The organism is Microbulbifer sp. NBRC 101763 (genome assembly GCF_040371615.1).
In the GTDB taxonomy this organism is placed as follows: Bacteria; Pseudomonadota; Gammaproteobacteria; order Pseudomonadales; family Cellvibrionaceae; genus Microbulbifer; species Microbulbifer variabilis.
In genome coordinates this window covers 173,015-288,357 of the sequence record NZ_BAABQV010000004.1, presented here as the reverse complement: position 1 = coordinate 288,357, position 115,343 = coordinate 173,015, and the positions used below count along the sequence as shown (strand labels likewise).

Annotated in this window: 100 protein-coding genes and 3 tRNA genes (1 of these 103 cut by a window edge); 50 read left to right on the top strand and 53 right to left on the bottom strand. The window is 51.3% G+C overall.

Annotation, left to right across the window (positions count from 1 at the left end; translation table 11 throughout):
- On the top strand, nt 1-284 hold the 3' end of the coding sequence (locus tag ABWV76_RS11860) for a LemA family protein (RefSeq protein ID WP_353376029.1). It extends 313 nt beyond the left edge of the window; 284 of the gene's 597 nt are visible here — the last part of the coding sequence; its start codon lies beyond the left edge, outside the window; it ends in the stop codon at nt 282-284.
- Nucleotides 285-287: 3 nt separating this feature from the next.
- Entirely contained in the window at nt 288-2,186 is a 1,899-nt protein-coding gene (locus tag ABWV76_RS11855; protein ID WP_353376028.1) for a M48 family metallopeptidase, read from the top strand.
- Nucleotides 2,187-2,239: 53 nt separating this feature from the next.
- On the opposite strand, the gene ABWV76_RS11850 is transcribed toward ABWV76_RS11855, so the two are convergent.
- The 9 genes from ABWV76_RS11850 to zapE all read right to left on the bottom strand — a co-directional run bounded on the left by ABWV76_RS11850 (nt 2,240) and on the right by zapE (nt 10,635).
- On the bottom strand, nt 2,240-2,860 hold the full coding sequence (locus tag ABWV76_RS11850) for a Yip1 family protein (protein ID WP_020412607.1): 621 nt from the start codon (nt 2,858-2,860) through the stop codon (nt 2,240-2,242).
- A gap of 106 nt (nt 2,861-2,966) precedes the next feature.
- Nucleotides 2,967-4,151, bottom strand: coding sequence for a GGDEF domain-containing protein (locus tag ABWV76_RS11845; RefSeq protein WP_353376027.1), 1,185 nt, complete (start codon nt 4,149-4,151; stop codon nt 2,967-2,969).
- A 151-nt stretch (nt 4,152-4,302) separates the two neighbouring features.
- Nucleotides 4,303-4,698, bottom strand: a complete 396-nt coding sequence (locus ABWV76_RS11840) for a ClpXP protease specificity-enhancing factor (RefSeq protein ID WP_020412605.1) — start codon at nt 4,696-4,698, stop codon at nt 4,303-4,305.
- Between the two features lie 25 nt (nt 4,699-4,723).
- Nucleotides 4,724-5,350: a glutathione S-transferase N-terminal domain-containing protein gene (locus tag ABWV76_RS11835; RefSeq protein WP_020412604.1), complete on the bottom strand. Its 627-nt coding sequence runs from the start codon at nt 5,348-5,350 to the stop codon at nt 4,724-4,726.
- Between the two features lie 106 nt (nt 5,351-5,456).
- A complete protein-coding gene (locus tag ABWV76_RS11830) occupies nt 5,457-7,658 on the bottom strand; it encodes a ubiquinol-cytochrome c reductase (protein WP_020412603.1) in 2,202 nt (733 codons plus the stop codon).
- Nucleotides 7,655-8,254 carry a ubiquinol-cytochrome c reductase iron-sulfur subunit gene (gene petA / locus ABWV76_RS11825; protein ID WP_020412602.1) on the bottom strand — a complete coding sequence of 200 codons (600 nt, stop codon included), beginning with the start codon at nt 8,252-8,254 and terminating at the stop codon, nt 7,655-7,657. Before petA ends, ABWV76_RS11830 begins: the two co-directional genes overlap by 4 nt.
- A 302-nt stretch (nt 8,255-8,556) precedes the next feature.
- Nucleotides 8,557-8,949 carry a 30S ribosomal protein S9 gene (gene rpsI / locus ABWV76_RS11820; protein WP_020412600.1) on the bottom strand — a complete coding sequence of 131 codons (393 nt, stop codon included), beginning with the start codon at nt 8,947-8,949 and terminating at the stop codon, nt 8,557-8,559.
- Nucleotides 8,950-8,964: 15 nt separating this feature from the next.
- Entirely contained in the window at nt 8,965-9,393 is a 429-nt protein-coding gene (gene rplM / locus ABWV76_RS11815) for a 50S ribosomal protein L13 (RefSeq protein WP_020412599.1), read from the bottom strand.
- Nucleotides 9,394-9,510: 117 nt separating this feature from the next.
- Nucleotides 9,511-10,635 carry a cell division protein ZapE gene (gene zapE, locus ABWV76_RS11810; RefSeq protein WP_026305001.1) on the bottom strand — a complete coding sequence of 375 codons (1,125 nt, stop codon included), beginning with the start codon at nt 10,633-10,635 and terminating at the stop codon, nt 9,511-9,513.
- A gap of 344 nt (nt 10,636-10,979) precedes the next feature.
- Here zapE and ABWV76_RS11805 point away from each other — a divergent pair, with 344 nt between their 5' ends.
- Complete coding sequence (locus ABWV76_RS11805; protein WP_026305000.1) at nt 10,980-11,420, top strand: Z-ring associated ZapG family protein; 441 nt, start codon at nt 10,980-10,982, stop codon at nt 11,418-11,420.
- Between the two features lie 88 nt (nt 11,421-11,508).
- On the opposite strand, the gene sat is transcribed toward ABWV76_RS11805, so the two are convergent.
- Complete coding sequence (gene sat, locus ABWV76_RS11800) at nt 11,509-12,699, bottom strand: sulfate adenylyltransferase (protein ID WP_353376026.1); 1,191 nt, start codon at nt 12,697-12,699, stop codon at nt 11,509-11,511.
- A 791-nt stretch (nt 12,700-13,490) separates the two neighbouring features.
- Here sat and ABWV76_RS11795 point away from each other — a divergent pair.
- Both ABWV76_RS11795 and ABWV76_RS11790 read left to right on the top strand, forming a co-directional pair.
- Nucleotides 13,491-14,633 carry a S1C family serine protease gene (locus ABWV76_RS11795; RefSeq protein WP_020412595.1) on the top strand — a complete coding sequence of 381 codons (1,143 nt, stop codon included), beginning with the start codon at nt 13,491-13,493 and terminating at the stop codon, nt 14,631-14,633.
- 18 nt (nt 14,634-14,651) lie between these two features.
- On the top strand, nt 14,652-15,080 hold the full coding sequence (locus ABWV76_RS11790) for a nuclear transport factor 2 family protein (protein ID WP_282952645.1): 429 nt from the start codon (nt 14,652-14,654) through the stop codon (nt 15,078-15,080).
- 47 nt (nt 15,081-15,127) lie between these two features.
- Here the strand turns inward: ABWV76_RS11790 and ABWV76_RS11785 are convergent, their stop codons facing one another.
- From ABWV76_RS11785 to ABWV76_RS11760, 6 genes are all read right to left on the bottom strand, one after another.
- On the bottom strand, nt 15,128-16,291 hold the full coding sequence (locus ABWV76_RS11785; RefSeq protein WP_020412593.1) for a hypothetical protein: 1,164 nt from the start codon (nt 16,289-16,291) through the stop codon (nt 15,128-15,130).
- A 47-nt stretch (nt 16,292-16,338) separates the two neighbouring features.
- Entirely contained in the window at nt 16,339-17,646 is a 1,308-nt protein-coding gene (gene hisD, locus ABWV76_RS11780) for a histidinol dehydrogenase (protein WP_020412592.1), read from the bottom strand.
- A gap of 21 nt (nt 17,647-17,667) precedes the next feature.
- Nucleotides 17,668-18,297 (bottom strand): ATP phosphoribosyltransferase, encoded by a 630-nt coding sequence (hisG, locus tag ABWV76_RS11775; RefSeq protein WP_353376025.1) that lies wholly within the window; start codon nt 18,295-18,297, stop codon nt 17,668-17,670.
- Between the two features lie 58 nt (nt 18,298-18,355).
- Complete coding sequence (murA, locus tag ABWV76_RS11770; protein WP_020412590.1) at nt 18,356-19,618, bottom strand: UDP-N-acetylglucosamine 1-carboxyvinyltransferase; 1,263 nt, start codon at nt 19,616-19,618, stop codon at nt 18,356-18,358.
- A gap of 42 nt (nt 19,619-19,660) precedes the next feature.
- Complete coding sequence (locus ABWV76_RS11765) at nt 19,661-19,894, bottom strand: BolA family protein (protein WP_020412589.1); 234 nt, start codon at nt 19,892-19,894, stop codon at nt 19,661-19,663.
- A gap of 87 nt (nt 19,895-19,981) precedes the next feature.
- On the bottom strand, nt 19,982-20,635 hold the full coding sequence (locus ABWV76_RS11760; protein ID WP_353376024.1) for an MlaC/ttg2D family ABC transporter substrate-binding protein: 654 nt from the start codon (nt 20,633-20,635) through the stop codon (nt 19,982-19,984).
- A 390-nt stretch (nt 20,636-21,025) separates the two neighbouring features.
- Between ABWV76_RS11760 and ABWV76_RS11755 the strand changes: the two genes are divergently transcribed.
- The 12 genes from ABWV76_RS11755 (at nt 21,026) to yjgA (ending at nt 30,467) form a co-directional block, all read left to right on the top strand.
- A complete protein-coding gene (locus ABWV76_RS11755) occupies nt 21,026-21,997 on the top strand; it encodes a KpsF/GutQ family sugar-phosphate isomerase (RefSeq protein ID WP_020412587.1) in 972 nt (323 codons plus the stop codon).
- A gap of 60 nt (nt 21,998-22,057) precedes the next feature.
- Nucleotides 22,058-22,597 (top strand): KdsC family phosphatase, encoded by a 540-nt coding sequence (locus ABWV76_RS11750; protein ID WP_020412586.1) that lies wholly within the window; start codon nt 22,058-22,060, stop codon nt 22,595-22,597.
- On the top strand, nt 22,597-23,163 hold the full coding sequence (gene lptC, locus ABWV76_RS11745; protein ID WP_020412585.1) for an LPS export ABC transporter periplasmic protein LptC: 567 nt from the start codon (nt 22,597-22,599) through the stop codon (nt 23,161-23,163). Before ABWV76_RS11750 ends, lptC begins: the two co-directional genes overlap by 1 nt.
- 58 nt (nt 23,164-23,221) lie before the next feature.
- Complete coding sequence (gene lptA / locus ABWV76_RS11740; protein ID WP_245556673.1) at nt 23,222-23,698, top strand: lipopolysaccharide transport periplasmic protein LptA; 477 nt, start codon at nt 23,222-23,224, stop codon at nt 23,696-23,698.
- Nucleotides 23,699-23,797: 99 nt separating this feature from the next.
- Nucleotides 23,798-24,523, top strand: coding sequence for an LPS export ABC transporter ATP-binding protein (gene lptB / locus ABWV76_RS11735; RefSeq protein WP_026304998.1), 726 nt, complete (start codon nt 23,798-23,800; stop codon nt 24,521-24,523).
- A 191-nt stretch (nt 24,524-24,714) separates the two neighbouring features.
- Nucleotides 24,715-26,172, top strand: a complete 1,458-nt coding sequence (locus ABWV76_RS11730) for an RNA polymerase factor sigma-54 (RefSeq protein WP_353376023.1) — start codon at nt 24,715-24,717, stop codon at nt 26,170-26,172.
- A 187-nt stretch (nt 26,173-26,359) separates the two neighbouring features.
- On the top strand, nt 26,360-26,650 hold the full coding sequence (gene hpf / locus ABWV76_RS11725) for a ribosome hibernation-promoting factor, HPF/YfiA family (RefSeq protein WP_020412581.1): 291 nt from the start codon (nt 26,360-26,362) through the stop codon (nt 26,648-26,650).
- A 3-nt stretch (nt 26,651-26,653) separates the two neighbouring features.
- Nucleotides 26,654-27,115: a PTS IIA-like nitrogen regulatory protein PtsN gene (gene ptsN / locus ABWV76_RS11720; protein WP_020412580.1), complete on the top strand. Its 462-nt coding sequence runs from the start codon at nt 26,654-26,656 to the stop codon at nt 27,113-27,115.
- Between the two features lie 133 nt (nt 27,116-27,248).
- A complete protein-coding gene (gene rapZ / locus ABWV76_RS11715; protein ID WP_020412579.1) occupies nt 27,249-28,106 on the top strand; it encodes an RNase adapter RapZ in 858 nt (285 codons plus the stop codon).
- Between the two features lie 24 nt (nt 28,107-28,130).
- Nucleotides 28,131-28,400 (top strand): HPr family phosphocarrier protein, encoded by a 270-nt coding sequence (locus tag ABWV76_RS11710; protein WP_020412578.1) that lies wholly within the window; start codon nt 28,131-28,133, stop codon nt 28,398-28,400.
- A 107-nt stretch (nt 28,401-28,507) separates the two neighbouring features.
- On the top strand, nt 28,508-29,875 hold the full coding sequence (mgtE, locus tag ABWV76_RS11705; RefSeq protein ID WP_020412577.1) for a magnesium transporter: 1,368 nt from the start codon (nt 28,508-28,510) through the stop codon (nt 29,873-29,875).
- A 79-nt stretch (nt 29,876-29,954) separates the two neighbouring features.
- Complete coding sequence (gene yjgA, locus ABWV76_RS11700; RefSeq protein WP_020412576.1) at nt 29,955-30,467, top strand: ribosome biogenesis factor YjgA; 513 nt, start codon at nt 29,955-29,957, stop codon at nt 30,465-30,467.
- Nucleotides 30,468-30,567: 100 nt separating this feature from the next.
- Here the strand turns inward: yjgA and msrB are convergent, their stop codons facing one another.
- The 7 genes from msrB to ABWV76_RS11665 form a co-directional block, all read right to left on the bottom strand.
- On the bottom strand, nt 30,568-31,101 hold the full coding sequence (msrB, locus tag ABWV76_RS11695) for a peptide-methionine (R)-S-oxide reductase MsrB (RefSeq protein WP_020412575.1): 534 nt from the start codon (nt 31,099-31,101) through the stop codon (nt 30,568-30,570).
- Nucleotides 31,102-31,187: 86 nt separating this feature from the next.
- Complete coding sequence (locus ABWV76_RS11690) at nt 31,188-35,420, bottom strand: YhdP family protein (protein ID WP_353376022.1); 4,233 nt, start codon at nt 35,418-35,420, stop codon at nt 31,188-31,190.
- A gap of 81 nt (nt 35,421-35,501) precedes the next feature.
- Nucleotides 35,502-36,989 carry a ribonuclease G gene (gene rng / locus ABWV76_RS11685; RefSeq protein ID WP_020412573.1) on the bottom strand — a complete coding sequence of 496 codons (1,488 nt, stop codon included), beginning with the start codon at nt 36,987-36,989 and terminating at the stop codon, nt 35,502-35,504.
- On the bottom strand, nt 36,986-37,588 hold the full coding sequence (locus ABWV76_RS11680; RefSeq protein ID WP_020412572.1) for a Maf family protein: 603 nt from the start codon (nt 37,586-37,588) through the stop codon (nt 36,986-36,988). Before ABWV76_RS11680 ends, rng begins: the two co-directional genes overlap by 4 nt.
- A 96-nt stretch (nt 37,589-37,684) precedes the next feature.
- Nucleotides 37,685-38,164, bottom strand: a complete 480-nt coding sequence (gene mreD, locus ABWV76_RS11675; protein ID WP_020412571.1) for a rod shape-determining protein MreD — start codon at nt 38,162-38,164, stop codon at nt 37,685-37,687.
- Nucleotides 38,151-38,993 carry a rod shape-determining protein MreC gene (mreC, locus tag ABWV76_RS11670; RefSeq protein WP_020412570.1) on the bottom strand — a complete coding sequence of 281 codons (843 nt, stop codon included), beginning with the start codon at nt 38,991-38,993 and terminating at the stop codon, nt 38,151-38,153. Before mreC ends, mreD begins: the two co-directional genes overlap by 14 nt.
- Nucleotides 38,994-39,123: 130 nt before the next feature.
- Entirely contained in the window at nt 39,124-40,158 is a 1,035-nt protein-coding gene (locus tag ABWV76_RS11665; RefSeq protein ID WP_020412569.1) for a rod shape-determining protein, read from the bottom strand.
- A 355-nt stretch (nt 40,159-40,513) separates the two neighbouring features.
- On the opposite strand from ABWV76_RS11665, the gene gatC reads away from it, so the two are divergent.
- The 5 genes from gatC to cysZ all read left to right on the top strand — a co-directional run bounded on the left by gatC (nt 40,514) and on the right by cysZ (nt 45,045).
- Complete coding sequence (gatC, locus tag ABWV76_RS11660) at nt 40,514-40,801, top strand: Asp-tRNA(Asn)/Glu-tRNA(Gln) amidotransferase subunit GatC (protein ID WP_020412568.1); 288 nt, start codon at nt 40,514-40,516, stop codon at nt 40,799-40,801.
- 72 nt (nt 40,802-40,873) lie between these two features.
- Nucleotides 40,874-42,319: an Asp-tRNA(Asn)/Glu-tRNA(Gln) amidotransferase subunit GatA gene (gene gatA / locus ABWV76_RS11655; RefSeq protein WP_020412567.1), complete on the top strand. Its 1,446-nt coding sequence runs from the start codon at nt 40,874-40,876 to the stop codon at nt 42,317-42,319.
- 11 nt (nt 42,320-42,330) lie between these two features.
- A complete protein-coding gene (gene gatB, locus ABWV76_RS11650) occupies nt 42,331-43,782 on the top strand; it encodes an Asp-tRNA(Asn)/Glu-tRNA(Gln) amidotransferase subunit GatB (RefSeq protein ID WP_020412566.1) in 1,452 nt (483 codons plus the stop codon).
- A gap of 67 nt (nt 43,783-43,849) precedes the next feature.
- Nucleotides 43,850-44,149: a PA4642 family protein gene (locus ABWV76_RS11645; protein ID WP_353376021.1), complete on the top strand. Its 300-nt coding sequence runs from the start codon at nt 43,850-43,852 to the stop codon at nt 44,147-44,149.
- Nucleotides 44,150-44,181: 32 nt separating this feature from the next.
- Complete coding sequence (gene cysZ / locus ABWV76_RS11640) at nt 44,182-45,045, top strand: sulfate transporter CysZ (RefSeq protein WP_353376020.1); 864 nt, start codon at nt 44,182-44,184, stop codon at nt 45,043-45,045.
- 860 nt (nt 45,046-45,905) lie between these two features.
- Here the strand turns inward: cysZ and ABWV76_RS11635 are convergent.
- From ABWV76_RS11635 to ABWV76_RS11625, 3 genes are read right to left on the bottom strand one after another with little or no spacing between them, the layout of a single operon-like run.
- Nucleotides 45,906-47,906: an acyltransferase family protein gene (locus ABWV76_RS11635; RefSeq protein ID WP_353376019.1), complete on the bottom strand. Its 2,001-nt coding sequence runs from the start codon at nt 47,904-47,906 to the stop codon at nt 45,906-45,908.
- 60 nt (nt 47,907-47,966) lie between these two features.
- On the bottom strand, nt 47,967-49,484 hold the full coding sequence (gene rhlB / locus ABWV76_RS11630) for an ATP-dependent RNA helicase RhlB (protein ID WP_157533416.1): 1,518 nt from the start codon (nt 49,482-49,484) through the stop codon (nt 47,967-47,969).
- Nucleotides 49,485-49,533: 49 nt separating this feature from the next.
- Nucleotides 49,534-50,163: an HvfX family Cu-binding RiPP maturation protein gene (locus ABWV76_RS11625; protein ID WP_020412561.1), complete on the bottom strand. Its 630-nt coding sequence runs from the start codon at nt 50,161-50,163 to the stop codon at nt 49,534-49,536.
- Nucleotides 50,164-50,285: 122 nt separating this feature from the next.
- On the opposite strand from ABWV76_RS11625, the gene ABWV76_RS11620 reads away from it, so the two are divergent.
- The 3 genes from ABWV76_RS11620 (at nt 50,286) to ABWV76_RS11610 (ending at nt 54,198) form a co-directional block, all read left to right on the top strand.
- Nucleotides 50,286-50,999, top strand: coding sequence for an alpha/beta fold hydrolase (locus ABWV76_RS11620; RefSeq protein WP_026304995.1), 714 nt, complete (start codon nt 50,286-50,288; stop codon nt 50,997-50,999).
- 218 nt (nt 51,000-51,217) lie between these two features.
- Nucleotides 51,218-52,573, top strand: a complete 1,356-nt coding sequence (locus ABWV76_RS11615) for an MATE family efflux transporter (RefSeq protein WP_353376018.1) — start codon at nt 51,218-51,220, stop codon at nt 52,571-52,573.
- 131 nt (nt 52,574-52,704) lie between these two features.
- Nucleotides 52,705-54,198 (top strand): succinylglutamate desuccinylase/aspartoacylase family protein, encoded by a 1,494-nt coding sequence (locus ABWV76_RS11610; protein WP_353376017.1) that lies wholly within the window; start codon nt 52,705-52,707, stop codon nt 54,196-54,198.
- Here ABWV76_RS11610 and ABWV76_RS11605 read toward each other — a convergent pair.
- The 4 genes from ABWV76_RS11605 to hemA are packed head-to-tail and all read right to left on the bottom strand — an operon-like array spanning nt 54,195 to nt 58,371.
- Entirely contained in the window at nt 54,195-55,097 is a 903-nt protein-coding gene (locus ABWV76_RS11605; RefSeq protein WP_020412557.1) for a cation diffusion facilitator family transporter, read from the bottom strand. The two genes, ABWV76_RS11610 and ABWV76_RS11605, sit on opposite strands and share 4 nt — an antisense overlap.
- Nucleotides 55,098-55,148: 51 nt before the next feature.
- Complete coding sequence (gene prmC, locus ABWV76_RS11600) at nt 55,149-55,976, bottom strand: peptide chain release factor N(5)-glutamine methyltransferase (protein WP_353376016.1); 828 nt, start codon at nt 55,974-55,976, stop codon at nt 55,149-55,151.
- A gap of 38 nt (nt 55,977-56,014) precedes the next feature.
- Complete coding sequence (gene prfA / locus ABWV76_RS11595; protein ID WP_020412555.1) at nt 56,015-57,097, bottom strand: peptide chain release factor 1; 1,083 nt, start codon at nt 57,095-57,097, stop codon at nt 56,015-56,017.
- A complete protein-coding gene (hemA, locus tag ABWV76_RS11590; RefSeq protein WP_020412554.1) occupies nt 57,094-58,371 on the bottom strand; it encodes a glutamyl-tRNA reductase in 1,278 nt (425 codons plus the stop codon). The genes prfA and hemA overlap by 4 nt, the downstream gene beginning before the upstream one ends.
- Nucleotides 58,372-58,607: 236 nt before the next feature.
- Here hemA and ABWV76_RS11585 point away from each other — a divergent pair, with 236 nt between their 5' ends.
- The 11 genes from ABWV76_RS11585 (at nt 58,608) to ABWV76_RS11535 (ending at nt 67,398) form a co-directional block, all read left to right on the top strand.
- Complete coding sequence (locus ABWV76_RS11585; RefSeq protein WP_353376015.1) at nt 58,608-60,404, top strand: tetratricopeptide repeat protein; 1,797 nt, start codon at nt 58,608-58,610, stop codon at nt 60,402-60,404.
- Complete coding sequence (gene lolB, locus ABWV76_RS11580; protein ID WP_282952621.1) at nt 60,388-61,029, top strand: lipoprotein insertase outer membrane protein LolB; 642 nt, start codon at nt 60,388-60,390, stop codon at nt 61,027-61,029. The genes ABWV76_RS11585 and lolB overlap by 17 nt, the downstream gene beginning before the upstream one ends.
- 64 nt (nt 61,030-61,093) lie before the next feature.
- Nucleotides 61,094-61,996 carry a 4-(cytidine 5'-diphospho)-2-C-methyl-D-erythritol kinase gene (gene ispE / locus ABWV76_RS11575; RefSeq protein WP_353376014.1) on the top strand — a complete coding sequence of 301 codons (903 nt, stop codon included), beginning with the start codon at nt 61,094-61,096 and terminating at the stop codon, nt 61,994-61,996.
- Between the two features lie 10 nt (nt 61,997-62,006).
- Nucleotides 62,007-62,081 (top strand) — tRNA-Gln (locus ABWV76_RS11570).
- Nucleotides 62,082-62,444: 363 nt separating this feature from the next.
- Nucleotides 62,445-63,374, top strand: a complete 930-nt coding sequence (locus ABWV76_RS11565; protein WP_040628500.1) for a ribose-phosphate pyrophosphokinase — start codon at nt 62,445-62,447, stop codon at nt 63,372-63,374.
- Between the two features lie 201 nt (nt 63,375-63,575).
- Nucleotides 63,576-64,202, top strand: a complete 627-nt coding sequence (locus tag ABWV76_RS11560) for a 50S ribosomal protein L25/general stress protein Ctc (RefSeq protein WP_353376013.1) — start codon at nt 63,576-63,578, stop codon at nt 64,200-64,202.
- 5 nt (nt 64,203-64,207) lie between these two features.
- On the top strand, nt 64,208-64,804 hold the full coding sequence (gene pth / locus ABWV76_RS11555) for an aminoacyl-tRNA hydrolase (RefSeq protein WP_282952619.1): 597 nt from the start codon (nt 64,208-64,210) through the stop codon (nt 64,802-64,804).
- A 205-nt stretch (nt 64,805-65,009) separates the two neighbouring features.
- Nucleotides 65,010-66,101, top strand: a complete 1,092-nt coding sequence (ychF, locus tag ABWV76_RS11550; protein WP_020412547.1) for a redox-regulated ATPase YchF — start codon at nt 65,010-65,012, stop codon at nt 66,099-66,101.
- A gap of 60 nt (nt 66,102-66,161) precedes the next feature.
- Nucleotides 66,162-67,115, top strand: a complete 954-nt coding sequence (locus ABWV76_RS11545) for a DMT family transporter (RefSeq protein WP_020412546.1) — start codon at nt 66,162-66,164, stop codon at nt 67,113-67,115.
- 92 nt (nt 67,116-67,207) lie between these two features.
- Nucleotides 67,208-67,284, top strand: a tRNA-Met gene (locus tag ABWV76_RS11540).
- 39 nt (nt 67,285-67,323) lie between these two features.
- Nucleotides 67,324-67,398, top strand: a tRNA-Gln gene (locus tag ABWV76_RS11535).
- 106 nt (nt 67,399-67,504) lie between these two features.
- On the opposite strand, the gene ABWV76_RS11530 is transcribed toward ABWV76_RS11535, so the two are convergent.
- The 5 genes from ABWV76_RS11530 to ABWV76_RS11510 form a co-directional block, all read right to left on the bottom strand.
- Nucleotides 67,505-68,578, bottom strand: coding sequence for a sulfite exporter TauE/SafE family protein (locus ABWV76_RS11530; protein ID WP_353376012.1), 1,074 nt, complete (start codon nt 68,576-68,578; stop codon nt 67,505-67,507).
- Nucleotides 68,579-68,730: 152 nt separating this feature from the next.
- A complete protein-coding gene (locus ABWV76_RS11525) occupies nt 68,731-69,438 on the bottom strand; it encodes a SapC family protein (RefSeq protein ID WP_020412544.1) in 708 nt (235 codons plus the stop codon).
- A gap of 418 nt (nt 69,439-69,856) precedes the next feature.
- On the bottom strand, nt 69,857-71,233 hold the full coding sequence (locus ABWV76_RS11520; RefSeq protein ID WP_353376011.1) for a S41 family peptidase: 1,377 nt from the start codon (nt 71,231-71,233) through the stop codon (nt 69,857-69,859).
- Nucleotides 71,234-71,374: 141 nt separating this feature from the next.
- Nucleotides 71,375-72,181, bottom strand: a complete 807-nt coding sequence (locus ABWV76_RS11515; RefSeq protein WP_353376010.1) for an alpha/beta fold hydrolase — start codon at nt 72,179-72,181, stop codon at nt 71,375-71,377.
- 50 nt (nt 72,182-72,231) lie between these two features.
- Nucleotides 72,232-73,413: an MFS transporter gene (locus ABWV76_RS11510; protein ID WP_020412541.1), complete on the bottom strand. Its 1,182-nt coding sequence runs from the start codon at nt 73,411-73,413 to the stop codon at nt 72,232-72,234.
- Nucleotides 73,414-73,817: 404 nt separating this feature from the next.
- Here ABWV76_RS11510 and ABWV76_RS11505 point away from each other — a divergent pair, with 404 nt between their 5' ends.
- Nucleotides 73,818-74,837, top strand: coding sequence for a Vgb family protein (locus tag ABWV76_RS11505; RefSeq protein WP_353376009.1), 1,020 nt, complete (start codon nt 73,818-73,820; stop codon nt 74,835-74,837).
- 153 nt (nt 74,838-74,990) lie between these two features.
- Nucleotides 74,991-75,470, top strand: coding sequence for a hypothetical protein (locus ABWV76_RS11500; protein ID WP_353376008.1), 480 nt, complete (start codon nt 74,991-74,993; stop codon nt 75,468-75,470).
- Between the two features lie 218 nt (nt 75,471-75,688).
- Here the strand turns inward: ABWV76_RS11500 and ABWV76_RS11495 are convergent, their stop codons facing one another.
- Together ABWV76_RS11495 and ABWV76_RS11490 are read right to left on the bottom strand one after the other, a co-directional pair.
- The gene (locus ABWV76_RS11495) at nt 75,689-76,087 is read right to left on the bottom strand and encodes a hypothetical protein (protein WP_020412538.1); all 399 of its coding nucleotides are present in this window, start codon (nt 76,085-76,087) and stop codon (nt 75,689-75,691) included.
- A 42-nt stretch (nt 76,088-76,129) separates the two neighbouring features.
- Nucleotides 76,130-76,879, bottom strand: a complete 750-nt coding sequence (locus ABWV76_RS11490) for a zinc metalloprotease (protein ID WP_282952610.1) — start codon at nt 76,877-76,879, stop codon at nt 76,130-76,132.
- A 28-nt stretch (nt 76,880-76,907) separates the two neighbouring features.
- Here ABWV76_RS11490 and ABWV76_RS11485 point away from each other — a divergent pair, with 28 nt between their 5' ends.
- Together ABWV76_RS11485 and csrA are read left to right on the top strand one after the other, a co-directional pair.
- Nucleotides 76,908-77,132 carry a hypothetical protein gene (locus tag ABWV76_RS11485; RefSeq protein WP_211214911.1) on the top strand — a complete coding sequence of 75 codons (225 nt, stop codon included), beginning with the start codon at nt 76,908-76,910 and terminating at the stop codon, nt 77,130-77,132.
- Nucleotides 77,133-78,632: 1,500 nt separating this feature from the next.
- Nucleotides 78,633-78,797 carry a carbon storage regulator CsrA gene (gene csrA / locus ABWV76_RS11480; RefSeq protein ID WP_020412536.1) on the top strand — a complete coding sequence of 55 codons (165 nt, stop codon included), beginning with the start codon at nt 78,633-78,635 and terminating at the stop codon, nt 78,795-78,797.
- A 1,371-nt stretch (nt 78,798-80,168) separates the two neighbouring features.
- On the opposite strand, the gene ABWV76_RS11475 is transcribed toward csrA, so the two are convergent.
- The 8 genes from ABWV76_RS11475 to edd form a co-directional block, all read right to left on the bottom strand.
- On the bottom strand, nt 80,169-80,564 hold the full coding sequence (locus tag ABWV76_RS11475) for an SMI1/KNR4 family protein (RefSeq protein WP_020412535.1): 396 nt from the start codon (nt 80,562-80,564) through the stop codon (nt 80,169-80,171).
- Nucleotides 80,561-85,480 (bottom strand): RHS repeat-associated core domain-containing protein, encoded by a 4,920-nt coding sequence (locus ABWV76_RS11470; RefSeq protein WP_353376007.1) that lies wholly within the window; start codon nt 85,478-85,480, stop codon nt 80,561-80,563. The genes ABWV76_RS11475 and ABWV76_RS11470 overlap by 4 nt, the downstream gene beginning before the upstream one ends.
- 847 nt (nt 85,481-86,327) lie before the next feature.
- Nucleotides 86,328-87,764: a pyruvate kinase gene (pyk, locus tag ABWV76_RS11465; RefSeq protein WP_020412533.1), complete on the bottom strand. Its 1,437-nt coding sequence runs from the start codon at nt 87,762-87,764 to the stop codon at nt 86,328-86,330.
- 153 nt (nt 87,765-87,917) lie between these two features.
- Complete coding sequence (gap, locus tag ABWV76_RS11460) at nt 87,918-88,952, bottom strand: type I glyceraldehyde-3-phosphate dehydrogenase (RefSeq protein ID WP_020412532.1); 1,035 nt, start codon at nt 88,950-88,952, stop codon at nt 87,918-87,920.
- A gap of 187 nt (nt 88,953-89,139) precedes the next feature.
- Complete coding sequence (locus ABWV76_RS11455) at nt 89,140-89,769, bottom strand: bifunctional 4-hydroxy-2-oxoglutarate aldolase/2-dehydro-3-deoxy-phosphogluconate aldolase (protein WP_353376006.1); 630 nt, start codon at nt 89,767-89,769, stop codon at nt 89,140-89,142.
- Between the two features lie 20 nt (nt 89,770-89,789).
- Entirely contained in the window at nt 89,790-90,500 is a 711-nt protein-coding gene (pgl, locus tag ABWV76_RS11450; protein ID WP_020412530.1) for a 6-phosphogluconolactonase, read from the bottom strand.
- A 60-nt stretch (nt 90,501-90,560) separates the two neighbouring features.
- Nucleotides 90,561-92,021 carry a glucose-6-phosphate dehydrogenase gene (gene zwf / locus ABWV76_RS11445; protein ID WP_353376005.1) on the bottom strand — a complete coding sequence of 487 codons (1,461 nt, stop codon included), beginning with the start codon at nt 92,019-92,021 and terminating at the stop codon, nt 90,561-90,563.
- Between the two features lie 51 nt (nt 92,022-92,072).
- Nucleotides 92,073-93,890: a phosphogluconate dehydratase gene (gene edd / locus ABWV76_RS11440; protein ID WP_020412528.1), complete on the bottom strand. Its 1,818-nt coding sequence runs from the start codon at nt 93,888-93,890 to the stop codon at nt 92,073-92,075.
- Between the two features lie 819 nt (nt 93,891-94,709).
- Between edd and ABWV76_RS11435 the strand changes: the two genes are divergently transcribed.
- Nucleotides 94,710-95,795: a LacI family DNA-binding transcriptional regulator gene (locus ABWV76_RS11435; protein WP_353376004.1), complete on the top strand. Its 1,086-nt coding sequence runs from the start codon at nt 94,710-94,712 to the stop codon at nt 95,793-95,795.
- Between the two features lie 27 nt (nt 95,796-95,822).
- On the opposite strand, the gene nagA is transcribed toward ABWV76_RS11435, so the two are convergent.
- Together nagA and nagB-II are read right to left on the bottom strand one after the other, a co-directional pair.
- A complete protein-coding gene (gene nagA, locus ABWV76_RS11430; RefSeq protein ID WP_353376003.1) occupies nt 95,823-96,950 on the bottom strand; it encodes an N-acetylglucosamine-6-phosphate deacetylase in 1,128 nt (375 codons plus the stop codon).
- A gap of 48 nt (nt 96,951-96,998) precedes the next feature.
- Entirely contained in the window at nt 96,999-97,997 is a 999-nt protein-coding gene (nagB-II, locus tag ABWV76_RS11425) for a glucosamine-6-phosphate deaminase NagB-II (protein ID WP_020412525.1), read from the bottom strand.
- Nucleotides 97,998-98,271: 274 nt separating this feature from the next.
- Between nagB-II and ABWV76_RS11420 the strand changes: the two genes are divergently transcribed.
- Both ABWV76_RS11420 and ABWV76_RS11415 read left to right on the top strand, forming a co-directional pair.
- A complete protein-coding gene (locus ABWV76_RS11420) occupies nt 98,272-99,138 on the top strand; it encodes a DUF6279 family lipoprotein (RefSeq protein ID WP_020412524.1) in 867 nt (288 codons plus the stop codon).
- Between the two features lie 143 nt (nt 99,139-99,281).
- Nucleotides 99,282-100,559 (top strand): aspartate aminotransferase type Ic, encoded by a 1,278-nt coding sequence (locus ABWV76_RS11415; protein WP_353376002.1) that lies wholly within the window; start codon nt 99,282-99,284, stop codon nt 100,557-100,559.
- Between the two features lie 75 nt (nt 100,560-100,634).
- Here ABWV76_RS11415 and olsF read toward each other — a convergent pair whose 3' ends face one another.
- From olsF to ABWV76_RS11400, 3 genes are all read right to left on the bottom strand, one after another.
- Nucleotides 100,635-102,308, bottom strand: a complete 1,674-nt coding sequence (gene olsF, locus ABWV76_RS11410; protein WP_353376001.1) for a bifunctional ornithine lipid synthase OlsF — start codon at nt 102,306-102,308, stop codon at nt 100,635-100,637.
- Nucleotides 102,305-103,096 carry a UDP-2,3-diacylglucosamine diphosphatase gene (locus ABWV76_RS11405; protein WP_353376000.1) on the bottom strand — a complete coding sequence of 264 codons (792 nt, stop codon included), beginning with the start codon at nt 103,094-103,096 and terminating at the stop codon, nt 102,305-102,307. The genes olsF and ABWV76_RS11405 overlap by 4 nt, the downstream gene beginning before the upstream one ends.
- Nucleotides 103,097-103,397: 301 nt before the next feature.
- Nucleotides 103,398-103,730, bottom strand: coding sequence for a DUF1820 family protein (locus ABWV76_RS11400; RefSeq protein ID WP_211214910.1), 333 nt, complete (start codon nt 103,728-103,730; stop codon nt 103,398-103,400).
- 181 nt (nt 103,731-103,911) lie between these two features.
- Here ABWV76_RS11400 and miaB point away from each other — a divergent pair, with 181 nt between their 5' ends.
- The 6 genes from miaB (at nt 103,912) to ABWV76_RS11370 (ending at nt 110,717) form a co-directional block, all read left to right on the top strand.
- Entirely contained in the window at nt 103,912-105,279 is a 1,368-nt protein-coding gene (gene miaB / locus ABWV76_RS11395) for a tRNA (N6-isopentenyl adenosine(37)-C2)-methylthiotransferase MiaB (RefSeq protein WP_020412518.1), read from the top strand.
- A 208-nt stretch (nt 105,280-105,487) separates the two neighbouring features.
- Entirely contained in the window at nt 105,488-106,516 is a 1,029-nt protein-coding gene (locus ABWV76_RS11390; RefSeq protein WP_026304992.1) for a PhoH family protein, read from the top strand.
- A 17-nt stretch (nt 106,517-106,533) separates the two neighbouring features.
- Nucleotides 106,534-107,004, top strand: coding sequence for an rRNA maturation RNase YbeY (ybeY, locus tag ABWV76_RS11385; RefSeq protein WP_020412516.1), 471 nt, complete (start codon nt 106,534-106,536; stop codon nt 107,002-107,004).
- 69 nt (nt 107,005-107,073) lie between these two features.
- On the top strand, nt 107,074-107,967 hold the full coding sequence (locus tag ABWV76_RS11380; protein WP_020412515.1) for a CorC family transporter: 894 nt from the start codon (nt 107,074-107,076) through the stop codon (nt 107,965-107,967).
- Between the two features lie 125 nt (nt 107,968-108,092).
- The gene (gene lnt, locus ABWV76_RS11375; protein WP_353375999.1) at nt 108,093-109,661 is read left to right on the top strand and encodes an apolipoprotein N-acyltransferase; all 1,569 of its coding nucleotides are present in this window, start codon (nt 108,093-108,095) and stop codon (nt 109,659-109,661) included.
- A gap of 138 nt (nt 109,662-109,799) precedes the next feature.
- Nucleotides 109,800-110,717, top strand: a complete 918-nt coding sequence (locus ABWV76_RS11370; protein ID WP_020412513.1) for a TIGR01777 family oxidoreductase — start codon at nt 109,800-109,802, stop codon at nt 110,715-110,717.
- 9 nt (nt 110,718-110,726) lie between these two features.
- Here ABWV76_RS11370 and ABWV76_RS11365 read toward each other — a convergent pair whose 3' ends face one another.
- The 3 genes from ABWV76_RS11365 to ABWV76_RS11355 form a co-directional block, all read right to left on the bottom strand.
- Nucleotides 110,727-111,149: a hypothetical protein gene (locus ABWV76_RS11365; protein ID WP_425411205.1), complete on the bottom strand. Its 423-nt coding sequence runs from the start codon at nt 111,147-111,149 to the stop codon at nt 110,727-110,729.
- 149 nt (nt 111,150-111,298) lie between these two features.
- A complete protein-coding gene (locus ABWV76_RS11360; protein WP_245556671.1) occupies nt 111,299-112,081 on the bottom strand; it encodes a YdcF family protein in 783 nt (260 codons plus the stop codon).
- Complete coding sequence (locus tag ABWV76_RS11355) at nt 112,078-112,527, bottom strand: zinc ribbon-containing protein (RefSeq protein WP_020412510.1); 450 nt, start codon at nt 112,525-112,527, stop codon at nt 112,078-112,080. The genes ABWV76_RS11360 and ABWV76_RS11355 overlap by 4 nt, the downstream gene beginning before the upstream one ends.
- Before the next feature lie 163 nt (nt 112,528-112,690).
- Between ABWV76_RS11355 and leuS the strand changes: the two genes are divergently transcribed.
- Nucleotides 112,691-115,288 (top strand): leucine--tRNA ligase, encoded by a 2,598-nt coding sequence (leuS, locus tag ABWV76_RS11350; RefSeq protein WP_353375998.1) that lies wholly within the window; start codon nt 112,691-112,693, stop codon nt 115,286-115,288.
- Nucleotides 115,289-115,343 lie beyond the last annotated feature (55 nt).

Here is a 115,343-nt window from a genome sequence, read left to right as displayed (position 1 = left end):
CCCTGAATGGAGCCCTGGGACGCTTTACTGCAGTAATGGAGGCATACCCGGACCTGAAAGCCAACCAGAACATGATGCAACTCAACGAGGAGCTGAGCAGTACTGAGAATAAAGTTGCCTTTGCACGGCAGGCATTTAACGACTCGGTCACAAATTACAACATATACAAACAAAGCTTTCCGCCAGTATTGCTGGCTGGTTTTTTCGGGCATCGCGCCAATGCCCAACTGCTGGAATTTGCCGACTCAGATGCCGCTCAGGTAGCACCTCGTATCGAGTTTTAAGCGATGAATTTTTTTGAGTACCAGGATCGCGCCAGACGAAACAGCCTCCTGCTTGTAGGGCTTTTCGCTCTAGCCGTAGTTTTGCTGATCTCCCTGACCACTTTAGTCGCTGCCGCAGCGATAGCGCTCTCTCGCGGCCAGCCTTTTTCATTCAGTACTATCGAGCAATTACTGGGCTGGCAAACTGTGATATCCATCGCCCTGACGATTGCTGCCATTGTCGCCCTCGGCAGCCTATATAAACTGCACCAACTCAACGCCGGCGGCAGCGCAGTGGCCGAATCCCTCGGCGGACGCAAGCTCAATATTGCTCCACAGAATTCCAACGAACAACGCGCACTGAATGTTGTAGAGGAAATGGCAATCGCCTCAGGTACCCCTGTGCCGGATGTCTACCTGATTGAGGATGATGCGATCAATGCATTCGCCGCGGGCTCCAAACCCACCGATGCAGTGATCGGCCTCACTCGAGGCTGCGTTGAAAACCTTAATCGAGAGGAACTGCAAGGTGTAGTGGCACATGAGTTCAGCCATATCTTAAATGGCGATATGCGTTTGAATATCCGTATCGTAGGAATGCTGAACGGTATCCTGATTATTGGCCTGCTCGGCCATTGGCTGGTTCGCGGAATTTACCCTGGCAATCGAGAAAACCGAGGGCGTGCGGCTCTGTTTGGGCTCGGCGCAGCATTAATGGTTGTGGGCTATACAGGAACCTTCTTCGGCAACCTGATTAAGTCTGCAGTTAGTCGCCAACGGGAGTTCCTTGCAGATGCCTCTGCAGTACAATTTACCCGGAACAATACAGGTATCGCTAGCGCACTAAAAAAGATTGGCAGTTACGGCTCAAAATCGACTCTGACCAGCGGCAGGGCAGCGGAATACAGCCATATGTTTTTTGCCAATAGCATGAAGCGTTCGCTATTTAACCTCTTCGCCACACATCCGCCTCTGTCAGATCGTATCACCCGACTCGACCCCAGCTGGAATGGCCTTTACCCCGACAATACTAATAACGCCTCACAATCACAGCCCCCTGCATTTGTTGAGTCCGCGCAAGTATCCACTTTCGCAAAATCCGCACCCTTCCAGGCAGCGCTGGATGCTGTAGATAACAGCATTGCCAACCCGAGCGAACAACAGGTGCAATACGGACGCCAGCTGCTTCAATCTATTCCCTCTGGACTTCAGCAGGCAGCTCATGACCCCTTCGCCGCACGCGCGCTGATTTATCACCTGCTGTTACACAAGGACGGGGCAGAGCGGCAAGTACAACGCGAACTACTCAATAAAATTGCCCATCCAGCAGTGGTGCGGGAAATGCGACAACTGGAGACACAGCTGGAAAGCCTGCCCAATAGTGCACGCTTGGCCCTGTTGGATCTTTGTGTTCCCGCACTGAGAGCACTGGTCCCTCAGCAGTATCAAGTATTCAAGAGAAACCTGATCAAACTGCTGCACAGCGATGGGAAAATTGAGATTTGGGAGTGGGCCCTATATCGGGTACTGATGCACGCACTGGAGGGCTCTCCTGACCGACAGCGGCTTTCCAATAAAAAGGGAGCCAGCAAAGATGCCAACTGTTTCCTTCTCGCCGCTATCGCCCATTCGGGCAATAGTGAGTATCTACCTGCCAAAAGGGCTTATGAGCAAGGCCTCAAGGCTTTGGGTATAGAGGTCACACCACTGCCAAGTCACAAGGATATAAATTTACCGCGGCTCGACAAGGCCATCGCCATTGCAGGACAGATGAAAGCTCTGGATAAACCGGCATTGTTAAAGGCAATGGTACTAACCCTAAGCCATAACGGGGTGATCAAGGCAGAGGAAATCGAATTGCTCCGGGCCGTAGCAGATAGCTTGGACTGCCCAATGCCACCTCTGCTACCAGCGCAGCCATAAATCGGGTCGACTAACCAACAGGCCGGCATTGCCGGCTTGTTTCCACTTATTTATTAAACGTGATGCTGATAGACAGGGCCTATTCCTACGCTCCACAAAATTACCGAAGTAATTAAGACAGTAACCATCATGACAAGCGCCACAGTGAGCACCGCACAGGCATAAAGAAATGCCCGCTCTTTGTTCATCTTCATCAAAATTGGGATACCGGCAAATACCAGATAGATTGAGTACATCCCCGCAATGCCCACGGCGGCCATAGTAAGCCAAGGGTGGGGGAAAAGAACCACAATACTAGCGAGGAAAATTGGCGTAGTGATAAAGACCGCAAGCGCGGTGCCTTCATAATGGCGTGTAGGTTCATCACCCTCGACACCATAGGACCTCGCCATCCAGTTAATAAATTCCCCAAGGCAATAGACTCCGACCAGTAACGCAAAGTAGGTCACTATAGACAAAACTGCTGCACTCTCCGGAGTCAACTTGGCCAGATGCCCCCCTACCTCAAATCCCACCCGTGTGACACCAAAGTAGCCGGCAACTGTAGGGATCAGAGCCAGAAATGGAACATGGGTCACGAAAACCTGGAAAAAAGAATGTCTATCCGCTCGGATGGCTTTCCACTCTTTTTCAGGATTAGTAAGAATGCCGATTGTGTGACTGAGTAATCGCACGCTGAAACTCCCTTCAATACCCTGCATTGCAGTATCGGGGGACGGCGCGGAATTAACCAATGCGAATAAGAAATTAGGCGCCACTTTTAAATCAGGTTGATTTATATCAAGCGCGAACAGAGACGCGATTCCGGCCGCCCCGCTTTGCCTTGTAAAGGGCCTGGTCAGCGGCCTTAAGGACAGTATCAGGCCCTCTGAACTCCTTACCCCTCTGAGCGAGGCCAATACTAACGGTTACCTTAATCTGTTGATCTGAACGGCGTTCAGAACGCCACAATTTAGGACCGGAAATACGTCCTCCAGAGCGCAAGCGCATGGGATAGGCCGCTATTTTCTCCCGAATAAGCTCCAGCTGTCTTTCTGCGGCTGAAAGGTCACGACCAGAAATAATTAGCACAAACTCCTCCCCCCCATAGCGAAATAATTCCCCTGACGTATTTCGAGCAATCTGGGTAGCAACCATTCGCAGTACCTGATCACCGACCTGATGACCAAAGCGATCATTCAATTTCTTAAAGTAATCGATATCAATCATGGCAATAGAATAATGCCGGCCGGGAGTGAGCATCCGATACCTGAAAGCCCTCCGAGACCGGACTCCGGTCAACTCATCGCGGAAAGCCAGCTCATAGCTGCTACCCAGCAGCGAAAAGATAAGTAGGAAACCAGCTACTGACATTAAAGGAACCAGAGGCATCCCACTCCAGACTCCATACAACGTAAGCAAGATGCAGCTGAATAACCCCACAGCCGTGGGCCCGGGGTAAAGAGCCAGCAGTGCCAATGCGCCAAGTGAGGCCGCCATACAGGCCAAGAGTGGTAAAGGTGGGGAAAACCGGTCAAGAGCCAATAGCCAAGCAGGCAGATGCTGCAAAGAAAACATCTGAGCTAACGGCCCATAATATTTCTGCAACCAGAATAGGGCTATCCCCTGTGCACCCAGGATCAACAGCCAAGCGACCCCAAAATTACTCCATATGCTACGGTCGCGGCTGCAGCTAAATAACATCAAGTTGAGGGCGATCAACCCCAGATAGAGGGAAAAATCCTGCTTCAACAGTATTTCGAGACTGATCGTCCCATAGAAAAACATTAATAGTAATGCGGCCAGACCAACTCGGCTTGAGCGATAAAATAAACTGAGCAGCAGCGCTGTTACCAATAACAGAAAAGGCAGCTGGACATTGTTCAGGGACGCCAGATCGAGCCAGGGTAAATGTTGGGCAAGTGGCAAAATCAGGAGCAGTCCGGGCAACCAGCTAAAACGCAGCCACTGCAAATACGACGGCATGGTAAATTGGGAGCAAGAAATAACAGAGAATTATACGCACCTGATAACAGTAATTTCTTAGACTAGGCGCACAAAAGAGAAGACCGACGAAAACAAAAAGAAAAAATAAAAAAGGGGCAAAACTGCCCCTAGAAATTTTTTAAAGCCGAGCTTATTTCACAACGCGCAATGCGGGCTTCTTCACCGACTTTTTGCCCAAGCTGGTGGGCGGGGTAGGTTCGGGCGGTTCTGGGGTTTCTTCTGCCTCAAACACCATACCCTGGCCATTCTCACGAGCATAAATTCCAACTACCGCGCCAACCGGAACCTGGATATCAGTGGGAACCCCACCAAAACGCGCATTAAACCTGATCGCATAGTTATCCATGGTCAGCCTCGCAACAGCACTTTCAGAGATGTTTAGCACTATCTGCCCATCATCATTAACATGCTGTTGTGGCACCAGCACCCCGGAAAGGTGCGTATCGACAAGAATATAGGGAGTGCACCGGTTATCGGTAATCCACTCGTAAAATGCCCGCAAAATATATGGGCGATTGGAGGTCATGACCGGCTTACTCACCTAACTACCCTCAACGCATTTCCCGTTCGTACTCGGTAAGGCTCTGCTGGAACGCTTCACGGGCAAACAGGCGATCCATATAATCCAGCAGCGGCTTCACTTGCTTAGTCTTGGGCAAGCTGATTTCGAACTGCTCGAGACGCCAGAGCAGTGGAGCCATACAGCAATCCACCAGGGAAAATTCTTCATTGAAGAAGTACGGCAGCTCAGTAAACATCGGCGCAATGCCAACCAAGCTATCACGCAGCTCCTTACGGGCGGATGCAGCATCTTTGCCTCCTGCCAGAATTTTATCCACCAGCGGACACCAGTCGCGCTCAATACGATGCATAATCTGGCGACTTTGAGCGCGCGCAACCGGGTAAACGGGCAGCAGCGGCGGGTGTGGGAAACGCTCGTCAAGATACTCCATCATAACCTTGGTTTCGAAGAGCACCAGATCGCGATCAACCAGAGTCGGCAGCGAATTGTAGGGGTTGAGGTCAGCGAGCTCGGCGGGCTTATCATCCGAGTCCACATCTATGATTTCTACGGACACCCCTTTCTCTGCCAGTACGATACGCACCCGATGGCTATAGTGACTGCGACCATCAGAGAAGAAGGTCATAGAGGAGCGCTTGTTGGTAGGCACACCCATGTTCAAACTACCTCAAACTTGTTGGCCGACAAACACCGGCCTTTATTCAAAATATAAAAGGGCGGCAGAGTATCTCCACCACCCATCAAAAAGAAACCTGCGAATCTTAGTGGTGTATGTCTTTCCAGTACTCGCGGTTCAGCAGCCAGGCAAAGATAAAGAATATAAAAATAAACGCCAGCACATAGAAACCAATGCGCTTGCGATCTTCTGCCATTGGCTCTGCAATGTACTCCATAAAGTTGACCAGGTCATACATAGCCTGATCAAACTCTTCCGGATTCATGGAACCCTTCACACTACCAACCTTGAGGCTGCCACAATCGGCGTCCATGATCGGGTTACCCAGCTCATCGCGCACGATCTTACCATGGTCGCGCTTAGGACCAGGGGCACATTCCGGCAAGCCCTGCAGCTCCATCAATACATGCGGCATGGCGACACTGGGGAATACCAGATTATTCACACCGGTAGCACGACTGTCATCCTTGTAGAAACTGCGGAGATAAGTGTAGAGCCATTCCGGTGAGCGGGAGCGGGCAACCAGCGTCAGGTCCGGCGGCGTGGCGCCGAACCATACTTTGGAGTCATCCGGGCGCATGGAGATCTGCATCAGGTTACCGATCTTGTCGTTACCCAGGATCAGGTTCTCCATCATCAGCTCTTTGGGGATATCCAGATCTGTAGCAACACGCTCCCAGCGGGAATAGTTGGCACTGTGACACCCCATGCAATAGTTGACGAAGTACTTGGCTCCACGCTGCAAAGACGGCTTGTCCTGAAGGTCGATACTAATAGGGTCCAGCTCAACACTGGACTCAGCGCCTACCGCTTTGATTGGGATAAAGGTCAGCAGGCCAACAACCACAATACCGATAAACAGAATACCGAATGTTTTTGCTCCAGATGGGCTGGTTACACGCTCAGGCTCTGGGTATACCTCATCGCGGCTAGTAATCCAGGGCAGCAAGGCGAAGAAAGCTGCCAACAAAACAGTCACTACTCCCATAAAGGTATTTACCGAGAAGTTAGCCACTGCCATCCACAGGAACAGTACACCGAAGCCGATGCTTACAACCCAGGAACCCACTCCCTTGCGCTCCTTTGGATTCGTCCAGACCGGCATGGTCAGGAAGAACGCAAAATAGAACAGGGTCGCCACCTGAGACAGGAAGTTACGCTCTGGGGTCGGAGATTTAACCCCCAGGTAACCCAGGATAATAAATACCGCTGCGAACAAAAGGAGCAAACCTTTTGGCAGCCAACCTTTGTAACGGATGGAACGTACGGGGCTCTTATCGAGCCAAGGCAGTACAAACAGCACCGCAATGGCCGCACCCATAGCCACCAAACCAAGGAACTTGGCTGTAAGAGGACCAATATCCATAGTTACCGCACGCAAGATCGCGTAGAACGGCGTGAAGTACCAAACAGGTGCAATATGGGGAGGGGTCTTCAGTGGATTTGCTTCCTCGAAATTAGCGTACTCCAGGAAGAAACCGCCCATCTCAGGGAAGAAAAACACAACAGTGGCGAAGATAAACAGGAATACCGCAATACCCACCAGGTCATGTACAGAATAGTAAGGGTGGAAAGGTACGCCGTCTTTGGGGATACCGTTCTCGTCCTTATTTTTCTTAATCTCGATACCATCAGGGTTGTTAGAACCCACTTCATGCAACGCCAGGATATGCAGGACTACCAGCAACACAAGAACCAACGGCAGTGCAATAACATGCAGGGAAAAGAAGCGAGTCAGCGTAATACCTGAAATCAGATAATCACCGCGAATCCACTCAACCAGGCTATCGCCAATACCGGGTATTGCACCGAACAGGGATACAATTACCTGGGCACCCCAGTAAGACATCTGACCCCAGGGCAATACATAGCCCATAAAGGCCTCAGCCATCAGCACCAGGTAGATACACATACCAAAGATCCACACCAGCTCGCGGGGCGGCTTATAAGAGCCATACATCAATCCGCGGAACATATGCAGATACACAACCACAAAGAAAGCAGATGCACCCGTCGAATGAAGGTATCGAATCAGCCAGCCCCATTCCACATCGCGCATGATGTATTCAACAGAGGCGAAGGCACCTTCAGCCGAAGGATTAAAACTCATCACCAACCATATACCGGTCAGAAGCTGGTTAACCAGTACGAGCAGTGAGAATACGCCGAAGAAGTACCAAAGATTAAAGTTTTTGGGCGCATAGTACTTGCCCATATGCTTATCCCAGGCCTGGTAGATCGGCAGACGCTGATCTACCCAGTCACCGAAATCTGCTAGCCATTTCATGCAGTGCCCTCCTGGTCTACACCAATCACGATTACCTCATCGCTCTCATAGGAATAAGGCGGAACTTCCAGGTTGGTAGGTGCAGGAACACCGCTGTAAACACGGCCGGCCATATCGTATTTGGAACCATGGCAGGGGCAGAAAAAGCCACCCATCCACTCATCACCACCCAAATCGGCGGCGCCCACTTCCGGGCGGTACATAGGTGCACAACCCAAATGTGTACACAGGCCAACCAGAACCAACAACTTTGGTTTGATAGAACGATTTTCCGGATTTACATAATCTGGCTGGATAGATTCCTCAGAGTTGGGATCGCGCAACTGCGGCTCCACTTTCTCTAGATTTTGCAACACTTCATCGGTGCGGCGTACTACGTAGACCGGCTTGCCGCGCCACTCAACAGTAACCATCTGGCCCGGTTCAAGTTTGCTAATGTTGTATTTAACCGGAGCACCAGCAGCTTTTGCCTTGGCACTCGGATTCCAGGAAGCGACGAAGGGAACGGCAACCCCAACCGCTCCCGCACCACCAACAACTGAGGTGGCAGCGGTTAAGAAACGGCGCCGTCCTACATTTACACCGTCATCACTCATGACGTAGTTCTCCCATCACAGCGATCCCGGATACACCGGAGATGCGCTGGCCCAAACCCAAAAAGTCTTGAAAGAAGTCCCGCTCCGGCAGATTGCCCGCGCGAATAAACCCCACAAATCAAGCGGATACAAATCCGCGCAATGTTAAAGAAAATGCCATTTTGATACAAGGCAAAGACATAGGAACGTCGGGAATTACGCAGCGAAACAGCGAGAAATCGAGCAAAGCATCACAAGCACTGCTCAACACACCAAATGCCGGAGATAAAAAAGCCCGGCAGATGCCGGGCCCAAAAGAAAGCTTAACGCTTGGAGAATTGCGGCTTCTTACGCGCTTTGCGCAGACCGACTTTCTTACGCTCAACCTCACGAGCGTCGCGGGTAACATAACCTGCGGCGCGCAGCGGTTGACGCAGCGCTTCATCGTACTGCATCAGGGCGCGAGTCAGGCCGTGACGGATAGCACCCGCCTGACCAAAAGAACCGCCACCTTTTACAGTTACAGTAACATCGAATTTTTCAACCATATCGGCTCTTTCCAGCGGCTGACGCACGATCATGCGAGCCACCTGACGACCGAAGTATTCGTCCAGGGTACGACCGTTTACAGTGATCTTGCCCTCACCAGGCACGATAAATACACGAGCAGTAGAGGTCTTGCGGCGGCCGGTACCGTAGTATTGAGTAGTTGCCATCAGATTTATTCCCGTTTAGATCGCCAGTTCAGTCGGCTGTTGAGCCGTGTGAGGATGTTCACTACCGCTGTATACTTTCAGCTTCTTGAACATGGCGCGACCCAGAGGACCCTTCGGCAGCATGCCTTTTACGGCGCTCTGAATGGTGCGCTCGGGCGCTTTCTCGATCAGCTTCTCAAAACTGATGGACTTGAGACCACCGGGGTAGCCAGAGTGGCTGTGGTAGATCTTGTCTTTGGCCTTATTGCCGGTCACGCGAACCTTTTCTGCATTAATTACGATAATGTAATCGCCAGTGTCCACGTGGGGCGTATATTCAGGCTTGTGCTTGCCGCGCAGGCGGTGGGCGATCTCGGCAGAAATACGGCCGAGGGTCTTGTCCGCAGCGTCAACAATGTACCAGTCGCGTTTTACCGCTTCTGGCTTGGCACTGTATGTCTTCATGTTATAAACACCTGTAATATGACCCCCTGAATTAGGGGCCGTCCCACAAAAGAGCGCGGATAGTACAAAAGGAGTGCTCGCTTTTCAAGCGATATTTCGACGTGTCACGAGGCGTCATTAGTCGGGGCGATGCGCCCGCTCCAGGTACTCGCGGGACTGCATTTCCAGTAGGCGACTAACAGTGCGCTCAAACTCAAATCGCAGTTGTCGCCCACCATAAAGTTGATCGGCCGACACCTCCGCCGAGATCACCAATTTGACGCAACGGTCATAGAATTCATCAACCAGATTGATGAAACGTCGCGCCTGGGCATCCATCCTTTCATCAAATCTGGGCACCGCAGCGAGCAGCACAGTCTGAAACTCCCGCGCCAGTTCGATGTAGTCATTTTGCGAACGAGGCCCATCACAGAGGTCAGCAAAATCAAACCAGGCCACATCATCAGCTACTTTAAGTGCACGAATAGGCCTCCCCTCCACCTGTAAATCCACATCGCTTCGAACCTCACAGCCATCCACGCTCAACTGTGTAAAGCTGTGCGATAGATTTGCGATCGCAGCGTCATCCAAAGGTGCATGATAAAGCTCCAGTAATTCAAGGGTACGCAAGCGATAGTCGGTACCTCCATCAACATTAACCACTTTGGTATGACGCTGAAGGAGCGCAATCGCCGGCAAAAAGCGCGCCCTTTGCAAACCATCTTTATAGAGCCCCTCTGGCTCGATATTAGAGGTAGCCACAAGGGCCACCCCGCGACGAAATAAGGCCTCCAATAAACCTGCAAGGATCATGGCATCGGCAATATCGGACACAAAAAACTCATCAAAACACAGGACCTGGGCCCGGTTCGCGATCTTATCGGCCACCTTCTCCAGTGGGTTTTTCTCCCCAGCATACTGCTTTAAGCCCCCATGTACTTGGCGCATAAAACGGTGGAAGTGAGTCCGCTGCTTCCTGGGGAAAGGCAAGGACTCATAAAATGCATCCATCAAATAGGTCTTACCGCGTCCCACCCCACCCCAAAAGTAAAGCCCTCGCTCCGGACCGACATCCGCCCTGCGAAGGCGGGCAAACAGATTCCCAATAATGCCCCGCTCAGCCCTCTCGACCAGACGCCGATGCAAATCCTGCAACTCCTGCACCGCCGCTCGCTGCGAGGGGTCCTCAATAAAATCCGGGCGCTGCAGATCATTCTCATAACGCGCTATCGGGGAACAAAATGACGGGTTGGCAGGAGGCATAAAGGAAGATTCTTCAACAACTGTATTACTGGCGCGCACTCTATCAAATTCACTATAGCGCCGCCTAGATAGCAGAGAAGCCGCCATCAGCCCTAGGCCCACCTACTCAACCCAGTGCAATTCGCCAGGAGCCAGCGGCAATTCGGAACTGCAGGCTAACCTGCGTGTCGCAATTTACCAACAGTATTAATTGTCGGGTTAATAATCGCGTATACTGGGTCCGCTAACATGGGGTTGATAGTCACTTGAGGGGGACTACCCGAGGCGTGGGGCGGTGCCACTACCGCGCCGGCATCCATCACGGATCGCCAATGCCATATAACAGCAAGTTGAGGAGGTAGTAAGTGCACTCTACATCGGTATTAATTCTAGTCGGCGTCCTGGGCATGACCTTGGGCGCCCTGCTGGCATTCCTCGCAGTCCGCGGACGCAGCAGCGTCGACCGCACTCAGGAACTCGAGCTACGCCTGCGGGAAGCCAATAATAAAATGGAGGACTTCCAGCTCCAGGTAAACGAGCACTTTGACCAGACATCCCAGCTCGTTCACAACTTAACCGAAAGCTACAAGGAAATTCACGAGTATTTATCCAACAGCGCTCTGCGCCTTTCCAGCCAGGATATCGGTCGACAAATGCTCGAAGCCGGGAGCGGCAAGCTGAAGGAGGATGACAAACAACTTCAGGATATGGAGCCCCCTAGAGACTGGGCTCCCAAGGAGCCTGGAGCCAAAGGTACCCTTGCGGAGGATTACGGCCTGGAAAAAGAGGCACACGCAGGAAGTTAGACTTAGCCATCAACTGTTACTTCGGCAGAGCTTTCAGTTGATAACCCAATTAAAAAGGCGGGATAACCCGCCTTTTTAATTGGAAACTTTACAAACTCTGATAGTAATCCATGAGAATTTGCGCCACCTCTGGGCGAGAGAACTCTGGGGGCGGAGCGATACCATTACCCAACATCTCACGCACCTTGGTACCAGATAATAGAATGAAGTCCTCTTTAGAGTGATCCGGCACATCACGCATCATCACGACCTTATTCAGCTTTTTTGAATAGGCGGTATGGTCAGCACGAAAGATTTCAATCTCCAATGCACCCTCGGGTACCCTTCCATCAAAAATAGTCTGGGCATCAAAAGCACCATAGTAGTCACCGACACCCGCGTGGTCGCGCCCAACGATCAAGTGGCTGCAGCCACAGTTTTGGCGGAAAACGGCATGCAGTACAGCTTCGCGAGGGCCCGCATACAACATATCGAAGCCATAGCCTGTAACCATTACAGTATTTGCCGGGAAGTAAACTTCCACCATCTTACGAATTGATGCATCCCGGACCGGCGCTGGAATGTCCCCTGGCTTTAGCTGGCCCAGCAACATATGAATCAGCACACCATCGGCTTCCACAGCCTCCAGCGCCATTTTGCATAATTCTTCATGGGCTCGGTGCATCGGGTTGCGTGTTTGAAAGGCAACCACCTTATTCCAGCCCCGCTCGGTAAATTCATTGCGAATTTCCACAGCCGTGCGGAAAGTATCCGGGAAATCATTCTGGAAATAGCTGAAATTGAGCACTTCGATTGGGCCGGAAATTAACTTCCTCCCAGCTGACTTAAAGGTCGCAACGCCAGGATGTTTTTCATCGAGCGTGCCAAATACCTGCTCAGCCATGCTATTCATTTGTTCATCAGTAATGGTCTCAATGGCTTCTACATCCATTACCGCCAGCACTGGGTTGCCCTCAACATTGGGGTCACGTAATGCAATCCGGGAAGCACCTTCTATAGCATCGCAGTCCTCTACCACATTCAAGACAGGAACCGGCCAAAAGAGACCATCAACAGTGCGCAAGGTCTCAGCCACACTCAGCGCATCGGCCAGATTCATATAGCCGTGCAGCGGATTAAAGTAACCAGCCCCCAACATCACTGCATTGGCCGCCGCGGCAGAGCTGACCACAATCGAGGGCAGCGACTCCGCTTCATGCATCAGTTGGTGATGCCTTTCACTGTCGTACACAAAGCGCGGCTGCAGCTCAATACTGCCATGGGGGCGAACTAGGGACATGCTGGTCTCCAAATACAAATATTGCCGGTTAGTCTTAAATTTTCGACGGGCCATTATACGCACTTGCAGGATGCGACCAATGCCAGCCCATCACAGGAGACGGGATTATAGACCCTGCCAGTCCACTCTAATAATTACCCTCCAAAATCTGGTTAACCTCCCCCATGGGAAGGCGCAAGGAGAAAGTGCTATCCAAAAGCGACAAACATCAAAATTGAACAGTGATGGCAAAGGACTTAAAGGAGCATTTAGGAGGGGGGCTTCCATTCACAAAGCCAACTTAACTTGTAGTTTCCTATCAAGGAGGCACCACGTGAGTTGGATCAACAAAATATAGCAGCGGCCTTTTAGGCTGCTTCTAGATACACGAGAGCACGATCTGAAAGTAGCCTTAAGAAGCTCTGTATACGGCAATTAACTGGGCATAAAGCCTTTGCTTTGAAAGCAAAATTTTACATTACAAATTTGATTTTTGAGATAGGCACGGAAACATATAATAACCCACGAACAGATTGGGCCATAAACGATAGAACAGCAGATAAACCTACAGATAAGAGGCAACAGCCAATAAAAGAGCTGTTTCCTTAGGCCAGCTATGTATGGACCTTATATTGCCATCTCCACCCCAACACTTCGCATATCAACCTTAAAACCATGAGTAAAGGCCCATATCTACTAACATAAACAATCATAAATCTCCTTTGTCTCTCCTCGGCCAAAGACAGCAAAATGCCCCTCCCGGCGATTCCATTCCAAGACGTGTGTATAATCAGCGCAAAGAGGAGTCGAGAGTGTCCCAAAATCGCTTTTTACAAGACTGGGCTTTACCCATTCTGGTAGGCCTGGCCATGGCGGCCTTGCTGTTAGTTATATTCCCGCAATTGCGTGGCACTGCTCCAACCCCCAAAGGCGGAGATTGGCAGGGCCCCGTATCCTATGCCCATGCAGTCAATGTTGCAGGACCTGCTGTGGTTAACATTTACACCCGTATGGCCCTGCCCCAGCGACAGCACCCACTATTTAATGACCCCCTTTTTCGCCGTTTGTTCGACAATATGAACGTTCCCCAACGGGAAAGGATGCAATCAAACTTAGGATCAGGAGTTATCGTTAGCGACAACGGTTACATCCTTACCAATCACCACGTAGTGGATCAGGCAGACGCCATAGTCATTTTATTAGCCGACGGCCGCGAAGCCCAGGCCCGCATGGTCGGTAGCGATGCTGACTTTGACCTAGCAGTTTTGAAAATTGAACTCGACGGACTCACTTCTATCTCTGTTGGTGAGCCAGAGTCAGCCCAAGTGGGCGATGTCGTTCTGGCCATAGGCAACCCTTTCGGGGTCGGGCAGACGGTCACCCAGGGGATTATTAGTGCCAAAGGGCGTCACTTGGAGAACTCAGGAACCGGCAGCCATCTGCAAAACTTCCTGCAGACGGATGCCGCTGTCAATCCCGGCAACTCCGGTGGAGCACTGGTAGACTCCCGCGGTCGCCTGCTCGGGATTAACACCTCTATCCTCAATCAGTCCGGCTACTCCGGTGGCATTAGCTTTGCAATTCCCGCTAATATCGCCTTCAAAGTTATGCAGGATATTATCGCTTATGGTCGTGTGGTGCCGGGGTGGCTCGGTATCGAAGCCAGTGCCATCAGCCCACAGATGGCTCGCGAGTTCAAACTCTCTTCCTCAGGCGGAGTCATGATCACCGCAATTTACAACGAGAGCCCGGCTCATAGTGCAGGCCTCAAGCCAGGGGATGTGATTACCCATATTGATGGCCTGCCAATTGGCGATGGTAAGCAAGGTGAGGCAACTATGGCTACACTCCGCCCCGGAGATACCATCTCGATCACTTTTACCCGCGAAGGTGCCTCCCACACAGTGGAAGCAACAGTTTCTGTGAAACCAGAAACCACTACGACAACTGAGTAACCATTGGAAGGTGCAAATATGCGTGCAGCCATTCTGTTTATTTTTCTAGCCCTAGTTGCTGGGCAGACTCAGGCCGATGACCGCAAAGATTTACAGAAACTCCTAGACAACTTTATTGCTGGTGCCGCTAATAGTACAGAAGTCCATAAACGTTTTTGGGCCGAGGACCTGATCTACACAAGCTCATCGGGCAAACGCTTTGGTAAGAGCCAAATAATACAGGGGATGGAAAGCAGCTCAACTGAACCTGTAACAACAAGCTACGCTGCAGAGGATGTAGATATCCGCTTACTGGGTGACACTGCCGTCATTGCTTTTAAGCTGGTGGCCAATGATACCTCTAGCAAGGAAACCAGCCACTTCTTCAACACAGGCACTTTTGTGAAACGAAATGGCGAGTGGCAAGTGATCGCCTGGCAAGCCACTAAGATCCCGACTGAGAGCTAAATGCCATATGAGGCGGTCAAAAAGAAAACCGCCTCTTTCAATTCAGGTTAATTAACCACTTGCTTATCACGCCAATTCGCACGAACTTTTGCCATAAACTTGGATTCACTAGGAACACCTGCATTCGCAATTAACCCACGAGCAAATGCCTCCACCTCCGCCCTATTCCTCCCCACTCCGGCAAAAGAAGCACGAACCTTGATAAATTTATCCTTGCGCACAAACAGGTAAGTGTGTGTGTCAAAACGCTCCCCATCTGCTGCAAGGAAATGACCGGAAAGACGTGTTACCGGAGTCGCCTCTCCATGAACACTCCAGATCTCAGAAACCTCTTCACCGAGATCCAGGGATTGCCAACGCGCCTCCCTTTCAACTAGAGCCAATTCCCGCCGAATCCTTTCGACCTCTCGAATTTGCGCTGACTTTGGGTCTTCCCAATTCCAGTTAGGTATTGGATAAACGAAAACATCCACAGAGTCAAAGTGAAACTGACGGTGCACATAACGAGTTTGCGCACCATAAAGGGGATGATTAGCCAGAACTAAAGGATTGCTTACATACTCTCCTACTGACTCCGGTAAATTGAGAGTTTGGTGATAGTCACTGGCCTCTATCGTTTGGAAAAGTAACTCTGGGGCCATGACCTGATCTTGCTGCAAGCGAGATATCAACTCTGATGCAACTGCCTTTGCAAGATCCCGATCGGCCTTTCCGGCTGGGGTGAGTAGACTTATTCTTGATGTAAATGGAATTTCAAACTGATAGCGCCTTAATGGCAGGCCGTGCCAGGTGAGTGTTGCATCAATATGTATATCACGGCTCGTACTCAAGGGAGCCAGCATCATCGTTGCACCTGCGATTACGGCCCCACCGATATCCTCTGCTCCCTCCTCCAAATATCCAGCTGAAGTAATGAGCAGTTGGTACGGAACTTCATCTTCACCCAGCAGGACCAAATCAAAAATGCCCGAACTCTCGAGCTCCCTGTGCAACTCCTGATAATCAATCACATCGAACTGGCAGTGCTTAAGAAGAGATCCATTGGCAAACTCATCACAACGCCGCTCAAAGTCTGGCTCTGGTATTTTGGCAAACAAAGTGACAGGCGGCAGACTCTGTGGGTCCTGCATATAATCGGCAACTACGAAGTCATTGGTTGTCGCACAGGCGACAACCAGTAATGCGACAAAGCACAGAAGTGTTTTTTTCATCTTATGCCTTCCGACAAACTATTTGCACAAGAGGGCAAGCTGGCAACTTAACGCTTTACCCGATAGATGGCCGAGCGCGCATGGGCCTCAAGGCCTTCCCCACGAGCAAGAGTAGCGGCAACACGGCCGAGTTTATCGGCGCCCTCAGGAGAGCAATAAATAACAGAGCTGCGCTTTTGGAAATCATACACACCCAGTGGCGACGAAAAACGTGCAGTTCCACTGGTTGGCAGCACATGATTAGGACCCGCACAATAATCTCCCAAAGCTTCAGCAGTATAGCGCCCCAGGAAAATTGCACCGGCATTGCGAATTTGTGGGAGAAGGGACTCTGGATCTGCTACAGAAACCTCAAGATGTTCAGGAGCTATGCGATTGGAAATTTCCAATGCTTGCTTCACAGAGTCAACCAGTATCAAAGCCCCACGATCAGCGAGGGACTTAGCCGCAATTTCTGCTCTTGGCAGGTCGGTTAACTGGCGCTGCAGGGAGGCCTCCACTGCGTCCAGGAATGCCACATTCGGGCACAACAAAATCGACTGGGCCTGCTCATCATGCTCAGCCTGAGATAGAAGGTCCATAGCGATCCAATCGGGATCGGTAGCACCATCACAAATCACCAATATCTCCGAAGGGCCCGCAATCATATCAATGGCTACATGACCAAACACCGCGCGTTTAGCAGCGGCAACGAAAACATTGCCGGGACCCACTATCTTATCCACAGCAGGAATTGTCTCAGTGCCATAAGCAAGAGCAGCTACAGCCTGAGCCCCACCAATGGTATACACCCTGTCAACACCTGCGATTGCCGCAGCTGCCAGAACCAGATCGTTAAGTACCCCCTCAGGAGCGGGCACTACCATGATGACGGAATCGACGCCCGCAACCTTCGCCGGAATCGCATTCATTAATACGGACGACGGATAGCTGGCCTTACCACCGGGTACGTAGATACCAACCCTCTCCATCGGCATAATTTGTTGGCCAAGTACAGTCCCATCAGCCTCGGTATAACGCCAGGATTCCTGCCGCTGATGCTTGTGATATTCACGCACTCGCTGTGCGGCAGTCTCCAGAGCTTCACGCTCATCAGCACCAATACGCTCAAGTGCTGCAAATAAATCGGATGAGTCAAGTGCAAACTCTTCCGCCAAGGTTAACTCGCGACTGTCAAAACGATTGGTATATTCGATGACGGCAGCATCACCACAATTGCGTACTTGCTGGAGTATCTCCGCAACAGTCGCCTCAACGCTCTGACTAGCCACCGTCTCCCAGGACAGAAGCTGCTTCAACTCTGTATCAAAATTATCAGCGGTGGCATTCAGCCGGCGAATACTCTTTTTAGTCATGATTTCCTAGACTTTTTCACTTTATGCAACTGCCGCTGCCAGCTTCTCAATCAAGTCGCTGATAGGCTTGTACTTCATCTTCATGGCTGCCTTATTGACAATCAGACGGCTACTAATATGCGCAATAGTCTCACGAGCCTCCAGGCCATTGGCTTTCAAGGTATTTCCGCTATCGACAATATCTACAATCTCATCAGCCAGGTCCATTAGTGGAGCCAGCTCCATTGCACCATATAATTTGATGATATCTGCCTGACGCCCCTTGGCAGCGTAATGGCGCTTGGCGCTCTCCACAAACTTAGTTGCCACTTTAATCCGACCGCTAGGCAAAGTTGCACCCTTCACACCAGCAGCCATGAGGCGACAACGAGCAATTCCCAAATCCAGAGGCTCATAGATGCCATCTGAGTGATGCTCGAGCAGGGTATCCTTACCAGCTACTCCCATATCCGCAGCGCCATGCTGCACATAGGTAGGCACATCAACACCTCGAAGAAGTAACAGGCGAATACCGTCACAGTTGGTTGGGAAAATCAATTTACGACTCTTGCCAGGGTCCTCCAGTGGTTCCAGCCCTGCAGCAGCGAGCAATGGTAGGGTTTCTTGCAAGATTCGCCCCTTGGTCAGAGCGATAGTGATTTGCATAGTCATGATAAGGCCGGATTATTTTCTGGCAGCCGCCTCAAGAAAAGAGGCGGCGAGTTTCCCTTTAACCGGGTACGCGGCGAATATTCGCCCCCAGCTGCTGTAATTTTTCCTCAATACATTCATAGCCACGGTCAATATGGTAGATACGATCCACAGTAGTAGTACCCTCAGCCACCATACCCGCAATTACCAGGCTGGCCGAGGCACGCAAATCAGAGGCCATTACAGGAGCCCCTTTAAGCTTCTCCACACCAGTAACAAAAGCAGTATTACCTTCCAGGGTAATATTGGCTCCCATGCGGTTTAACTCATGCACCTGGATCAAGCGATTCTCAAAAATGGTCTCAACCACTGCTCCTTTACCTTCAGCCACAGCATTCATCGCAGTAAACTGAGATTGCATATCTGTGGGAAATGCCGGATAAGGTGCCGTGCGAAAGCTAACAGCCTTGGGGCGATTCCCCTTCATATCCAGCTCAATCCAGTCATCCCCACAACTCAAGTGCGCACCAGCTTCCTCAAATTTAAGCAATACGGCATCAAGAATATCAGCACGAGTGTGCAATAAACGTACTTTACCCCGTGCAGCTGCAGCAGCCGCCAGAAAGGTGCCTGTCTCAATGCGATCGGGCATAACAGTAAATGTACAGGGAGCTAACTTTGGAACTCCGTGAATACGTAAAGTATCAGTGCCTACACCCTCAATTTGCGCGCCCATGGCGATCAGGAATTCTGCCAAATCGACAATCTCGGGTTCCCTCGCCGCATTGTGCAGAACGGTTGTACCTTCCGCCAACACCGCGGCCATTAGCAAGTTCTCAGTGCCGCCCACAGTCACTTTTTCCATGACGATATTGGCACCTTTGAGGCGGCCGTTGGAACGCGCACGGATAAAACCACCGTCAATTGCGATTTCGGCGCCCATAGCCTCCAGCCCCTTGAGATGGATATCTACGGGACGGCTACCGATAGCGCATCCCCCGGGAAAAGACACGTTTGCCACCCCGTGGCGAGCTAATAATGGCCCCAACACGAGTATTGATGCCCGCATGGTTTTTACCAGTTCGTAGGGTGCTGTCAGGTCATTGACTGAACGGGGATCTATCTCTACACCTAGCTTTTCGTCAATTGTGACATCACAACCCATGCAGCGCAGTAGGGTGATCATAGTGGTGATGTCATTAAGGTGCGGCAGGTTGTGAATATGTACCGGGCCATCTGCCAACAGGGCAGCAGCCAAAATAGGCAGCGCAGAATTCTTCGCGCCGGAAATTCGCAGTGTACCGGATACAGGGCTGCCGCCCTCTATTATTAACTTATCCATTCGGTCTCATATTTCGGGAGTCGCTGTTTTCACAGTGACAGGTTAACGACTGGCTTCTTCTGGAGTAAGTGTCTGCATCTGTACTGCATGAAGAGTACCATCGGCAATTTTTTCATTGAGCGCTGCATAAACAAGTTGCTGCTTTTTTAGGCGACTCAAACCTTCAAAGGCACTACTGACCACAGTTACCAGCAGGTGACTGCCTTCAAAAGTGACATCGACATTACTCTCGGGAATATGACCCTCAATCAGGGCTTTGATTTCATCTGGTTGCATAGGCGGGATTTGCGTTGAGTTAGAAAACAGCACGCAAGTGTACTTGAATCGGGGAAAGCGCGCAGCTGCGCGCCCCAAGTTCGCTAACTAGCTCACCTTATCGACAACATCTTCACCAGCAGACCAGTTGGATATGACCTTGTCGATATCACCGTAGGTCTGCATGGACTGGGCAAACTGGCTGCGAAAAGTTTTGCCCAGATTGACGCCATTCAGAATGACATTAATCAACTTCCACTGTCCCGCACGATTACGTACCAGGGTATAGGATACTTTGGTGATGCCTTCTTCACTGCGCACTTCCTGTAAAACATTAACCCGATTTCCAGAGGGAAGGGTTCCAGGATTGACAACTTTCACGTCCAAATTACCAAAATTTGCCACACCACGTGCGAAGGTTGCCACCAGGTCACGACGGAATGTACTGGTGAAGCGGGAGCGTTGCGTCGCCGTGGCCTGCTTGGCATAACGCCCCATAACACCACGCGCAATAAAATCAAAATCCACCACTGGGTCCAGAACGCCCTCAACCGCACTGTAGTATCTCTGGGGGTCAGAATTAGCGTACTGAGAATTTGTCTTAATTACACCCAGCAACTTTTGGGAAACCCCCTCGATCATGTTATAGGGGTTTTGGTTGGCGTGTGCCACAGGAGCCGCGACAGAAACCACTAACGCGAAGAGTAAAAAACTAAGCCACCGGGAGAAATCGTACCGACCAGCCCAAAATGATGTATTCACAAATAATCTCCAATTAGCAAATCATTCCTTGGACGCACATGGCTTTAATAAGTGCCATGACGATGCCACTGCCCTTAAGTCCCATAGGAACCCCTGAGGCCTTGTCGATCGTCCTTTGAGTGACAGAGCTGACAGCGGCGGCGGCAGACTATACCATGGCCGCGCCCGGAGTTGTGGCGGTGTGCGAGCGTGTCATTTAATGCCCTGAGCCAATTTCTGGACTCTTACAGAGCCAGCTACCCGCTAATAATATAGATTAGCACGACAACAGCCGTGACCTGGTCAAAGCCACCGGCGCCAGAGCCTGGCAAGTGAATTTAGGCGCCATAGGCGAAGAACTACTTTGACCAATATCCCCGACAAACAAAAGTGCTTAACCAGAGGTACTCAATGACCCAAGATTTAGTGTTACAAGCAGGACGGCGTACCGTTCGCATGGAGGTGGAAGCCGTTGCTGAACTGGAAAAAAGAATCAACGGTGAGTTTCAACGCGCCTGTGAAATGATTTTACAATGCCGTGGACGCGCTATTGTTACCGGCATGGGGAAATCCGGGCATATCGGCCGTAAAATGGCGGCCACACTGGCCAGCACAGGCACCCCTAGCTTTTTCGTTCACCCAGGCGAGGCCAGCCATGGGGACCTGGGAATGATAACCCGCGACGATCTGGTAATTGCCATCTCCAATTCAGGCTCATCCGCAGAGGTGCTGACTCTGCTTCCATTGCTGAAGCGACTCAGTATTCCAATGATCAGTATGACGGGTAAAAGAGACTCCCCCCTTGCCCAAGCGGCCGACGTCAACCTGGACATTGCTGTACAAACTGAAGCCTGCCCCCTGAATCTAGCCCCCACCTCCTCAACGACTGTCACATTGGTGATGGGCGATGCCTTGGCTGTAGCCTTATTAGAAGCCAGAGGCTTTACTGCAGAAGACTTTGCGTTCTCCCACCCAGGCGGTGCCCTGGGAAGACGCCTGCTATTAAAAGTAGAAGATGTAATGCATGCAGGTGATGAGTTGCCCCAGGTACATACTGATACTTTGTTATCCCAGGCCCTATTAGAGATGACCAGTAAAGGCTTCGGAATGACAACTATTGTCGACCCCAAAGGAGAACTTCTCGGAGTTTTCACTGATGGTGATCTACGCCGTGTTATTGACCAAAAAATAGAGTTGGACATAGCCACTATGGAACAGGTGATGAGCCGCCGACCTAAAACAGTCTCAGCTGATACCCTGGCTGCTGAAGCTTTGAGGATCATGGAAGACTACAAAATCACTGCACTGGTCGTAGAAGACGAAGCACACTTCCCAATCGGCGTATTACATATGCACGATATTCTCCGCGCCGGAGTAATCTGAGATAATCAAAAGTTACTGAGCGAAAAAATATCGCCCATCACAGCATGTAAGGAATACCCGGTGATTTCTGAAAAAGAATTGAATTCTGCACTTAAAAAGGTGCGCTGGTTGGTCTTGGATGTGGACGGAGTCCTAACCGATGGCAAACTATATTTTGACAATAGCGGTAATGAGCTCAAGACATTCAATACGCTGGATGGACATGGAATTAAAATGCTGCAGAACTCTGGAGTGAGAGTAGCCATCATCACAGGCAGGCGCAGCAGCGTAGTCGAACGCCGCGCTCATGACCTAGGTATTAAAAAGCTGATCCAAGGCCGGGAAGACAAATTTGCAGCACTAAAAGAGCTACTCGCTGATGAGCCCTGTCGCCTTGAAGATATTGCGTATATCGGCGATGACTACCCGGACCTGCTGGTGATGACGCATATTGGTTGCCCTATCGCACCCCCCAATGCTGCTCCTCCTGTGAAAGACCGCGCCTTGTGGATAACCAGTTCCCGAGGTGGCGAGGGCGCTGTCCGTGAAGTCTGTGATCGCATCATGCTGTCCCAGGGTACTTTTGACGCAGCCTTAGCACCTTATATCGGAGAGCAGTGATGCGCACCTGGTTGCCACTTTTATTTGTGGTAGCGCTCATCAGCGCAGGACTCTGGTTTTCCGAAAGCCCTCCGGAGCAGTTGCTGGGAATCCGTCCAACGCCTCAACAACAGGGCCGTGCTGCCGATTTGATAATCCGCGATGCCAAAACTCGTCATTTTAATGAGGAAGGAAATCTAGCCTACCGAGTTGATGCAGAACAAATTACCTATTACCAGTTCAAGCGCCGAGACAGGGCCGAACTCACCGAGCCTCGAATGCTTTTCTTCCAGGAAGACCAGCCGAAGTGGCGCACTGAGTCCAGGCAGGGAGCAGCATACAACCGTGGTGAGCGTGTTGTTTTAAGTGGTGATGTAGAAATTGATGAACTCCCTTCTCCTGGTGGTATCAAACTGGAGACATCAAGCATCACTATTTTGCCGGATAAGGAATTCGCCGAAACAGACAAAATTGTTACTATTAGCTCGGGTCCTAACCAGACTAAAGGAAAGGGAATGCGCGCATACCTGAATGAAGACCGGGTGGAAATCCTATCCGATGTAAAGAGTAACTATGATCCCAAGTAAACTTTGCCACTACCTAGTCAAGAGTTCCGCGTTCACCATGCTTCTGATTGCGACGTCAATGGCAAACGCACTCCCCGAAGACCGCCAACAGCGCATAAATATTAGCTCGGATGCGATGAATGCGGGTTTAAGCAGCAACCTAGTGGTTTACAACAATAACGTAGTGATAACCCAAGGCTCTTTAAAGATAGAGGCGGACCGAGTAGAGGTTTATTTCACCCCGGAAAAGGAAATCAGTCGTGTTATTGCCTTAGGCAAACCTGCACGCTTCCAACAGAAAATACTGGAAGGCGAGAACCCGATAAAAGCACGGGCTCAGCGCATCGAATATGCAGTCGCCTCTGAAGAGCTACAACTTACCGGGAAGGCCTACGTAGATCGTGACGGCAACACCTTAACCGCAGAGAAAATTGACTACGACCTAACTACCGAACAAATGAGCGCCCAGGGTCAAGCTGGCAAACGGATAGAGATGATCTGGCAGCCAGAGAAAAAAGATGGAAGCCAGACTCCAAGCAACGACGGCAGCCAGTAAAGACATTACCCAGAGTCGTAAAAAGTAAAGATTTCATCTATCACCCTCTTCACCGGCGAGCGTTTGTGCTCGCAACATGGACAGATTTCGGTAAATACTATGCCAACGCTGAAGGCGTTACACCTAGCCAAGCAATACAAGAAAAGAAAAGTCGTTCAGGACGTATCCGTCAGTGTCTCTAGCGGACAGGTCGTCGGCCTCCTCGGGCCTAACGGTGCAGGTAAAACCACATGCTTCTATATGATTGCTGGCCTGGTCCAGGCTGATGCTGGTCAGGTATTGATCGATGATGAGGATATAACCCGGCTATCCATGCATGGCCGCGCCAGAAAGGGAATTGGCTACCTCCCCCAGGAAGCCTCTGTTTTTCGCCGCCTATCCGTTCGGGATAATATCCTAGCCATCCTAGAAACCCGCAAAGACTTAACCCGCGCCGAGCGCCAACAGCAAGCACAGGAGCTACTCCAGGAGTTCAATATCACACATATTGAAAACAGTCTGGGAATGGCCCTCTCTGGCGGGGAGCGCCGTCGGGTAGAAATTGCCCGCGCCCTAGCAACAAACCCCAGCTTCGTACTGCTGGACGAACCTTTCGCTGGGGTGGACCCTATTTCCGTCAATGACATCAAGGAGATAATCCGCCATTTGCGAGATCGTGGAATCGGCGTCTTAATTACCGATCACAACGTGCGAGAGACGCTGGATATCTGCGAGACTGCCTATATCGTTAGTGAGGGTCATATTATTGCAGCGGGCACTCCAGATGAGGTGCTGGCCAACCAGCAGGTACGCGAAGTCTATTTGGGACATGAATTTACCATTTAGAGACAGATCGCTACATTTGTCACCAGACATCTTGAATATTGACAAAATTAATCGCCGAAAGAGCTACTTAACAATAAGGCAGCCAATCTAACCGGCATGCTTATTGCTTGTAATACTTTTTAGGCCGGGGTAGTCTGCGCCATCTGAGGTTATTTATACCTCCATGTGATCTCAGCCTGCAGCACCCCAATATGAAGCAGTCTCTTCAACTAAAGCTCGGTACCCAGCTGACCATGACACCTCAGTTGCAACAGGCAATACGCCTATTGCAGCTTTCGACTTTGGACTTACAACAGGAAGTCCAAGCCGCCCTGGATAGCAACCCGATGCTGGAGGCTGAAACTGACGAAATAGCTTCCAGCGCAGATATCTCAGAGCTACAAGCGGAGCCTATTAACGAACAGGCCACCCCCCCTACTGAGCATACCGTAGAGGAGCGGGATCTCATCGAGAGTGACTGGAGTCAAAGCATTCCTGAAGAGCTTCCCGTAGATTCACGCTGGGATGACGTCTACACCAGCCACAGCGGTAGCACCGAGAACGAAGACCCCAGTTTTGAGCGCAATACCTCTACGGACGGTCTACAGGATCACCTGCGATGGCAGCTCAACCTGACCACCCTCTCCGAGCTGGACAAATCAATCGGAGAAAATCTGATAGATGGCATAGAACCTAATGGTTTGCTATGCACACCTCTTGATGAAATTGCATACTCCCTTTCTGTTGGGGAGGATGAGGTGCTTGCTGTGCTCAGGGCTATCCAGCAATTTGAGCCTGCTGGGTGCGGAGCGCGTAATTTACAAGAGTGCCTATTACTGCAGTTACAGCAGCTCCCCAGTGAGACTCCATGGTTAAAACAGGCCCAGTGTATTATCCAGCGCCACCTTGACCTTCTCGGCAAGCGGGATTTCCGTCAGTTAAGTCGGCGCACACGTCTAAATGAAGCCCAACTGGGCGAGGTCATCCGGCTGATCCAAACCCTGAATCCTAATCCAGGTGAGAGATTCGCTGAGCAGGAAGCCACCTATGTGACCCCGGATATTATTGTTTCACGTAGGGAGCTAGGCTGGCAGGCAAACTTAAATCCGGAGATCACCCCCAGAATTCGCGTTAACAGTCACTATGCCTCCATGGTTAAGCGGGCAGACAACTCCAGAGATAACAACTTCCTGCGCGACCACTTACAGGAGGCACGTTGGTTTTTAAAAAGCCTACAGAGCCGCCACGAGACTCTGCTCAAGGTCGCCAATTGCATCGTGGAAAAACAGCAGGGATTCTTTGAAGAGGGACCTGAGGCCATGCGCCCTATGGTACTGGCGGATGTAGCTGAAGCCATTGGCATGCACGAATCTACTATTTCCAGGGTAACCACTCAAAAGTACATGCTCACTCCTCGCGGAACTTTTGAGTTGAAATACTTTTTCTCCAGTCATGTAAGCACTGATTCTGGCGAAGACGCCTCTTCCACTGCTATTCGTGCATTAATTCGCAAACTTATAAATGCGGAAACGCCTCGCAAGCCCCTTTCAGATAACAAAATCACCCAGGAACTGGATCAGCAAGGCATTAAGGTAGCGCGACGCACTGTAGCAAAATACCGGGAATCCATGGGAATTCCCTCTTCCAGTGAGCGAAAACGCCTGGTCTGATCCACAAATATGATTTTTAGACCAACTTAAGAACCTGGGTCACAAACTCGTTGGCACCACACTTCACCCCTCTGCAACCAAACTCCAAACTTTGAGTGTATCCTTCCATTCTGGGCCACTTCCTAGTAGGGTTGCGACCCGAAAGGGAGACGTGCCGGTATGTGATGCACCCGATTAGGAGAAATCCATGCAGATCAACATTAGTGGTCACCACGTCGATGTTACCTCACCAATGCGCAGCTACTGCGAAAGCAAGCTGGAGAAGCTCTCTCGGCATTACGACAATATTACTAACGCTCAGGTTATCCTATCCGTCGAAAAATTGATCCAAAAAGCAGAGGCCAGAGTACATATAAATGGTCACGACCTCTGTGCCGGCTCGGAAGACAAGGATATGTACGCGGCCATTGACGCTCTGACTGATAAGCTGGACCGCCAACTGAAGAAGCACAAAGAGAAGTTGCAGAACCACCGCTGAACTATGACACTGGAAGCTTTACTCTCTCCCCGCCTGAGCCTTTGCCATCTGGCGGGGAGTAGCAAAAAAAAATTATTGCTCAATATTGCCCAGGCTATTGCCGAACAATACCCGCAACATGATTCCGATACCATCTTCAACCAATTGATTGCCCGAGAACGCTTGGGATCAACTGGAATTGGGGAGGGGGTTGCGATCCCCCACTGCCGTCTGCCTGGTTGTGAAGAACCAATTGGCGTTCTCTGTACCATTGAGCCTGCAATTGATTTTGACGCCATCGATCGCCAGCCTGTTGATTTGTTATTTGTTCTACTAGTCCCCGAGGATGCGGAACAGCAGCATTTAGAAACTCTGGCCGAGATAGCAGCGCTATTTTCCAATAGCGTAGTAAGAGATAAGTTACGCCAGGCCAAGACCAGCGACGAACTCTACGCACTTGCCATAGATAGCGCTGCAGCCGCGTGATCCAGGTAGTGAACCAGCCCATGGGTAAACTGAAGTTAAATGCTAATGTTGATGACAACCACTCTGTCACTATCAATCACAATGCAGTTATTTTAAAAATCAGTGATACACAGACCTTAGAAAGGGGACACCCATGCGCTTGGTTATTATCAGCGGCCGTTCTGGTTCCGGAAAAAGCTCTGCCCTTCAGTTATTAGAGGACGAAGGGTTTAACTGTATTGACAACCTACCGACCAGCCTGCTACCAGAACTGGTCAAAAGGGTTCACGAGCAACCGGCAGAAGGGGATACTCAGCTGGCTCTTGGCGTCGACGCCCGAAATCTTTGGCAGGATATCAAACAGGCCCCACGGGTAATTGAATCCCTGCGTGCAAACGGCGTAAAGTGCGATGTTATTTTCCTCGACGCCCGTGAACCAGTGTTAGTTCAGCGCTTCAGTGAAACCCGGCGGAAACACCCTCTCAGCAATGACTGCACCCACCTACTAGAAGCACTCAACCAGGAAAAGGAACTACTCACACCGATCTCTGCGATGGCGGACATGGTGATAGACACCAGCAATCTCAGTTTGCACGAGCTACGTGGACTAGTGAAAAACCGGGTAGTAGGTGAAAAGTCAGAGAGCATGGCAATCCTTTTCCAATCCTTTGGCTTTAAATACGGGGTTCCCGTAGATGCGGATCTGATATTTGACTTACGCTGCCTGCCAAACCCTTACTGGGAGACAAGCCTGAGACAGAAAACCGGCCTGGACCCCGAGGTTGCCGAATACCTACAAGGCCACCCTGAAACCGGTAAAATGCAGGCGGATATCACCAGCTTCCTGAATAACTGGTTGCCCTCCTACCAAAAAAGCAATCGCAGTTATACCTGCATCTCCATTGGATGCACTGGCGGTCGCCACCGCTCTGTATATATGGTGGAGCAGTTGGCCAAGATTTTTTCAAAGCAGTTTAATAACGTTCAGATCCGGCATCGTGAGCAGAAGTAACATCCAATTAACTTAGACGCACTTATGCAAAAACAGCGCCTCACCATTATCAACAAGCTCGGTCTACACGCCCGCGCAGCCAGTAAGTTCGCCCAGACCTCTGCGCGATTCTCTGCAGATGTCAAAGTACACTGCCAGGGCAAATCAGTCGACGGAAAGAGTGTAATGGCGCTTATGCTGCTAGCCGCTGGTAAGGGAACGGAACTTGAATTGGAGATTGAAGGCCGTGACGAAGACGATGCAGTGAGCGCTATTAGTGATTTGGTATCAGAACGCTTTGGCGAAGCCGAGTAGTTTGCAAAAATAGCCCCCTCTAGATAGAGTCCCGCCATGGGCATAAAATCGCCACTTATCCCAAGCGACCTCAGCCCGCAATCACCGCTAAGTAGTAAGGATTAGTCGTGTCCAGCCCACCTCAAGCCGAAATTAAATTCCGCGCCCAAAATCAGCTCAGCGAGCTATTTGCCGCGCTCGATAGCGGCACTGGGCAGGAAGTCCGGCGCATGCTCAAAACCCTGACCCCCCAGAGCATTGCCCAGTTACTAGAAAGCTCCCCTCCCCGCATTCGCCAGGTACTATGGAATTTAATTGAGCGAGATGTAGAAGGTGAGGTACTCCAAGAGCTGACAGATGAGGTGCGCAGCCAGATCCTCGACACCATGGATACCGAGGAGATGGTGGAGATTATGGAGGGGCTGGATGCGGATGATATCGCTGATATCCTCCAGCAACTTCCCGAGCGTGTTGTCTCGGAAGTTCTCTCCTCTATGAGCGAGACCGACCGACTGCGAGTGGAAAGTGTTCTTGCCTACGATGAGAACACCGCCGGCGGCCTGATGGATACCAATACCATCTCTGTGCGCCCTAACCTTAGCCTAGATGTGGTTCTTCGTTACCTGCGTCGCCACGAGCAACTGCCAGAATCCACAGACAGCTTATTCGTAGTAAATCGTAAGGGACAGTACATAGGGTTACTGCCACTATCAAAGCTACTGACTACAGATCCATCAGTAACAGTTCGCGAGGTTGTAAATACCGACGTAGAACCTATCCCTGCAGATATGCGCGACACCGAAGTTGCCCGACTATTTGAGAAGTACGACTGGATCACCGCGCCAGTGGTCGATGAGGATAACCGCCTGTTGGGCCGCATCACAATTGACGATATTGTGGATGTAATTCGCGAAGATGCCGATCACTCACTGATGAGTCTGGCCGGCCTTGATGAAGAAGAGGACACCTTTGCCCCGGTAAGGCGTACGGCTCGAAGGAGAGCTTTGTGGCTGGGCATAAACCTCCTAACTGCCCTGCTCGCATCCTGGGTTATCAGCTTATTCCAAAATACCTTGGAAAAAGTGGTGGCACTTGCAGTGTTAATGCCGATCGTTGCCAGTATGGGGGGCGTTGCTGGCAGCCAAACTCTCACAGTAGTCATCCGGGGCATGGCACTCGGACAGATTGGTAAAAGTAACCTGAACTGGCTACTCTCCCGCGAGCTGGGCTCAGCTGCCCTGAATGCCTTACTCTGGTCACTGGTTATGGGGGTTATTGCCGCACTCTGGTTTAGCGATATCACTATCGCCATTATCATTGTCGCAGCTATGGTAATTAACCTGCTTACCGCCGCATCGGCGGGCGCAATATTACCTGTAGCCTTGCGAGCTATGCGTATTGACCCAGCGCTGGCAGGTGGCGTAGCCCTGACTACCATCACCGATGTTGTAGGGTTTATGTCTTTCCTCGGCCTTGCCACCTGGTATTTTGGCTGAGACGTGAAATATCCCAGTGGCACAATGCCTCTGGTTAGAGCAAAATCGGGAAAGCCCCGGTTAACGTGCGGAATTTGAGATGTACGAAAACGATGATTATGAGGATGACCTGCCAAAGAGTAAAACTCAGGTCAAACAGGAAATGCACCAATTACAGGAGTTGGGCAAACAACTGACTGAGCTATCTAAGGCCCAACTTGCTGAAGTACCACTGGATGAAGATCTGCGCGATGCCATAGATACCATGGCACGAATCAAATCTAACGAGGCCCGCCGCCGCCAGATGCAATTTATCGGCAAACTTATGCGCAGTAGCGATCATGAAGCTATTGAGGCAGTTTTGCTGAAATTCAAAGAGCGGGACCAACGTCACCTGCACTTCGATAAAATGGCAGAGGATTGGCGCAAGCGCCTGCTTGAAGGTGGGAACAGTGCCCAAGGTTCTTTTTTTGATCAGTATCCGCAAGTGGATCACCAACAGTTGCGTCAGTTGGTAAGGGACTCCCAAAGAGAGGTTAAAAACAATAAGCCCCCCACAAATCAGCGTAAATTGTTCCGCTACTTACGCGACTTTTTTATGCAGGATACCTGATACCCCAGAGTAGCTGCCCGGGGTGGTATTTCTCCCGCCCCGAGTCCCTCCCAGCTTACCAAGCCACCATCCCAGAAAGACCTTTAGCAACAATCGCTAATTATTGCTTGTTTACAGTCGCTGGCTCAAAATCTAAGGCAAGGGAGTTCAGGCAATAACGCAGTTGTGTCGGTGCCGGACCATCCTTAAATACATGTCCCAAGTGCTCCCCACATTTTGACAGCACTTCTGTACGGCGCAGGCCCCAACTAAAATCGTCTTTTAAGACTATATTTTGCGGATATGCCACATCCCAGAAACTGGGCCAGCCGGTACCTGACTTATATTTGTGCTTTGAGCTGAACACCGGCAGGCGGCAACCAGCTGTTACATAAGTCCCCTCTTCCTCGTTGTAGAGTAACTTACCAGTAAAGGCTCGCTCAGTATCCTTTTTCCACAGGACCTTGTAACGATCCTCAGGCAGAATCTGTTTCCACACCGATTTGGGAATCTGTTCCAGCCCCTTACCTTCGGAGATCCTCTCCTTGGCCTCTCCTACGGTCATCGTCTGGATACGCTGGTCATCGGCCTCGGAGCATGCCGATAATGCCACGGCTACCACCAACAGGGGGCCGAGTATTTGAGATTTCGTCATTTGCAAAACTCCATTCTCTAGCGCGTTGCCGTTATCCTAAGATTAGAGCGCCTTGAAGTGGATGCAGTTCAGAAAAATCGTAACAGCTAGCTTCCTGCACCAGTACTTATTGGCAGCGTAGATGGCCCCCCCGAGCCCACCTCCTCCACAGCCTCAGCTTTATCTTTTAATGAGGCAGCCCCCTGGCGCTCGGCACCACCGCCATCAAACAGCCTTTCAAAACGCATTTGTGGATCTGCCCAGTCGCCACTGATACGATAGCTAACACTGGCCACTTTTTTCACCTGCTTTTTGAAAGCCTTACTAATTAGATATACCCCTGCAGCAGCCGGAAGTCCTCCTGCCAGTGCAGCGACCAGAGCAAGGTTATTACTTACCGGTAAAGTTGCCACTAGGGTAAGATCTAGGTCCTCGCGCAACAGGTTCACCCTGCCAGCCATCTGCAGCTCACTGGTTGGCCCTTCCACTTGAATAGGCACCGCAATCAACAGCTGTCCATCCCCTTCAAAAACCACTTCCCCGCGAACCCGATCAAAGGCCATACCGCTCTTGTAAAGATCAGAGAAATCCAAGCGCAAACGACGCGCCCAGGTATCGAAATTAAAAAGAGATAACAGGCGCAACACCGTAGAGCCAGCCGTACCTGTAGAGCGAAGGAAACGCCCATCCCGGATATCAATCTTAAGCTCCCCAGAGAGCAAACTGCCTTTGACCAGGGCTGGAGATCCGTCCCAGCGCAAGGCGGTATCAAAGCTGGCGGACTTGCTCTCAATAAGAGGCTCATGTCCCATTGAACGCTGGATATCAGCGAGATCATCGGCCGCCAGGCGACCAATAAACTGGGAAGAACTCTTCCCCTCGGCATCGCGCATCCACATCAACTGCGCACCAAGAGTTTCCCCACCTTTGCCGCGCCCTTCAATACGGAAACCACGCACACTACCGCGAATATCACTGACAACCAAACGCTCTTTGGAGGGGCGTACATTAAAGGACCAGCGCCCCAGCTCCTCATCACCAAGCTGCAAGCTCTCAGTGCTAAAATCAATAGCCGGCAAGACCTGGAAATCGAAATCTGCCCATGGATCAGGGGCCTCCTCAGCGAAGGGTTCCAGAGAGAAGGGGTCCTGCTGAAGCTCACTCTTTTTCTCAAGGGCAGGCAAGCGTAAATGGGCCAATTGCAACTTCAGAGGTGTCTCTCCACCCAAAGTGCCTTTCAATTCGCCTGCAGCCATCTCACTATCGAAATCCAGCTTCCAATCAGCCCCCACACCATTGCCAGTAACATGAATATGCTCAATATCAACAGCCCCCAACTGCAAGCGGTCGGTACTGAGATCCAGACTCACTGGTAAAACTTCGGCGGAAGCTGCTATTTGATCATCGAGATTTATGGTGGTAACCGGTTTGCCAGAGTCGAATACACTCGCCGCCTGCTCCTCCAGAACCTCAACTCCAGGTTTTAGAACACCATCTCCGGCAGAGGGGGGGGCTTCACGATATACACTCAGTAACTTCTCCCAGCGGGGTAGGTCGATATTGGAAATATCACCGGTGATGGACAACCCACGCTCGGCGGGGAGCTTAGCTTCGGCATTCAGGGCGATAGAGGCACGATCAAGTTCCCCTTGTACCAGCCAGAACTGCCCCTGGAGATGTTCACCGTAGTTCAGGTGGAATAAACTGCCCTGGTCACCAATCGGCGCCCGCAGAACAAAATTGGTCTTTACTTCAGCGGGTTTACCTAAAGGTTCAGGTAAGTTGACATTGATACCCGCCAGGTTGGAGGTAAGCTCAAAAACTGCTGCATAGGGGGCTTCCTTTGCTTTGGCAGGTATAGTGATCAGGGCTTGGTAGTCCATATCGCCATCCAGCCATTTCAGCTCGGGTCGCTGGCTCCAGGTAAAAATTGACTCAATGTCGGCATTACCATCCACTACAACCTGTGTGTCCCTGGAAGCTCCCTTACCAAAGTGACGGATATGTGCGCTGACAGGTCTGCCCCAAAGTGTGCCGCTGACCCGTGTACCTGCAAGCCCTCTCTCGCTATCATAAATCACATCCCCAGACAGCTCCTGTGTCTGCAGACGAAGGTTCTTAAGCTCAAGCTCTCCATCACTTAACTGCAAATCTACATGCTGGCTGCTATTCAGGTCAGCTCCCCCCAAGGCTTGAGTCAAATTGAGCTGGCCGGCAATATTTCCCGCCAAATGCCAATCATCAAACCCACTACCCAACTGCTGACGCAGAGGGGACTCCCTGAGAAGCCGGAGGCCATCAGCTGCAGGACCGGAAAGCTGGGCCTGCACATCCAAGCGCGATCCCTTCCCGGCAAGGGGGGCAACTGCAACGAAAATATCGCTGGCATCAATGTTCCAAAGTTTGGCCTTTACCGCACCAACAGAAACAGCTCCATCATTCAGTAACAAGCGCCCATCGACATTTTTAGCTGAAGGCCATTCCTCAGCATACTTCAAGCTAGCCTCGGTAAAATCCGCTGCTAACTGTATAGTTTGGCGATTACGATGAGCCCCAAGAGCCTGCAGTGACTCCTCTTTTCCATCTGCTCGATAACTACTGCCTCGATAGATAAATGCAGCACTCTCCACTCGCCCGGAATTTCTTGCACCCAGTCCTTTATTGAGCCAGTCGCGTAGATCCTTACTAACAGTCGTTGGTACCAACTGTTCCTGGGTAGTAACGGCAGCATCATGTAAAGATAGAGCCAACACTAGATCTGTCGGTCGGCTCTGAGCTTTGACAGGCAGGGATAACATAAACTGGCCATTAACTTCCCCTAAAGCACCATCAAGCCGTAGAGGACCAGACAATATGCTGATCTCGTTTGCATCCCTGTCCAGGTTCCAAGCCACAGTGCCACTGGCCTGGTCAAATGAAAAAGTATTTCGATATAAATTTGGGAAGTGTGCGGTAAAAGCTGAGCCATCTAGCTCTACCCTGCCATTTGCACCCTCAAGCTCAAGGTAACCAGTCAAATTGGTAATCGCAGGAGCCCCCCGGAATGCCTTGGCTTGTACACCCTTCAGGTTGGCCTGCAAACTGACCGCCCCCTCCGGGCTGCGCAACAGCTGGACCCGGCGCAACTCACCTCCAGGCTCCAAGGCTCGCAACCAATCATCAGCAGCCCCTTCGAGCACATCCAGGTTTTTGAGAATATCGCTCCAGCCCGCCAGATCGACAACATCGGCACTCATAGATAATCCCTGCTGATCACTGCTGACCTGCAAATTGAGTGGCGGCATCTGCAGATCCTGCCAATCGATCTGGATGTCCTGTAAAGCCAGGCGCCAACGTTCACCGGGCAGCCAATGTCCAGATAGATCGCCGGAGAAAGCCCGCAGCGGTTTCATAACATGGTCATTTGCGATAGTGGCTTCTGCACTGTCATCTAGTACGCTGTCCAGCTTCTCGACTTGGGCGAGGTCTAATTGCCCCACCAGGCGATAGCCATTTTTGGCATCGCTGTGAAGCCACAAGCGACCATCTGCCCATTTGCGCCCATGCCAGTGAAAGCGATCCGGCAGTGGAGTCAGTTCATGCAGAAGGGTAACGATATCTTCATCCAGTAACAGCTCATTGAGCTGCATATAACCACGCAGGGAGAAGCGCTTTTTATCCCGAGGGTTACCGCGCCCCTCAAGAACTAATCGCAAGGTTTCAGAATGCGTATCCTCAATCTCTCCCTCACGGGAAATAAACGCACGGGCTACGAGGCGGTGAAAATCACCCTGGTTTTCAAGTAGTATCTGCGGCAGGTTAATCTCGGCCAGCTGGTCATCGGGGAGCCGAACCGTGATTGCAGCATCCTGAATTTGGATCTTGGGGCTGAGCTGGAACAATCGCGCAGGATCCGCTGCCTTGGGGTCGGCAACCACCCTACCATCAGGCTTCAGGGAAATATCAGGAAAGCCATCCAGGCGCCACTCTCCCTGTGCATTCCGGCTGAGGCCGGCGGCGAAAGTGTGCATTTGAAGATCTTTCCACACCAATTCGCGATTCCAAAGGCTGGCGAGCAAGTCCAGCTGGAAAAGGCCGTGCCCCATTCGCAGCTCACCATTTTCCCCCAAGCGTAAACCATCTAGCTGCAGTGCTACCTCCAGGGCTTCCCAGCGCAGGGAAATCCGGTCCATTTGCACCGTTACCCCTAGCTGCTCTGACAGCCAGCTGCTGATCTGCGGTCTGTACTCTTCGACCTGAGGGGACAACAAGCGGCCGGTCTGAACCAGGATCGCCAGGGCAATAACCAGGCTAACCGATAGCAGCCAAAACTTGCGGGCGAGCCAGCGAATCACAACCATTACCACCCTCCCCTGAGCGCACGAAGACAATGAACACCGTTGCATTCATTGCCAGGTATCAGAGGAAAAACAACTGGTAACTCACACAAGAACAATGTCGTACTGCTCCTGGTTATAGATAGGCTCAACCTGAAACTGTATAGGACGGCGAATAAACTCCTCCAGGTCGGCAACATTAGCCGACTCCTCATCGAGTAAAAGGTCTATGACTACCTGACTTGCCAGCACCATAATTTTTTCGCTGTCGTAAGCGCGCGCCTCACGGATGATCTCACGAAAAATTTCAAAACAGACTGTTTCAGCACTTTTCAATGTGCCACGCCCCTCACATACTGGACAGGGCTCACAAAGTATCTGCCCGAGGGATTCACGCGTGCGTTTGCGCGTCATCTCAACCAAACCCAGCTCTGAGACACCGGTGATACTGGATTTGGCATGATCCCTCTCCAGTGCTTTTTCAAGTGTTCGCAATACCTGGCGTTGGTGCTCGGGGTCCTTCATATCGATAAAGTCGATAATGATGATGCCTCCTAGATTACGCAGTCTCAGCTGCCGGGCAATTGCGGTCGCCGCCTCCAGGTTGGTCTTGAAGATAGTTTCTTCCAGATTTCGATGGCCGACAAATGCGCCGGTATTCACATCAATAGTGCTCATCGCTTCCGTTTGCTCGACGATAAGATACCCACCTGACTTCAGAGTCACCTTATTTTGCAATGCGCGACGAATTTCCTCTTCCACACCATAGAGATCAAACAGTGGGCGCTCACCGGGATAGTGTTCCAGACGGCCAGCGATTTCCGGTGCATATTTGCCGGCAAACTCCGCGGCGCGACCATGTGCCTCGCGGGAGTCTATACGAATCTTCTCTGTATAGGGACGCGCAAGATCACGCAATGCGCGCATAAACAGTGGTAAGTCTTCGTAGATTACCGAGGGGACAGGGCGCTCGTTGATTCGCTGATCCAGCTCGCCCCACAACTTATAAAGAAAGGGGATATCCCTGAGTAACTCCTCTTCACTCACTCCTTCAGCCACGGTGCGCAAAATAAACCCGCCATCTGCTGAAAGCCCGTCTTCGGCAAGACGAGATACAGCAGCTTCTACCAATTGGCGCAAACGCTCACGCTCACCCTCATCCTCAATACGATTGGAAATCCCAATATGGCGAGTCTGGGGCATATACACGAGATAGCGCGCAGATACTGACAAATGAGTGGTTAAGCGCGCACCTTTACTACTTATCGGGTCTTTGACCACTTGCACCACCAGGGACTGTCCCTCGCGTACCAAAGCGCGGATATCTGCCACTTCGGCATCCCGCGCTTCCATCCCCTCATCATCTAAAGGGGCTATATCTGAAGCGTGGATAAATCCAGCCCGCTCCAGCCCAATATCCACAAATGCCGCCTGCATACCTGGCAGAACCCGAATCACCTTGCCCTTGTAGATATTGCCAACTATTCCTCTTCGCGCGCTACGCTCGAGATAGACCTCCTGCAGTACGCCATTTTCCACCAGGGCAACGCGGGTCTCTGTAGGTGCAACATTGATTAAAAGCTCTTCACTCAAGACTGGTTCTCCTGCCAGTAAGGGATACCCGCATGCTCAAGCATGGGAACCAGTGCCTCCAGGGGCAACCCAACCACATTGCTATAACTACCGCTAATAGACTCAACCAGTGCGGCGCCCATTCCCTGGATACCATAGCCTCCGGCTTTATCTTCAGGCTCACCAGTACTCCAATAAGCTTCAATCTGCGCCTTCGACAAGTGACGAAAGCGCACCCGTGTTTCCACCACGCGGCTAAACTGACGCTCCCAACTACGCAGACAGATCGCGCTCAATACCGAGTGTTCAGTACCGGACAAAGACAACATCATGGATTCAAAGTCAGCGTAATCCTTCGGTTTCTCCAGCACCTTGTCCCCGGCGAGTACCACCGTATCAGAGCCCAGGGCCCATACACCTTCCACGCCCCCCAGGCCAGCAGTAGCCTTATCGTGGGCCAATCGCTGAATATATTCCTGGGGAGTCTCAGCCAACTGCTTTTGCTCGGGAACAGCAGGTGTTAACTGGGAAAAAGAGACGCCTATCTGCGTCAAAAGCTCGGCGCGACGCGGGGAACCCGAGGCGAGCAGGAGACGGTTTGATGTGGTGGTATTTGTCACTGTACTACATATTCCCTGTGGGCCAGCGGCTGATTATAGCTATATCGATCGAAAAATGATCAATTTTTTACATTGATTTACAATCTGACGGTTCAGTCAGCGAATGTGAAGGCGATTACAAAGGCCTCGCAAAGGAGGGGTAACACAGGGCCACAATAATGCCGTAGTAAGTGCGGGCCATAGGAAGGTCAGTCCAGGCACTGTTTTTCCCTCCAACCCATGCACCCAGTTTCCTACTACCTGATTAATACCCACCAGGACAAAAACCCACAAGAGTTGTTGAGCCGGGTTGAAGACCCTTGTGCGCTGGTAGGTCAAAAGACTGAAATACGCCAATACAGCGAGGGCCAAAGCATGGGTACCGAGACTTGCTCCAGTTACCAGATCCTCCAGGATTCCCACCAGCCAAGCAAAACCCACACCGAGAGACTGGGGCATCCGCGAAACCCAAAATATGATAAGTAGGGCGGGAAATGCCGGGCGAAACCAGAGCCACTGTTGAGGCAAGGGCATTACTACCAGCAGCATTGACAGAAAAATGGTAGCGGCGATAAACCAGCGGCTACTCGCTTGCAAGGCCCTGCCCCCTGTCACTGATAACCGCAAGCACAAAACGACTGCGGTTCATGCGGCCGCGGGGCAACACTTCAGCCTCCGCAAAAGGCTTGCCCGGGTCACGAGTGACCGACATCACTTCTCCAACCGGGTAACCTGCCGGAAAGCGACCACCAAGGCCTGAGCTCAGTAGCAGGTCTCCCTCGCGAATATCACTGGTATTGGCCAGGTGACGCAGCTTAAGCCGATACAGATCCCCAGTACCTTCGGCTACGGTACGCATACTGTTGCGCAACACCTGTACCGGGATGGCGTGGCTGGAATCTGTGATCAACAGAATCCGGCTAAATGAATTTCCGGCTTCAATCACCTGCCCGAGCAAGCCGCCTGCATCCATCACCGGTGTGCCCACATCGACACCGTCATCCCTGCCTTTATCAATAAGCAGGACATGCTCCAAGGGGTCAGGGGACACGCCGATAATCTGGGCGACCAGCACACGGTCATCAACCATCTCAGCCGAGTTCATCAGCTCCTTGAGCTGGGTATTTTCCGCCTTTACGGCTGCTAATAACTGGCTGCGTTGCTCCAGCAATAATACCTGGCGCTTGAGGCGGTCATTTTCTTCGAGCAATTCATCACGGGAGCGAAACTGCTCACCGGCCCAATCAGTCACTCTCTCAGGGGTACCGGTAATCCAATAAAGAGGGGCGACGGCATCGAATAGCCGCTCACGGATAGTGTGGAACCAGTCGGTAGAGTAGCTGATTACAAACAAGGCGATTGACAAAACAGCCAAAGTAATCAGGCGGGTCTCTTGGGAGGGGCCGCGGGTAAATAGCGGTTTCAAGGGCAGCCCCCTTTATAAAGATCAATGCTTATTGTTCTCACAATATATATCGGATGTCACTAAAACGTGAAACTAACTGCCAAGACGGCCCCGCTATTCTCATCGGAACACTGCCTCGACCTTACTTGACTTAGTTTGACATCAGATACAAACGGCTGCGATCCAGCATATCCAGGGCCTTACCGCCACCACGGGCCACACAGGTCAGAGGATCATCTGCAACAATTACCGGCAAACCGGACTCCTCCATCAGCAATCGGTCCAAATCGCGAAGCAAAGCACCGCCACCGGTCAACACCATACCGCGCTCAGCAATGTCCGAAGCAAGCTCGGGGGGCGATTGCTCCAGAGCGCTCTTCACTGCTTGTACAATACCAGTCAATGGCTCCTGCAGGGCTTCGAGAATTTCATCTGAATTGAGGGTGAAACTGCGGGGCACCCCTTCCGCCAGATTACGACCACGCACATCGATCTCACGTACCTCACTGCCCGCATAGGCACAGCCAATCTCTTCTTTGATGCGCTCGGCAGTGGCATCACCAATAACGCTGCCGTAGTTACGACGCACATAGTTGACGATGGCCTCATCAAAACGATCACCGCCAATACGCACTGAATCAGAGTAAACCACGCCGTTCAAGGAGATAATGGCAATCTCAGTGGTACCACCACCGATATCTACCACCATGGAACCACTCGCCTCCTCCACATTCAGGCCGGCACCGATTGCTGCGGCCATAGGCTCTTCAATCAGGGACACCTCGCGGGCGCCAGCACCAAGCGCAGACTCGCGGATCGCACGGCGTTCCACTTCGGTAGACTGGCAGGGCACGCATACCAGCACACGCGGGCTTGGGCGCATCCAGCTGTTTTCATGCACTTTTTTAATAAAGTGCTGCAACATTTTTTCAGTTACCTGGAAGTCGGCGATAACACCATCCTTTAAGGGGCGGATAGCAGTGATATTACCGGGAGTTCGGCCGAGCATACGTTTGGCTTCTACACCGACGGCCTCAACGATTTTCTGGCCATTGTAATGACGAATAGCGACGACTGATGGCTCGTCGAGAACTACGCCGCGATCGCGAACGTAAATCAGCGTATTGGCGGTTCCCAGGTCAATGGAGAGATCACTGGAGAACATACCCCGCAAACGTTTAAACATGGAATTCGATTACCTTGTACTAATTGTCAGCCCCCAGGTCGGGCACTGCGGGCGCGGCTTATTTTATGGATATAAATCCTAATTAGTCCGCGCAAATAATTCTGAGTTCCGAGCCGCATTTCGAATCGGAATTTACGCAACACACCGGAGTCTCTCACCGCCCGGCAGGATTCGGCAAACTCTAACAATGGCGCCGGTTCAGAGCAAGGCTGAAGCTGGACTAATCGATTGCAATAATCCCGAGTTGCCAGGGCCGATGAGAATAACAGCATGTTGTGCTAAATTTGCCGGTTCTGCCCGGCATGCGTCTGGGTAAGCATTGATTCGCAACTCAAGCTGGAGGAGTTCCATCGCCATGGCCGTGGATACACAAACCGTAGAAAAGCTGGCCGAGCTAGCCCGCATCGCCATATCCAACGCAACCATAGAGGAAGTCAGCAGCCGCCTTGGTGACATTCTACAACTGGTAGACCAGCTGCAGGCCATCAACACCGATGGTGTAATCCCCATGGCACACCCCCTTGATGAGGTGCAAACCCTCCGTGCCGATGCGGTAACCGAAACCGACCAGCGAAATAGTTTCCTGTCTTTGGCCCCTCAGTCAGATGAGGGGCTCTATCTGGTACCCAAGGTGATTGACTGAGCCGGGACCCATCACTTCAAAGCCCACTCGAAAGCCAATCATCTGATCCCGCCAAAGCCTTAAGGGAATATCATGCATCAATTTACTATCGCCGAGATCATTCGCGGATTGCGGGGTAAAGAGTTCTCCAGTACTGAGCTTACCCAACATTTGCTCAAGCGTATCCAGCAGCTGGATAGCAACTACAACAGCTTTATCACTGTCACTGAAGAGCTCGCCCTCAACCAAGCTAAAGCGGCCGACGAGCGCCTCGCTGCCGGGGAAGCTCCTGCCTTGTGTGGCGTTCCTATCGCACACAAGGACATTGTCTGCACCAAGGGCATTCGCACCAGCTGCGCGTCAAAAATGCTGGACAATTTTATTCCGCCTTACAACGCCACAATCGTGGAAAACCTGAATTCGGCTGGCACCGTTACCCTGGGCAAAACCAATATGGATGAGTTTGCCATGGGCTCCTCCAACGAAAGCAGCTACTATGGCGCGGTAAAAAATCCCTGGGACACTAATTACGTACCCGGCGGTTCTTCAGGCGGCTCAGCAGCCGCAGTGGCAGCCCTCCTCGTCCCGGGAGCCACCGCTACCGATACCGGCGGCTCTATTCGCCAGCCAGCAGCATTGACCAATACGACCGGCTTGAAACCCACTTATGGCCGTGTATCCCGCTGGGGCATCGTCGCCTATGCCTCAAGCCTGGATCAAGCCGGTCCTATCGCGCGCAATGCAGAAGACGTAGCCTATTTGCTATCCGCTATGGCCAGCCATGATTCAAAAGATTCCACCAGCCTGGATCGCCCCCAAGCGGACTATACCGCGAGACTGAATGATTCCGTCACCGGGCTCAAAGTTGGTGTACCCAAGGAGTACTTCGGCGAGGGGCTCGATGGTGATACCGCTGTCCGGGTGCAGGATGCTCTCAAAGAATTTGAAAAACTCGGGGCTGAATTGGTCGATATCAGCCTGCCGCACACTGAGTTGGCAATTCCCGCTTATTACGTCATCGCACCGGCGGAAGCCTCTGCTAACCTGTCCCGCTTCGATGGTGTGCGCTATGGGCATCGCTGTGAACAGCCCTCCGATCTGCGTGATCTGTACATGCGCTCCCGGGGCGAAGGCTTCGGCGAAGAGGTCCAACGCCGAATCCTGGTGGGCACCTATGCCTTGTCAGCCGGCTATTACGATGCCTACTACAACAAGGCCCAGCAGGTACGCCGCCTGATCAAGCAGGACTTCATGCAGGCCTTTGAAAAAGTGGATGTTATAATGGGACCCACCACCCCCTCCCCCGCTTTCCAACTGGGTGCCAAGAGCGCCGACCCGGTTGCTATGTATCTGGAAGATATTTATACCATCGCCACTAACCTGGCAGGCCTCCCTGGAATGTCTATCCCCTGCGGGCTTGTAAATAATATGCCTGTAGGTCTGCAGATCACCGGAAATTACCTGGATGAGGCTCGCATGCTTAATATTGCGCACCAGTATCAGCAGGTAACAGACTGGCACAAAGCCAGCGCCGTATAAGGAGAAATATCGTGGAATGGGAAATCGTTATCGGGCTGGAAGTTCACGTCCAGCTCTCCACCGAATCAAAACTATTCTCCGGTGCGAGCACCCGTTTTGGCGCCGCCCCCAATACTCAAGCGTGTGCTGTAGATCTGGCCATGCCCGGTACCTTGCCAGTACCCAATGAACAAGCTTTTCGCTATGCGATAATGTTTGGCCTGGCAATGAATGCGGAAATTAGCAAACGATCCGTTTTCGAACGTAAGAATTATTTCTATCCAGATCTACCCAAAGGCTATCAAACTACCCAGCTGGAACAGCCCATCGTCGGAGCAGGGGAAGTGGAAATTCACCTGGAGGATGGAGGCAGCAAAAAAGTGCGCTTGCACCATGCTCATCTTGAAGAGGATGCAGGTAAATCCCTACACGAAGATTTCCATGGCATGTCTGGAATTGATCTCAACCGAGCCGGAACCCCGTTGATTGAAATTGTATCCGAGCCCGATATGCGAAGTGCTGCCGAAGCAGTTGCTTACCTCAGGAAAATTCATAGCATCGTGACCTATTTGGGAATTTCTGATGGAGATATGTCCCAGGGCTCCCTACGCTGTGATGCCAATGTATCCGTGCGATTAAAAGGTGAGGAAAAACTGGGCACCCGCACCGAGCTAAAGAATATCAACTCTTTCCGTTTCGTTGAGCGGGCCATCAAAGTGGAAGCAGAGCGCCAGATCGATATCCTCGAAGACGGCGGCAGTATTGAGCAGGAAACCCGTCTCTACGACGCCGACAAAAATGAGACCCGCTCTATGCGCAGCAAGGAAGTTGCCAATGACTATCGCTACTTTCCCTGCCCGGACCTTCTGCCGGTAGTACTCACCGAAGAATATATTGAACAGCTGCGCAAGGAACTGCCGGAGCTGCCGGATACCAAAGCCGAGCGTTTCCAGTCCGAATTCAATCTATCTGCATATGATGCCGATCAACTGACCCAGGATCGCGACAGTGCGGAGTATTTCGAAACTGTATGTAAGTCCTGCGGCGAACCCAAGCTGGCCGCCAACTGGATAACCGGTGAGCTGGCTGCGCTGCTAAATCGCAAGGAAATCAGTATTGCCGAGTCCCCCGTTTCCGCTACACAGCTGGCAGGCCTAATTACCCGTATAAAAGACAACACTATTTCAAGCAAGATTGCCAAGCAGGTGTTTGAGGCAATCTGTGAAGGTGAAGGCAGCGCTGATGACATCATTGAAAAACGCGGCCTGAAGCAAGTATCTGATACTGGCGCCATCGAAAAAATGGTGGATGAAGTTATCGCCGCAAGCGACGCTCAAGTGGATAATTACCGTAGAGCTGACGAATCAAAGCGTCCCAAAATGATGGGCTACTTTGTTGGCCAGATCATGAAAGCCTCCAAGGGTCAGGCAAACCCACAAATGATCAACAAAATTCTCAAGGAAAAGTTGGACGCCCTGCTTTAATTATTAACCCTTGAATACTTGAGCTGGGTAACATCCCGGCAGTAAAGACAGCAGTAAGGAAAAAATTTTGAGCCAGAAAAAAGATAAGCAAAAAGTTCTCGGGGAAGTTTTTGATAAGGAGCGTATTGCCGGCTTCCTGATTGGAGAAGCCCCCAAGGGAGTAAACCTCGACTACCACCTGCTTGAGCGTGCTTACCGCAGTATGAAAGCAGAGAGCTTTGCCTCCTTTGTTCAACTATTTCTTGCCGAAGGGAAAGACCTCAACAGCCCTGGCCCCGATGGTAAAACCCTATTGAGCCGAATTAAAGAGCACCGCCAGGGTAAAGAGTACGGTGAAATACTGAAAGCCGCCGGCGCTGAACAATAAAGACTATCGCCGCACCGGTAAGAGGTAAATTTATGACTTCAAACCCCATCCACGGTATCGACGCGCTAGTGCGCGGTGTGCACCTGATAACCCGGCGCGAACTGCGCCCTTTTATCCTGGTTCCATTACTGATCAATCTGGTGCTGTTTATCATTATCAGTGGCATCATGATTTCGCAACTGGGAGGACTCAGCGACTATATTGGCAGCCTGCTATCTCACACCCCTGTCGATACCGCGAATATGTCCTGGTGGGAAGCAATCATGGCCAAAGGTGCCGCCTGGGCCGCCAGCATTTTTCGCTGGCTTGCCTGGATTATTGCATTCCTGGTGTTGTTTCTTTTTTTTCTTGTTTACGGTTATCTGTTTGCTGTAATTACCAATATTATTGCCGCACCTTTCAATGGTATTCTGGCTGAAAAGGTAGAGGAGCTTCTCACCGGAAAGACACCGCCGGCAGAGCCGTTACTGCAAATGATTTGGCGCACCCTTGGCCGAGAACTGCGTAAGCTGGGCTACTTTATATTCTGGGGGCTAATTATTTTATTGGTGGCTACGGTCACCAGTTGGACAATTATTATCCCAGCAGTATTAACTGCTGTCTGGGGTGCCTGGTCCATGGCCATCCAATATGTGGACTACCCCCTCGACAATCACCAACGGCCATTTGATGAGCTTAAAAGTGTCTTGCGCCGTCGTAAACTAACCAGTCTCACATTTGGTGGCACAGTGATGTTGGCAAAGATGGTGCCGATCCTGAATATCTTTGTAATGCCAGCAGCTGTAGCCGGTGGCACTGCACTGTGGATTGAACGCCTGCGACAAGAGGGTGATCCCGGTACAGATAGCTTCCCTACCCAACAGCAAAGCAACTCTTCAAGTAAAAGCATTACTTAAACTTTAGCCTCAGGGGCTCGATACCGAGCCCTGAATCAAACCTCTGCAGCATCCCTATTTACCTTTCTGAGCACTTTTTTCTTTGAGCTAAGCGATACTAGGTTTTTTGCATCCGGGCAATATGTGCTGTCTAAACCCGTCAATGAGGCAACCCATCCAATTCTTCCAGGACAGGGACCATAAATTTCCAGCTAGCAGTGTCTGAATTCGGTTTACTAACAACGCATCGTATAAGCCCACGGGACCCTTAATGCCTGCCACAAATAGGTAAGGAGTCCCTGCCGAATACTTTTCTACACAGATTTAGCTCTGAAAAGTAGTCATAGTAAATCTCGATATTTTCATTGAGGTTGGGAAAGCGCACCCAGAATGCTCCAATAACTTACTGGAAGAGCTTAATTTTAAACCGAGGCGCTCAGCTGAGAAGATCTCAAGGCGCTGATTCAGGTAAAAGGTCAATCGGCCATTTTTTTGCACACGTCGATGTAGCCATAGAAGTTTCCTCTTTTCCCTAAGGATAGAAACTCGACTCCCTCACTCCTCAACTGCTGTAAATTCTGCTTGAGGATGTGCTGTAAAAGCTGGACTCAATTTTATGGATGAGGGGAGAGAGTCCGCATTCGCACTATAACAATTTCATGTAAGGGAGAAATTTTCGAATGCTGACACGCCCCAGGGTCAACTGCACCCTGTGTGTTATTGGAGCAACAGTATCCAATTTAATTCAAAAACAAACTTAAATGATTGAAGAGGGCTGAAGACGCACAGCTATTATCCCAATGCTAATCCTACCCGCCGATGAGACAGTATCTTTGTAGACTCATGACAGCAGTAACTTTATTACTAGCGGGCATCAAGGCCTAACCATTGGGGATACTATCCATCATCTGCGGGACCAAGCGTATTGAGCCAAAAGTGCTCAGGTGATCATCATCACGATACAGGGGCTCCCCATCAACCTGAATCTGGCATCGAGATGGACATAATTCTGGCACCAAGCTTACGCGCTCTATCTGGAACTCCTTTCCCAGACTATTAAAGATTCTTGTAACTCTCTTATTACGCTCTTCTACATCTCTCTTGGTCGGAGCGCCCTGCAGTTGTGCGCCGATAAATTCGGCGCTGGCGATGGCAAGCGGAACAGAAAAAGAAATTTCAGGGACTCCCTCCACAATTATTACCTCACGCCCACTCGCACGGATACGAGCAACAGTCTGATGGAGACCTTGGGCAACCAGCTCAAAATTATTCACAGAAGCTCCTCCAGAAGAGGGCTTTTCATATGCCGTCTTTGCCAACCCCATTACTGCCGGCGGGCCACTTTCACCGGCGGAACGACTCCCCTCCACTACCAGTGCCCACCGCGCCACTAAAACTACGGTCTTCACATCCTTTCGCTGTTCCAGCATCTCCATTATTTGGGCATTAAAAGTATCGCATCCATGCATAGCGCCCATCTCTAGACGAACAATACCAAGGAGTGGCGCACAGGCAGATTTTGCAGCCACAATACCGCGATAACCCTTTACTTTCAGCCAGTGCTCAAAACCAGGCAGAAACGCACCTGCATGGGAATCCCCCCAGAGCAGGTAATCCACTGAGGCTCCACTGCTCGCCTCACCCAATTCACAGAGCCCTTCTTCAGGTAAACGCTCCATACAGCGACGCTCTTTAGACGTTCGTTCTTTGGCATTTTGATAGGTGGCAAATAATGGCTCGGGAAGACGGGAAGGCACACCCTTTTTGACATTGATTACCAGGGAGACAGAAACGATCAGCATCGCCATTACACCGAAAGTGTTTGCCAGGCCACGTTTTGATACCCCTCGCGCGGAGGGCTGGCGAAAAGGTGCTTCCACAAACTTCCAGCTCACCCAGGCAAGCCCCCCCGACACCAGGATTGCCTTTGTGGCTATTTCAAATGGAAGCTCAGCCGAGCCATTTAAAAACCTAAACAAAACCAACACAGGCCAGTGCCAAAGGTATAGAGAGTAGGAAATCAAGCCTACCGAAACCAGAAGCCGCGACGATAGAAGAAAGCCGGCCACTGTTAGTCGCTGACTGCCGGCCCAGATCAGCGTGGCAGTGCCCACACAAGGCAATAAAGCGGCAACACCCGGGAAGGGAGTAGAGGCATCAAATAAAAACACGCTGGTGAGGATCATTAAGGTGCCGAGCGCCCCTGCCAGCTCCAGAAGCGAAGCCCGCTTCACATTCGGAAATGCTCCCAGTGCTACTAACGCTCCAATTCCCAACTCCCATATCCGAGTTGGAGTAAGGAAGTAATTAGCAAAAGGTTGTGCACTGGTGGCCCAGATTGAAAGGCCGAGAGAAAGCAGTGATATTCCCGCCACAACAAGCCACATCGGGCCGCGCCCTCGGGCAGCCAAGAGACATATTAAAAGAGGGAAACCCAGGTAAAATTGCTCTTCAACCGAGAGGGACCAGGTATGCAGGAGAGGCTGCCAATCTGCGCCAGCCCCAAAATAATCCTCTGTGCTCTGCCAAAACCATATATTCGAGACGAACAGGACTGTAGCGAGCACCGATTGAGCAAGCTCTTTCAGAGGCTCCGGCGGTAAAACAAACCACCCCACCGCAATCGTTGTTATTAAGACAGCAAAAAGGGCAGGTAGGATGCGACGGGCGCGCCGTTCGTAAAAATTTGCCAGGGAGAAGCTACCTGCCTCAACCTCCCTCACCAGAATACTGGTAATCAGGTAGCCAGATATCACAAAGAAAACATCGACACCGACGAATCCACCTGAAAACCCTTCTAGCCCTGCATGGGCAAAAACTACCGGCAGAACCGCTAAAGCGCGCAACCCGTCGATATCGCGTCGATAACCAATACTACTCAAAACCTTGGAACCACTAACTCTCAGTATCGATAGATATGCTTTGTATTGGGTTTTAACGCCTTAATGCCGGCGGTGGCGACGGTGACCTCCGCTACTGCGGCTACCTCTATCCTCACGGCTTCGCTGAATTTTCACTCGCGGGGGCTCTACCAATAGTTCCTCCGGCGGCACTTCACATTTCAACTTTTGGCCCAACAGTTGCTCAATCGGCTCAAGGCGCATGGCATCATCTTCACAGGCAAAGCTGATAGAGGTACCTGTTTTGCCCGCCCGGCCTGTACGACCAATTCGGTGCACGTAATCTTCCGGCTCCTCCGGTAGAGTGAAATTCACTACATGACTGATACCATCGATATGGATACCACGTCCGGCAACATCTGTTGCCACAAGGACTTTGGTCTTGCCCGACTTAAAGTCGTCAAGGGTGCGCACACGTTTGTTCTGTGCGACTTCCCCTGAGAGCAAACCAGCAGCAATACCGTGGGCAAGGAGATGTTCGTGCAGTCGTCGGCACTGGTCGCGGCGGTTGGCGAATACAATCAGACTATCGACTTCCTCGCGCTGTAGGATGTTGTAAAGCAGCGCATATTTTTCCTCACTAGCGGCCAGGTATACATGCTGCTCCACACTGTCTGTGGCAACCCGCTCAGGCTCGATTTCCACAATTACCGGATCATCGGTCCACTGCTCAACCAGTGCATCCACCTCGGGCGTGAAAGTGGCAGAAAAAAACATCGTCTGGCGATGAGTTTTGCGGGGAGTTTGGCGCACGATTCTACGCACCTGGGGGATAAATCCCATATCCAGCATGCGATCCGCCTCATCGATTACCAGGACTTCTACCTGGTCCAGATAACAATCGCGATTACCGACAAAGTCCAGCAGGCGCCCAGGCGTGGCAACCAGGATATCCACCAAACGCTCATTCAGGTTGCGCTGCTGTTTGTCGTAATCCATACCACCAACCAGGGTATGGATTTCCAGGCCCGTGTACTTACACAGGGCCTTGGCGTCATCAGCGATCTGCATCACCAATTCACGCGTAGGTGCAATAATCAGTGAACGGGCCTCACCGGCATAGCGCTCGCCTTCGAAGGGGTGGCGAAGTAAGTCTTCAATGACAGTAATCAGAAAGGCCGCCGTTTTACCAGTACCCGTCTGCGCCTTACCGACTAAATCGTGACCATTCAGAGTATGCGGCAGGGAGCGCCCCTGGATAGGGGAGCAATACTGGAAGCCCAGGTCGTGAATTCCCCGCATCAGTTCCGGGGGCAAACCCAGATCGTGAAAGCGTACCTTGCCCTCTTGTTCAGGAACCTGGAAGTCATCCAGTGACCAAGGTGTCACCGCAATCTCCACCTTGGGTTTGCGACTGCGCTGGCGCCCCTTGTGGGAAGCTTTACCGCCGCTCCGGCGCGACCTACCCTCGCCCTGACCAGACTTGTCCCGAGCAGAATGGCCTTTTGAGGCGCGATCCGCTGGATTCTGGTCATCTTTGCGGCGCTTGGAGCGCTCATCTCCCTGGCGTGGGCTCTTATCCTCTTTAGAGGAGGAACGACGGAACAACTTTCCTATCAAGTGAAATACTCGCTCAAATGTTCAAATAATCGGCGAGTATACCATCACTCTAGACGGATTCCCGCCTGCTAAAATGGCGGCACAGCCAATAATCAAGGCTGGCAAAGCGCCCGGCCCCGCTGCAGAGCAGCGCCAACAACATAATGAAATAGGTTGCGGAGAATTCAATACCGTTCTTCAGGACAGTGATACTGCCCGCCTCGGATAACCATTGATAATTACCATGCTCCTTCAACAGCTCAACCGCCCTTTCCTTACGGGTAATGGCCTCATCAATCAAATCCTCACGCCATTCCCAAGGAGCCACTAACGTCTTATCCGGCAGGGCCGACCAACCATTCTCCCAGTGCGCGGTGATCGCAGCCACTGCCATTACAAACATCAGTGGAATCGCCACCACGCGGGTAGCAAAGCCAAACAGAATGGCAATACCACCAAAGAATTCAATCAGCGCCGCTGCCCAAGCCATAAACATTGGCGCCGGCAGGCCCAGGCCCCAGTCAGGATTGCCAAACCACGCAGCCACCTCATCAATACTGCCCATTTTGTTGAGCCCGGCCAAAATAAATATGGGTGCCAGGTAGATTCGTAACGCTAGAGGCCCAAGCCAGTCAATCTTGTGCACGAAATGCAAAAAGCAACCGTACCAGTTGCTCAGGGTATTCATCGCACCACTCATTATCATCACTCTCTTTGCTGTATTTGTTCACTTTAGTCGAGCGAATACGGCATCTCTTACAAGAGAGTCCCTGCCACAGCCAACTATGCTTGTTCCTTCAATGGCAATATGAGGACAGTTGGGTGAACACCTATGTACTTGTCCACGGTATGTTCCTCGGGGGCTGGTGCTGGGCCCGCGTAGTACAGCACCTGATAACCGCCGGGCACCGGGTTTTCACCCCCACGCAGACAGGTTTAGGCGAAAGACACCATTTGCTATCCCCATCCATAGGGATGGATACATTTATCCAGGACCTGGTAAATGTGATTGAATTCGAGGAGCTGGAACAGGTTATCCTGGTAGGCCACAGCTTTGGCGGCATGGCCGCTACTGGTGCCGCAGATGCCATGCCGCAACGTATTCGCCGCCTGGTCTACCTGGATGGCGCTATTCCACTACCCGGCCACGCTTTTGCTGAACAGCTGCCAGAAAAAATACGCTCCCGGCGGTTAGCCGCGGCAAAAGAGACTCAAGGTACTCGCTGCTTTATGCCGATGGACCCGAGGTTGATGGGGATTAAGAAGTCACAGGAGCTAAACTGGCTGCGTAGGCATATGACACCACACCCGGTAAAAACCTACCTGGACCCAATCCAACTGAGCCAAGCCCCGGCACAAGGGCCGCCTTGTACATATATTCGTTGCACCAAGCCTTATTACCCCCCTGCCAACATCAGTGGCGAACAGGCACGCAAAATCCCCGGGTGGCATTACCTTGAAATTGCCGAGAGCCATGGCTGTATCATCAATGCGGCGCAAACAGTCGCCAAACTATTGCAGGAAATCCCCTCCTAACCGCTGGGCGAAGAACAGATTTCACCGTAGAATAAGCGACCTTTTTGGCGACGGGTTACCTGTGCTGTACTTCCCTTTCAGCCCCCCACCTAGCCTTTAAGGCCATTTGGCAAAGCCGGTCAATTCGATAAAAACTGTATTGCCACAGTCTTCTGGTGGAATTGGCTGGTATCTCACAGTTATCCACAGGCACTATTCCAAGAAATCTGGTTCACCCATTGTTTAAGCTTTATCGACGCGCCATCTCCACCGAATTATCCCACCTGACTACGCTGGGGGGACCACTAGTGGTCAGTAACCTGGCGGTAGTGAGTATGGGGGTTGTGGATACTATTGTTGCCGGCCGCGCTGGTGAGGTGAACCTGGCGGGCTTGGCGCTCGGCTCCAGCATCTGGGCAGTATGCGCTGTAACCCTGATCGGTCTTCTTGCCGCAGTATCCCCAGCAGTTGCCCACCTACGCGGCGGAAGAGATGAAGAAGGCTGTGCCAAGCAACTGCACCAAGCCCTGTGGATTGCCCTTATTGGCGGGATACTCGTACTTCTCGCGCTGCTTGCGGTCCCAATATGGAGCCAGTGGATTGATACGGAAGAACCAGTTCGCCAGGTTTTAGAGGGCTATATTCTGGCTCTCACCGCCGGCACGCTACCATTTGCCCTGGGCACCGCACTGCGCGGTTACTGCGAGGGTATGGGGCAGGTGCGCCCGGTCATGCGCATCTATTTAGCTGCCGCCCTGCTTAATATTCCGCTGGATATCCTCTTTGTGTTTGGTGCTGGCCCCATTCCCGCCATGGGCGGCGCTGGTTGTGGTTGGGCCACCGCTGCAGTCAGCTGTCTTATTGCCCTGGCACTGTTCTGGCATGCAGGTAATGACCCGGTTTATCACTCCTTAAAGCTCAGGTTAATACCTGATAAACCCCATTGGCCAACCCTGCGTCATTTGCTCGCGGTAGGCCTGCCTGTGTGCGTGGGCGCTGCTGGCGAGGTAACATTCTTCGCAAGCTTGACAGTTTTACTGGCCCCCTATGGTGCAGCCATCGTAGCTGCCCACCAGATCAGCATGAATGTCGGCTCGATTTTTTACCTGGTGGCACTGGCACTAGCGCAAGCACTTAGCATTCGAACAGCGCATCTTCTCGGCCAGGACCGCCCAAAGCGGGCGATGTTTACTGGCAAAGTGGGCATCGGTACCGGTGTAATCTATGCCTTGGGGACCGGTTTGCTGTTAATTACTCTGCGCAGCCTGTTTGTACAAGCCTACACAGATAATGCGGAAATTATCGCTGTAGCCACAAACCTGCTGTTGCTCTGCGCCGCCTTCCAGTTGGTGGATGTCGCCCAAGCTATGACTTGGGGAGCACTTCGGGGTTACAAAGACACCAGGGTTCCCATGTATGTCCAACTGTTCTCCTACTGGTTGGTTGGCCTCCCCAGCGCCTACTGGCTGGGAGAAAATTTCTGGGGTGTTTACGGCTACTGGACCGGTGTGTGTATTGGCCTCGGAACCGCTTCAGTTTTACTGATACTACGATTTAGGCATACCAGCCGTGTAGCGATAGCACGCGCTAGATAGCCCCTGTAGTTGGCGATGTATCACATTCTCAGGGAACGCTTTGACTATACTGGCGCTCCAAGTCCCCAAGCGTGCTGAACACCAGCCAATAATCAGCACAGCCCGCCATACGAAGTTGACCGGAGTACCGAATGATTTTGCGCCTCTCCCTGACCAGGCCGCACCGCCTGCTTAGCCTCGCCCTATTTTTTACCTCGACCCAGGCCACAGCCCTGAGTGAGGGGGATAAGGGACAGGAGCAGGCCGTGCCCAAAGCGGAAAACTTACAGCTGGATCAGCCAGTTATCTCAGAGCTAGGCCCACCGACAGGAGCCAGTGATGACGACAACAGTACAGAAACTGTACCGGCAACTACAGGGAATGAGAAAAGCGCGGAGCAGCAATCTCTCCCACAGGCAGAGAATCTGCAGCTGGATCAACCAATCGGCGAGCTCGAAGTTACCCCCACCACCAAGAAAGAGCCGGAAACCAACCCCTCTGCTCAGCCGGTATCCAAGGCAATCCCAAGCTCCCAGGGAAATATTTCCATAGAGGTAGAAAAGGCCAAACCCCTTCGCCTGCTCGGCGCCGAGGTACCTCCAGCCACCTCCACTCGCCTGGCTTGGTCACCCAGCCAGCATTTTGAGGGGGTTTACAGCCCTACTGCTGTACTCGTGGTCAATGGAGCAAAGCCCGGACCGGTACTCTGCCTTACCGCTGCGGTTCACGGAGATGAACTAAATGGCGTCGAAACAGTGCGCAGGGTTATGTATGACCTGGATGCTGAGCAGCTAAACGGTGCGGTTATTGGGGTACCTATTGTCAATTTACAGGGTTTCCACCGCAGCTCCCGCTATCTCACGGATCGCCGCGACCTCAACAGGCATTTTCCCGGTGATCCCAATGGCTCCTCCGCTTCTCGCATTGCAAATTCTTTTTTTCACGAAGTGATCACCCACTGTAATGCAGTGGTTGATCTGCACACAGGTTCCTTTTACCGCACCAACCTGCCCCAGTTACGCGGCGACCTGACCAATCCAAAAATTGTAAAAATGACCAAGGGCTTTGGCTCTACCGTGGTACTGCACAGTGCCGGGGCCAAGGGCACACTGCGCCGAGCAGCCGTGGAGGCGGGCATCCCCACAGTGACCCTGGAAGCCGGCGCACCCATGGTCCTGGATGAACGCTCTGTCAGCCACAGTGTGAAAGGTATTCGCACCCTGCTTAACCAGCTGGGAATGGTAAGTAAGTTCCGCCTGTGGGGGGATCCTGAGCCCGTGTATTACAACTCCACCTGGCAGCGGTCCTCCAATGGCGGCATTATTTTCAGTGAAGTTCAGCTGGGTGAGTTCGTACGCAAAGGAGACCTGCTAGGTACAGTCACCAACCCCATTACCAATGTGCGTACCGAGATACGTTCAGAGCACGACGGAAGAGTACTTGGTATGGCTCTGGACCAGGTAGTGCAGCCCGGATTCGCCGCCTACCATATCGGCATCCAGGCCCCTCAGGAGCAGATCAGCCAGCCTCAGGAAGTTGTCGCGGAAGGGCCTGCCAAGGAAAACACCCACAACAAAGCCAGCAAAGCTTCAGCAGCTGCCCCCTCTACTGAAAACCCAGCGAAGTTGCGGGGCGAAGAGGACTAAGCGCCGCTGACATTATCGATAATAGTGATACTTTCCTGCGCTATAGGCTCCGGTTGCAGGGTAATATGATCAATACCAAAGCGCTTGATCAGGGTCTCCCGCAAGCGCTCCAACACCGCCGGCCAAGCCTGCAGATCATCCACCACAATATGCGCCGAAAGAGAGATGGTACTGGAGTCCAGCCGCCAGATATGCAAGTCGTGTACTGAACGCACTCCGGTAACCTGCACGAGGGTCTCCCCCACTGTTGGCAGGCTCAGTTCACGCGGCACCCTTTCCATCAAAACATCTACGGCATCGCGCAGCAGGCGCACACATGAAATCAGAATCAGGAAGCAGATCAGCAGCGACAACAAAGGGTCAATCGGCACCCAGCCAGTGAAATAAATCACTGCCCCCGACGCTAAAGCTGCTATTGAGCCCAGCATATCTCCCATCACATGTAGCAGTGCGCCGCGAATATTGAGCGTGCGCTCCCCCCGTAACAATACCCAGGCCGCCAGGATATTGATCAATAGGCCTGCTGTAGCTATCAGCATCACGGTGCTACCGTGTACCGGCTGCGGGTTACGCAAGCGGTTGATGGCCATAAAGGAAATTCCCACGACAATCAGCAGCATAATCAGACCATTGGTCACTGCCGCCAGTACTTCCGCACGCCCCCAGCCAAAAGACAACTCACGGTCCGCAGGCTTCTTCGCCAGCACCGCGGCAATAGCTCCAAGCGCCAGGGCAAATGTATCTGTGAGCATGTGGGCGGCATCCCCGAGCAGAGCAAGGGAACCCGACAGCCATCCTCCGATGGCCTCAACAATTGAAAAGCTCAGTGTGAGAAGCAAGGCAATAACGAGTGGGCGCAATGCACCATTGCCGTTGCGGTGGTGGACGTGATCGTGCATAGACTCCCTCCCTATCAGTCCTCCAGACTATTTTTTAGTGCCGGGCCACAGCTACTTCCGACCCAACGTTATTCTCTCCCAGCCGGAATAATCCCTGCGACTTTCAACATCCCTATACCCCGCTGCAATAAAAATCTTCCGAACGGATTCCGCTTGCTGCCAACCGTGCTCTACCAACAACCAGCCATCTTCATCCAGAAAATCTCCGGCTTGCTCAGCAATCAGCTCTATATCTGCCAGCCCCTCCCGTTTTGCCACCAGGGCCGAGCGCGGCTCAAAGCGTACATCCCCTTCTACTAAATGGGGATCGGCGGCATCAATATATGGGGGATTGCTGACGATTAATGAAAAGTGCTGCGGTGGCAATTGTGCAAACCAATGACTCTCCAAAACCTGCACATTGCCGAAGCCAAGCCGTTTACGATTACTCTCAGCCAGTGCCAGCGCCGCTGCAGATTTCTCCGCAGCCACAATTTGCCAGCCAGGTTTTTCAGAAGCTAACGCCAGTGCAATAGCTCCAGTACCGGTACCCAGGTCGAGCGCTCGCAGTGTGCTCTGAGGGCAAAGTGCCAGGGCTGTTTCCACCAGCAGCTCGGTATCAGGGCGGGGAATCAAGGTAGAGGCATCGACTTTTAAAATGAGCGACCAGAACTCCCGCTCACCGGTTAGATGTGCAACCGGCTCGCCGTTTTTACGCCGCACAAGCAATACGTCAAACTCATACTGCTCGGCAGTAGTGAGTTCATATTCTGGCCATGTATAGAGCCAGGTGCGCTCACGGCCGAGAATATGTGCAAGCAGCACTTCTATATCGAGACGAGCCGACTCGCTATTAGTGAGTTCAACACTACGGGCGAGATTACCCTTCACACTGCTCATAGGAAAACTCTACCCAGTAACGTCACACTGAACTTCAACTACTGCCCCATAGCGGCCAGCTGGTCCGCCTGGTGCTCAGTGCGTAGCGGACCAATCACCTCCTCCAGAGCACCCTGCATCACCTCATCGAGTTTGTATAAGGTCAGGCCAATACGGTGGTCAGTCACCCGCCCCTGGGGATAATTGTAAGTACGGATGCGTTCGGAGCGATCTCCGCTGCCAACCAGACTCCTGCGCGCATCAGAAATTTCCTGTGCCGCAGCGGCCTCTTGTTCACTGGAAAGCTTGGCCTGTAAAAGCGCCATCGCCTTGGCTTTGTTTTTATGCTGAGAGCGTTCGTCCTGGCACTCAACCACAATTCCGGTGGGCAAATGGGTCAGGCGCACAGCGGAGTCAGTTTTGTTTACATGCTGGCCACCGGCACCCGAGGCGCGATAGGTATCCACACGCAGGTCGGCCTTGTTTATTTCAATAGCATCGCGCTCATCGGGCTCAGGCATCACCGCCACTGTGCAGGCGGAGGTGTGAATACGCCCCTGGGATTCCGTTTCCGGAACTCGCTGCACACGGTGAGCACCGGACTCAAATTTCAGCTTGGCATACACATCTTCACCGGCCACTCTAGTGATAATCTCCTTGTAGCCTCCATGCTCGCCGGCATTCTCACTGACGATCTCAATACGCCAGCCCTGCTTCTCCGCGTAGCGCGAATACATGCGAAATAGATCACCAGAGAAAATTGCCGCCTCGTCGCCGCCAGTGCCTGCACGAATTTCCAAAAAGACATTTTTGCGATCATTGGGGTCGCGGGGTAGCAGCAAAGTCTGCAACTCACGCTCCAGGGGTTCCACCTGGGCCTCGGCCTCGCGCAGCTCCTCCTGTGCCATTTCACGCATTTCCTGATCGCTCTCATCGAGCATCTCCTGCGCAGCTGCCATATCTTCTTTAAGCTGTTTATAGCGGCCATAACATTTGACCACTTCTTCCAGCTCGGAGTATTCCCGCGATAACTCGCGGAACTGATCCTGGTCGGAAATCACACTGGCATCACCTAGCAGCGCCGACACTTCCTCGTGACGTTCCTGCAAGTTTTCCAGTTTATTCAGTAGCGATTCTTTCATCTGTGTTTTTTCTCTGATTCGATATCGGCAAGGTCATCCAACCCAACCACTTCGCGGGCAATGCGCAGCCGCTCCAGGTCGCCTTCAGCTGTCGCTTTTTTGAGGCTGATCGTAGGCGCATGGATTAATTTATTTGTCAGTGAGCGGGCCAACTGCTCCATCAGGCGGCGAGGATCCTCACCCTTATCCAGTTGCAAGAGTACCCTTTCTAATTCAGTACCGCTGATTTGCTGTGCACGCTGTCGATAGCTGCGGATGGTATCCACTGCACCAAGCGCCCGACTCTCTTTAGAGAATTCTGCCGCGGCGACTTCAATAATTTCTCTCGCCGCCTCTGCCGCCCTCTCTCGAGAGCGCATGCCCTCATCAATCACTCCGCGCAAGTCATCTACGGTGTAGAGGTATACATCATCGAGTTCACCAACCTGGGGCTCTATATCCCGCGGTACCGCTATATCCACCATAAACATCGGGCTGTGACGACGCTTGCGCAAAGCCGACTCCACTGCTCCCTTACCCAAAATTGGCAGTTGGCTGGCAGTAGAGCTAATTACAATATCCGCGCGGGCAAGATGTTCGGGAATATCGGCAAGCAGAATCGCTTCAGCACCAAAATTCTCTGCCAGCAACTGCGCACGACTGAGGGTACGGTTGGCCACAATGAGTTGTTTGATGCCCTGATCCAGTAAATGACGCGCAACCAGCTCTACTGTCTCGCCCGCACCAATCAAAAGTGCGGTTTGCTTTTTCAGATCGGTAAAAATGCGTGAAGCGAGAGAAACGGCAGCATAGGCCACAGACACCGGGTTTTCGCCGATAGCCGTTTCGGTACGAACTTTCTTTGCCACAGTGAACACGCGCTGAAATACCCGGTGCAGCTCACTACCCACACTGCCAGACTCCCTCGCCACAGCATAAGCAGACTTGATCTGGCCAAGGATTTGCGGTTCGCCCAGAACTAGTGAGTCAAGGCCGCAGGCAACACTCATCATGTGGCGAACCGCCGCTTCCCCAGTGTGGGCATAGCTGCAGCCCCGCAGTTGTTCGAGCGGTATCTGGTGGTATTCTGCCAACCACCGCAACAGAGGCTCCGCCTCCAGGTTCCCGTAGATTTCGGTGCGGTTGCAAGTGGATAGAATCGCAAGCTCCCGACAGTCGAGCGCTTTGCGCGCATCCCCCAGGGCACCGGGCATCACCTCGGGCGCAAAGGCGACCCGTTCGCGCACCTCTATCGGTGCACTATCGTGGTTGATCCCCAGGGTAAGAATTGGCATAGAGTTCCGTCGGCTATAAATCTAGGAGTACATCATCCGTATAGGGGGCGCATTTTCACGGGCCGCCGCTTTGCTTGCAAGGTCGGGAGACGGTTTAATTGCGCGCTGATTTGACTTAGCGGACCGGGACCCAGCGTCCAGAAGCGGATTCGCGACTAGAATTATATGGCGATAATCGTTTAAAACACGCCACTCGTATACAGCTTACGCGCCGCAGCAACGTATGGACACGATCTATGCTCCCACCCCGACAGCCCGATTCAAATCATAATGCCTCGGCCACCCTGCTTCTGACCATCTGCCTGCTGCTGGCAGCCTGTGCCCAGGTTCAGCCCCGAGAGGCAGCTACTGATGCCAAATCACCACCAGTGGCTCAGAACCTAAAAGAGGATGGCGCCGACGCCTCCCCAGAGAGCGAACCCCGCGCTTTTCCTATCGATACCTTCTACACACTTCTGGTGGCTGAAGTTGCCGGTATTCGTGAACAGTATGATGTAGCACTGGCCAACTACTACCACCAGGCAGAAGTTACCAAGGACGCCGGCGTCGCCGAACGAGCCACACGTATCGCCCGTTTCCTGAATGCCCGTCAGGCTGCCCTGCGCTCAGCACAGCTTTGGGTTGAGCTGGAACCAGACAATGCCGATGCCCAATTGGCGCTCACTGCTGAGCTAACTCTTGCAGGAGAACTCTCAGAGGCCATGGTCCACGCGGAGCAGGCTCTAAAATTGGGAGGCAAAGCACCGCTGCAATCCCTCGCCGCCACAGCCATTGGCCGTGAAAAGCTCGACGATCGGATACGCGCAGAATTTGCCAGGCTGGCGCGGGCGTACCCAAACAACGACGAAGTGGCACTGGCCCATGCAATGGTGCTACGCGCTACCGAGCAATACAACCAGGCACTAGTAGTAGTGCGCCGTATCCAGGAGAGTCATCCAGACCAACTGGATGCTCCACTGTTACAGAGCCATCTGCTGGTGGACCTGGGCAAGCGGCGTGAAGCCATTGAGCTCCTGGAAAAACTGGTCAGCGTCCACCCCAATGAGACTCGCCTGCGCCTCCAATATGCGCGCCTGCTAATACGCGAAGACCTTGCACTGGCGCGCCAGCAATTCGCCGAGCTGGTCAAACAACGACCTGAAGACGGCAACCTAATCTTGTCACTGGCCCTGATTCAATACGAAACCAATCAGCTGGATTTGGCCAAACCACTGCTCGATAAACTTCTGGAGCTGGAACAACACGAATCAGCAGCACATTTTTATCTTGGCGGCCTGGCCGAAAAGCGAGGAGAGATTGCCACTGCCGTGAAACACTTCCGCCAAGTGGAGCCCGGCAACGATTATGTGGAAGCCATTACCAAAGGCACAAAGCTGCTCGCAACCAGTGGCAAGCATGATGAAAATGAAAAGTGGTTTACCAAACTTCGCCAACAACACCCTCGACAGGAAGAACATTTTTTCCTGATGGAGGTCGAATTGTTGCGAAAAAATGATGAACCACTAAAAGCCCTGGAGCGGGTTGAGCAGGGACTAAAAGTAATGAGTGGCAGTGGTCGTTTGATGTACACGCGTGCACTTCTCAACGACCAACTTGGCAATGCCACTGCCTTCGAGCATGACCTGCGCAGCTTGCTGGAGCGCGACCCCGAAAATGCCACTGTACTCAATGCCCTGGGCTATAAACTGATTGATGATGATGCCCGCCTCCAGGAGGCTTTTGAGCTGATCAGTAAAGCGCTGAAACTGGAGCCCGAAGATCCAGCCATTATCGACAGCATGGGTTGGGTCCAGTACCGTCTCGGTAATTTTTCTGCTGCGGAAAAGTATTTACGTCAGGCTATGGACAAACTACCCGATCACGAGATTGCTGCGCACCTGGGAGAAGTGCTCTGGGTACAGGGCGATCGTGAAGGAGCTTTAAAAATCTGGAGGGATGGAATGAAGCTCAACCCCCAGAGCAAAATTATTCCGGCCGCAATGAAGCGTTTACAAATTAAAGAAACACTGGAACAGCATGCATCTGACAACTGAAACCACCGTTACACGAAAGTTCTATTTTTTACTGGTGGCCACCCTCGCTCTATTGGTGTCAGCCTGTGCAGGGCAAAAAGCCAAGGAACAACCGGCAGCCGATACCCCACAAGAAACTGCAACACCCACATCGGTGGCACAGCTTAAGCAGTGGACGATTAAGGGCAAGCTCGGGGTGCGCTCGCCGGCCGATAATGGCAGCGCCAACCTGACATGGCAGCAAAGCGGTGCGCAAAACTTTCGTATTCACCTGAGTGGCCCGCTTGGTGCCGGCACTACAGTCATTTCCGGCTCCGCAGGCGGCGTCAGCTTGGTGCGCGGTGATGAGGCCCCGGTTGTCGCGCGCAACGCAGCCCAACTCACTGAGCAAACCCTGGGTTGGCCACTGCCCGCCAGTGAAATGTTTTACTGGGTACGAGGTCTGCCTGCTCCCGGGCCCAGGGGTGCAGAAAGACACAATGATCAGGGACTGTTGCAAAGCCTGCAGCAATCTGGCTGGACCCTCAGCTTTAGCGACTATCGTCAAAATGGGCCTTTCACCCTGCCCACCCGCATCAAGGCACAAACCAACGCCGCCGCCGGACCTGTGAATGTAACCCTGGTTATCAAGGACTGGGGTTTTTAAATGCCGAAACCTCAGCATGCGGGTATCATGGGCCAAACAAAGCTAACCGACCCAACCACCACGCATGCTGAAGTTACCCGCCCCCGCAAAACTGAACCTGACCCTGCGTATTCTTGGCCGACGTGCCGACGGCTATCACGAGTTGCAAACCCTTTTCCAATTACTCGACTACGGTGACGAACTGGAGTTTTCTGCACGCGCTGATGATGTCATCAGCGTAGATGCCGGTGAACTGGATGTAGCCGAGCGGGACAATCTGGTTTACCGGGCTGCCCTGCTTCTTCGAAAGGAAGCCAAGCTTGCCGGTGAAAAATTGCCTGGTGCACATATTCGCCTGATTAAAAAACTACCGCACGGTGGGGGTATCGGCGGGGGCAGTAGTGACGCAGCCACTACTTTATTGGGCCTTAATCATCTTTGGCGCTGCAACCTGCCTATGGATACCCTGGCCGAGTTGGGCCGCCAACTCGGTGCCGACATTCCACTTTTTGTCCGCGGACATACTGCCTGGGCCGAAGGCGTTGGGGAAAAATTAACTCCTGTTATCACTGAAAAACGCCACTACTTGGTGGTGTCTCCTGGTTGCGAAGTGAGCACTGCAAAAATTTTTCACGATTCGCGTTTGACAAGAGATTCTGTCGCAATTACATTAGCGGCCCTTCGCGAGGGGCAGCTCACAGAAACGCCGCTCAGCAGTGAAAAACTGGAAGCTTTTTCCGGTAATGACTGCCAGGCACTGGTTGAGAGTCTCTACCCTGAAGTTCGCGATGCCAGAGAGTGGCTAGAGCAATTTGCACCAGCTCAACTCACAGGCACTGGAAGCTGTGTCTTCACCGCCTTCCAAACTGAGCAAGCAGCCAAATCGGCACTTGCCAGGCTACCGCGAAAATGGCAGGGTTTTATAGCAAATGGTATCCAGGTTTCACCTGTACATCAGAAGCTCGCGAAATTAGCCTCAAGAGATTGAGGAAAAATACTGGGGCGTAGCCAAGCGGTAAGGCAGCGGGTTTTGATCCCGTCATGCGAAGGTTCGAATCCTTCCGCCCCAGCCATTTTCTTTTGTATGCTGTGGCGCAAGCAAAAACCGGTTCCGACATGTCTCAGTCGACACTGACCCAGCCGGCCCGGGCCATCCGCATAGGTCTGAGAGCAGCCTCCCTCCAACTTTACAGAGATGTCACAGGCAAGCTTTTTGGCAAACACCTTTCGACAACCTGGAGGCTCCCCAAAGCTAAGAGCAATCACCTGGATGACCAGGGCAAGCCAGCAATCTACTCCAACTTTGCTTCGCTCCCCCCTGCATTCCCGAGTATAAAAATGATGCTATCGCATCCCAACTTCTAGCGGAAAATGCGGGCATCTACACTTCAATTCACATCAAGACAGAATCAAAGGAACTCGCAGTGGCTGACTTAATGGTCTTTACCGGCAACGCAAACCCGGAACTGGCACAGAAAATTGTCGACCATATGGCGATCCCCCTGGGCGAAGCTGCGGTTAAGCGCTTCTCCGACGGTGAGATTGCAGTTGAAATTACCGATAACGTACGCGGTCGCGACGTTTTCGTTGTGCAGTCCACCTGCCAACCCACCAACCGCAACCTGATGGAGCTGATCCTTCTGGTAGATGCCCTGCGCCGTGCCTCTGCTGGCCGCGTTACCGCCGTAGTACCTTACTTCGGATATGCTCGCCAGGATCGCCGCGTAAGATCCCAGCGTGTACCTATTTCCGCAAAAGTAGTTGCCGATATGATGGTAAGCGTGGGCATCGACCGCGTACTGACTGTCGACCTGCACGCTGAACAGATCCAGGGCTTCTTCGATGTGCCCGTAGATAACGTATATGGCTCTTCTGTACTGCTCGACGATATCGAGCGCCAGAAGTACCAGAACCTGGTAGTAGTATCCCCGGATATCGGCGGTGTTGTGCGCGCTCGCGCAGTGGCCAAGAGCCTCGACTGTGAGCTGGCTATCATCGACAAACGTCGCCCGGCTGCTAACGTCGCAGAAGTGATGAACATCATCGGTGAAGTCAGCGGCCGCACCTGCCTGCTGGTAGATGACATGGTCGATACCGCCGGCACCCTGTGCAATGCCGCCAACGCCCTGAAAGAACATGGTGCGGAGAAGGTAGTTGCCTACTGTACCCACCCGGTATTGTCCGGTAACGCCATCAGTAACCTGAACAACTCCGTACTGGACGAGCTGGTAGTGACCGACTCCATCCCCCTGGGGGACAAGATGGAGAAGGCCCCGAAGATTCGCCAGCTGACCCTGTCCGCAATGCTGGCCGAATCCATGCGTCGCATCAGCAATGAAGAATCCCTCTCCGCGATGTTCCGTTAAGACCGGAATGGGAATGCATACCAAATAAACACAGAGTGTCCCGCTATGCGGGGCACTTTGCCTTTGGCTCTGATTCCCGTAGAATACGCGCCCGCCCGGCACCGCCGGGCGATTACTTTTGGGCCCAACAGCCCAATTTACACAAACGCCAGAGCGGTCCGGTCGCAGGTCTCTCTGGACAGACAACCCGAGGTTTAACCCATGTCTGATATCAAACTGAACGCCATTGCCCGCAGCGATGAAGGGAAAGGTGCGAGCCGCCGCCTGCGTCGCCTGGAAGGCCGTGTACCCGGCATCATTTACGGTGGTGAAGCTGAGCCGCAATCCGTATCCCTGCTGCAAAAAGACCTGTTCAAGGCCCTGGAAAATGAAGCATTCTTCTCTTCCATGCTGACCGTGGACATCGATGGTAAAGAAGAGAAAGTGATCCTGCGCGATCTGCAGCGCCACCCCGCCAAGCAGCTGCTTCTGCACATCGATTTCCAGCGCGTTTCTGCCAGCACCAAAGTACACGTTAAAGTGCCTCTGCACTTCCTTAACGAAGACACCAGCAAAGGCGTTAAAGCCGGCGGTATCGTTTCCCATACCCTGACCGAGCTGGAAGTGAATGCTCCTGCTGGCAAGCTGCCTGAGTTCATTGAGGTGGACCTGGCAGACCTGGAGCTGGATGGCATCCTGCATATCTCCGACCTGAAACTGCCAGAAGGCGTTGAGTCTGCAGACCTGAGCCACGGCGAAGACCACAACCTGGTTGTAGCGTCTATCCACAAGCCTCGCGGCGCCGTTGAAGCTGACGCTGAAGCCGAAGCTGGCGAAGGCGAAGAGTAATCGCCTTGGCTGCGGCACCGGATACCCCGATCCAGTTGATTGTCGGCCTGGGAAACCCCGGGCCGGAATACGATCGGACACGGCACAACGCCGGTGCTGATTTTGTTGTCGAGCTGGCCCGCCAACATGGCACCCAGCTCAGCCAGGACAGCAAATACCACGGCCTCACAGGCCGTGTGCGGATCGGCAGCCGGGAAATCCGGTTGCTGATCCCCACCACCTATATGAATCGCAGCGGCCAGTCTGTCGGCCCATTGGCGAACTTTTTCAAAATTCCCCCGGAAGCCATACTGGTCGCTCACGATGAGCTGGACCTCGCCCCCGGTATCGCGCGCCTGAAAGCCGGCGGCGGTCACGGCGGACACAATGGCCTGAGGGATATCATTGCCGCACTGGGCAACAACCGAAACTTTATGCGCTTGCGACTCGGCATCGGCCACCCTGGCAGTTCGAGCGAAGTGTCCCGGTTTGTACTCCAGCGAGCTCCCAGAGCGGAACAGGAAACACTGGCTGATGCCATCGATCGCTCGATCGACGTACTGCCCACCGCCGCCACTGGCGACTGGGGCTCAGCCATGAAAACGCTGCACACCGCCAAATAGATCCCCCCGGGTAGCTTGCCTTTTGCTCCGGAAATCTCGATAGTGTGCTGCGCCAAATTGCCGGTATTTTCCCGACTGGCCCGGATCATTCAGCGGCCGCGCTACCCAGCCTGCCCAGACTTCCGCCAGCGCAATCACTACCGGACTTCAAACGCAATTAGCAGAGTGCGCGCTTCGCGCCTCAGGCAAACGGAAAAATATCACCATGGGTTTTACTTGCGGTATAGTCGGCCTGCCTAACGTGGGCAAATCCACCTTATTTAACGCACTGACCAAGGCGGGCATCGATGCAGAGAACTTCCCTTTCTGTACCATCGAGCCCAATGCCGGCGTAGTGCCGGTACCAGACACCCGCCTCGACAAGCTGGCGGAAATCGTTAAGCCACAGAAAGTTATTCCGACCACGATGGAGTTCACGGACATCGCCGGGCTGGTTGCGGGCGCCTCCAAGGGCGAAGGCCTGGGCAATAAGTTTCTCGCCAATATCCGCGAGACCGATGCCATCGCCCACGTTGTACGCTGCTTTGAAGATGACAACGTAATCCACGTGGCCAATCAGGTGCACCCTGTTGCTGACATCGAGGTGATCAACACCGAACTGGCCCTCGCCGACCTGGATACCGTTGAAAAAGCTCTGCAGCGCTTTACCCGCGCGGCTAAAGGCCAGGACAAGCACGCTATCAAGATGAAAGCGCTGCTGGAGAAAATCCAGCCGCACCTGGATGAAGCCAAACCATTGCGCTCCTTCGGCCTTTCCGAGGATGAGCTGGCAGACCTGCGCGAGCTGAGCTTGCTCACCGTTAAGCCAACCATGTATATCGCCAACGTGCACGAAGACGGCTTCGAGAATAATCCACACCTGGATGCCGTTGCTGCCATCGCCGCCGAAGAGAATGCGGTACTGGTGCCAATCTGTAACAAGCTTGAAGCGGAAATTGCCGAGCTGGATGACGATGAGAGACAGGAATTCCTGGAAGAACTGGGTATGGAAGAACCCGGGCTGAACCGTGTTATCCGCGCCGGCTACCAACTGCTGGGCCTGCATACCTACTTCACCGCCGGTGTAAAAGAGGTGCGCGCCTGGACCATTCCGCTGGGAGCTACCGCGCCGAATGCGGCGGGCAAGATCCATACTGACTTCGAAAAGGGCTTTATCCGCGCGGAAGTGGTCAGCTATAGCGATTTTATCAACAACAATGGTGAGGCTGGCGCAAAGGAATCCGGCAAATGGAGACTGGAAGGCAAAGATTACATTGTTGCCGATGGTGACGTGATCCACTTCCGTTTTAACGTCTAATACCCTCTCCCTTTTTCGCCTCCCCCCAGAGGGGAGGCTTTTCCCATCAGCGTAGAAGCAATGGCGCAATCAAACTGGAAAGTGGGCCTGCCCCTGACCCTGGTCACCATATTTATGTGGGCGACGCTGCCCATCGCCCTCAAAGGGCTCCTCGGGCATATCAGCCCTGGTACCGCCACCTGGTATCGCTTTGCCGGTGCAGCTCTGCTCGCAGGGCTCTATTACGGCCAGGCGCGCGCACTAAACTTGCGACCACTATTTAGCCGCATACTCCTGCCATTCACACTGCTGGCTGTAATCGGCCTCCTGGTAAACTATCTCGCCTATGCCAGCGGGCTGAATTACATCACCCCTGGTGCCGCTCAGATGGTTATCCAATTGGCGCCCCTGCTTCTGCTTATCTCCAGCGTGCTCTGGCTGGGGGAAAGTTTTTCCCTTCGCCAATGGGGTGGTGTAGCTCTGGTGGTGATCGGCCTGCTACTGTTTTTCAACCAGCGCCTGGAAGAACTCACCAGTGGTGCGGGTGGAGACTATCTGCTCGGGCTTGGTTATATCCTGATTGCCGCTGTCACCTGGGCTGTGTACGGTTTCTTCCAGAAGAAAATCTTGAGCAGGGCAACACCTCAGGACCTACTGGTAGTGATTTATATCGCAGGCACCCTGTGCTTCCTGCCAATGGCCGATCCAATGAAGGTTTCCCACCTCGGCTGGCTGGAGTGGGCCCTGCTCGCCTTCCTTACTGCAAACACCCTGATCGCATACGGCGCCTTCAGTAAAGCCCTGGCAAATTGGGAGGCATCCAGTGTCAGCGCTACCTTGTCATTAGTGCCAGTGATCACCCTGTTGCTCAGTACGCTGATCAGTAGTATCTGGCCGGACTATATTGCTGTTGAGCCTCTGAACTGGATCAGCTGGGCTGGCGCCGTTGCCGTAGTAGCGGGTTCGGCATTTGCCGCTATCAGTTCCGGGCGCCACCCCAGCAAGCCCCTGGGTTCAGATAAAAAAAATCGCTAACTAACTGAAAAGAATACAAAAAAGGTGTTGACACACCCAGCCCATCGATTAATAATGCGCGCCCTCGGTAAGGCCGAGGCAACAAAAGAAATGGCAAGGTAGCTCAGCCGGTTAGAGCGCAGCACTCATAATGCTGAGGTCGGGAGTTCGAGTCTCCCCCTTGCTACCATTTCAAACCACAGAGACTATTCTTTGTGGGTCTTGAAACTGGGGCGTAGCCAAGCGGTAAGGCAGCGGGTTTTGATCCCGTCATGCGAAGGTTCGAATCCTTCCGCCCCAGCCATCTTCCAAAATTTATTCTTCAGGCCCAGTCCAGGGCAGCAATCCAAAAACTAGCGTGCTGATTTCAGAGTACAGCTCCATTCGCCTCTATCTAGCTAGAACAGTAACTACTTAAGACCCTGTACAAGCACCGGGTCGGTATCCACTGAACCACGCTCACCCACCAGATCCTGACAGCCAGCCGATAACTGCCTGTTCTGTTCCCGGCGCAACCCCAGAGCCCGCAAACACTCAAAACCCGCCAGGCAGATCAGTAATGCCAACAGCACCAGCCAACCACCATAACCGCGCATAGCCTCTTCCTCAGACATACAGGTCCACCCAAGCTGTACCACACACAGGAAGGCCACAATCAGAAGCGTGGGCTTGCGCCCAATCAGGCCAACCACAAAGACACCCAGGGGGGCGCCCAGAGCCACCACCGGCGCCGCTGCCAGCCAATTGCCAAATACACCCGGCTGCCAGTCTCCGACCAAAGACTTCACCAGTACCCCGAGCACAGAGCAAAACGCCATAATCACTACCGAAGTAGGGATAGCCACCTTGAGGTCTACGCGACTCAACAGCACCAGAGCTGCATAGACCAACATATCCACACCCACACCAGTGACTGCCACAACACTGAAACCTGCAAAGGCCCCCAATAACAAGCCCACCCGAAAATCTGTTGGGCACTGAGGGTCGCCCGCATGCTCACAGTCGGTGATCTCGCTAAGTCGGTACAAGTGAAATATTCCGAAACTGCCCCAAAGCACGGCGAAAGACAGTTTTACCCACAGCTCGGGAATCAGTGGTGCAAACAGCAGAATTCCTGCGGGTGTTGTCAGGAGTGCCCCCAATAGGGCTCCGCGCAACATGGACCATGCCAATTGCTGCTGCCGGCAAAGAATGAAGAGGCTCGCACTGACCATACCAATGGATTGCACAGCAAAGCTGAAATCACGACCGTGGCTGGCCGGCATATCAAACAGCAGCACCAAGACAGGAAACCCCACGGTACCGCCACCCATCGGCGTAGAGCCAGCCGCATAACTGCCAATCGCCATGGCCAATGCCATAGACCAGTTTTCCAGGGCCAATGTCAGATTGTCCCCTTGGACAATCAGAAACAGCCACACCCCGTAGAAAACCGCCAACCAGGCAAACCAGTAGCGGAGGGAAAGCCGCGCTAGGTATTTCATCTTATTATTCGCGAGCTAAAACGTCAGAGGGCGCTAATAGTGGTACGACAAGGAGAAGGGATCAAGGCGGGATACAGAATGCTGATAACTACATCCCGAAAATCTGACGACTATAGGCCGCCCGACAACCACAGCTGCCGGGCGGAACAGGATCAGTTCAGACGCTTCCGGCGAATCAGGCTTTGAACCTGCATGGAGGACATCATAGAAGCGTAGATAGCCGGCAAAGCACCGCGCTTACGCAACTCAAGGAAGTCCTCATCAGACAGATTGTTCAGCTTCTCCTCATCAACCACGAAGAAACCAGTCAGATCGTAAGGCTTATCATCTTCGCTCACACGCAAAGTCAGTTTTTTCTGGGTCAACAGGTCTTTAGACACCAGGAACTCAATAAACGACTCGGTAACCGCTACACGCTGGGCAGTTTCAATCACTGCCTGGGCACGGTTTTTCAGGTAGTCAGTCTGCTCACCTTCACCATCAAACAACGGCTCACCTTCAGACTCACTCAGCATATTGGAATCTTCATCGATACAGAGAACCGCCTGATCGGCATTTTCCGGATTTTTCACCAGCACGAACGGGTAGGTGCGAACCTGCAAAGGAACATAGCTGCCATTCCAACCTTCAGAGCCGGAGAACAGGTTCTCCCCCGGACGCAGACCAGTTAAGGCAACCACTTTAAACTGCTCAGTATTCTGATCTTTCACAAACAGGATCGGGTAGCTCTGGGCCGCCTGAACAATCTCTTGAACTACCAAAGGCAGAATGTGGTTGCCGCTGACATGGTCAAAAGTAATGTCTTGGGTGAGTTTCAGGTTGGCATGTGCCTTTTTATCCAAAGCTTTAATCTGTGCCATAAGTACAACTCCTAGCTACTTTTATAGTTACTTAATTTTCAGAGATACCCTAACGTACCACTTTATCGGCGCACTAACGATGACAAACGCTTTCCCGCCGTCGCCGGAAACCAAAGCCAGCATTAAACAGGTAAGCGAGCCAACAGGCAAACAAAGCCTGTTGTAAATGCCTTAAAGCAAAAACTAATCGATTATAGGGACAGTTTTCAAGACAGCAGTGCCAATAGTGGCTTTAGACCCCCATAGAAACGGCAAATAACCAATAATGGCACCTTCTGATAAAAGCCCCTGTTGCAGGCACCCTCAAAATCTATGACGCACAGTATCCACAACAGCAAGGGGCTCCCTTAAATACATGGGAGGAACCTGACCGTCGAACGGAATCGATAATCGCGAACCAGCTCATATCAGGGAGGAATTAAAGCTTAACCCTAAGCTCGTTCAGCGCTCTCTCGAGCACTTCGTCCTTATCAGAGCGCACCGTATTCAGCGTACTCTCAACCAGGATATCCGGCTTAATACCATAGCCAACAAACTCCCTGCCATCGGGGAAGGTATCCCGCTTGGTACACACCCTGAAAGTACCACCTCCTGGGAGGTCTACGAACATAGGTTGCCCCGTGCTGCCATAAGTTGGTTCACCCACAGTAGTAAAATGTTCGAGAGAATCTGCATATACCAGGAAGTCCTCAGCTGCTGAAACGGTATTTCGGCCGATCAACACATAGGTTGGCACTATGTGGTTACTATCCAATTTGGGCTCAACTATATCCCCGGAGTCTTCACCAAACTCCCATATAGTGCCTTCTGCATAGGGGCGATACTTCTCAAATTGCTCGAACTGATTGGCAAATGATCCCCAAGCTTTATAAGCCGCAATATGTTTGGGGGTTTTCCAAACAGAACCCTGTAAAATACGATCAGCCAAGTAAGAGATTATCTCTCCGGCATAAGCAGAGTTACCTCCATTATTAAAGCGCAGATCAATAATCAACCCTTTGGACTTAACAATCTCATCGTAGTGAGATTTAAACTGATCAATAATCGCTTGATCGTGAAAACCATTTAGAGCTATATAGCCGATGTCACTTTCCAGCCATTTAAACTCAAAAAGTTCACCATTGGAGGCAGGCTGCTTAATAGACGTATATTCAACCTCCCTACCACGCGCATCCCGTTTAACCTGAACCTCTTTCACTTTGCCGTCTGGAGTCTCAATAGTGAATTCTGCCGTGGTATCCGGTTTACCATCCAAGGCATCCCGAACCGCAGTACTCCAGAGAATATGCTGGGTCGAGCTGGCAATATAAGGCATTACCTGCTCCTTTAAATAGGCTTGAAGATCCTGCCCATTTACCGAAACGACAACAGAGCCCAGTGGAATCACGGACTCCACCCCCTTCTCGACCCCCGTAACTATTGCTTGATGGCCAGCTTCGGCCAAGCGAACAGCAGGCCAATCCAGGTACTTGGCTGACATACCTTTAGGGTAATAAATATTGGTATGGCCATCTTGCAGGAGTGCATTAAGCCGCTTTAGCTCACGATAATACTCATAAGTGTTTTCTGTAGCCAAAACCCGCGGAATAAATTCCTGATACCTTGCATCAAAGTCCAGTTCAGGAACCTGATCGAAGAAAGCGAAGTTATAGCTAACCTCTTTCCAGTAGAGAGATAAACCATACAGTTTTTCTGCATCGGATAAATTTTCTGTTACCTCATTAACGTTATCTGCGTATACAGAGCTGGTGGCGGCAACAGCAATTGAAAAGGCCAGAGCAATCTTTTTAAGCACAATAAAAACCCTAAATTTATTAGGGCTCCCATTTTATATATTTAGAAAAGTGGGTAAATGTAGACTAACTTAACAAGGCGACAATTTGTCGAAACCAGTGGTATGAAATGACCTTATCTGTCTCCTATTTATCCTAATCCGTTATTTATAACCTCTGGAAATCAGCGCTAGTACTTCTTTCACCACCATTTCGGGCTCATCATTTTGAGGATAGTGATAGCTCTTCTCAGTCAAAACAGCTTTACCCCGTGGAAACGCTTTGGCCCAATTTGAATGCAACTCCCCCCACCTATCCCGGGCCTCATCAGTAAAGAAAAGAAGAGGAGGGTTGTCATACTTTTTAATGGAGGCAATTACTGTGACGGGTATATCGGGGATTTGTGGATAATCAGGTAAAGGGCGTTTAGACCAAAAGTCCAGGTACTGATTCGACATGCCGTTCCTCATATCATCCAGTTTTACCTGAGCAATTTGCTCTTCGGCCAACTCCAAATTCAGCGATCGCATAATATCCACATCATGCTCGGAAGAAGGCTCTATCAGCATCAACGCTGCCATTCTTTCAGGATACCGTGCGGCAAAAGTTCGGGCTACATGAGCACCATAGGAGTGCGCAATATAAGTAACTTTCTCTTTAACCCCTAAAGCCGCCAATAAAGCCCTGGCTCCTTGAGCATAATCCTCAGAGCTAAAATGCTTCTTAATGGCCGTTGATTTTCCGTTGCCCACACGAGAATAACGTATTACTCGTGCATGCTTCGCCAAGTCATCATAGATGGAATCCCAATCCTGCATCCCGGCCGAACCCCCGGCTTCGAGAAACAAGGTGGCCTCACCAGAGCCTTTGATCTCATATTCAATATGATATTCACCAACAGAGATTGTCTCTGAATTTACAAATGTACTTAGCGGCAGAGTAAATATCATTATTAAGAGAGCTACACGCATATAGAATTCCTATTTATTAAAATTCCCGACCTAGAATTAGTAGGGAGCTGCTAAGTTGCAGCCACCCCCTGCCCCAGGCGCGCTTCATTGCCTGGTCCAGGTTGCTCCGGCACTAGTTGGGCCAAACCAAGAGAGACCAGAGCCATCAAAGATCCGGCAAAGAACACCATAGCAGGAGAGGTCAGCCAGAGCAGGCCGAATAGAACCGGAATAATAACCGCTGCAACGTGATTAATAGTGAAACTAACACCCGCAGATGCGGCGATATCACGCTCATCCACAATCTTTTGGAAGTAAGTTTTGATTGCAATGGCCATAGAGAAGAACAGATGATCAATAATATAGAGCGCCGCAGCTACTATCGCACTCTCCACTAAAGCATAACCGGCAAAAACCAGTATCAAACCGATATATTCCAAAGTAAGGATACGGCGCTCTCCAAACCTTACGATAAACTGACCGATTTTTGGCGCGATATATAAATTGAGCAGGTGGTTTACTGTATAGAGCGCAGCAATTTCGCCAACACTATAACCAAATTTTTCCACCATTAGAAAACCGGCAAAGACAATAAAGATTTGTCGTCGCGCGCCGCTCATCATCGTTAACGCATAATAAAGCCAGTAGCGCTTACGTAGCACTAATTGCTTGCGCTGACTATGGGGTTGAGGAAACTGCGGGAAAAGTACCCAGGCAGCCAAAGCAATAAGAACAGTGACGCCACCGCCGATCATATAAACCCACGAGTAGTCTAAACCGGCAAAGTCCATCAGACACCAAACCAGACCATAGGCTAGAAGCGCTGCAAATGAACCTGCAGCGGCCATACGCCCCATCCAGATTGCCGAAGTCTTCTTTGGAAACCACTGCAAAGCCAGAGAGGTTTGCAGGGTTTCATAGAAATGAAAGCCGATCGACATCAATAATGTCGTGAGTAATAAACCTGTGAGAGATGGAAAAAAACCGGTCAGCATCACGCCAATCCCGGTCGCTACAAGTGAGAGAAGTGCTAAGCGCTGCTCCCGGATAAGTAGCAATACAAATATCACTGTAAACGCCAGGAACCCGGGTATTTCCCTGACACTCTGTAACAGGCCAATATCAGCTCCGGTAAATGAAGCCTTGGCTATCACAAAGTTATTAAGGAGAGTATTCCAGACAGAAAAAGACAGTGGCATTGAGGCTGCAAGGACTAACAGCAGAATTTCCGGTCGACGGAGGCGTTGTAACATGGCGGGACTCCTACAATAAGGGCAGCAATATACGCTATACCACGTTGACGTGTAAATTGAGGGTAATATGACTGCCAGGTACCGAAAAACCGCCTGTTAATTCTACTCAGCTGTAAAGACAAGACTCCTCTCAATTGAGCCCCACAAACTCAACAAGAACTCGCCAAATGGAACTCTGGAACTTTAGTCTCTCCTCGTGAATATAATTGGGTGTACCGATTATATTCCTGACATCTAACTGGCTGTTTGAAACCGCTCTTCTGCGAAATATCGATTTTGTAAACCTTTATAAATAAGCACCAATTATCACCTATGCTTTGACCAGGACTCAGCTCACATATATTTCCATGCTAGGGTATAAACACATAAATTCTCCTTGACGGCTTAATCATTGGAACTGGCATATGAATATCTACCCAAAACTTCATACGCTGTCACTAAAAATCGCTATCTGCGCCATTTATTTCTTATCTACTCCATTAACTTCTGAGGCACAAGAAAATAAACTGCCAGACGGGCTCAAGTTAAACGAGTGGAAAGTACCCTGGCAGGGGCTGCCCAGAGACCCCCATGTGGATAACAAACAGCAAGTTTGGTTCTGTGGGCAGGCCGGCAACTATATCGGTCGATTTACTCCATCCGATCAGCAATTTAAAAAATTCGAGGTTCCTGAAGGAACACACCCTCATAATCTGATAGTGGATAAACAGGGTATGATCTGGTATGCAGGCAACCGCAATGCTCACATTGGGCGTATGGATGCAGAGACAGGTAAAATCACTCAATACGCAATGCCTAAAGGCGTAAATGATCCACATACACTGGTTTTCAACCATGATGGCAACATCTGGTTTACAGCCCAGCAGAGCAACCGCATAGGCATATTGGATGTCAATAGTGGAGAAGTGAAAATAGCCACACCTCAAACGGCCAACGCACGTCCTTACGGAATCAAGGTAGATTCACAAAATCGCCCCTGGGTTGCCCTATTTGGTACGAATAAATTAGCTTGGGTAGACCCTAAAACCATGGCGGTAAACGAAATCTCAATTCCCCGGCCGAACGCTCGGCCTCGTAGGCTGGAAATCGATACCTCCAACAATATCTGGTATGTAGACTATCCAGAGGGCTATCTTGGCAGATATAAGCCCAGCACAAAAGAATTCAAGGAGTGGAAGCTCCCCACTGAAAACCCTCGCCCCTACGGAACCGCAATGGATAACAAAGGCCGGCTATGGGTAGCAGATACCGGCGATATTCCTAACATCATCTTTGCTTTTGATATAGAAACACAAAAATTTGTCAGCCAAACTACCGTACCCAGTGGAGGAAACATTCGATATATGTATTTCGACAACAAAGATGGAAGCTTTTGGTTTGGTGTCGATGCTGGGTTCTTGGATCAGGGAATACCAAAAAACTGAGCCAGTTCTAAGTTTAAAAAATATTAACCCCTTAACCAAGGGACCCTCTGTTGGTCAAAATAATTTTTTGAAAGTAGTTAAGCTCAAACTTTACTACCCTATCCAGTTATTTTATCTTCTTTCCAAATATAAAAATCACACAAGGAGATAAACATGCCAAACAATCCCATAGGAAACAAAATTTATCCAACTGGAGGAGCCTCGCCTTTAGTAGACGTTCTTATGAATAGAGGATCCGAAGGGGGAAACCCAATATATATTCACTACACAAGTCAAGCTGGATTTAATCGGATCTTAATGATAGACAAATTTATTAAAGGAACCCCAGACAGGACACGCCGGGGTCTGTCTGCTAAAACTGGAGTTTATTTAACGCCTTCAACACAGTGCTTTAGCCCAAGCGATGCCCACACCCTTCTTTTTTTCTCAGAAGATAGATATAAAAATAGTGCCACTCATATGTTTATTTTTATATTCAAGCAAGGCGTTGAACTTGAGGATTATGCCGTTAGCTCCAGCAGCCCATATCGAGAACTAATTTATAGGGGAGATGTTGATTTTCGTGCAAACGGAAATGCAAAAATGCTGTACGGTGGAAGAAATCGATTTATTGATGGGAACCCCTGGAATTGAATCTACCAAAAAAATCATAAGCTCCGAGAATATCTCTCGATACAGGGCCAGCTTTCCGAACCTTATCGAGGGATTACTTTTCAACGGCTTGCAACCTTTGATTTAAGAATTACTAATCATCATAAAAGGTTTCCGTGAATTAATTAAGGAGACACTAAAATTTTATTTAAATCTTAACTACACAAAAAGTAAACATCAAAAAGTAAACATGCAGGTGCCTACTCTGGTGGAGGTTGCCAATTGATCACAGCGGGATAGGCCTTATTCTCGCATAACCAAATCACTGCTCGAACCCCAGGCCTAAGTCCTGCTTGTGGATCAGTCACTTTTCCCCAGTCACTCGCCAGAAACTCTTTCCCTTGTAGGCGGAACTGCCCTAAAAGTGCTTTCCAGCTAGGCATTGTCAGCACTAATGATTCTTTAGTGTCGTAATCAGTGGAAATCCATACCTTAATACTGTTTCCTTCACGCACCAATTTTGTCACCTCTCCCTGCCAGGAAGTCAACTGATTTCTATCACAAGTGACATAACCTGGCACAGCGAGCCTCTGGGCAGTTACCTTAGACGTACTCACCAATATCAAGGCACATAGGATAAATAATCGGATGCTGTTCATAATTGTCAGTGTATCGGGGGGAATAATCCCCCCGAAAAATTATTATAGGCCGCGATAGGTACTGCTTTGCTCATCAGCGCGAGTGGCCTGCCCCTCTGTAAATTCGTACATGCAGCTATCGTCCGTGTAATCCATAAAATTTGTAATCGGATCAAGACCGGCTGCGTTGCGTCCCCTTGTACAGGAATCCCTGCCTACTGGGCACCCATAAGCCGGTGACCTTTCTGCAGGAGTATCAGAGACATAATCCCCATTTCCACCACAGCCGCCCTGGAAGGTATGATACAAACCTAACCAGTGGCCAACCTCGTGTGTAAGGGTATCGCCCTCATTGTAAGGCGCAGCATCGCCGCCAGGCACAGAACCGGTTAAAATAACTACCCCATCATCCAGTGGATCTGAGGAATAGCTACTTGGGAAAGTTGCCCACCCAAGTAGGCCACCACCGATATCAGCCACATAGATATTCAGGTCTCCCGCATCACCAACACGCAATGAGCTTTTCATAGCGCGCTCTGCGGAGGAACCATAACCAACGTTATACCAAGAATTATTGGCCGTTACTGAAGTTGAAACCAGATTAAAAGTAAATGGTGTACTCGCATAAGCATCATTAAGCACCGCCATTTGCGAATTAATTACATTGCTGGGTAGCGAACCATTATTTGCGTTATCAGTAATAACATGAAAGTACACATCAATAGTTACAGAGCCAGCTGGACGTAGTGTATGACCTCCACTGCTTATATTACGAGACTGTCCACGCAGCGCAGTAAAATGCTGCTCTTTCAAAGCAGCCTCCTGAACAGAAGGATGATTAGTGCCACAACGTTTAAATTTAGCATTGTCATTAGCACGCTCAATCGAAGAATCACTCTCAGCAAAACCGACAGCAGGTGATATTAGCAAACACAAAGATAATGCAGCTTTTATTGAAGTTGAAAGATTAGCTTTTCTCATAACCGGAACCTTAATTTTTTTTATTAAATTGATAACCCCAGACAGCCCGATCACCTTCCACTCTCAAACCAACTCATGTCAATAGTACCAAATCTCAAAAGCGTGATAATGACATCAATTTCTTTTATAGGGCGGCAAGTTCGACATAAAAAACCAATCCCCCATAAAGCGGGAAAAAACCCAACCAACAAAGGAAAATAAAAAATACACCAATGACAGGAAAAATAGTTTCAAGAGAAATTATTTTCAAAGCAAAAATAAGGGACCTATTAAAATCGGCAAGCTATACCCAAAACAAATACAACCCTTGAACACAACACAAAATATTTAAACAACCATAGATATAAGAGCCACCGCAACTCCAACAAAAAGAGCAATTAAAAGGTGGGGCCAAATTCCAAACAAACAAAAATCTCAGCAATTATCATCACCTGCCCCTTTGCCGTATTTCTCGGCTCTACACCAATTAACCTTTTTTATTGATATAAATGCTATTGAAATTGGCATATATTCGAAAACCCAGATATGCATTATCATTAGTGCGGCTTTAATTTTAATCGTGAATCACAGCTTATTAATGACAACCACAGAGATAACCAGAGTAAAATTCAAGATGTACGCTACTCCGGAAGAATACTAAGAAAGTGGTCTCAGCCAGAAGGATACATCTGAACTAGCAATGCAGGAGCTAGAGAGAGACCATAATGCTCATCGTAATTTAACAGAAAATACTTACTCCTTTGCTGCCTTTGTATTGCCATTCATATTGGCTTTTCCTTCCATAATTGCCACCATTTCCTGGATTCGCCGTAGCCAGACCTGGTCATACTGACCTACCGTACAGGCAACAACAATTTGCGTGGCTTATTTATGAGTTAGTCTTTTAGTGATGTATGGAATGGCAAGTTATTTAATTATTGCCTGGACCGCTTAATATATTATTGGACCTGAAAGGTTTAGCAGTTATTTAGGCCATCACTTACACAGCCAACAATCCTAGGGCCGTTCAGCTTGTTGTGCTGGAGCGGTAGCGAGTTTTAGAAATTTTCTAATCGAGAGACGACATGAATAAAAATAGGCGCCCAAATAATCTTATTCAATTTTATTAAGTTTTTTTCAGCATCAAAACTACGTAAAATCAATAGAATTTGATCAGCAATATGGGCCGTACTCGAACAAGCCTCTATGAGTTCATACCCCCAAATAACTAAAGATAACTAAAGATACCTAAGATCTTTTTAAATGACACATTTTCTCTAAGGAGAACGTTAGCGTGAAGTAAGTACAGATAAAAGGCGCTGACCCAAGGTGCTACCAACACCAGGGGCCAGCTAACCAAATTGATAACCTACCTATCAAAGTGGCTATATGCATAGTACGCTAGAAACCTGCTCGTCTTCAATAAAGGCGAACACATTCAGTAGCTTGGAGCGATTTTCCAAGCTCTGGGAGCGTAGCGTCCGCCTTTTCTTATTTCACGCCTACCGTTCTCGTGCCCCACCCTTCCTTTCCTGCCAGCATTACTTTCCAAGCCTTCTCATCCCGGAAGGTCTACCCATGGTTAGAGTTTAAATAGGAAACGAATATGTTGATCTTGAAGCGCAGGACCGGCGAAAACCTAAGGATTGGGGCTAATGTCTCAATCACAGTATTGGAGATTAGAGGTAACCAAGTGAAGATAGGAATACAAGCTCCCAAATCTTTACCTGTTCATCGCGAGGAAATTTACAAGCGTATCCAAAAAAACTAGAACTGACCAATAGAAACCGTTTAATAAAAGAGTCTGCCAATAGGAAATGCTCAACCCAGACCGGATAACACTAAGCTATTCTAAGTTGATTATAGTTTTTGCATACTCTCTCTAAATATTACTAGAGTTCAACCATCAGGGAGCAGGACTGGACTACACCTTCACCAAATGAAGCTGAACATTATCCAGTCTTTTGTCCAACACTATGATCCTGGTACCTTTTAGGGGTGGAATCGAAACTGCTAAATTTGTTTAGCCTTCAGTATGTTTTACAATACTACTCAGAATTCTTATAGTCCAGCTGCCTCTGGTTTATACCCTCTTTCCGAGCTACCACTAAAGATGCATATAGGTCGCATCTCACAATTGCCCCCTTTACGTTATAACTTTATTAAGCCTTAAACTCAAAAAAATGAGCACACATTAAATATATTTTTTCCAGAATCTGGATTGGCAACACTAACAGCACTTTTTTTATTTTAACTACCCTACCATGTTAATAGATATGAGGTTTTAGAAGAATAAAAAATAGTTAACCTAAAGATTTTGAGAAAGCACCACCCAAATAAACCTCCATTATGATCCTATATAAAAAATTCCAGCTTAAAGAATAATATTAAATTGCTCAATCTTCTAGAATTTGAGCAAAAAACGTCATGGATGGAGAATAATCTAAACTGCATCTATCAAACTCTCAAAATACTGATTCACTTTTTTACGCCCATGAAAATACTCTCACCAAATCATAAATTCTCAAAAACCTCCGTAACCAGCATACATAGACTCAAAAATTTCACTTTCTTTATGTGCTCGACACAACCTCAATTCTGAGAATCTATTTTCCTAACAATAAAGCCAATTCCGTTTATCCAGTTCAATTCGCCTTCAGCAACCAAAACATCTCCTATTTTCGAGAAGAGCTACCAATCTCTGTAGCTTTTTATTCAAGGCTACTTCCCATCAATTGGAGATTCGGATACAACTTCAACTCCTCCAATATCCCAAGGAATCTGCATAAAAATTTTTGATTTATTCTGACCTCGCAAGTAAGGTACCTCTGATAACCTGTCAGCCCTTCATAGGGGAGGTATGCGTTTTTTGCGCGCCTGGAGAGGCATGGCTAGGAAAGGGCAATGGCGTCTGGCGTGGAGCTTGCACAGACTCCCGCCAAGCTACGCAGACTGTCAGCTCTTGTTCGAAGCTAAAACGAAAGCAAGGCGACAGCGCGTCATTTTTACCTGCGTAGGGCCTAGCGTCGAAGGTTGAGGGCGGACGCTCCTCCCAATCAATGGGTGTCCCGAATTACGTTTCTCTATCCTTACAATCATTGGGTGTCCCAAAATCGGCATGAATCGTACCTAATTTAATAAACTAACTTTCTGCCAACAATCCCCCAGCAGAAAGCCATTCAAACAGACTGTTCCCCAGTATCTCCATATCGTCCTCATCCATGCTTCCTTGATCAACTGAATACACCTTTCCATTTGACAGGCTAATTAAGATAGAAAGCCCTCCACTATCATCTCCAATAGCAAGATATCCTGGGGCATATTCGAACACCTCAAAAGTTTCGTTTCTCTCTACGAGATCTTCAGACCTATAAATAGTAAGACCATTACCAAGCGCAAATCCATCTGTCCTCCTCATTAGCGCCACATAATCATCAGGAAGTTTAATTTTCAAGTCATCTTCCAGTTTTTGAAGTTGCGTTTCAGACACACCAGAACCAAAAGATTCAAAATCATCTAGAGCATCTAGGTCTATCATTCAAAAGCTCCTAAAGAATCAAAATATTTATAACTGTCTTTAATTGCTTTTTGTGCCGTTTTTTCAGGCACTCCAGCATCAATCATCTCTCTATATCCGGTGCTGAACTCTTCACCAATAGAAGTTGAGTATGGATCTACACCATCTACTTTCATCGTTCTGCGACGTGCTCGCTGAGATGCAGATATTTTCGCATGTGGTTTGCCTGATGCCGATTCTAAAAGAACAGCAGGTGCATCATTTCTGTTGTAGCCTTCGACATTTTTTTGAGCCCATTTATCTTGTACTGGGTGATGCGACTGTACGAAATTATCATTTTTAGTGTTTTTATAGCCTTCAGCTCTATTTTTTCCTGGACTTAGGCGCCCATGCTGATCAACATCATTCGTAGAGTAGCCGTTAGGGTTATTTCCACAATCCTTAGCTTTTAGGCCATACGGGTCAATAAATATTATTGGGTTAGGCACATACTGATAATTATTAACCCCCCCCAACAACCCAATCGGATCCTGCTGAGTAAACTCCCCAACCTGTGGATCATAATACCTAAACCGGTTGTAGTGCAGCCCGGTCTCTTCATCGAAGTACTGCCCCTGGAAGCGGATTGGCTGCTCTATCTGATTTTCATGGGCCAGGGCAATATTGCCATAGCTCTTGTAGGTAACGCTCCAGACCACTTCACCTTCCTGACTGGTCAAGGTATCAGGCGTTCCCAGGTGATCCAGATGGTAGTGATAGACCTGCTCTTTATCTTGCTGACTTTCCTTTAAAGCAACCGGTTTAAAGGTGCCCGGTTCGAAGTAATAGGTGCGGGTACTGAGATCCTGTTTGGTTTGGTTGTCCGTTTTGCTTTCCTGCAGGAGAACATCGCTATCCCAGAGGAAGTCGGTTAGTTCGCTGTTCGTGACTTTGCCAATACGACGGCCCAGGGGGTCGTATTGGTAGTGGATCACCTGTTGGAACTGTTCTGTGCCCTTTTCTACCTTGAGCTTTTCTACACGTACCAGCTGCTGGCGGCTGTTGTAGTGGTAGCGGGTTTGCAGTTTTTGCCCTTTACCGCGTAGTTCGGCAATGCGGTTGCCGTGGATATCGTAGCGGTAGTGGGTATCACCGCGGAAGGCTAAACGGTTGCCTTTGACCTGGGTGGCACTGGCCTGCTGTTTGGCTTCGTCTTTTGAGTTGCCGGCCGCGAGAATATTGTGTGCGGGGTCGTGCACAAAATATTCAGGGTTGGGGCCGTCTACCTGGGTCAGGCGATCCAGGGCGTCGTAGTGGTAGCTGCGGGTTCCGCGCAGGCTGTCTTCGATTTTGGCGATCTGGCCGGCTTTGTTGTACTGGTAACTGCGCTCCAGAATTGAGCTTGTGTCCTGGGTGGGATCGGACACCGGGCTCTGGTTTGCATTGCCGCTTTTGCCCAGGCGCAGCTTGTGCAGGCGGCCTTGTGGATCGTAGTCTCTCTGGCTTTCCAGTCCGTTGCCGTGTTGGCGCTGGCTTTCCCTGCCCTGTTCGTCGTGACTGATACTGGTAATCAGCTGATCGGTATCGCTGCCTAAGGGGCGGCGGTGCAGGCTTTGGAATTGACCGGCGGGGTTAAAAGCAAAGTTAAGTACCTCGCCATCGGGTAGTGTGGTGGCGATACGGTTGCCGGCGGCATCGTACTGGTGGCTCAGTTTATCTTTGCCCTGCCAGTCGGTGGTAACGCGGCCATTGGCATCGTATTCCCAGCGCAGTTTGCGGTGGGTATTTTCTGCTTCGATAAGTTGTCCGCTGCGATTGTAGCGGAAGTTGGTGATTCCGTCCGGGGTGGTTTCTTCCAATAGGCGGCCGAAGGGGTCGCGCTCGAAGATGGTGTCGATGCCTTTGCCGCTGTCTGTGTCGGTTACGGCTCTGGAGCTTACCAGATGGCCGGCGCGGTTATAGGCGTAGCGGGTAACGCGGCCATCGAAGCCAACTTCTTCAATCAGGCGTTCATTGAGGTCGTATTTAAGTTGGTAGCGCTCGCCATTTTCATTGGCTAGGCCAATTAAGTTGCGTTCGCCATCATAGTGATATTCCAGGCGGCTGCCGTCCGGGTTGGTACGGGTCTTAACCTGGCTGAGGCCGTCGTAAGCGTAGCAGGTACTGCGGCCTTCAGAGTCAATGACTTCGGCAAGCAATCCTTGGGGGTTATAGCTGTATTGAGTCCGGGCACCGTCTGGGGTGGTCACCGCATGGATACGGTCCTGGGCATCGTATTCATAGCGGGTTATCTGGCCCGGAGCATGCTGCACTTCAGCCAGGCGACGAGCACCGTCGTAGCGGTAGTGCTGGGCGCGGCCCATGGGATCTTTGATCGCGGCAAGATTGCCTTCGGGGTTCCAAAGGTAGCGGGTGGTATTGCCGAGAGGGTCGGTAACGCTGCCGATTAAGCCAACAGGGTTATAGCCGTATTGGGTGCTGTTGCCGAGGGGGTCTTTGCTGGCAACGATCTGGCCATTTTCGTTGTATTCCCGTTGCCAGCTATTACCGGCGGGGTCGGTAACTTTTGCGGGCAGGCCTTCACCGTTGTATTCGATACGGTGGTTGTTGCCGGCGGCATCGGTCTTTTGTATCAGGCGACCCTGATTATCGTACTGGTAAATTTCTTCGCGCAGGCTGCCATCGTCGCTGGGCAGCTGTACCCGGGTGACCTGACCCAGGTCGTTGTAGCTATAGAGAGTCTCTGCACCTTCCGGATCGCGGTGATAGATTGGTAGGGCACGGTCATTAAAGCGGTAGCGCTCTTTACCGCCGCGGGTGTCGGTAACGGTAACGCCCTTGCCATCATCATCCCAGGCAAACTGGTAATTGTAAGTATCCTGCCCATCGATAGGATCGCCCCACTGGCGCACACAGCGGGCGGAGGGGCCTTCGGCATCCCATTCAAAGTGGAAGCGGTAGCCGGTTTTTAGGGTGCGCTGCTTAATGACGTGCTGATGGTACTGGTACTGCTCGCTGTGTCCGTCGGCGTCGATGGCTTTGATCAGGTCCCCTTCACCACTGTACTCATAATTTGCGAGTACTTTAATACGGCCGTCGCGGGTTTCTTTTTTCAGCTCACCAATACGCTGGCTGTTTGGCTGCCCTGGCGGCGGGCTGATATGCAGGGCTTCACCGATGCTGCTTTCGATACAGATCAGACGTTCGTCGACATAGTGGAACAGGTAATAATTGCCGTAGCCATCGCGGATTTCTGCAAGCTTGAGGGAGCCTTTATCTCCGGTGGCTTTAAAGTGTTTTTGTACACCTTTGGGGGCACCGTAAGGAGTCACTATCCAGTGATCGTCATTAATGCGGGTGAGGCTTAACTGCTCCACTACGTTGTGACTGCGGCCGCTGTCTCCTGGAGCAGGCAGACTGATCACCCTGCCTTCGGCATCGTGGAACTGCACTGCTTTACCCGGGCGCCACACCAGCTTTTCACCCAGGGTGTGGGTCCAGCCGTGGCCCAGGCCGAAGTCTTTGGAATTACTGCTGCGGTAGGTGCGCGCCACGGTGAGTGGCAGTGGACCATCCAGTACGGCATCGACCAAAGTAAGGCGTTCTTCACCCGTTTTTAAGTTAATAGGTTCGCCGCCTTCGCAAGCCTTGCCATTACATTGGGAGCTATCTCCGTTATGGTTTTTCCCGGTATGGCTATTGGTTTTATCCGCTTCGCTGGATTGGCTGGTCTTACTGCTATCGCTAGCCTGAGAATTATTGCTGTTATTACCAGAGCTATTTCCGCTTTGGTTACTGTTATTAGCACCAGAGCTGCTGGAGCTGCCACTGGAGCTCGAACTGCTCGAAGAGGGGCCATTCGAATTGGATGGGGCGGCTGCATCGGAAGAGCTCAGGTCGGAAAAGCTGGCTCCATTACCCTTGGCATTACCACCTCGCTTTTTGGAAAGCAGATTACGTTGCTTTTTCAGCTTGGCGAAGTCGAGCATCAAATCGCCAATACCGCGGAAAGCCTTCAGCAGACGGGCATTTTTAACCAGGGATGCCACAGCACCGGCACCACCTGTGACTGCAGCCAAGACGATAGTAAGAATAATCTCGAATGCACCACCACCGGCCATCTCGGTGATTTCGAGGCTGTGCTGGGCTTTTACATAATCCTGAGCAAAACGGAAAATCGTATCGCGTAGTGCCGGCTCGTCATAAATCACCTGGGCCACTTCGAGGGCCAGCTCCAGCTGCTGCTTGGTGATCTTGGATGGATCAAAGCCAAGCACATCAACGGCTTCCCGATGCACTGCAGAGAGGTACTCTTTGCCGGATTCCTCGAAGCTCTTATCGTACAAAAGGTAGTTTGCTGTTGCCGTGCTGAGTTCCCTGGCCTGGCGCATGGGATTAACTAGCGCAGCTACTTCCATCACGTCCTTGCCCCAAACCGCCAGGCCCCAAGCGGCATTGCCTAAGCCGGTAGCACCGCGATCAATATAGGCACCCACTTTCTCTAAGGTGGAGCGCTGCTCGTGACGCTGTTGGATCAGCGCTGCCTCAGCTCGTTCTTGGGCAATAATCTGCTGCAGCCCCATGCGAATCTTGGCAATCAACTCTGACTGCTTATCAGCAAGCGCCGTGGCTGCAAACGGGGCTTCTTCAATAATCAGGCGATTTTGGATCAGGGCCAGGTAAATTTCCTGTTCTCGACTGGAAAGATGGCCGGGCGCTTCACTCAGTGGCCCTAAGAAGACAGTGCCCGCCTGGCTTGATTGAATACTGACACTCAGCGCATTACAGGAGATACCATTCATGCCAAAGAAGTGTTCGTGAATCTCCTGGATTACAGCATCATCAAACATGGACAACAGCTGGCTGGCATTGACCTTCAGGGGAATGCCCATCTGGTATGCCCAACCAACTCTGACCATATAACGAACGCCTTGCCTGTTCTCGACACTTAGCTGCATGGATAATCCTTCAAACGCCGTAAGCCCGCTGTGCGCCAGCCTCTAGTTATCATTTCCTGACCCAATAAATCGTCTTGATTTATTTTTGGTCTCGGCATTGGGAATACCAACTCAAAGAGCCGGATTCACCTTTGACTTGCTCAATTTGCAATCAAAAACCCTGTTTTCCGCACGGTTGAATACCCCTAGAAAACATATTGAATTAGGGTAATCGCAATTTGTGAAATCTTAAATAGTGAAAATCACCGCCTTTCTGGCTTATGGAAATTCTACTCGCCAATAGTTCTAATTCACCGGCACTAGGATGAGGTGAGGCCAAAGCTACTGGCAGGAGATACCTGAAATTGCGACCTGTTGAAGCAGGTTACCGCAAATAGGCTGGTTGGGATAGATAAGTGTTATTACACGAATAAGACAAACCAAGGAGTCAGTTTAACACCCAGGGAAAAAAGAAATAATCAAATAAAATAGTTTAATTGTTTTATTTCGGAGTTAACAACCGTAGATAATTTACAGAAAGAGCTCTATTGGAAAATATAATTCAGCAGCAAAGCCCTGCCGCAGAATTACCCATACACAAGATAAGTAGCCCTGAAAATGCTGTGGTTTTTTAATAGGCAATAAACATATTTATTTGCCTAGAACAGCAAAAAATCAATAAATAAGGAAACAATATGGAACTGTAGTCTTATATTTTTGCGCAAATAACAACCAAAATATAAGAAAAGAATAAAAAAGCGCAGGAAAATTTTTTGAGGTCACAGCCATTAAATTACATCAACAACTGCTGCACCATCACCAGCCCTCTTGGGTTCAGGGCAGGTGATGGCTTACACCGAATAATTGGTTACTCGATCTCTTTAATACGCATGGAGCTGGTATGCCCACCTACATTCAAGCGTTCACCTTGTGTGATCAAGACTCTCTGCCCTTTCTGTAGGTCAATACGCGAACTGAGCACTTCAATAATGGACTCGGTAAGATGCCCCAGTGGAACCGCCGCCGGATCAAAGCTGATGGGCTCAACACCACGTAACAATACCAATTGGCGCGCAACATTCGGGTGTCGTGTCATTGCATAAATAGGTAGGCGAGTATTGGCCCGTGACATCATCCGTGGTGTACGCCCTGATTCTGTCAGGGCAGCCACGGCACAGAGGTTCTCCACTCGAGAGGCGACATCAATCGCAGCCTGGGCAATGACCGTGTCAATACGGTCGGAGGCACCATGCTCCTCAGGGGTGTATGGGACACTGCCAAGATACTGTTCAGCACCCACAATCACCTCACTCATGGATTCCACTGCCGCCACCGGGTAATCACCCGCAGCGGTCTCAGCAGAGAGCATCACAGCATCTGTACCATCCAACACTGCATTGGCAACATCCATCACTTCTGCGCGGGTGGGTGTCGGGCTGGTGATCATGGACTCCATCATTTGAGTCGCAGTAATCACGCCACGATTGAGCGCATTAGCGCGATTGATCAATTTCTTTTGTACACCCACCAGGGCCGGATCGCCAATCTCAACCCCGAGATCGCCTCGAGCGACCATGATGGCATCGGATGCAAGAATCAATGCATCCATCTCCGCATTGTCAGCAACTGCCTCAGCGCGCTCTACCTTGGCCACTATCGCTGCTTGGCTGCCAGCTGCCTGCATAGCCTTGCGAGCAGTTTCCAGATCTTCCGCACAGCGAGGGAAACTCACCGCGAGAAAATCTACCGCTAGCTCAGCGGCCAGCTCAATATCCCGGTAATCTTTCTCTGTCAAAGCCGGTGCGGAAAGGCCACCCCCAAGAAGATTGATGCCTTTGTTGTTAGATAACTTGCCGCCTTGCAATACCCGACAATAAAGCTTACTCGGTGTGGTACCAGTTACTTCAAGGCGGATCTTGCCATCGTCCAGAAGTAGGATATTGCCAGACTCACAATCACTAATCAGGCTAGGGTAATCAACTCCAACACGGTGCTCATCACCACCTTCGGGGGGACAGTCGAGATCCAAAGTAAATTCGTCATTATTTTCCAGGTCAACGCTACCGTTGGCAAAGCGCGCTATGCGTATTTTGGGTCCCTGCAAATCCCCCAGCACAGCCACAGTTTTACCCTGTGCTGTAGCGGCTTCGCGCACCTCTTCCACCCTGCGGCGGTGGTCTTCGGCGGAGCCGTGGGAAAAATTCAGGCGCACAATATTAACCCCGGCACGAATCATCTCCTCGATTACGTGGGGTTTGTCTGTGCCGGGTCCCAGGGTGGCGACAATTTTTGTATGGCGAATCATATGGTCCCGTCAGCTATTCAGTTTGAAAAAAGTTCTTTGGACTGGCCAACCTTATTCCCTGATGGTTTTTACCAGCCCTTAAAGTACAAGACGAATTTATAGGTTATCCCGCACCTATATTCCGGCACTAAGCCGGCGTTCCGCTCAATCGAATCAGGCCGACTCGGCCACAGGCAAGTCCAATTGCAGTGCCGCAGCCATGGCCAAACTGGTATCCAGCATACGATGGGAGAAGCCCCACTCGTTGTCATACCAGGCCATCACTTTCACCAAATTGCCATTTACACGAGTGTGATTGGCATCGAAGTGGCTGGAAGCACTGGTGTGATTAAAGTCTACCGATACCAGTGGCTGGTCACAGTAAGTCAAAACGCCATTACTGGCTTCCGCTGCCTGCTGCATAATACGATTGATCTCCTCGACCGTAGTGTCGCGACCGGCAATAAACTGGCAGTCCACCAGGGAAACATTGCTTACCGGAACCCTTACAGCCATACCGTCCAGGCGCCCTTTCAATTCAGGTAGCACCAGGCCAACAGCGGCGGCTGCACCGGTCTTGGTAGGAATCATATTGTCAGCTGCAGCCCTCGCCCGATAAATATCAGCGTGGACAGCATCCTGGGTGTTCTGGTCATTGGTATAGGCGTGTACCGTAGTCATTACGCCGCGCTCTATACCGAGCTCGCGGTGCAACGCCTGGGCCACTGGCGCCAGACAGTTAGTAGTGCAGGATGCATTGGAAACCACGCGGTGATCTGCGGTCAGGTTGGCGTCATTAACTCCGTAAACAACAGTGAGGTCAGCATCCTTTGACGGCGCAGAGATGAGCACCGCAGAGGCGCCTGCTTCGAGGTGTGCAGAAGCGGAGGCTTTATCGGTGAAGCGGCCAGTACACTCCAGCACCAAATCCACTCCGAGTTTTTTCCAGGGCAACTTGGCCGGATCTCGCTCCTGGCACACCTGCACTCGATCACCACCAACTACCAGTGCATCACCATCTACTTTCACATCCGTGCCAAAGCGGCCGTGGATGGTATCAAATCGGGTCAGGTGCGCATTGGATGCCACCGGGGCGAGGTCGTTAATCGCAACCAGTTGAATACGATCACTATAATCGGACTCGTAGATGGCTCGGGTGACGTTGCGGCCGATACGGCCGTAACCATTGATGGCAATTTTAATTTTCATCTGGCTTTACCCTGTTTATTAGCTTCTGGTTTTCCATGCTGCACCCATCAACGGATGCACCTTACCGAACGTTTGTGACAATTAACTCGGAAATGTAACAAGCCATCCATAACTTGCTGGACGATCACTCCTGCGAATAAAAAAATCATTTCTTCAGGAGCTAGCACCAGTCCAGGTCAGTGCTAGGTCAAGACTTCAATGTCGCAGCCTGCTTTGACAGGCGGGTAATCTCAGCCCAGTTCTTCTCGCGTACCAGGCTACTGGATGCCATCCAGGACCCCCCCACACAAACCACATTATTCAGGGCCAGATAGTCCGCTGCATTATCCGGGCTAACTCCTCCGGTTGGGCAGAATCGGACTTCAGCCAGTGGCCCCGCGAGAGATTTCAACATGGGCACACCGCCGGCGGCCTGGGCCGGGAAAAATTTCTGGTACCTATAGCCGCGTTCAAAAAGGCGCATTACCTCGGATGCACTGGCTGCGCCAGGCAACAACGGCACATCGCTACCATCAGCCGCAGCCAGCAATTGCTCTGTAGCTCCGGGGCTAACCATAAAACCGGCTCCGGCATCAGTGGATCGACGCAGGTCATCGCTATTTAATACAGTACCTGTACCCACATGTGCCTCTGGTAAATGCTTGGCAATTTGCTCCACAGCACCAAGCGCAGCCTCTGTGCGCAAAGTCACCTCAAGAACATTCAAACCACCTTCAAGCAGTGCCGTAGCCAAAGGTAGAGCATCTTCAACCTGTTCTATAACCAGCACTGGGACAACGCCAGCAGCCTGCAAAATGTCGGCGATATTCTTCTGCATCAATCAATTCCAATCGTTCGTTAAGGTGCCCAATAGACAGTGACTGGTTTCAGCCCCTGTTTGAGGATACTGCGCACCGGCATTTCCATCTCATCACTGCCTAGTAAAGCCTCACGATAAACTTTGAGTTTTTCTTCACCAGTAATTAGCAGTTTGATATTTTTAGCCTGTAAAATTGCACTCAAAGTCAATGTCATGCGCTCGGTATTTGTACCGGTAACCTCACTCTGCTTAGCGGTAATTGCACTGCATAATTTTTCAGAATCTGGACTCAAAGCATCCTCAAGACCTTGTGCATGGGGAAATAGTGAGGCGGTATGACCATCACTACCCATTCCCAGAATGCAAATATCGAAAGGGCGCCACAGCTCGGCATAAGCGCGCTCGCAATCAGCCTCACCCTGAGCAGCAGTGGCATGTAGATTCTTCATGCCCAACAAAGTGGCTTCCGCCGCATTATTTTGAATTAAACTGTTTTCAATAAATGCTTGGTTACTACCACTGTGGGATTTATCTACCCAGCGTTCATCTACCAGGGCGGCGGTTATCTTTGACCAGGGCAAAGGGCGCTTGGAAAGCTCCCGATAAACCGGTTCAGGAGTACTACCACCAGAAACCAGAAATGTGGCCTGCCCTCGATCTTTTATACCTTTTTGCAGCTCACTGGCGCAGTCGTGAACCAGTGCCTGCACCAGGCGTTCTCGATCTGAGTAAAATTTTTCTTCAGCCATGGAGATTTCCATTTTTTAGAGGAGACATGCCCGCATTTAGCCAGTCATACCCCATAATCATTACTTGGCGTTAAACCAGTGACGGCCACTACGGGCCAGTAATTCACTAGATTCCTTCGGACCCCAGCTACCAGCGATATAATCTTTTGGCTGGTTATTAGTCTCTCGCCAGTGTTCAATAATTGGATCGACCCAAGCCCAGGCTGCTGCCACTTCATCACGGTGAATAAACAGAGCCGAATTATTCGCCGCTGCATCCAGCATCAAACGTTTGTAGGCATCGCTGTGGAAGCTGTCGTAAGTATCCGAAAGAGTTAAATTCAGTTCCGCTGGCTGTAGTTCAGTAGTAAGGCTGTCCATTTTCTTGGCCATTAGCACCAACTTGATGCTCTCTTCGGGCTGCAGGCGAATAACCAGGCGATTGGGAATAACTTTGCCGGCGCTTTCGTCATAGACGTGGTGGGATACGTTTTTGTACTGCACCACAATTTCTGCACAACGTTTTTCCATACGCTTGCCAGTCCGCAAATAGAAAGGCACGCCAGCCCAACGCCAACTATCGATATGCGCCTGGATTGCGACAAATGTTTCCGTGGAACTGACACCGCCTTCCAGTTCATCCAGATATCCAGGCACTTGCTGTCCATCAATGTCACCAGCTATGTACTGTCCACGAACTACATTTTTGTCCACTTCCAATCCGGTAAGTGGGCGCAAGGCTTCCAGCACTTTAATTTTTTCCGCACGGATATTTTTTGCGGACATGGTATTAGGCGATTCCATTGCAATCAGGCACAACAACTGCAACAGGTGGTTTTGCACCATATCGCGTAAGGCTCCGGTTTCGTCATAAAAACCGGCGCGACCTTCGAGACCAACGGTTTCAGAAATACTGATCTGGATATGATCAATGCTCTTGGCATCCCACAAGTGCTCAAACAGTACATTGCTGAAACGCAACGCCAGCAGGTTTTGTACAGTTTCCTTACCCAGGTAGTGGTCAATGCGGAAAATATTATTTTCCGGGAAGTAACTGGCAATCTTGCTATTAATTTCGTCAGAGGTCTGCGCGTTATAACCCAAGGGTTTCTCAACAACTACTCGGGAGTTTTTGCTAATCAATCCCTTGATAGAGAGATTTTCACAGCAGGGACCAAATACCGCAGGAGGAATTGCCAGGTAAAAAATACGTACCCGTTCGGGATCTGTACCGAGAATATCTGCCAGATGCTCCCACTGCTCATTGGGAACAGCGATGTCCAATGCTATTGGACGCAGCAATTGGCTAAAGCCATCCCAACTGGAATCACTGTACTCACCTTCACGCAAGTACTGCTTTAGCGCTTGGTGAGCAGTCGTTAAATATTGATCGGCATCTTCCCGGCGGCGACATACGGGAAGAACACGGCAACCATCCACCAGGCTGCCCTCCCTGTATGCGCGGTACAGGGCTGGTATTAACTTGCGCAACGCAAGATCGCCACCGCCACCAAACAACACCATATCAAAAGGGTTAAGCATAAATTTCGCTCTAAGCTCGTATTTCTGCAGTGCCAATAAGCACCGCGTTAATTAGTAAAGAATACTGGCACCGCTCTCTGCACCACTGGCGATCGCGCGCATATTGGCAAAGAGTTCTCGACCCATGCCCCGTGCATTTTCAGACAGATCACACTGTGCAGCTTCACGTGCGGCAAATTCCGCTTCATCCACATGTACCTGCAGAACACCAGCCTCCGAATTCAGCTCGATAATATCGCCATCGCGCACCTTGGCGATGGGGCCACCTTCAACCGCTTCTGGTGACATATGAATAGCTGCAGGTACTTTCCCCGAAGCTCCTGACATGCGCCCATCGGTAACAAGTGCTACTTTAAAACCGCGGTCTTGCAACACCCCCAAGGTCGGAGTTAATTTGTGCAATTCCGGCATGCCATTAGCCTGAGGGCCCTGAAAGCGCACAACCGCAACAAAATCCCGTTCCAACTCACCTGCTTTGAACCTCTCCAACAGTTCATCCTGGTTATGCAGGACAATTGCGGGGGCTTTGACTTTGAGGTGCTGCGGCTTAATCGCCGATACCTTAATCACGCTGCGTCCCAGGTTACCCTCGAGCAACTGCAGGCCACCGTGGTGAGAGAAAGGATCACTAACCGGGCGAATAACGGAAGTATCGCCACTCTCTTCCGCAGTTGGACGCCATACCACACCATCACCCGCATCGTTAAAGAAGGGGTCATTGCAATAGGGTTTGAGTCCGGTGTCGCCCAGTACTGTGTGTACATCGCCGTGCAGGAGCCCCGCGGAGAGCAGCTCACGAATCAGGAATTGCATACCACCAGCCGCAGCAAAGTGGTTGATATCAGCACTGCCATTCGGATACACATGACACAGCAAGGGCACCACTTCAGAGAGATCTGCCATATCCTGCCAGGTCAGCTGAATACCTGCGGCGCGGGCCATAGCTACTAGGTGTAAGGTATGATTGGTAGAGCCGCCTGTAGCCAGAAGGCCAACTACACCATTTACAAAAGCCTTTTCGGTAAGAATTTTAGCGATTGGTGTGTGCTGACTGGGCTCAGTAATTTGGGCTAGCTGCGCCACCGCGGCTTCATTCAGGGCATCACGCAGACCAGTCCCCGGATTAACAAAAGAACTGCCTGGTAACTGCAGCCCCATAATTTCCACTAGCATCTGATTGCTGTTGGCGGTGCCATAGAAAGTACAAGTACCAGCACTGTGATAAGAGGCGCTCTCCGCTTCCAGTAATTCTTCACGACCAACCTTGCCCTCAGCATAGAGCTGACGCACTCGAACTTTTTCTGCATTGGAAAGCCCCGTAGGCATTGGGCCTGCAGGAATAAAAATGGATGGCAAGTGACCGAAGGCCAGGGCACCTATCACCAGGCCGGGCACAATCTTGTCACAAATGCCGAGGAACATAGCGCCCTCAAATACATCATGGGACAGGGCTACGGCTGTGGACATGGCAATCACATCGCGGGAAAAAAGGCTCAGCTCCATACCCGGGCGCCCCTGGGTGACACCATCACACATGGCGGGCACCCCCCCTGCTACCTGGGCAGTGGCACCATGACGAGCCGCTGCTTCTTTGAGGCGTGCGGGATAGGTACCGTAGGGCTGGTGCGCTGAAAGCATATCGTTATAGGCGGTTACAATCCCCAGATTAGGGCCTCGCCCTGAGGCGATAAGCTGCTTTTCCTTTTCTGGAGAGGCCGCAATTGCATGGGCCAAATTGCCACACGACAGGTGCGCAGCCGCCCGGCCCTCAATATGCGCTTTTTCAACCTGTGCCAAATATTGGGCACGGGTTTCCTCGCTCCGCCGGGTTATGCGATCGGTAACTGCCTGAACCTTGCTGTGAACCATGACTATTCCGTATTAATTTTGCTTTAACACCGACAAAGGCCCAATTAGCCCAGGTCGTACTCCGGCGATATTTCAACCACCGCTAAACATCCATCCTTGAATAGGCAGTCCAATTGAGGGAGTCCCATCCCAACTATTCGGTTGTAGTGCGGCTGCAGATCTATCACCCGGCAACAGCGCTAAAAGTAAAAAAATCTATTTGCGCCACTGCGATAAAGATTAAAAATTTATTTCATAAAAAAAATAGGTTTGTAACTAAGAGACCAGTTCCTAGCCTCTAAGAGCACCGTTTTACTGAAAACCATCCACTTTCCGACCAAAACTCCACAGCCTGCAATATTCAGCTTGGCCAGCTGGCATGTTAGTTGGGCTATGTGGCAGCCACCTCCTCCCCTGTTCCGGGGTAGAAGCTTTTAATGCCCAGCGAACCTCCAAAACCCACTTAAAGGCAGCCCAACCTTAATTTGCGCCAATTATGTAGTAAAACTACAAAAAAATTCAAGTACTCACACATAGAATTCAGGAGAAAGAGCTAAGTACATTAAAAATGGCGTCATACACCTCTAAAATACCAATCTTAAAGGGAGTAACGGCGAGTTAATCAAAGTCGCTACTATCGACACGGCAGTCAAACTGTAAGAAATTTACACAAACTAAAGGTATTCACAGGGTGAGCCTAAAAAGGCTCAGGCACCTGAACGGTGAATGACGGTAAGGCACTGCTAGAATCTTTGCCTGGTGGAGGCCGAGGGCCAACTACTGCCAAACTAGTAACCAGGCAGTCTCAAGGGAGAGTTCCCGCAGGAAGGATCGATATCAATGAAAGTCACCATCAATGACGTGGCGGAGCGAGCCGGCGTATCGATAAAGACCGTCTCACGGGTCATAAACAATGAACCCTCAGTTCGCTCAAGCACCAGAGCGCGGGTTCTCGAGGTGGTGGAAGCACTGAATTACCGCCCCAACCTGGCTGCACGCAACCTGGCCGGAACACACTCTTACTCAATCGGTTTTATCTACGATAATCCCAACGCTTACTACGTCATCGATATGCAAAATGGCATACTCGATGCGTGTCGGGCACAGGGCTACGAATTGCTGATACACCCCAGCAATGCCCAATCCAGTACCATTCATGAGGAGTTGCGCCGCCTGGTGGAGCAGAGCAGAGTCGCGGGACTGGTGCTAACCCCCCCATTTTCAGAAAGCCAGGAGGTAATCAATACGCTCAAAGCTATGGATGTAGAGTTTGTACGTATTGTCTCATCTCACGGCCATAAAGTGGCGGAAAGTAATTGCATCCTGATCGATGACACCGCCGCCGCTTTTGCAATCACGCAACACCTGCTGGATTTTGGGCACAAACGCGTTGCTTACCTAAGCGGGGGTACTGAGCACTTTTCCACGCAGGGACGCCTGGAGGGCTACAAGAAGGCCCTCCAAAATGCTGGATTACCTTTCGATGAGCAGCTAGTTGAACAGGGGGAATACTCTTTTGATTCCGGCGTAAAAAGTGCCACTAAGCTGTTGCAGTCTGGCGAACCGCCGACAGCAATTTTTGCCGGCAATGATGAGATTGCCGCTGGCGCACTGTTTGCCGCACGCATGCTCAATATTGACGTTCCAGAACAGCTGTCTATTGCCGGTTTTGAGGATAGCCCTTTTTCACGCCAAACATGGCCAAAACTCACCACCGCTCACCAGCCTAACGAGGAAATCGCCCAGCGCGCAGCGGAACTGGCCCTGGAGCGTATTCACTTCAAGAGCTGTGAGGAAAAGGGCATAAAAGAAAAGAATGGCGCAAAATCAACTAAGCAGAAAAGCAATACTGGCTGCTACTTCACCCCAAAGCTGGTCGTGCGTGAATCCACTGGAGCCGCTCCGCAAAAAAATGCCAGAAGATGACTCCTCCCAATTCAGCAAACACTGAGGTTACCTGGTAAAAACCTGGTAACCGCCAATCCAGGTTTTCTGTACCTGTATATTTTTATCAAGCAGGATCATGTCAGCTCTACTGCCAAGTGAGATTCTGCCCATATGCAGGCCCAGGAACTGCGCTGGGTAGAGGCTTGCCATGCGCAACCCCTCTTCAATCTTCAAATGACACCAGCGACAAATATTGCGTACTGCACCAATCATATCCAAGTGCGAGCCGGCCAGTTCCCCGGTACTGGAGGTCAGCTTATCTCTCTCCCGAGTCACCACCCGATCAAACAGTGGAAAACTAAGCGCATCACTGCCCACCAAAGGCATCGCATCAGTAACCAATATTAATTTGCCTCGGGGCTTGGCCTTTAAGGCAAGTTTCATTGCTTCGACACAAACGTGATGACCATCGGCGATCAAGCCACACCAGGCCTCATCCCTGATCAAGGCTGTGCCCACCATACCCGGTTCGCGTGAGTGCAGTGGCGACATGGCGTTATATAGGTGGGTAAACCCTGTCGCTCCGGCTTCCAGCGCAGCAAGCGCGGTTTTCCCATCCGAATTGGAGTGCCCCAGGCATACACAGACTCCCATAGATACCAGCCGATGGATATCCTCCACCGGTACGGTTTCCGGAGCCAGGGTAACAACTTTTATTCCCAGGTCGTCGCGTGCATATAGGGCCCATTCGGCATCACTCAGAGGGCGAATAAATGATTGCTCATGGGTGCCTTTTTTAGGCACACTCAGATGTGGCCCCTCAAAATGAATACCGATAACTCCAGGAATTTCCTGCCGAAGGGCCTCGCTGACTGCACTGGCAGCGAGCTGCATTACGTCGAGACGGTCAGTAATCAAGGTGGGGAGAAATGCACTGGTACCAAATTGCGCATGAGCTTTCCCTATTGTTCGCAGTGCCTCGACACTAGGCTCCTGATTAAACAGTACACCACCACCACCGTTAACCTGTATATCCACTAGACCCGGAGCTATCAAGCCGTGGACATACTGGGCGTGTGCTGGCGCAACACCTCCAAGAGAAACAATTCGCCCGTCATCACCGACAACCAGTGCCACGTCCTCAAGGATCTCCTCACCATCAAATAATCGCTCTGCTACCAGGGCAAAACCCACGCTCCCCTCCTCACTTAATCTCCCCACGGCGGGTTTACGGGCAAATTATTACACGGTATGGGTAACTTTCTTCAGCCCCGCGGGTTCATCTGGATTAATACCCCGGCTCACCGCTACATGGGCAACATCAATATAAAAGCGCTGCAATAGTGCCAATGGCGCTACTCGCGGGTGCACACCTTTACTCGGCACATGCAAATTAATCAGGGCACCGCCCCGCCGGATAATGTCATCGATTTGTTCGCTATGGCATCTGAAAGATTCATCTTCAATGGGGACATTCACCACGGTCAATTTATCTTCAACCAAAGTGACAGGGCCATGTAAAAACTCAGCACTGGAGAAAGACTCTGCATGAATGTTGCACACTTCCTTTAGCTTAAGCGCCAATTCACGCGTGATTCCATAGCCGGGCCCCCTGCCGAGTACTACCAGATTTTGCACCGCAGCCAAATCTTCAGGACGCAGCTGGATATCCGCGCGTACGGCAGCCTCCAGAGTATCAGGCAATTTCTCCAGAGCCTCTTTTAAAGCTTGATCTCCAGTCCAGAATGCCACCAACTGCAAAACAGCAGACAGAGTCGCCAGATAACTTTTGGTTGCCGCCACAGCCCTTTCCGGCCCTGCCTTTAAAGGGACCACCTGATCGACAATATCCCCAATCGGCGCCTCCTCATCATTCACCAATGCCACGGTAAAGGCGCCACACTCCTTTGCCATACGTGCCTGGGCAAGGATATCCGGGCTGCGACCCGATTGAGATATCACCAGCACAAGCGCGCCTTCCAACTTCAGCTTTCGCCCATAAACACTGGAAACAGAGGGTGCCGCAGCAAAGGTAGGCGTCCCCGTTTCAATTTCAATCAGATACTTAGCAAAAACGCCGGCATGATCGGAGGACCCGCGCCCCACAATCATGACAAAGCGCGGGGGCTGCGCGCGCAGGCGTTCACCGAGGTACGCCATAATCCCTGCATTATTCTGTAGCTGCTCAGCAATTCTTGCCGGAGCCTCCCGAGCCTCGACTTCCATTAAGGTGGTAGCCATGCCGAACTCCACTCGCGATGATATTTTTGCGCGGCTTTGCGCCTTGCACAGGACAAAAAAACAGTGCTGCAACAACTAGTCTAAATGCTGGCCACACACAGGCCATACCTAATTAGCACTATGGTTTGCCATTAGCATATACCCCTGCCAGCAAGGTGCTGTATTCACTGTATGCACAATCTTTAAGGCGCCACATCACAGGCCAATAGTTCATCATCTATGCTTGGGATTGACCCATCGGCAGCGGCCGAACAATTTCCACAGGAAAGAGTCGATGGCAAAGCCAGCTGGTACGCCAACATTTGTTTTCTGGCGCAATGTCGCGCTAATTGTCACCCTTCTATTAATCAGTAGCTGCTCCAGTATTCAATTTGTCTACAACAACGTCGATTACTGGATACGCTGGAAGGCTAACGACTACGTTAATCTGGACAGGATACAGAAAGGCGAACTTCAAGCTGCATTACAAAGCTTCTTCCGGTGGCACCGGCAAACACAGCTACCCCGCTACGCCGATTTCCTCACCAATCTGGCAGACAGAGTTGATGAGGGCGGTTTGGAGAATCCTCAGTTGGAGCCTGTGGAGAAACAGGTTGAGCTGTTCCTAAATTCTGCCAGCGAAAATGCTTACAACTTACTATTGCCTATTGCCGCGCAGCTCAATGATGAGCAAGTTGATGAATTACAAGGCAATCTTCTGAAAGAAGATCAAAAAAAACTGAAGAAATGGCAGCAGTCCCCAGAAAAAATCCGACGTAAACGGGACAAGCAGATCCGCAAGGAAAGCGTCCGGTGGCTTGGCAGCCTGACAGAAGAACAAAAAAACCTGATTGCGGCTATGGTATCCAAGATGGAATACAACCCCATGCAACGCAGTGAGCAAAGGCTACTCTGGCAAGCAAAAGCCATGGAGTTATTGCGAACAAAGCCGACGGATTATCTGGACAAACTGCGTAGCCTACTCCTGAATCCAGAGCAGCTCTGGTCGCCACAATATCAACAGGCACAAGAGAAACGCAAACAGCAAGCACGTGAGTTGGCCAAGCAAATATTATTAAGTACCAGCCCAGCGCAAAGAAGTCATCTCAGCAATACATTGAGAGAATATGCACAAGACTTCCGCACCCTCGCCAGTCAATAGCATCCCCCCCTAATAACAGCCCCAATTCCTAGAACCAAAGTAGATTCAAAAGAAACTATTCATTCTGTGCCTAAACAGGGCTGACGAATCTGCATATAGGCTGCTAAGCTCGCCAACTCCAGTGACCTGCCAGGGGAAATTACGTGCATATTGAATCCGCTAATAGCGCCCAACTTACGGAATGGGAAAAGGAATTAAGCGCCCACTACGAACGCATTTGCCAACATGAACTGAACTTGGATATTACCCGGGGCAAACCTTCAGCGGAACAACTGAACTTATCCGATAAGCTTGATGGGATTCTCTCTGCCGATTATCGTGCCGCCGATGGCACTGACACTCGTAATTATGGTGGCCTGATTGGCCTCACCTGTGCGCGTGAGCTGGGTGCTGACATGTTGCAGGTACCCACAGAGGAGGTTATCGCCTGTGGTAACAGTTCCCTCACTCTGATGTATCACGCAGTTATGACCGGCTACCTATTCGGCTTTGCCGGCACCACTCCCTGGAGGGAATTAAAAGAGCCCAAATTTCTATGCCCAGTACCTGGCTACGATCGTCACTTTACAATTTGTGAGCAACTTGGCATTGGCATGATTAATATCCCCATGGGGGAGGGAGGGCCCGATATGGATGCCGTGGAAAAACATGTCAAGGAAGATGGCGATATAATCGGCATCTGGTGCGTTCCCAAGTACTCCAACCCCACAGGCATTACTTACAGCCCAGAAACCGTCGAGCGCTTGGCACAATTGGGACATATCGCAAACCCTGGTTTTCGTATTTTCTGGGACAATGCCTATTCAGTGCACGATTTCGGTCACTATGTGGGCCTCCCCAGCATCCGTTCTGCAACTCTGGAAAATGACACCGTAGATTCTGTATTGCAGTTTGCTTCCACCTCCAAAGTGACCCACGCGGGATCTGGGGTCGCGTTTGTCAGTGCGAGTAGCGCCAACCTGGATTCTTTAAAACAGCAGATGCAGGCTATGACCATCGGCCCAGACAAGGTAAATCAGCTACGCCACTCCCGATTTTTTGCCGAGCACACGACCTTAAAAGACCATATGCATAAACATGCTGATATTCTCAAACCTAAGTTTGAGTGTGTGCTGGAACACCTGCAAAATGGACTCGGCGATACCGACCTTGGTCGATGGGAAAAGCCCGAGGGTGGTTACTTTGTTTCTTTCAATACCCGCCCGGGTTGTGCAAAAGCGGTGGTAAAACTGGCTGCCGATGCCGGAGTCAAACTTACACCAGCAGGCGCCACCTTCCCCTACGGAAAGGATCCTGAAGACAGCAATATCCGTATTGCACCAAGCTTCCCCCCTCTGGACGAACTCGACACCGCCATGGCTGTATTTGTTCTCTGTGTAAAACTTGCGAGCATACGACAACAGTTGCAGAAACTGGCTTAACCCTTAAATACAGCTACGTAGAAAATACCAATAAAAAGGCGGCCAATAGGGCCGCCTTTTTATTGAAGAATTAAATCAGCTAGCCAAATATCGTTTAGCGAATTTCTCGTCAGCCAAATGAAGGTCCACCACCACAAGTCCATCAACAGAATCACAGAATTCCGGGTCAATATTGAAAGCGTGAAAACTGGTTCCGCCCGGTTTGGTCAAGGCAGCATATTTTTTAAAAAGAGGTGGCAAAACCACCCCCTCTTCACGTAGCACCTGCTTTAGCTGGCGCATGTCCAAAACAGAATCCCCCGAAAGATCAGGCAGGGGTTCACCAGCCTGTAAGAAAGGCAATCGAGCATCACCGAGAGGATTCTCTGGGGAAAAATAATGGGAAAAATAGCGCACAATTGCGGACTTGGCACGCACCGAAAATGTTCCCGGCATTGATACCGGTCCGAAAAGATAACGCACTTTACTGCGCAACACCCACTGGCCGATCGCGGTCCACAGTAAATCGAGGCCGCGCCCGCGCCAATATTGAGGTAGCAGAAAACTGCGTCCCAACTCTGCCGACCCAGGCAGGCATTGACTGGGTGGCAGAGGGTAATTGAACAGAGTGCTGCTATAAATTTCACTCTCGCCCAGAGACTCTGTACTTGCTATGCGATAGGCCCCTGCAATTACCTGATACTCATGGTCCCATAAAAGCAGATGATCGTAGTGAGCATCAAAGCAATCCCAATCCCGGCTTTGCCCCGTACCCTCACCCACGGAACGGAAAGCTACCTCACGCACCCTTGCCAACTCTCGCATCACTGGACAATCTGCCCTCTGCCGGTAAAGACGTACAGAAAACGCTCCCTGTTCGGCCAACACCTCACAGTTATCAATTACATGCGCCACCTCCGACTGAGATTCAGCCGGCGCAATCAATTCTGGACCAAGAGGTGCCGGCGAACTCTGCAGTTTGTAAACATGCTTTCGCCAAAGTGCCGCCTGGGCCCGAGGGGTCAGCGGCCAGCTGCGGAAATGCTCCGCCTCAAGCGGATGGCCAATCCGTATATCAATACCGCGTCTCTCCTGCTTAAACATTTCCCGGATCAACCAGAGTGTTGAAAGAGGTTTATTCAGCATGGACAGACCGTAAAACCACCAGGAATTTCTGCCGAGCACCTGTACAGGAAGAATTGGTGCATTGACTCTTTCTGCGAAGCGCACGAAGCCCGGATTCCACCGACCGTCACGCACCCCCTGCGGGCTAAAGCGCGATACTTCCCCGGCGGGAAAAATAATAATCGCCCCCCCTTCTTCCAGGTACTCATAAATTCCCTGCACATCTGCACGACGGGTGCGTCCACGGAAATTATCCACAGGCAGGAAATAGGGGCGTAACGGTTTTATATTCCACAGCAACTGACTTGCCACCGCACGGACATCCTTGCGCACCCGGGCCACCATATCAATCAGAGCGAGCCCATCGAGACTGCCCAGCGGGTGGTTGGCTACGATAACCAGCGGTCCATTGACCGGAATCCTTTCCAGCTCAGAGGGATTCAGTTCATAGCGAAAATCCAATTCACTAAAGAGCTGCCGAATAAAATCAAGCCCTCCCAGATGTGGATAGTTTCGACCAAACTCCACAATCCGCTCTTCACAACAGATTTTTTTCAGAGTTGCGGAGACAATTTTACGGGTTGGTTTTTGCGGCGCAGCGCTATACCAAGCATTTTTTTGTAGGAGTGCTTCCAATTGGATCATGCTGCCACCACCTCCGTCATTATGCTGGCAATTTTTGGTGCCCTGTACCAGTGCAACAACTCCAAGCTACCGTCGTGCTGTTCAACCACCGCGCTCATAGAGTCAACCCAGTCACCACAATTGGCATAAGTCACAATGCCCTCCCCGATCTTTTTTTCCCGTAGCGCGGGGCGATGGATATGTCCACAAATCACACCATCCACGCCACGATTTACCGCTGATATCGCGGCAATATCTTCGAAGTCGCTCATCATTTGCCTAGCCGCGCCCACCCGGTTTTTTATCTGGCTGGCCAGGGACCACCAAGGCTTATCGAAGCGGCTGCGCCAGTAATTTATCCAACGATTAAAACGTAGCATCAGGTAATAACTGCGATCCCCAATGTGATAGCTCACCGGGTGCATTTTTATATGGTGTTCAAATTGATCCCCATGAGTGACCCAGTAACGGCGACCATTACAGGCCGTATGTACCCAGTCACGCTCTATACGGATATTGCCGAGGCGCTTACCTGACCAGCTGCGCATGGGTGCATCGTGGTTTCCGGGGACATAAATCACTTCCGGAATCTCATTACTCAACTCAGAGAGCATCCCCAATAACATGCTGGATGCCTGACACCAGGTGCCTCGCCCTTGGGACAGGGCATGCATATCAAAAATATCACCCACCAGATAAACCGTTTCGGCTCGATTTTGCGCCAGGAAATCCGCCAAACGATGGGGCTCACTGTCTCTACTACCCAAATGGACATCGGATATCCACAGCGCGCGGTAGCGATTGCTCATAGAAAGGTTCCAGCATTTGACCAGTTATTAGCTGCGATCAATTGCCTCTACCAACAGAATGGGAGTGAACTTCAGCTCATTTCCACTCAGCCAGGATTGCAGGCGATAGTTCGCAAGCTGCGATCAAGCAATGGAAATAAGGTCGCTGATCGCCCTGGCAATCACTTTGCAGCGATTTGATGACAGTCACGAGGATTTTTATTGAAGCTTATATTGCAGTGAAACCCGCTAGACTGCGAGGGCTTTAGGCGCCCGAATCAGCCTGGCCCAAGGCCCGCTGACTCGGTAAAAGGAGGGAAGATTATTCGGTGTCCTGAGGATGACGAATGGGCGGCGCAAAGGGGAATTTCGCAACTTTATCGCCTTTAACCTCGACAATTTTACCAGTTCCCTCTTTCTCCACTTCATCGATACGCACAATACTGTGCATCGGGATATAGGAGCGAGTTACCGAAGCAAATTCTGTTTTCAGCTTTTCTTCACTGGGGTCTACAACCAGCTGGGCCTTCTCCCCAAATACAAACTCTTCGACTTCGATAAAGCCGTACATATCACTCTGATAAATAGCCCGGGCATAGAGTTCATACACCTGGCTCTGGTTGTGGAAAATCACTTTATATATCGGGTTGGCCATAAGTTTCTCAGGATGGGGAATACCCCGAAGCTCGAAATTGTTCAGAAAGCGGGCAAAGCCCGAAAAAGCGCGCAAGAATAGCACAGGTTCTCAAGGGCTAATATAGCCATCTATGCAGTGCCTGGTCCTGTCGCTATAATGCCCCACCCGTTTAATTGACCAGTTTTTAATCAGGCACAATATGTCCGATACACCGGCTAAAAAGCTATACATCAAAACCCACGGCTGCCAAATGAATGAGTACGATTCCGCCAGGATGCGCGATCTGCTCGGCGAGTCACACGCCATGGTACCCACCGACGACCCTGAAGAGGCGGATGTGCTACTGGTCAATACCTGTTCTATTCGCGAGAAAGCCCAGGAAAAACTATTCCACCAGCTGGGTCGCTGGAGACGCCTCAAGGAAAAAAACCCCGAGCTGGTTATCGGCGTCGGAGGCTGTGTGGCCAGCCAGGAAGGCGAGGCAATCGCCAAGCGTGCGCCCTATGTCGACCTGATTTTCGGTCCGCAAACCCTGCATCGCCTGCCAGAGATGATGGAAACCAAAGAGCAGAAAAATGGCGTGGTCGTCGTAGATATCAGTTTCCCTGAAATCGAGAAATTTGACCGACTGCCCCAACCAGAAGCTGACGGCGCTACCGCCTTCGTCTCTATTATGGAAGGTTGTTCCAAGTACTGCACCTTCTGTGTGGTTCCCTATACCCGCGGAGAGGAAGTGAGCCGTCCAGTTACCGATGTACTGGAAGAGATTGCGCACCTGGCGGACCAGGGAGTACGCGAAGTCAACCTGCTGGGCCAGAATGTAAATGCCTATCGCGCCACTGGTGAAGACGGTCACGAGGTAGATTTTGCCGAGCTAATTACTTATGTAGCGGCAATCGATGGTATCGACCGTATTCGCTACACAACATCACACCCGGTTGAGTTCTCCGATGCCCTGATCGATGTGTATGCGCAGGTACCAGAACTGGTTAGCCACCTCCACCTTCCGGTGCAAAGTGGCTCAGACCGTATCCTGATGGCCATGAAACGCGGCCACACAGCTTTAGAATACAAGTCCAAGATCCGCCGCCTGAAAAAGATACGCCCGGATATCTGCCTGTCTTCTGACTTTATTGTCGGCTTCCCTGGTGAAACCGACAGGGACTTCGAAGCCACCATGAACCTGATCCAGGAGGTAGGCTTCGATATTTCCTTTAGCTTCATCTACTCTCCGCGCCCGGGTACGCCGGCAGCAGACTTGCCGGACGACACTCCAGAAGACCTGAAGAAAGAGCGCCTGCAGCTGCTGCAAAACCGTATCAACCAGCAAGCCGCAGCCATCGCCCGGCGTATGGTGGGCAATACTGAGCGGGTTCTGGTCACAGGCGTCTCCAAGAAAGACCCGGGACAATTGCAAGGGCGCACGGAAAATAACCGTGTAGTCAATTTCCGTGCCGATAACTTGGCATTGATCGGTAAGTTTGCCGATGTGGTAATCGAGGAGGCCTTGCCTAACTCATTACGTGGCACACTGGTCACTTCAGAATTGGAAGAGGCTCTGTTCTAAGCCACTACGGACAGCCTTACCATCGGCAAGTTGCTTTTTAAAAACACATCTTGCCGCCAAACTGCCCCTTATAACCTGGCTAAATTACAAGACGTAATTAAAATCAGGTAAAGTTAGAACCTATTGGTAGCACTCAAGACTTTCCCATACGGGGAAAATGGGTATACCCTAGCAATGAACCCTACAGATTAAGGTGCCGGAAACCAATTTGGAAACTCATACCCTAGCTCACAGCATTACTCTCGAACCCAACGACGCCCGCCGTCTCGCAAATCTCTGCGGCCAATTTGACCAACATCTACGCCAAATTGAACAACGACTGGATATTGAGATCCGCAATCGTGGCAACCAATTTGCCATCTATGGCGAACCTAAGCCTGCCAAGGCTGCAGGTGAACTGCTGAGCTTTCTCTACAAGGAAACCGACTCCCAAAACCACCTTACGCCCGATGAGATTCACTTGGCCCTGCAGCAGGCAGGCGTCGAGGAACTGCTCAATAAAGGCGATGAGGAAGGTTCCTCAGAAGTCGACCAAGTAGTCTTAATTCGCACTAAGAAGTGTTCCGTGCGCCCGCGCGGGCTGAATCAACGCAAGTATGTGCATGCCGTTCAGTCCAATGATATCAATTTCGGCATAGGCCCAGCTGGCACCGGCAAGACCTACCTGGCAGTGGCCTGCGCAGTTGAGGCCCTGCTCAAGGACCAGGTAGAGCGCATTCTGCTGGTGCGCCCGGCGGTGGAAGCCGGGGAAAAACTGGGTTTTCTGCCTGGCGATTTAAGCCAGAAGGTAGACCCTTACTTGCGCCCCCTGTACGACGCTCTCTACGAGATGCTCGGCTTTGAGACGGTTGGCAAGCTTATCGAACGCAATGTGATCGAAGTAGCACCACTGGCCTATATGCGGGGACGCACCCTGAATAATGCCTTTGTCATTCTTGACGAAAGCCAGAACACCACTCGCGAGCAGATGAAGATGTTCCTGACGCGAATTGGTTTCGGTTCCACCGCAGTAATCACAGGGGACCCCAGCCAGGTAGATCTGCCCCGCGGTCAGGCATCGGGCCTGCGCCACGCTGTTGAAGTGCTCGGCAAAGTCAACGGTATCAGCTTTACTCATTTCGGCGCCAAAGACGTGGTACGCCACCCACTGGTTCAGCGTATTGTGGAAGCTTACGATATCCATGAGGCTGATCGGGAAATGGACGTCTCCAACAAGGCTGGCGAGAATGCCGCCTGAGGTTTCGTCGTACCCATATGATTGATTTAACTCTCGATGTACAGCGGGTCAGCCGCTGTACAGGCCTGCCCTCCGATGAAGATATTCGCGCCTGGATAATCACGGCACTGACCGACCACCGTGAAGAAGCGGAACTCGCTGTGCGTATTGTCGACGAAGAGGAGAGCCAGCAGCTCAACAGCCAGTATCGAGGTAAGGATAAACCGACCAACGTCTTATCCTTTCATACCGACTTTCCAGCGGAGCTGAATCTCCCCTTGTTGGGAGACCTTGTGATCTGTGCACCAGTTGTACAAATGGAAGCGGACCAACAAGGCAAATCGATCTCGGCGCACTGGGCACATATGCTGGTCCATGGCACACTGCACCTTCTGGGCTATGACCATATAGAAGACGCCGAGGCCGAGGTTATGGAACAGCTGGAGACAAAACTATTGACAGGGCTAGGCTATGCCGACCCCTATGCCCCTTTGGAAGAGGCGGGGTAACTACCCAGGCCCAGCCAAAGTTACCGATTAACTGTAATTAATTAGCAAGAGACGAGAGATACCCGGAGCATGGCCACTTCCATGACCACTGACGAGCCCCCAAGTAGTCACTCTTCAAACAAACCCCGATCGAGTGAAAAAAACTGGCTGGAAAAATTGTTCAGCGCATTTTCTGCTGAGCCAAAATCCCGCGATGAATTGCTGGATATTATTAAAGACGCAGCTGACAACCAGCTGGTCGATGCTGAGGCACTATCCATCATTGAGGGTGCCCTGGACGTTTCCAGCCAGCAGGTTCGGGAGATCATGATTCCCCGCTCGCAAATGGTGGTGGTGGGACTGGAGGACAAGCCTGAAACATTCTTGCCCAAAATTATTGAGTCAGGCCACTCCCGCTTCCCGGTTGTCGGTGAAAGCATTGACGATATCCGCGGAATTCTTCTGGCCAAGGACCTGCTGCCTTTACTCCTCAAAGGCGTCGGCGAATTCCAGCTCGAAGATATTATTCGCCCCGCCAATATTATTCCCGAAAGTAAACGCCTAAATATCCTGCTGCGCGAATTCCGCGAGAACCGGTACCATATGGCGGTCGTGATCGACGAATATGGCGGAGTCTCCGGCGTTGTCACGATTGAAGATATTCTTGAGGAAATTGTCGGTGAAATCGAAGATGAAACCGACGAAGAAGAAGCAGACAGCTTTATCCGTCGGGTTGGCGACAATGACTATATCGTTAAAGCGCTTACCCCTATTGAAGAGTTCAATGAATTTTTCGAATGCGAATTTAGCGATGAAGAATTCGATACGGTTGGCGGTTTGATTATGCAATCTTTCGGTCATTTACCTGGCCGCGATGAGGTCACCCGTTTAGGCGACTTTATGTTCAGGGTACTTTATGCAGACAGCCGACAGATCCACCTACTGCGCGTAGCGCATATGCGCAAACCACCAGAAGAGGACTGACCCAGGACGCGACTCCTCGCAGACCACCGCCGGGAGAGGGCCAAAGACTGCGCTCCCCGCTCTGTGTTGGGGGTAGAGAGATTCGATCCGCTGGCACTTGTGTCCGGCATCAGCTAAGCGAATTTATGCGAAGATTACTTTTTCCTATCACCAGCGCCGCTGCCGGCGGCTTAATGACACTGTCGTTCGCCCCGTTTAATTACTGGGTATGCGGACTGCTGTCCCTGGCCCTGCTTGCATGGGTTTACCTGCAAGCATCAGGGGGAAAGGTAATAAAGGGGCGTCGCGCCCTGTGGCTGGCGTTCTGTTTTGGCCTGGGGCTGTTTGCCAGCGGGGGCTCCTGGGTTTACGTTTCTATTACAAACTTCGGTAACGCCGACCCCCCATTAGGAGCGGCCCTTACCGGTGGATTCGTTGCCCTGATGGCGGCATTGCTGGCCGCTCCCTTCTATTTCCTTGGCCGTTTTACCGATAACAAATTCAGCTTTGCCCTGGCCTTTGCCGCCCTCTGGTTTATCAGCGAGTGGTTCCGCAGCTGGATGTTCACCGGATTTCCCTGGTTATTCTCTGGTTATGCACATCTGGAAACCTGGTTGTCGGGCTGGGCCCCGGTACTGAGTGTTTACGGCGTCGGTTTAATACTCGCGTTCAGCGCAGCAGTACTCGCCCTGGCAGTCAGTGGTCGTTTGGTGCCTCTCAAACAACGCAGCCATATAGCATTGCTCGGTGCCGCGCTAATTACCTGGCCAATAGGTGCCACCCTGGCCAATGTAGAATGGACTCGCCCTGAAGGCGGAATTATCACAGTCGGCCTGGTGCAGGCGAATATTCCACAGGAAAAGAAGTGGTTGCCCGAGTTTCGCGGTGAAACCATCAGCCGCTATCAAGACGGCACCCGTGCCCTGAGTGACAAAGATGTGGATGTGATTATCTGGCCTGAAGCCGCACTGCCCATGCTCTATGGCCAAGCTCCAAATCTAATGCGGGCATTACAGCGCAATGCAGAAAAAACCGGAATCGACCTGATCAGTGGAATTCTCTTTGACAGACGCGACCCCGACCAGAGTGGCAATGTCATACACAACTCAGCTGCAGTATATGGCCGGAACCCCAGTGTCTACCATAAACGTCACTTGGTACCTTTTGGTGAGTATGTCCCCCTGGAAGATTTTATCCGGGGTACCATCGAGTTTTTTAATTTGCCCACTTCCTTCATTAGCTCAGGGCCTGATGAGCAAAGCCCACTGAATGCCGGAGGGGCCAGCTGGGCACCATTAATTTGCTATGAGATCGTTTACCCACGTCTGGTAGCCAGTAGCGCCCTTTCCGCTCAGGTGCTACTCACCATTAGCAACGACGCCTGGTTTGGTGATTCCATCGGCCCATTGCAGCATATGCAAATGGCACAGATGCGAGCCCTGGAAACTGGTCGCTATCTGGTACGCGGCACCAATACCGGAATGACGGCAATAGTGAACCCCCGCGGGCAGATCCTTGAGCAGTTGCCACAATTTGAGCAAGCCAATATGACCGGTGACATTCGTGCCATGCGCGGCTCCACCCCATTTATGCTGGCCGGGATCTCTATTGTATTTGCCCTGGCTTTGCCAATGTTGGCCTTGGCAATCATTCTACGTCGTAAGAAGGCCGTTAAGACCGGTAGCCCTATCACCGGTGAGGCCACTGACCAGTAAACCGACCCCAAATTCACTCTCTCAATCCCATGCCCAGATATTCTTCCTTGGCCAGGACCAACCCTACGGCCGCCAGCAGCACCGGACTGCTATGCTGCATTCAAATTACCGGTAAAAATTTGGCAGGGATGCCTTTGTATGCATTGTTTAATCAGTGGTGGCACAGGCCTGATAGGCAGACTTTTTTGCCAACGCTGGCTCGCCCGCGGCGACACAATCACAGTTCTTAGCCGCCAGCCAGATAAGGTGCGCACACTCTGCGGGGAGGCGGTCGAAGCAATTAGTGAACCCGAAGAGGTTAAACACGCAGTTGATGTGGTAGTAAATTTGGCGGGCGAACCAATCTCCCGCCGTTGGAGTGAGAGGCGCAGGACCGAAATTCGCAACTCCCGATTAAAAACCACAGAGAAGTTAGTGCGCTGGGCCCTAACTCAGAGGAAACGTCCAGATTACTTCCTTTCCGGGTCAGCAATTGGTTACTACGGGGACCGTGGTGGCGAACTTCTTAGGGAGGACAGTCCTCCCGGAGGAGGGTTTTCTGCTCAATTATGTCGCGACTGGGAGGAGGCAACACTTCCCCTGCAAAGAGCAGGAATCTGTGTCGGGATCATCCGCACTGCTATTGTACTCTCCACCCGTGGCGGAGCCCTGCCACAGATGTTACCAGCTTTCCGCCTTGGTCTTGGTGGGCCCATGGGTTCCGGGGAACACTGGATGAGCTGGATTCACGAGGAGGATGAGGTGGGGTTAATGCTACATGCGATTGACAAGCACCTGTGCACAACATTCAATGCCAGTGCTCCCGAAGCGGTAACCAATAACAGCTTTTCCAGATTGCTGGCCAAACAGCTGCATCGTCCATCCTTTATGCGTTCGCCTGCGTGGTTGCTTAAAACACTCTTCGGAGATATGGCAGAGGAGCTGCTACTGGCCAGTGAGCGGGTGGAGCCGCGCACCGCTCTGGACAACGGCTACAGTTTCCAGTTTCCCACTTTGGAACAGGCCCTTGCCGACCTTCTGAACGGCGGCAATGCAGCCAATAGAGCGCAGGCTTAGGGCACAGCTTCAGGCAGCCGCCATACTGCTCTCCAACGCCTCCGATAGGTAGCGACGACTGGATTCGCTAGTTACCAAATCCCCGTGGCACTCCATTGGTGCGGACCCTACCCACTGGGCGTGCCATCGATACCACTGGGATTCACCGGCTCTCTCGCGCAGCTCGATAAACTCCACCTCTGATGGGTTAAAGCGGTACTCGCGGACAATTTGCCCGGCGAAGGTTTCAAAATTCTTGCTGAGCTGAGCGCCACTCTCCGCGCCGGCACTAAGAAATAATAGAGTTCGCCCATCCTGTTCTACGCGCTTGAAGCCAACCCAAACCGCTCGATTCAAGCGGTTGTGTAATTGGATGGGAGTAAAAGAAACCGGGATGCCCTTCATCTTAAGGTTATCTCGTTTATTGTTATGTTTGTAATCCACAGTCGCCATTCCATGTTAAAAAATAATCAGTGGGTTAGTCCTGTGGCGCCAGTCATCCTAAATCCGGTGCAACTAGCATTCAAGAGTACTTTCTCTTGCTCGACGCCTGTTACCTCTTATCCTGTAGGCCTCTGAAATTCCTTTGATATAAAAGTTCCTCAACATTTCCTGGTTGGCGGCAATGGCCTAATGCTGTACCACGCCTGCCCCAGTAATTCCCGCCAGTAAGTCTGTGTTTGCAACAGGGCTGCCGCACTGGGAACCCAGCGTAGCAAACCCTCCTGTGCCCGCGGCAACAATTCTTCAGCGCTGCCAACAGGAAGCGGCTGTACTTCTAAGCCGGCTTTATTGAACACAGCTGCTGCACGGGGCATATGCCACCAGTGGGTGACCAGGACAATACGTTTCACACCCGCTGCACGCAATATCTCAGCGCTGTTTACTGCATTCTCTGCGGTAGTACGACTGCAATCATCACGCCAACTCACAGAGCGAGCCAATTTTCCCTCCAGTAGGGACTCCATCATTTGAGACTCAGCCGCTCGCTCATTTCGATAGACACGCCCTCCGGAAACCAAAATTGGCACCCCCCCTGGCGCCTGTTCAGCAGCCCACAGAACACGCTCCAGGCTAGCGGCCGACAGACGTTCACTGCCCGATTCCCCGTTTCTATAGCGCCCACCACCCAGGATTATGACTGCCTCAGGAGAAAAACCGGCAAGGTCCGGTGCAGCCCCCAGGCGCTTTCCCAGCCAATTCGAAAAAGCCGGAGTGGCACTCATCCAGAGCACAACAAATGAAACCAGTGCCAGCGGTAGGGAAACTTTCCCCAGCAGGGATCCTTCAGGCAGAAATCGTAGTAAAAACGCCAGCACTAACCCCAACATAGGTGCCAAAGGCGGCATTAGCAGGTTGGTCATAAACGTATGAAATTCAATCAATATTCAAGACCGCCCTCTATTTGTCGAAAGCAACCATAGCCACAGCGGTGGCACGGTGTGATCTGTGTATTCTCTGGTGGGAGAGCGCGGTAGCCACACCCCAAGCACTGCAGCTCCTCATCAGCACCCACATATTCGCCAGCCAGGGCCCAGGGTTTTCCCTCACGAATACAGCGCATCAGGTTGGGCCAGGCCGTTTCCGTCGGGTCTGCCGCATTCAGCAGCCAATCGCCACTGCGCTCTTCCAATGTACGCAACTCGCCGCCAAGGCCTTGGAGATAATCAGAAGCACGATGAAGGTCATCCTTTAACCAGGCACGCAGGAAGGCGACTTTATTCGCGGTTAGGTCTTCAACTGCCAGCTCACCCTCAACCAGATTCTCCAGATCCTCGCGAAACTCATCGGCTAGATCATCCTTCGGCGGCAACTTTGGTTCCTTCGTCACGGTATCCCTCCTATAATCTCGCGTTTACGCATCCTAATGGATGCCCTGGAGACAGCAATTGATCGCGATCAATCCTATGGATTGCAGATCATAAGCAGTCCCATCCAATATATGTAACGGTTTCCCCTTAAATTTTTGATCACAGAGTATAGGTCCCCAATCGATGGAAGAGCAGTACAACCCCTCCGCAGTCGAAGCTTCTGCCCAGGAATTCTGGGAGGCAGAGAAAAGCTTCGAGGTTAAGGAAGACACCGGCAGGGAAAAATTCTACTGCCTGTCCATGTTCCCCTACCCTAGCGGCAAGCTGCACATGGGCCATGTGCGAAATTACACCATCACTGACGTAATCACCCGCTACCAACGAATGCAGGGTAAGAACGTATTGCACCCTATGGGCTGGGATGCTTTTGGTCTGCCTGCAGAAAATGCAGCGATCCAGAATAAGACTGCACCGGCCAAATGGACCTATGCCAATATCGATTACATGAAGGGCCAGTTGAAAGCACTTGGCTTTGGCTTTGACTGGTCCCGTGAACTAGCTACTTGTCAGCCTTCCTATTACCGCTGGGAACAATGGTTCTTCACCCGCCTGTATGAAAAAGGCCTGGTCTACAAGAAGAACTCCGCAGTGAACTGGTGCCCCCATGACCAGACGGTACTTGCCAATGAGCAAGTGGAAGATGGGGCCTGCTGGCGTTGTGGCACTACCGTAGAACGCCGCGAGCTAGCCCAGTGGTTTATCAAGATTACCGACTATGCGGAAGAACTGCTCGAGGATCTCGACAAATTGCCCGATTGGCCCGAGCAGGTGCGCACTATGCAGCGCAACTGGATCGGCAAGAGCCGAGGTGTGGAGCTGAGCTTCGCCCTGCCTGCAACTGTAGCCGGCATGGATCACTTCGACGTCTATACCACCCGCCCGGACACCTTAATGGGAGTTACTTATGTATCTCTCGCTGCCGAGCATCCTATCGCCCTGGAGATGGCGGAAAGTAATCCGAAACTGAGAGAGTTTATTACTGAGTGCAAAAGACAATCCCTGTCCGAAGCCGACATGGCCACAATGGACAAGAAAGGAATGGATACCGGGCTGAAAGCGATTCACCCCATCACTGGTGAAGAAGTCTCCGTCTGGGTCGCCAACTATGTATTGATGGATTACGGTTCTGGAGCCGTAATGGCAGTTCCGGCACACGACCAGCGCGACTGGGAATTTGCCCATAAGTACCAACTACCAATGGTACAGGTAATTGAAGCTTCCGATAGCCAGCCTATTGACCTGGATAAAGAAGCCTATACAGAGAAAGGCAAGCTGGTGAACTCCGGTAGCTTTGATGGACTGGATTTCGAGAGTGCTTTTACCGCAATCTCCGAAGCACTCGTCGCTACCGGCAAAGGCCGGGTCACCACTAACTATCGTCTGCGCGATTGGGGCGTCTCCCGCCAACGCTACTGGGGTGCACCTATTCCCATGTTCAATTTAGCTGACGGAGGGGAAATTCCGGTTCCTGCGGACAAACTGCCGATTCTATTACCGGAAGATGTGGAGCTAGATGGTGTTCAATCACCCATTAAAGCTGACCCAGAGTGGCGCAAGGACGAGTTCAACGGCACTGCCGTAGAACGAGAAACCGATACCTTCGACACCTTCATGGAATCCAGCTGGTACTACGCGCGGTATACCTGCCCAGATTTTGAAGAGGGCATGTTGGATCCGGACCGCGCCAACTACTGGCTGCCTGTCGACCAGTATGTAGGCGGCATTGAGCACGCTATCCTGCACCTCCTCTACGCACGCTTCTTCCACAAGCTAATGCGCGATGAGGGGCTGGTAAACAGCGATGAACCTTTCAAGCAGTTGCTGTGTCAAGGTATGGTTTTAGCTGAGTCTTTTTATAAAGAGAAACACGGTCATAAAACCTGGATTAATCCAGCCGATGTGGATGTCGAGCGGGATGACAAGGGGAAACCCATCAAAGCCATTGAGCGTGCGACCGGCGAAGAGATTATTGCTGGTGGAGTAGTGAAAATGTCTAAGTCTAAGAACAATGGCATAGACCCGCACGCAGCAGTCGAGCAGTATGGCGCTGATACCGTACGTCTATTCACTATGTTCGCCGCTCCCCCTGAGCAGACCCTGGAATGGCATGACGCTGGAGTGGAAGGCGCCAGCCGCTTCCTGCGCAAGCTCTGGAAAACTGTTCACAGTCATGTCGCAGCGGGTTCAAGCGATGTAGAGATCGATCAACAATCTCTGAGTGACCAACAGCAGCAACTGCGCCGCAAGGCCCATGAAACCATCCAGAAAGTGGGTGATGACTACGGGCGCCGCCAAACTTTTAATACGGCTGTTGCCGCAGTTATGGAGCTGCTCAATGAAGTGGGTAAGTTAGCAGAACGGGATAATGAGCAGGGCCTCGCTGTAGAGCGGGAAGCACTACAAGCTGCCGTCTTACTGCTCGCACCAATTACCCCGCACATATGTCACCAATTGTGGCAAGTGCTGGGTAATTCCAGTGCATTGATTGATACGGCTTGGCCACAAGCGGATGAAAAGGCTCTTGTACGTTCAACCATTACACTGGTAGTCCAGGTCAATGGCAAAGTCCGTGCAAAACTGGATGCTCCGGCTGATGCGGATAAAGAGGGCTTGGAAAAAATGGCTCTGGAAAATGAAAACGTACAGAAGTTTATTGGTGATGCCACAGTACGCAAGGTCATTGTCGTACCAGGCAAACTGGTAAATATTGTTGCGAAATAGACTCGCAGCCCGAATGCCGGGAGCTATAAGCTCCCGGCTCACTCAGGCCTCACAT

What these genes read in the sequence shown, in the direction of transcription:
- rpsI (WP_020412600.1), bottom strand. Translation starts at nt 8,949, where the DNA reads ATGGCAACTACTCAATACTACGGTACCGGCCGCCGCAAGACCTCTACT.
- ABWV76_RS11545 (WP_020412546.1), top strand. Translation starts at nt 66,162, where the DNA reads ATGGCGCAATCAAACTGGAAAGTGGGCCTGCCCCTGACCCTGGTCACC.
- pyk (WP_020412533.1), bottom strand. Translation starts at nt 87,764, where the DNA reads ATGATTCGCCATACAAAAATTGTCGCCACCCTGGGACCCGGCACAGAC.
- ABWV76_RS11730 (WP_353376023.1), top strand. Translation starts at nt 24,715, where the DNA reads ATGAAGCAGTCTCTTCAACTAAAGCTCGGTACCCAGCTGACCATGACA.
- hpf (WP_020412581.1), top strand. Translation starts at nt 26,360, where the DNA reads ATGCAGATCAACATTAGTGGTCACCACGTCGATGTTACCTCACCAATG.
- hisG (WP_353376025.1), bottom strand. Translation starts at nt 18,297, where the DNA reads ATGACTATGCAAATCACTATCGCTCTGACCAAGGGGCGAATCTTGCAA.
- ABWV76_RS11830 (WP_020412603.1), bottom strand. Translation starts at nt 7,658, where the DNA reads ATGAAATGGCTAGCAGATTTCGGTGACTGGGTAGATCAGCGTCTGCCG.
- csrA (WP_020412536.1), top strand. Translation starts at nt 78,633, where the DNA reads ATGTTGATCTTGAAGCGCAGGACCGGCGAAAACCTAAGGATTGGGGCT.
- leuS (WP_353375998.1), top strand. Translation starts at nt 112,691, where the DNA reads ATGGAAGAGCAGTACAACCCCTCCGCAGTCGAAGCTTCTGCCCAGGAA.
- sat (WP_353376026.1), bottom strand. Translation starts at nt 12,699, where the DNA reads ATGTCCCTAGTTCGCCCCCATGGCAGTATTGAGCTGCAGCCGCGCTTT.
- prmC (WP_353376016.1), bottom strand. Translation starts at nt 55,976, where the DNA reads ATGAGCAGTGTGAAGGGTAATCTCGCCCGTAGTGTTGAACTCACTAAT.
- zwf (WP_353376005.1), bottom strand. Translation starts at nt 92,021, where the DNA reads ATGCTTAACCCTTTTGATATGGTGTTGTTTGGTGGCGGTGGCGATCTT.
- ABWV76_RS11515 (WP_353376010.1), bottom strand. Translation starts at nt 72,181, where the DNA reads ATGCGTGTAGCTCTCTTAATAATGATATTTACTCTGCCGCTAAGTACA.
- ABWV76_RS11585 (WP_353376015.1), top strand. Translation starts at nt 58,608, where the DNA reads ATGCTCCCACCCCGACAGCCCGATTCAAATCATAATGCCTCGGCCACC.
- ptsN (WP_020412580.1), top strand. Translation starts at nt 26,654, where the DNA reads ATGACACTGGAAGCTTTACTCTCTCCCCGCCTGAGCCTTTGCCATCTG.
- ABWV76_RS11690 (WP_353376022.1), bottom strand. Translation starts at nt 35,420, where the DNA reads ATGGTTGTGATTCGCTGGCTCGCCCGCAAGTTTTGGCTGCTATCGGTT.
- gap (WP_020412532.1), bottom strand. Translation starts at nt 88,952, where the DNA reads ATGAAAATTAAAATTGCCATCAATGGTTACGGCCGTATCGGCCGCAAC.
- olsF (WP_353376001.1), bottom strand. Translation starts at nt 102,308, where the DNA reads ATGATCCAATTGGAAGCACTCCTACAAAAAAATGCTTGGTATAGCGCT.
- msrB (WP_020412575.1), bottom strand. Translation starts at nt 31,101, where the DNA reads ATGACGAAATCTCAAATACTCGGCCCCCTGTTGGTGGTAGCCGTGGCA.
- yjgA (WP_020412576.1), top strand. Translation starts at nt 29,955, where the DNA reads ATGTACGAAAACGATGATTATGAGGATGACCTGCCAAAGAGTAAAACT.
- ABWV76_RS11710 (WP_020412578.1), top strand. Translation starts at nt 28,131, where the DNA reads ATGCAAAAACAGCGCCTCACCATTATCAACAAGCTCGGTCTACACGCC.
- nagB-II (WP_020412525.1), bottom strand. Translation starts at nt 97,997, where the DNA reads ATGGCTACCACCTTAATGGAAGTCGAGGCTCGGGAGGCTCCGGCAAGA.
- ABWV76_RS11380 (WP_020412515.1), top strand. Translation starts at nt 107,074, where the DNA reads ATGGCCACTTCCATGACCACTGACGAGCCCCCAAGTAGTCACTCTTCA.
- pgl (WP_020412530.1), bottom strand. Translation starts at nt 90,500, where the DNA reads ATGGCTGAAGAAAAATTTTACTCAGATCGAGAACGCCTGGTGCAGGCA.
- ABWV76_RS11765 (WP_020412589.1), bottom strand. Translation starts at nt 19,894, where the DNA reads ATGCAACCAGATGAAATCAAAGCCCTGATTGAGGGTCATATTCCCGAG.
- lnt (WP_353375999.1), top strand. Translation starts at nt 108,093, where the DNA reads ATGCGAAGATTACTTTTTCCTATCACCAGCGCCGCTGCCGGCGGCTTA.
- ABWV76_RS11790 (WP_282952645.1), top strand. Translation starts at nt 14,652, where the DNA reads ATGCGTGCAGCCATTCTGTTTATTTTTCTAGCCCTAGTTGCTGGGCAG.
- ABWV76_RS11840 (WP_020412605.1), bottom strand. Translation starts at nt 4,698, where the DNA reads ATGACCTCCAATCGCCCATATATTTTGCGGGCATTTTACGAGTGGATT.
- ABWV76_RS11755 (WP_020412587.1), top strand. Translation starts at nt 21,026, where the DNA reads ATGACCCAAGATTTAGTGTTACAAGCAGGACGGCGTACCGTTCGCATG.
- edd (WP_020412528.1), bottom strand. Translation starts at nt 93,890, where the DNA reads ATGGTTCACAGCAAGGTTCAGGCAGTTACCGATCGCATAACCCGGCGG.
- ABWV76_RS11845 (WP_353376027.1), bottom strand. Translation starts at nt 4,151, where the DNA reads ATGCCGTCGTATTTGCAGTGGCTGCGTTTTAGCTGGTTGCCCGGACTG.
- ABWV76_RS11455 (WP_353376006.1), bottom strand. Translation starts at nt 89,769, where the DNA reads ATGCAGAAGAATATCGCCGACATTTTGCAGGCTGCTGGCGTTGTCCCA.
- rplM (WP_020412599.1), bottom strand. Translation starts at nt 9,393, where the DNA reads ATGAAGACATACAGTGCCAAGCCAGAAGCGGTAAAACGCGACTGGTAC.
- gatC (WP_020412568.1), top strand. Translation starts at nt 40,514, where the DNA reads ATGGCCGTGGATACACAAACCGTAGAAAAGCTGGCCGAGCTAGCCCGC.
- ABWV76_RS11610 (WP_353376017.1), top strand. Translation starts at nt 52,705, where the DNA reads ATGATTTTGCGCCTCTCCCTGACCAGGCCGCACCGCCTGCTTAGCCTC.
- ABWV76_RS11565 (WP_040628500.1), top strand. Translation starts at nt 62,445, where the DNA reads ATGGTCTTTACCGGCAACGCAAACCCGGAACTGGCACAGAAAATTGTC.
- ABWV76_RS11785 (WP_020412593.1), bottom strand. Translation starts at nt 16,291, where the DNA reads ATGAAAAAAACACTTCTGTGCTTTGTCGCATTACTGGTTGTCGCCTGT.
- rapZ (WP_020412579.1), top strand. Translation starts at nt 27,249, where the DNA reads ATGCGCTTGGTTATTATCAGCGGCCGTTCTGGTTCCGGAAAAAGCTCT.
- zapE (WP_026305001.1), bottom strand. Translation starts at nt 10,635, where the DNA reads ATGCCTCCTGCCAACCCGTCATTTTGTTCCCCGATAGCGCGTTATGAG.
- ABWV76_RS11665 (WP_020412569.1), bottom strand. Translation starts at nt 40,158, where the DNA reads ATGTTTAAACGTTTGCGGGGTATGTTCTCCAGTGATCTCTCCATTGAC.
- ABWV76_RS11835 (WP_020412604.1), bottom strand. Translation starts at nt 5,350, where the DNA reads ATGGGTGTGCCTACCAACAAGCGCTCCTCTATGACCTTCTTCTCTGAT.
- ABWV76_RS11855 (WP_353376028.1), top strand. Translation starts at nt 288, where the DNA reads ATGAATTTTTTTGAGTACCAGGATCGCGCCAGACGAAACAGCCTCCTG.
- ABWV76_RS11420 (WP_020412524.1), top strand. Translation starts at nt 98,272, where the DNA reads ATGGCAAAGCCAGCTGGTACGCCAACATTTGTTTTCTGGCGCAATGTC.
- ABWV76_RS11495 (WP_020412538.1), bottom strand. Translation starts at nt 76,087, where the DNA reads ATGAACAGCATCCGATTATTTATCCTATGTGCCTTGATATTGGTGAGT.
- lptB (WP_026304998.1), top strand. Translation starts at nt 23,798, where the DNA reads ATGCCAACGCTGAAGGCGTTACACCTAGCCAAGCAATACAAGAAAAGA.
- ABWV76_RS11505 (WP_353376009.1), top strand. Translation starts at nt 73,818, where the DNA reads ATGAATATCTACCCAAAACTTCATACGCTGTCACTAAAAATCGCTATC.
- ABWV76_RS11435 (WP_353376004.1), top strand. Translation starts at nt 94,710, where the DNA reads ATGAAAGTCACCATCAATGACGTGGCGGAGCGAGCCGGCGTATCGATA.
- ispE (WP_353376014.1), top strand. Translation starts at nt 61,094, where the DNA reads ATGCTGAAGTTACCCGCCCCCGCAAAACTGAACCTGACCCTGCGTATT.
- murA (WP_020412590.1), bottom strand. Translation starts at nt 19,618, where the DNA reads ATGGATAAGTTAATAATAGAGGGCGGCAGCCCTGTATCCGGTACACTG.
- ABWV76_RS11370 (WP_020412513.1), top strand. Translation starts at nt 109,800, where the DNA reads ATGCATTGTTTAATCAGTGGTGGCACAGGCCTGATAGGCAGACTTTTT.
- ABWV76_RS11625 (WP_020412561.1), bottom strand. Translation starts at nt 50,163, where the DNA reads ATGAGTGGTGCGATGAATACCCTGAGCAACTGGTACGGTTGCTTTTTG.
- prfA (WP_020412555.1), bottom strand. Translation starts at nt 57,097, where the DNA reads ATGAAAGAATCGCTACTGAATAAACTGGAAAACTTGCAGGAACGTCAC.
- hemA (WP_020412554.1), bottom strand. Translation starts at nt 58,371, where the DNA reads ATGCCAATTCTTACCCTGGGGATCAACCACGATAGTGCACCGATAGAG.
- ABWV76_RS11365 (WP_425411205.1), bottom strand. Translation starts at nt 111,149, where the DNA reads ATGGCGACTGTGGATTACAAACATAACAATAAACGAGATAACCTTAAG.
- lptA (WP_245556673.1), top strand. Translation starts at nt 23,222, where the DNA reads ATGGCAAACGCACTCCCCGAAGACCGCCAACAGCGCATAAATATTAGC.
- ABWV76_RS11405 (WP_353376000.1), bottom strand. Translation starts at nt 103,096, where the DNA reads ATGAGCAATCGCTACCGCGCGCTGTGGATATCCGATGTCCATTTGGGT.
- petA (WP_020412602.1), bottom strand. Translation starts at nt 8,254, where the DNA reads ATGAGTGATGACGGTGTAAATGTAGGACGGCGCCGTTTCTTAACCGCT.
- ABWV76_RS11605 (WP_020412557.1), bottom strand. Translation starts at nt 55,097, where the DNA reads ATGCACGATCACGTCCACCACCGCAACGGCAATGGTGCATTGCGCCCA.
- cysZ (WP_353376020.1), top strand. Translation starts at nt 44,182, where the DNA reads ATGACTTCAAACCCCATCCACGGTATCGACGCGCTAGTGCGCGGTGTG.
- miaB (WP_020412518.1), top strand. Translation starts at nt 103,912, where the DNA reads ATGTCCGATACACCGGCTAAAAAGCTATACATCAAAACCCACGGCTGC.
- ybeY (WP_020412516.1), top strand. Translation starts at nt 106,534, where the DNA reads ATGATTGATTTAACTCTCGATGTACAGCGGGTCAGCCGCTGTACAGGC.
- ABWV76_RS11560 (WP_353376013.1), top strand. Translation starts at nt 63,576, where the DNA reads ATGTCTGATATCAAACTGAACGCCATTGCCCGCAGCGATGAAGGGAAA.
- ABWV76_RS11525 (WP_020412544.1), bottom strand. Translation starts at nt 69,438, where the DNA reads ATGGCACAGATTAAAGCTTTGGATAAAAAGGCACATGCCAACCTGAAA.
- ABWV76_RS11500 (WP_353376008.1), top strand. Translation starts at nt 74,991, where the DNA reads ATGCCAAACAATCCCATAGGAAACAAAATTTATCCAACTGGAGGAGCC.
- ychF (WP_020412547.1), top strand. Translation starts at nt 65,010, where the DNA reads ATGGGTTTTACTTGCGGTATAGTCGGCCTGCCTAACGTGGGCAAATCC.
- ABWV76_RS11400 (WP_211214910.1), bottom strand. Translation starts at nt 103,730, where the DNA reads ATGGCCAACCCGATATATAAAGTGATTTTCCACAACCAGAGCCAGGTG.
- ABWV76_RS11510 (WP_020412541.1), bottom strand. Translation starts at nt 73,413, where the DNA reads ATGTTACAACGCCTCCGTCGACCGGAAATTCTGCTGTTAGTCCTTGCA.
- hisD (WP_020412592.1), bottom strand. Translation starts at nt 17,646, where the DNA reads ATGACTAAAAAGAGTATTCGCCGGCTGAATGCCACCGCTGATAATTTT.
- ABWV76_RS11475 (WP_020412535.1), bottom strand. Translation starts at nt 80,564, where the DNA reads ATGATAGACCTAGATGCTCTAGATGATTTTGAATCTTTTGGTTCTGGT.
- lptC (WP_020412585.1), top strand. Translation starts at nt 22,597, where the DNA reads ATGCGCACCTGGTTGCCACTTTTATTTGTGGTAGCGCTCATCAGCGCA.
- ABWV76_RS11530 (WP_353376012.1), bottom strand. Translation starts at nt 68,578, where the DNA reads ATGAAATACCTAGCGCGGCTTTCCCTCCGCTACTGGTTTGCCTGGTTG.
- gatA (WP_020412567.1), top strand. Translation starts at nt 40,874, where the DNA reads ATGCATCAATTTACTATCGCCGAGATCATTCGCGGATTGCGGGGTAAA.
- ABWV76_RS11470 (WP_353376007.1), bottom strand. Translation starts at nt 85,480, where the DNA reads ATGCAGCTAAGTGTCGAGAACAGGCAAGGCGTTCGTTATATGGTCAGA.
- lolB (WP_282952621.1), top strand. Translation starts at nt 60,388, where the DNA reads ATGCATCTGACAACTGAAACCACCGTTACACGAAAGTTCTATTTTTTA.